Source organism: Paenarthrobacter sp. TYUT067 (genome assembly GCF_023656375.1).
Taxonomy (GTDB): Bacteria; Actinomycetota; Actinomycetes; order Actinomycetales; family Micrococcaceae; genus Arthrobacter.
The window spans coordinates 57094-170902 of record NZ_JAMOIT010000010.1 but is presented as its reverse complement, the minus strand read 5'-3'; the positions used below and the strand labels follow the sequence as shown (position 1 = coordinate 170902).

Sequence of the window (113809 nt, the reverse complement as noted above, 5' to 3'; positions counted from 1 at the left end):
GGTCTGATGCTGAACCCCAGGGTTGATAGGTCATCGATGGTCACGGTGCGGATGGTGAAGTACTCGGTCCCTGCACGTTTCATCGGCAGAAAGGTCCGGGTTTCACTCCGGGCCTCTGAGATCGTGGTGTTTGATGGCCGTGCCACGGTGGCCAGACATCAGCGGATCGCCGCAAAGCACGGACAGTCGGTCCAGCTGGACCATTACCTTGAGGTACTCAAAACCAAGCCAGGAGCCCTTCCTGGCTCCACGGTCCTGGCCCAGGCCCGCGCGTCCGGTTCGTTCACGTCCGCCCACGAGGCGTTCTGGGCAGCGTCCCGCCGGGTCAACGGCGACGCCGACGGAACCCGTGAACTCATCGACGTCCTGCTGCTCCACCGCTCGATGGATGCAGAAGACATCGAGGCTGGGATCACTGCCGCCCTGCAAGTCGGAGCCGTGAGCGCGGACATCGTCGCGGTCGAAGCCCGCAGATACGCTGCAAGCGTTCCGGTTGGTGGGGCCAGTTCGGGCCGTCATCGCGGTGCTCACGACGATGTAAATGTGCAACGAGTTGTCAGTCTTACCCAGCGCCGGCTCATGGACCCCGCCGCAGTCATCGCAGGCCTCCCGGCGGACCCCCGACCGCTGCCCTCGGTCAGTGCCTATGACGAGCTGCTCGCCAAACGTGCCGAACGTCCCTCAGGAACTGCTTCGAAGGAGAACATCTCATGAACCCCACCGCACCGGCCACCACCGTCACCCCGACCCTGCGCCGGAGGCGTGGGCTGACCGAACAAGCCGCCGTCGCGGCCGTGGACCAGGCGTGCCGACGGCTTCGCCTGCCCACCATCCGGGCTGTCCTGGACGAAGCCCTGACCGTGGCTGGGAAGGAACAACTGTCTTATCAGGGCTTCCTGGCGGAACTTCTGCTGGCCGAGTGCGATGACCGGGACAGGCGCTCCTCGATCCGCAGGGTCAAAGCGGCCGGGTTTCCGCGAGATAAATGGCTCGGGGACTTCGATTTCGAGGCGAATCCGAACATCAACCCAGCCACCATCCACACCCTGGCAAGCGGTGACTGGATCCGCAAAGGCTCACCCTTGTGCCTGATCGGGGACTCCGGTACTGGCAAATCCCATCTGCTCATTGCATTGGGTACCGCAGCCGCGGAGAAGGGATACCGGGTCAAATACACCCTCGCCACCCGGCTCGTGAACGAACTTGTAGAAGCCGCCGACGAAAAAGTCCTCGCCAAAACCATCGCCCGCTACGGCCGCGTGGACCTGCTCTGCATCGATGAACTGGGCTACATGGAACTGGACCGTCGCGGCGCAGAACTTCTCTTCCAGGTCCTCACCGAGCGCGAAGAGAAGAATTCCATCGCCATCGCCTCCAATGAGTCTTTTTCAGGCTGGACCAAGACCTTCACCGATCCGAGGCTTTGTGCTGCGATCGTGGACAGGTTGACCTTCAGCGGCGCCATTATCGAAACCGGCACCGACTCCTACCGCCTCGCTCACACCAAAGCCCAACAGACCCAGTAGGCAGCCGCATGAGGAGCCAGCATTCCGGCACAATTGCTGCTCCGGGAAATGCCGCTGACCCTATTTAGCCGTTCCCCGGCCTGTTTCCTCCACCGCCCTCGATAACCAGCCACCATATGAGTGCGTGCCGGGAAGAGGAGTCACTCACAGCCCGGCACGCACGATTACGAGGCCCGGCCGCTGAGCCTTTGAATGAACTCGTCAGCCTGGGCCAGGTTCCGCGCCATTTTGGCCCTCTGATGGACGGCCCTCTCCAGAAATACCGCCAGTTTGCCGGATCCTTCAGGGGCCGAACCGTCCGTGGCCGCAAGGAGGCCAAGGATTTCAGCCATTTCCTCCAGCGAGAGGCCCAAGGGCTTCATCTGTTTGATGACCATGAGGCGTTCGAAATCATCTTCCGAGAACACCCTGAAGCCGCCGTCCGTCCGCGCTGTTGCAGGGAGCAGCCCGACATCGTCGTAGTGGCGGATGGTCCGCAGGGACAGTCCCGTCCGCTCAGCCAGTTCGCCGATGTGCATGGTGTTGGTGCTGCTGGTCTTGGCCGTCATCAACGCCTCCGTCCTGTTCTGATTTAAACCCTACCATCACGTTAGGGTAGGGTTTAGGTAGTGGGGTGAGACCTTCAAGACTAATTCCCCCTCGTCCCGGCGCGGCGCTGCGCCCCTCATTCATTAGCAAAACGAAGCCGCCGCCGCGCGCCTTCTTGACCATGAACGGAGCCAGAAATGGCCGTCACCAAAGCCGAACACCCTCCGGCGTTCACACCCGAACAGCTGCAATCGGTCCGCGGCACCCTGATGTCACCGCGCCGGCTAAAGACCGAGGTCCTCGCCGGACTCGTCGTGGCCCTGGCTCTCATACCGGAAGCCATCGCTTTCTCGATCATCGCCGGCGTTGACCCGAGAATCGGGCTCTTCGCTTCCTTCACCATGGCCGTCACCATCGCCTTCGTCGGCGGGCGCCCGGCCATGATTTCCGCGGCCACGGGCGCTATCGCCCTGGTCATCGCCCCACTGGTGAAGTCCCACGGCGTGGACTACTTCATCGCCGCCGTCATCCTCGCCGGCATCTTCCAGATCATCCTGGGACTCTCCGGGGTCGCCAAGCTCATGCGGTTCATTCCCCGCTCGGTCATGGTGGGCTTCGTCAACGCCCTGGCCATCCTGATCTTCATGTCCCAGGTCCCCGAACTCCTCGGCGTTCCTTGGCTGGTCTATCCCCTTGTGGGCTTAGGCCTGGTCATTGTCTTCGGCCTGCCCAAACTCACCAAGGCCGTCCCGGCCCCGCTGGTCGCGATCGTGGTTCTGACACTGATCACAGTCTTCGCCGCCGTCGCGGTCCCGACCGTGGGCGACAAGGGCGACCTGCCCGACTCCTTGCCGACACTGTTCATCCCGAACGTGCCGTTCAGCCTCGAGACGCTGCAGGTCATCTTCCCGTTCGCGCTGGCCATGGCCTTCGTTGGGCTGCTGGAATCCCTGATGACAGCCAAGCTGGTCGACGACGTCACCGACACCCGCTCACACAAGACCCGTGAAGCTTGGGGGCAGGGTGTGGCGAACATCGTCACTGGATTCACCGGCGGTATGGGCGGCTGCGCGATGATCGGCCAAACCATGATTAACGTCAAGGCCTCCGGCGCCCGCACGCGGATCTCCACGTTCCTGGCCGGCGTCTTCCTGCTCATCCTCGTCGTCGCCCTCGGTGGCATCGTCTCTCTGATTCCCATGGCCGCGCTGGTGGCCGTGATGATCTTTGTCTCCGTGGCCACGTTCGACTGGCACAGCATCCACCCCCGGACCCTGAAGATGATGCCCAAGAGCGAAACGACGGTCATGGTGGCCACTGTCATCGTCACCGTCGTCACGCACAACCTGGCCATCGGCGTCGGTGTCGGCGTGCTGGTGGCAATGGTGATGTTCGCCCGCCGAGTCGCGCACTTCGTCACAGTCGAACGGACCGTCAAAACCATCGACGGACACGAGACGGCCACATACGTCGTCGACGGCGAACTGTTCTTCGCCTCCTCCAACGACCTCTACACCCAATTCGAATACGCACTGGACCCCGAGCACGTGATCATCGACATGCATGCCTCCCACCTCTGGGACGCATCGACCATCGCCGCGCTGGACGCCATCACCGAGAAGTACCACCACCACGGCAAAGACGTGAAGATCATCGGCCTTAACGACGCCAGCACCCTCATGCGCGAACGCCTCGGCGGGAAACTCGGCGCTGGCCACTAATCCCGCTCATGCCAGAATGAGGCCCCTTCCCCCGATGGCGGAAGGGGCCTCATCTATTCACCGGGTGGGGTTCGAAGAAGCAGACGTCCGGCGTTCCACATGGTCTAAACCCCCGGGTGCGATTCGATACCGGCAGATCCTGCACTCGGCACACCGGCCATCATTGCCGCCAGAAATTAAGTTTGCGAGGACGTGGCCATCACGCTCAAGATGTCCACGAGGGGCCACATATGACCGTCCTGCCGGGGCCAGAAATACTTGACACATTCACTGCAGGCCAGCCCCTCCCGGGGGTCCCGTTCATTCTTTTCAGGAACACAGCCGACGGGCAGGGGTATGGCAATGCGGCCACCGTGCCTCTTTCTACCCCTGGTGGCACACGTGCGGTCAGTGACCAGGCCTGCGACCGGGTCTATGCAGCTGCCGCCACGGTGGTCTGTCTCAGATCCAACCGCGGCTTGGTGACGACTCACGAAGCGGCCGTCCTGAACCGGGAATGGCAGCAGGAGCGTTCGTGGCCTGTGCCCGGCATTCCGAGCCGGGCGCGCACCAGCGCGGACGGGTCCCTGATCGCCACCACGGTGTTTGTCTCCGGTCACTCCTACACTCAAGCCGAGTTCTCCACAGCAACTGAGATCACGTTGCCCGGGGGCGGTACAGGAAACCTCGAAGACTTCGCACTCATCGTGAACGGCGAACGGCTGCTGGCCAGTGACAGGAACATTTGGGGTGTGACTTTCGCACCCGGCCAGAGTGATGTCTTTTACGCCACAGCCGCGTCGTCAGGGCGGATCTGGCTGGTCCAGGGAAGTATCGCGGCCAGGACGCTGACGGCCATCCACGACAACGTTGAATGCCCCTCAGTGTCGCCGGACGGCACCAGGATCGCGTATAAGAAGAACGTCGGCGGGCCCCTGACCGCGCATTGGAACGTGGCGCTGCTCGACCTGGCCACCGGCACTGAAACGGTGCTATCGGAGAAGCGCAGCGTCGATGACCAGATTGAGTGGCTGGATGATCAGACCCTGCTGTATGGCCTCGCGGACGAAACCACTGAAGGCGACAGCAACATCTGGAAACTGCCAACCGATCCCGCGTCCCAGCCGAGCCTGTTCATTGAGCACGCGTGGTCACCGAGTGTGGTCCGCTGACGTCCGGCCCGGAAAACTCGGGGGAGCGGACGGACCTCAGTAGTACGAATGCCGCTCCACGTCTCAGCAGCTTCCCAGCAGGCCGCACAGCAGGCCGCCGGACTGAGTCGGGCTCGGCGACGGGCTGGCGGTCGGACTTGGTGAGGGTGTCGCTGTCGCCGTTGCGGATGGTGACGGCGTTGCTGTCGGGGTAGGCGTGGGCGTTGGGCCCGGCGTCGCCTGTGCCGGTGCGGTGGCCGAGTAGAGGACGTCGACGAAGTAGTTCGTGGAGTTCCACGAGTTCGTGGGTGCAACACCGCCGGAACCGTACAGGTAACGGCCGTTGTTGGGCCCGGCGGCGGTGAACACGCCGCTGACCCAGGTTTGGGCGAAGAATGCAGGCGTGTAAGCGTAGCGGCCGTTGGGCGCCAGATAGGACACGACGTACGTTTCCCCCGGAGCTACGGCTACCGGAGAGGACAGCATCGCGGTTTGCCAACCGTTCGCTGTTTCATTCGTGAAGGTCACTTGGGCCAGCCGCGTTCCCGCGGCGTTCCACAAGGAGCCAACGTGGATTCCGGTGTTTCCGGATCCCTTGTAGAACCGGATGCCGGTGACAGTGCCGGCTTCGGAGACCGTGAACGCCGTTCCCAGTTCAACCGATGACGCATCATCGGAGGCTGCTGTCTGGGGTTGGAGTTCCCCGAAGATGGAGGTTTGCGCGGCATCAGGGTCGGCAGTGGTGAATTGCCAGGTGGTGGTCGGCAGCGTCTGGCCCTGGTGGGATTCGATGTTGCTGACGTTCACGGAGATGGTTGTGTTGCCCGGCAAAGGAGCTCCCGGGGTGAAGGTCAGGGTGCGTCCGTCGGTGGACAGGGCAGCGCTGCCGGTAACGGGTGCCTCGTTCGCCGCCAGCGCGAACGAGGCACCTGGCTTAATGGCGGCTGAGAGCGTCAGCGTTGGTTTGACATCAACAGGGACTCCCGTGGCGTCGGGCGCAGGGGACCGGTCGGTTATCGTCAGCGGGGGCACCGCGGCCATGAAGACCAGGTCCACCAGATAGCTCGCCGTGGAGGCCGTGCCGGGGAAGTCTGCGCTGTAGCTGAACGCACCGGAATCCGGGGCCGTGCGCAGCGGGCCGCTGGCGAATCCGTCCCCGAAACCTGCCGGAGTGTAGGAGTAGGTTCCGGTCGGAGATTTGTACGCCACGACGTACTCGGTGTTGGCTGTGATCTCGACCGGCTGGCTGAACGTCGCTGTCTGCCAGCCAATACTGGATTCGTTGGTGAAGGTGACGGTGGCCAGCAGCTGCCCGCCGGCTGTGTACAGGGAGCCGGTGTGCGTTCCGGTGTTGCCGGCGGCCTTGTAGAACCGTACGCCGGTGACTTGGCCGGCGGTGTCGCTGGCGAACCGGACGCCCAGGGTCAGCGGCACGCCGTCGTTGACCTCCGCTACGGTGGGCGTAACGGAGTCCTGGTAGAGCGTGCAGGGGCACGTCCCGGGTGTCCTTGGGGCCGGGACAGTGGCAAACGTCCAGGAGGCGTTGCTCAGTGGTTGCCGGGACACGGCGGTTGCTGTGACGGTGGCCGTGTACGACGCCCCGGACACCAGCGGCGTGGCCGGGCTGAACGTGACCTTCCGTGTCTGGGGGTCGTAGCTGGTGGATCCGGGAACGGTTGTTCCGTCGGCGGCTTTTACCGTCAGGTTCACGCTGGATGCCTCGGCCGGTTCGGACAGTACGGTACTGACCTGGCTGTCCAGCGGAACGCTGGACGCGCCGGGGAGCGGGGAGTGGCCTGTCGGGGTGAATGCCGGTGGTGGGACCATCACGATGACATCCACCAGGTAGCTTGCTGTTGATCGTGCTCCGGGGAAATCGCCGCTGTAGGTGTAGGCGCCCGCATCCGGGCCGGCCCGCAACGGACCAACGCTCATGCCTGAACCGAATCCATTGGCCGTGGCGGAATAGGTGCCGGTCAGTGACTTGTAGGAGACGATGTAGTCCGTGTTCGCTGCCATCTGGACCGGTTGGCTGAACATTGCCGTCTGCCACCCCGAGGCGCTTTCATTGGTGAACGCCACCGTGGCAAGTTGCTGCCCGGCCGCCGTGTAGAGGGCGCCGTTGTGGGCGCCGGTGTTTCCTGCCGATTTGTAGAAGCGCATGCCTACTACTTCACCGGCGGAAACGCTGGAGAACCGCACGCCCAACGTCAACGGAACGCCGTCCTGATTCTCAGCGATGCCCGGCGTGACGGAGTCGTCAAAGAGGCTGCACGGGCAAGATCCCGGAACCGGCACTGTTGCCCCGGTCGTGAACGACCAGGTACCGCCGGCCGTCACCGGACCACCGAGGGTGTCTGTTCCCGAAAGCGTTGCGGTGTACTGGGTGCTGAACGCCAGTGCGTTCGTCGGGGTGAAGGTTGCCCGCCGGGTGGCGGGATCGTACGCCGTCGTGCCGGTGACAGGGCCGTCGGGGGACTGCAGGGCCAGCTGGATGCTGGAAGCGGTGACGGGTTTGGAGAACACGGCACTGACCTTGGTATCCACCGAAACGCTTGACGAGGACGGGAACGGCGTGTGCCCGGAGACCGTCATGGGGCTGCTGTCCACCGTGCTGAACAGGGCATCGGCGAAGTAGTTGCCGCCGTTGTAACTTGATGTCGGGAACCCGGAGGAGGTGGCATAGACACCGGCCGGCTCGGCCCCGAAACCCCCGGCCACCTTCAACGGGGCATCCGTGGCGCCAAAGCTCGCCCACTGGAAATTCTGGATCGAGTACCGTCCGTTCGGTGCCCAGTAGGACACCGTGTACTTCTGGCCCGCCGCGACGGGCACTGCCTGGGCGAACAGCACGGACTGCCACCCGGAGGGGGTCTCGTTCGTGAACGTCGCCGTGGCCAGACGCTCCCCGGTCGAGCTCCACAAGGACCCGGTGTGGGTACCGGTGTTGGCCGCGCTCTTGTAGAAGCGGACACCGGTAATGAAACCGTCCACCGAGGGAGTGAAGCGCATCCCCATCTCGTACGCGCCGCCGTCGCCCGAGTCCGCGACAGCGGGAACGGTTTGGCCGAAGACACTGTAGGGGCCGCTGAGGGCCAGGCTCCTGGTGGCAGCCGCGCCGATGTTGGCGCTGTCGTCAATGGCCCGGGCCTGGATGGTTGCCGTAGCCAGACCCTTCTGGATGTACGTATACCTCCAGTTCTGCTTGCCTTGGGCGGGGTGCCACGTGGCGCCGCCGTCGGTGGAGACCTCGACGCCGGCCACAACACCGCCGGTGTCAGCCGCGGTTCCGGTGACGGTGACGTTGGTCCCGTGCGGCACGGCCGCCCCGTCGGCCGGTGCAGTGATCGCTGCGGTGGGCGCGGTCCGGTCCGTGCTCGGGACGGCGGCAACCAGGCCGGCGGCCCGGGTGGCAGGTTGGGCGCCCATGTCGGCCAGGAGGTTGACCTGGGCCTGTCGCATCCTCGGGTCGGCGGGTGCGCCGTCGCCGTCGTGCACCTCGTCCAGGCCCCAGGTCCACTGGACGCTGCCGGCGGAGAACACGAGCGCGCCGCTGGCGGCACGGTAAAGGGTCACATGATGGGTTGTCGTGCCGGGCAGGACGGTGTTGCCGAAGTCCTGAAGATACTGGGGCACCTCCCCGACGGTGGTGGACAATCGGATCAAACCCGGTGGGCGGAACCCGTTGTCGAGGTCCTCGTCGGACTCATACCCCACGGTGTGGGGCGCCAGCGCCGCCGAGGAACCGGCCGGCAGCGAGGCCAGGGACGTGTTCCGCCACAGCCTGGTCTTGCCTTCCTCCGAATCGACGGTCACCGGCAAATCGGAGTAGTTGGACATATAGATGGTCCCGGTCAGCCCGTTTTCGGGCAGCCCGCCGCCGTTGGCCTGGGCCGCGAAGCGTGGGTCACGCCAGGTGCCGGTCCATTCGGGGCTGGGGTCGATCTTTTCGTTGGCCCAGGTTTCCTTGTAGGAGGTCAGCGTCCGGCCTGCAGCACCGTCCACGGGGGAAGGTTCGAAGCGGGTGCGCCAGTACCCCTCATTACCGGAGAGGAACTGCAGGTTCACCCCGGCATCACGGGCGGCGGTGATGTTCGCCCGTTGCGGGCCCGACCAGTATTCGTCATGGCCGACCGAGAGGAAGACCTTGTGATTGAGTAACTGGGCCCCGCTCCGGTCGGTGTCGAGGCCGCTGATGTAGCTGACGTCATAGCCGTTCTGTTCCAAGAACCGCACCATCGGATATTCGTTGGCGAAGAAGAAATCCCGGCCGTCCGGACCGCCCCGGGTTGCCACCGGCCGGTTGTAGCTGACCTTGTAGGCGCGGCCGTTCGCCCCCTGATAGAAGTCCGAGCCCCCGTAGGAGTTGTACGCCTGCCAGGACGGGTCCGAGGTCTGGAAAACAACGTCCGAGCGGCTGCCGTCGGCGCGCACAATAAAGGTGATGTGGCTTTGCCCGCCCGTGTCCGGCCTGGTCAGGAGAGCGAGGTAAACACCAGAGACAGCCGTGGCCGGCACCTGCCACGTCGCCGAGACCGCCCACGTGCCGCAGTCATAGAGTCCGGTGCTGAGGTCATTCAGGCACTGGGGCTGGTTTTGGCGCAGGGCCGACGGGGTCACATCGGCAATCTTGCGTGCACCGTCGCCGCCGTACCAGCCGGTGCGGTAGATCGCGATGGTGTAGCTGGGCGCGGGGGTGTCGATCTTGAAACGGATGGGCTGCCCGGCGTTGACGCTGATCTCGGTGGAGAACCCCTGGATGCTGTCATCGCCCGGGCCGGAAATGTCCCACTCCGAGGCCGGGCTGCCGGGCTTGGAGTTCTCACACACCACCGGGTTCACCACAGGATCACACGGACCCGCCGCAGAGGCCGCCGGAACCGTTACCGGAAGCAGAGCGGCAACCAGCAAAAGTACCAAGGGCACGATCAAACGCTTCAGGACTGGCTGCGGGGTGGCTGAAGGACCGGACATGGGGACTCCTGGAGTGGACACGCCTGTTGCGAGATGAGGCCGCGCTGTCCACGCGGTCCCTGCTTGCCGCTCCCCAGCCAGGGTCAAACCAAGATCTTCAGTTATGAACACTCAGGTACTGTGCTTGGCTCGTCGTTCCGGAAGAACTGGACCGGATCCAACCTCAACCACGAATATCAGGCCAAAGCCGGATCACCGGAGCGAATCCGCCAAGTAACCCTTGGGACGCAGTGTAGAGGTCCGCCCTGCCGCCTCACAAGGCCCTCAGCCAACAAACCCAAGGACCGAGGGCTTCCACCCGGCCGGCGTTCTGCCCACCCGGAGCGAACCATCCGCAAAGCCTTTCATACGCGTTCCTCCGGTTTTAGCCACGTCTGCGGGGACTCGGGGATCACCAAACGCGAAACGTATGAAAGTATGCTCATATATTGTTCCTGCTCTTTCAGGGCAGGCTGACCCTGGTGATGCTGGGCTGAACCGCAGCACCCGTTCTTCTAGGAGCCACGTAGCCCGATGATTTCAAAAACTGACGCGAGCCTGTCCTCGGCACCGGCGGACGCCGTTAAGATGCCGCTTGGCGCCCGTCGACTCGTGCTCATTGGAGGGCTCTGCATTCCCGTTGGCCTGGTGGCCGGCCCGTACCTCTTCGGCCTCCAGTTGCTGGCGGTCGCGGGCGTCGTGGCTGTCGCCATCGCCCTGTCCTACCGTCGGGAACCGGTATGGTTTTCCCGCTGGTCCTGGCTGGCAGCGGCCGCCGGTGCTCTCTGGGTGATCGCCACGATCGGGTACTGGCTGAGCATCATGGCCGCCGTGGACGGTTCGTCGGCACCATCCAACCTTCCGACGGCGCTGTTCTATGCCGGTATGGCCGCCCTGGCAGTCATGGTTGTGGCTACCATCGCGGGCTGGATATCACGGGTCCTGACGGACCGGCGAGCAGCGGCCGCCGCTGCACAGTAGCGCACCCGGTTCCCCGGCCACCGGGCAATACTGTTACCCGGAGCCGGGGAATTGGATGGTTCAGTCGCTCGGCTAGGCTCCGGAGGCCTTGTCCCGGCGCTTGCGGGCGATGAAGAACGCGGCGGCGGCAACAGCGAGGATGGCGGCGGCAATGCCCACGGCCATGGGAGCGTTGTCGTCGTTGGGTTTAATCTGGTCCGGTGCCGTTTGGGCTGCCGGCGCCGGGGTGCTGGTGGCCGTTTCCGCGCCCGGGGTTGGCGTCGCTGACGGTGACCCGGCAATGGCTTGGGCGGGATCCTGGACGGTGAAGGAGTAGTTGCCTTCGATAGGGTGTCCGTCGGAGGAAACCGTGCGCCAGAGGACCTTATAGACGCCATTGGCCCCGCCGGTGATGGCGGTGGAAATGGTCGGACCCTCCACCGTGACCTTGCCGTCACTGAGGGTCTTGCCTGTCTCGTCGGTGACGGTGATAACGCTCAGGTTCAGCTGCTCTGTGTCCAGGGGAGGCTCCGAGAGCGTCAGGGACACGCTGCCGGGGGCCGCTGTGACCGTGGTGTCCTTCGCCGGCACGGTTGATTCCAGGGCGTCGTGGGCCAGCGCCGGAGTTGCGGCGAAGGCCGGGAGCAGGAAGGCCGTGGCGATGGCCAGCCGGAGGCGGAAGCGTCGGGGATTACGGGGTTTCATGGGATTCTGCAATTCTGCTTGAGGCGGGAGAGGACCGGGGTCGCGCCGGGCCGCCCTGAACCACATGGTCAGTACGTGCCGGCGGACGCGCACAGCGGAGGTCCCCGCACGGGCGGCCGGAGCAGCGCCTTCCTCCGCGGAGAAAGGGCCGGCGCTGCTGCGACCGGAACCTCACGGCAGGTTTGGATTGCAGATGGTTCAAGCGTGTCCACCAAGGGCCGCAGCCAGGCCGCCAACGCCCACAGCGCCGACTCACCTCGTGCCATGACAAGAGCGGTAACGAGAACCGCTGCCGCATGCATTGCGAGCATTCCGAGGCTGACATCCGCGCTGAGGTGGTCATGCGGGCTCCCGGCCGCAACGCTTCCGGTGCCGCCCGGCAACCCACCGTGGTGGGCGCCGGTGGGCGCGGGCGCACCGGGGCCGGACAACGCCGAGAAGGCCAGGTGCAGTACAGTCTGGCCAACGCCGAGATATGCGGCCAGCATGGGGGCGGTCATTTTCCTGCCCGCCAGCATCACCGCAGACAGCGTGACAACAGCTGTCAGGGCGGTCATGACCGGGAAGGCCGGGAGTTCACCGCCGGCAAACACATGCGCTGCGGCAGCAAAGGTCAGGACCGTCACCGCAACGGCAGCGGCCCTGGGGAGGCGGAACGGTGCGCGCGCAAATGTCATCGCGCACCACTCCTTTCCTAGGAAGAACTATCGTTCTACGTTACGTAGAAGACGGGCGGCAGGGCAACGGCGTACCCCGCGCCGGCTGGTCCGTTATTTTGCGGCGTCTGCGAGCAGTTGCCGGAATTGTTCCCTGGTCTCCAAGGTCAGCATTTCCCCGTTGAGGAAGAACGTCGGCGTGCCCTTGACGCCCAGGGCGGTTCCGTCGGCGATGTCCTTTTTGATCCGTTCCTTGGTCTTGTCATCGGCCACGGCGGCGTCGTAGGCGGTCAGATCCAGTCCGAGCTCCTGGGCGAAGGTGCGGAACAGGGGCGCCTGGGACTCGGTTTTCTCACCCCACTGCGGCTGGGTCTCGAACATTTTGGCGTACATTTGCTCGTATTTGCCCTGCTGGGCGGCGGCTTCCACGGCAAGGGCCGCGGTGGCTGAGTTACGGTGCGCCGGCAACGGGAAGTAGCGGTTGACGAAGGTGATCCGATCACCGAATTCCTTTTTCAGTTCCTCGACCACCGGCTGCGCGGCAAGACACGCTTCGCATTCGAAGTCCAGGAACTCCACCAGCTGGGCTTTCTCGGTGGCCGGGGAGGTGACGCGGTGGCTGTCCTCGCGCACCAGTTGGGCTTCCGCGGCCGCGGCCGCGGCCGGTGCCTGGGCGGCCGGGGCGGGTTTGTTCAGAGTGAACACGGTGTACCAGACCACCCCGACGGCGACGAGGACGGCCAGCAGGACCCAGATGAAGACCCGGGCCTTCTTGGCGGTGTCCATGGGAGGGGGAGGGTTTTTGGTTTGTGTCATCAGTGGTGGATGCTTTCCTGGTCGCGGTGGGAGGCGGGTTCGATCTGGAAGGTGGAGTGTTCGACGCTGATGTCGAAGTGCTGGGCCACGCAGTCCTGCAGGTCCGCCAGGATGCTGGCGGCATGGCCGTCGGTCATGCAGTTGTCTTCGACGGTGACGTGGGCGGAGAGGACCGGGGTTCCGGAGGCCACGAGGGAGGCATGGAGGTCGTGAACGTCGATGACGTGGGGCAGGGCCAGGATGTGCTCGCGCACCTTGGCCAGGTCCAGGCCCTTGGGGGTGGATTCCATGAGCACATTTACGGTGTCGCGGAGCAGTTTGAGTGTGCGGGGGATGATCAGGACGCCGATCAGCAAGGACACCAGGGCGTCGGCCTGGAGCCAGCCGGTGAGGGCAATGATGATGGCTGCCGCGATGACGGCGACGGACCCGAGGGCGTCGTTGAGGACCTCGAGAAAGGCTGCCTTCATGTTGAAGTTGTGGTTCCGGCCGGAGGCGAGGATGAGCAGGCCGACCGCGTTGCCGGCCAGGCCGATGATGCCGAACCAGAGCATGGTGGATTCGCCGATTTCCGGGGGCTCGAAGAGCCGGCGGATGCCTTCGACGATGACGAAGCCGCCGACCGCGAGCAGCAGCGCGGCCTGCCCGGCGGCGGCGATGATTTCGGCGCGTTTGTAACCCCAGGTGCGCTTCAGGGTGGCCGGTTTCAAGGCCAGCGACGCGGCGATGAGCGCAATCAGCAGCCCGGCCGAGTCGGTGAACATGTGTCCGGCATCGGCCAGCAGCGCCAGGCTGCCGGTCAGCGCGGAGCCGATGATCTCGGCAATCATCACCGTGAAGGTGATGGCAAAGACGGCGATGAGTTTGCCGCGCCGGGAGGTTGCCTCGGCGGCGTGGTCGTGCTCGTGGCCGCTCATGAGTGGACCTCCAGGATGTCGGCGGCAGCGGGGGCGCCTGTGGTGTCCTGGTCGTGTTCGGGTTCGGCGCATCCGCAGATGGTGTCCACGGTCAGGATGGTGCCCAGCAGGTCATCCAGGGCGTGGGCCAGTTTGGCGTCGGCGAGTTCGTACCGGACCCGGCGTCCGGCCGGTTCGGCAGCGACCAGGCCGCAGTCGCGCAGGCAGGCCAGATGGTTGGAGAGAATCTGGCGGCTGACCCCGATGCTTTCGGCCAGATCCGACGGGAACGCCGGACCGTCCTTGAGCTGCAGCAGGATCGCGGCCCTGGTCGGGTCTGCGAGGGCTTTGCCGAACCGGGCCAGCACGTCAATCGTGGAAAGTATGCGCATACCCGCAATGATACAGAAATATCTGGATTCATAGAAGGCTGAATTCAGGGTTGTTGCTGGGCCCGGTTTAGCGCTGACCATCATGGCCCCGGGTCCTGGTGTCGCGTTCTTCCAGTTGGGCGAGCATGGCGTTGTAGGCATTCAGGTCGGCGTCGTTGGTGCGTGCGGCTGCCCTGTCGCTGCGGCGCGTTTCGCGGGCATCCGACCGAGACCACATGACGGCCACGCCAATGGCGATCAGCAGGGTCGGGACCTCGCCGATGCCCCAGGTGATGGCGCCGGCCATTTGCTGGTCCTCCAGCGGCGGGGCGCCCCATTCGCGGCCCAGTTCAGTGAACCACTCGGGTTGGATCAGGGTGGTCGATCCCATCAACGTGACGCCGAAGAAGGCATGGAAGGCCATGGTGGCCAACAGCAGCAACAGCCGGAGAGGGTAGGGAGCCCGGCGCGGAACGGGGTCCGTGCCGATCATCGACAGGACAAACAGGTAGCCGGTGATCACGAAGTGGACGGTCATGAGTTCGTGCCCGACGTGCTCTTTGAGGGCGAAACCGAAGGCGTCGGAGTAGTAGAACAGGACGATGGAGCCGGCGAAATTGGCGGCCACGAACAATGGATGGGTCACGATGGCCGCGAGGCGGGAATGTATCAGCATCATGACCCATTCCCGCGGCCCCCGGGACCCGTCGTTGCGGGGTTTCAAGGTCCGCAGCGCCAGGGTGACCGGCGCGCCCAGGACGAGGAATACCGGGACGACCATGGTCAGGGCCATGTGGTCGAGCATGTGGGCGCTGAACAGGATCCGCCCGTAGACCGAGGGTCCGCCCGAGGTGAAGAACACCAGCGCGGCCAGCCCCACGAGCCAGGCAACACTGCGGATCCATGGCCAGCTGTCCCCGCGGCCGCGCAGGCGCTGAGCTGCGCGCAGGTACAGGTACGCGGCGAAAACGGCGAAGGCGATCCAGAGCCAGTCCGGGCGCCAGATGGTGAACCAGCGTTCGGGGGTCAGTTCCGGCGGCAGAAGGTAGCCGGTGAGGATCTCGGCGGGCGTCAGGGCCGGCCGGATGTCTTCGCCGGCCGGTGGCGGGGTGCGGCTCAGTGCGGCGGCGAGGCCGCTGACGGCGCCCATGATCAGCAGCTCCACGACGATGAAGCGCCACAGCAGCCGGGTGGCTTGCCCGGTCCGGTTTTTTACGCTCAGCGCCGGAATGAGCCGTTTCCGATGCAGGTACCCGATCGCTCCCAAGGCGATGGCGGCCGTTGTTTTCGCCAGGAGCAGGACACCGTAGGGGGAGGCAAGACCGGCCGGGAGTTCGATGCGGATGGTGGCATTGATGATTCCCGAGGCCACGACGAGGACAAAGGCGAAACCGGCCAGGGTGGAGAACCGCTGCAGGACCGCCGCGGTGTCTTTGCCGAAAGCGGTCCCGCCCACGGCCAGCGCGATCAGGCCGCCCAGCCACAGACATACACCGACCAGGTGCAGACCGAGGGAGTTGATGGCCTGTTCGTGGTCGTTGCCGCCGGCCGCGTGGCCGATCAACACCACCGGCAGCAGGCCGCCCAAAGCCAGCAGGGCCGCGGCGGCCAGGCCCGCGCCGGACCGGACGCCGAAGGTCAGGGTGGACACGACCGCGGAGATGATGACCACCCACAGCCAGGCCGCACCGTTGGGAAGCTCAGTAATGTAGGAGACGATCTGGGCGGCGAACTCGCGGCTGCCGGAGACCGGAACCCCTGCAATATCGGCGAAACTGAACACCAGCACCGCCCCGGCCGAGAGAGTCCACACCAGGCTCGCCACCGAGGCCAGCACCATGATCCGGCTGAACGCCGGATGCTCATCAGCGGCCGCGATCTCCGCCGCCGAAAGGTCCGCCGTGCGGGACGCGGATCCGCGGCCCTTGCGGCCCCGCAGCACCGGCGGCACGATGAAGGCCGCGAAGACCAGGGCGCCGATGGTGGCCGCCGCTGCCACGTTCTGCACGGTCTGGGCCACGCCGTAGCCCCAGCGGACCAAGGCGCCAGGATCGCGGGTTTCAGCCGGCAGGGTCCCCCTGCCGTAGGCCGTCGCCACCAGGACCACGATCACGGCAATCACGCCGGCCGCGGCCAGCCACCGCAATTTCGGCGAGGTAGCCGGGCTGCCGCCGGCGGCGGGGGCGGGGGCTTTCAAAGCCACAATGGTTCCCTAACACTGGTCCCGTACCTGCCTCCCCAATGGCCCGGGAGTCGGGCGGCACCGGTGCGTTCCGGCGCCATTCAAGATTATCTGTAGAGTTGTTCAGACGTTAATCGGTGGCTGCCTGGATACCGCCAGGATCCCCGAGTCCGGGCCCGTGGGACATGGCCCGGACACGCCAGAAGGCAAATGCGACGCATTAGCAGGTAGAGGTAGTCTTGATGAATGACGGGAACAGCACAGGCAGCGCCGATGCCCAGCCAACCGGGCAGCGACTGCGCCGTCCGGCTGATCGATGCCGAGAAGGTCGAGGCCGTCAGGTCCCGGATGCCGGCGGATACGGACGTGACGGATCTGGCCGTGATTTTCGGGCTGCTCTCGGACCCTGGGCGGGTGAGGATCCTCATCGCCCTGCTCGAAGGGGAGATGTGCGTGTGCGACCTGGCCGCCACCACCGGTCTGAGCGAATCCGGTGTTTCCCATGCGCTGCGGCTGCTGCGCGGCCCGCGTGTGGTGCAGGTCCGTCGGGCCGGCCGGATGGCTTACTACTCGCTGGCCGACTCGCACGTGCGCATGCTGCTCGATCTTGGCCTCACGCACGTCGGACATGCCGGCCAGGACCGGCTGAAAATGGTCAGCAACAGCTAACTCCCGCCCCCGCCCCGCCCGCACCCGGCCCGGACGCCGCGGCCGCACGGAGGTACTGAGATGGGTGAGCCTGGAATCGAGGGGCCGGTCTGGCTTCCTACCCTGCCACCTTCGCTGGGTGAGTACCTTGCACCGAACCTGCAGCCTGTTCCGCTGATCCCGGCCCTGACACTGCTGGCCGCGGCCCTCTACCTCGCCGGCGCGATCAGCCTCTGGCGGCAGGGCCGACACTGGTCCCCGATACGCACAGCATCGTTCCTGTTCGGCTGCCTGGCCATCATCGTCGTCATGGGAGCCGGCATTGAAGGGTACGGGCTGCGGATGTTCTCCATTTTCATGTTTCAGCAGCTGACCCTGATGATGGCTGTGCCGCCCCTGCTGGTCATTGGTTCCCCCGGGACCTTGCTGCTGCGGGCGACCCCGCACGGCCGGTTGGGCCGGCCGGTGCTGAGGTTTGCCCTCTGGGGTCTGCGGTCCCGTTGGGGCCGGTTGGCCATTCACCCGGCCTTCATGGTGCCGTTGTTCCTGCTCAGCTTCTACGGGGTCTATTTTTCCGGGCTCGCGGACCTGCTGTTGCCTAACTGGTACGGGCACGTCGGGCTGGAATTGTTGTTCCTTGCCGCGGGCATCCTGTTCACGGTTCCGCTGATTTCCGCTGATCCGCTGCCGAGCAGGCAGACGCACTTCGGCCGGCTGCTGGACATCTTTGCCGAGATGCCGCTGCATGCCTTTTTCGGCGTCGTGATCATGATGGCCACAGCGCCGATGGTGAAGTTCTTCGCTGCACCGCCGGAAAGCTGGAAAGTGGATCCGATGCAGGACCAGGGCCTCGCCGGCGGGCTGGCCTGGTCGTACGGGGAGCTGCCGGGGGTGCTGCTGTTGATGTTTATCCTGGTGCGCTGGCAGCGGGACGAGGCCCGCGGCTGGGCCAAATCCGAACGCAAGGCGGCGGTAGTGGGGGACCCGGACCTGGACGCCTACAACGAATACCTGCGTCAGCTGGCGAACCGTCCGGTGCGCCGGCGATGAGAACACCAGGCACCCCACATTCCGCGCCCGCAGACCAGGCTCCGGCGCCCGTGCTGCCCGCGTTGGGACCCGGTGGCATGCTGCGCTGGGCCTGGCGGCAGCTGACCAGCATGCGGACGGCCCTGTTCCTGCTGCTCCTGCTCGCAGTGGGCGCCGTGCCGGGCTCGTTGTTCCCGCAACGCTCGGCCAATCCCGCACTCGTTACCCGCTATATCAAGGACAACCCCGGGTATGGGCCGGTCCTGGATGCGCTGCAGATGTTCGATGTCTACTCCTCGGTGTGGTTCTCCGCGATCTATCTGATGCTGTTCATTTCGCTGGCCGGCTGCGTCACGCCACGTGCTGCCGCGCACTACAAGGCCATGCGGTCCCGGCCGCCGCGTACCCCCAAGCGCCTTTCGCGCCTGCCGGAGTACGGCACCCTGGTGCTGCCCGCCGACGCCGGAATCCCTGCCGCTGCCGCCATTGCGGACGCCGCGGAAGTGCTCAGGAAACGCCGCTACCGGGTGGAAGTCAGGGACGCGGACGGAACGCGGCCGTCTCTGGGTGCCGAGCGCGGCTTCGTGAAGGAAGCCGGCAACCTGGTGTTCCACACCGCGCTGATCGGTGTGCTGGTCTGCGTGGCCGTCGGCGGCATGTTCGGCTACCGCGGACAGAAAATTCTCATCGAAGGCGGCACCTTCGTCAACACCCTGGTCAGCTATGACGCCTTCACCCCGGGAACCAACTTCAACACCGCCTGGCTGGATCCGTTCGCCGTCACTCTCGAGACATTCGAAGTCCGTTTCGACAGGGAATCATCCCGGCAGTTCGGCCAGCCGATCGATTTCACCGCAAAGCTGACCACCAAAGACGGAACGGAGTCCCCGGCACGGGAACAGATCCTGAAAGTCAACGAACCGGTCTACTTCGGTGAAACCGGGGTGTTCCTCGTCGGCAACGGCTACGCCCCGGTCGTCACGGTAAAGGACGGCACCGGGAAAACCGCGTTCAGCGGTCCCGTGGTGTCCATCCCCAACGACGGGGTGTACACCTCCTCGGTGGTGCTCAAGGTCCCGGACGCGGCACCGTCCCAGCTGGGCTTTGTCGGGTTCTTTTTGCCTTCGGCCATCAAGAACGACCAGGGTGTGTCCTACAGCTTCGATCCTGATCCCCTGAACCCGCAGCTGAACCTGAATTCATACTACGGAGACCTTGGACTGGACACCGGAGCCCCGCAAAACGTCTATGTCCTGGACGTGGCCAAGCTGACCCAACTCAACGGCCGGGACCTGCCCGCCGGGGGCATCACACTCGCACCCGGTGGCACGTACACGCTGCCCGACGGCAAGGGAAGCATCAGCTTCGACGGGCTGAAACGCTACATCGGAGTGGATGTGCGCAGCACCCCCGCCCAAGGTGGGGTCCTGGCGTTTTCCCTGCTGGCCGTGACAGGCCTGATGGTCTCGTTGTACGTGAACCGGCGCCGGGTCTGGGTCCGCGCCGGCACCCACGAGGACGGCAGGACGATGGTCGAGTACGGCCTCCTGGCCCGAGGAGAAGACCACCGCCTGGCCGCCGAGGCCACTGCCATCCGCGCCCTGTTGGCACGGCGGTGGCAGCTTCGGGAGGAAAAGAGTGGCGTATAGATTATTGCTGTCGTGGCGTTGGGTGGGGTGGCTGCTGCTGGCCGCACTTTCGCCGCCGCATGCATAGGCCTGGGAAACTGGCAGATGGACCGTCGGAACCAGACAGTGGCAGAGATCCGCAGGGTCCAGGAGAACTACGACAAACCCCCCGCGCCGTTTCAGGACGCCCGCCCCTACTTCGAGGTCGCCAACCCCGACGCGAAGTGGACAACCGTTGCAGTGTCCGGCCGGTACCTTGTCCAGGACCAGAGAATCGTCAGGAACCGGCCCAATAACTCCGTTGCCGGATATGAGGTAGTGGTTCCGTTCCGGCTTGCTTCCGGTGAAACGATCGTGATCAACCGGGGGTGGCTGCCGATCGGCAACCTTCGGCCCGGATACCCCGATGCCGTGCCGGCCCCGCCACCGGGCGAGATCTCCGCGGTGGTGCGCATCAAACCCTCCGAACCCGATCTTGGCCGGGACGCTCCCGAGGGACAACTGGCCAGCATCGACCTGCCCTACTTCGCGAGCCAGCTGGGCTATCCCTTGATGACAGGCAGTTACGGGGTGATGGCCTCGGAGTCCCCGCAGCCCGCCGTAGTTCCCCAGCAACTTGCCCAACCGGCCGTCAAGGAAGGATCAAACCTGTCCTACGCCATGCAGTGGATCACCTTCGGGGTTCTGGCGTTCGTCGGCTTCGGATACATGGCACGTCAACAGGCCCGCATCCACCGTGAGGAGCGTGAAATCCCGGACGAATCCGCGGAGACAGCAAGCACCCTCCAGCACCCCCGTCATCCCTCCGCGCCCAAGCGTTCCCGCGCCGAGGAAGAAGACGCCCTGCTGGACTCGATGGGACTGTGACTCTGGCGCAGGCCGGCGGATACCCGCGCAGCGCGGGCATGGACAATCCCCACGGACGGACATCACGGCGCGCGGGAACCATCCTGCACTGGGCCTCGTTGAGCCTTTGGCTGCACATCTGAAGAGACGCTCAGCAATTGCGTACCGGCCACCGGATAGCGTCCGCGCTTGCACGACACGCGAAGGTACTGTCACGAAATTGTAACGATGATGCTTTGCGGCTACTATTAATTCAGGTTTTTCTGTACTGAGACCCTTGATGCCCCATGCTGAACCCCGCCGGGGGCATCAAACGACTATCCCTTTTTGACGGCGGGGGTGGAGGACCCAGGATCGGCAGTAAGCCTGCCTTGGGGTGAAGCCGTGATGTCGGTGGCCTGAAAGCCGCCGGGCACGGCCGGGCTTTTTCCTTGGCCCGAACCCGACAGCTAACTTCGCAGGCGAACCGAAAGGATCGATCCCCCTTGCCTTCTGTATCCCCCCATGGCCGCCGCCGAAAGCCAACCTCAGGATTGGTGCCCCGCACGGCCCTCCCGATGATGTCCCCCACGACCGGTCGCCACCGACCCCTGCCAGGCGCAGGGGCGCGGGCGCGCCGCCGCAAACAGGTCACCGCAGCCGCCACGCTGGGCGTCGCCGCGCTGTTGACCGCAGCGCTCACCGCCGCCCATGCCGGCACGGCCCCCACCGGCACGGCCCCTGCCGTGCAGGCATCGGAAACCGTCGCTGCCGGCGCGCCCGTCCAAGCCCCCGTCGGGGCTTCGATCAGTTATGAACGGCCGGCTGTCACCACCGAGCAGGCACCGTTGCCGGTACCCGCCAAGACCCCCCTAGCTGCTGCCGGCGCGGCGACGACCCCGGCGGCCTCCCCGGTCCCCGCTGCGGCTGCTCCTGCGCAACCTGTCTCAGCAGCCCGGCTCGGGGCGCCCTTGGCCGGCATGTCGGTCACCTCGCCGTTCGGTATCCGCACCAGCCCGATCTCAGGCACTGGGGAGCTGCACACCGGCCTTGACCTCGTGGCAGCCTGCCAGACCGCGGTGTTCGCCGCCGGAGCCGGGACCGTCGTGGAGGCCGGATGGTCCCCCTATGGTGGCGGGAACAGGATTGTGGTGGACCACGGCAACGGCCTGAAGAGCACCTACAATCACCTGGCCTCCATCGAAACCTCCGTGGGCGCGACCGTGTCCGCCGGCCAGCGGCTGGCCGCGGCCGGAACCACCGGCAACTCCACCGGATGCCATCTGCACTTCGAGGTACTTCTTAACGGACAGACCGTGAATCCGCAGGGATGGATGTAAGCCCCGACTGGTTGTCGACCGTCAGAGTCCTGATGTGCCCAGGAAGACGTGGCTAAAGGCGAAGAAGATGGTTGCGGTAACGGCCACGTAGAGCAGCGCGGTAATGATCCAGCCGAACTCACCGACAACGCGGGCCGTTCCGGCGGGTACTTTGATGACTCCATGGGTGATGTTCCGGGCCGTGACCCAGACGAACAGGGGAATCATTGCCGCCCAGACGATCATGCAGAAGGGGCAGAGGATGTGGATTGAGTACAGGGCCTGGGACCACAGCCAGACGACGAAGCCAAACCCAAGCGTGACACCGGCCTGCAGTCCGGCCCAGTACCAGCGGGCGAACGTTGCACCGGAAAGCAGGGCCATGCCCGTGGTGATGATGACGGCGAACGCCACGATCCCGATGAACATGTTGGGGAATCCGAAAACGGAACTCTGCCAGGTCTGCATGACCTGACCGCAGGAAATCCAGGGATTGACGTCGCAGACGGTTTTGTAGCCGGGGTCTTTGAGTACCTCGAGTTTCTCCAGGACCAGGGCGCCGGAGGCGAGCCAGCCGATGACGCCGGTGATGACCAAGAGCCACCCGAACGGCTTGTTGCGGGTCATGCGGGGAATATCCAACCCCGCAGCAGCTGAAGCAACCCCACGATCGGAGGGTTTCACGTTCGCGGAGGGTTTTGCGGTGCTGGTCATGGCAGAAGTCCTTTTAGGTGGTCTGGCGGCGGGCTTGGTAATCATGATCCCGCAGCTGCGGTAGTGATCAGTGCCTTCAAAGTGCCTTTTTGGGAGATCCCCAGGATCCGGGCACTGACGCGGCCTTGAGTGTCCAGCACCAGGGTGGTGGGGACTGCACGGGGCGGGACGTACTCGGTCATGGCCAGCAGGATGCCGCCGTTGCTGTCATCGAAGCTGGGGTAGTCGACCTTGAAGGTCCGTTCGAAGGCTTCGGCCGTGGCTGCGTCGTCGCGGACGTTGACGCCGTAGAACAAGATGCCTTGGTCTTTGAATTCCGTGTGCAGGGCGGCCAGGTCCGGGGCCTCCGCCCGGCACGGAGCGCAGGCCGCGTACCAGAAATTGAGGACCACGACTTTGCCTGCCCAGTCCCGGGCAGCAACTTTTTGCCCGTCAAACAGCCGGCCTTCCAAGGCGACCGCGGCCCCGCGTGATCCGGGTGGGTATTCGTTGACCGACCCGTCCCCGGCGATGTAGTTCTTGTCATCGCCGGCCTTGGCCTGCTGGGCCAGATCGTCCGGGGCTGCGCAGCCGGTGAGGGCAAGTACTGCCGCGCCCAAGCCCAGGATGGTGCGGCGTCCGGGGCGCCGCCGTGGCTCTGGTTGGTTGATCATGTTCTCGGTCCTTGCTTGATTGTGTCTGCGTGCGGGGTCTTGGTGGCTAGACGGGCATCAGGAACGTCCCTGCCAGGTTCTGCAGCTGGTAGATCCATTGCACCCACACCCCGGTTACCATCAGGACCCCCAGGATGATGAGCATGACGGCGCCGCCGGTGTTGACGGCCCGAATGTGCTTGCGGACCACCGATAGGACCTTCGAGACCCAGTTCAAGCCCAGAGCGACAAGGACGAAGGGGATGCCGAGTCCCAGGCAGTAGATGAAGGCCAGCAGTGCCCCGCGCCAGGCGCTGCCGGCGGTGACGCTCAGGCTGAGCACGGCGCTGAGCGTTGGGCCCATGCAGGGGGTCCATCCGAGGCCGAAGACGATGCCCAGGAGCGGGGCTCCGGAGAGCCCACCGCGTCCTGGACCCTGGAATTTGCGGGTTTGCTGGAGCCAGGAGAACCGTCCGAGCAGGACCAGGCCCATGATGATGACCACGACGCCCAGTCCCCTCATGAGTGGGTCCTGCCAGCGGATCAGCCAGGAGCCGATGGCTCCGAAGGCTGCCCCGTAGAGGGTGAAGACGGCGCCGAAGCCGAGGATGAACAGTGCCACCCCCGAGAGGACCCGTCGCCTGTTCCGCGGCTGCGTTGGGTCGGTGAGCCCTGAGACGAAGCCCAGGTAGCCGGGAACCAGCGGAAGGATGCACGGAGAGAGGAACGACACCAGACCTGCTGCGGCGGCCAGGGGCAACGCCAGGATCAGGGCCCCGGAGGTCACCGTCGAGGCAAAGTATTCACCAATGTCCAACGGTTCAGTCCTCTTCGCTGCGCGCGGCGGGGAAGAGTATGGTGCCCAGAATCAGCAGGCCAACTCCGCCGACGACGAACACGTCAGCCAGGTTGAAGGTCGGGAACCATCCGGTATGCAGGTAGTCAACGACGCCTGCTCCGTCCATCCGGTCCACGAGGTTGCCCAGGGCGCCGCCGAGAAGGAAAGCAGCGCCGGTGCGGGATAGCGTGCCGAACCGGGGGACCGCACGGAACAGGAATACCGCCAGCGCTGCGACGATTACTGTGGTCGCAACGACCACTACCCACGGGGACAAGGTCGCGCCGAGGCTTAACGCGACACCGGTGTTATAGCCGAGCTTGAGGTTGACCAGACCGAAGTCCAGGACCCTGCCATCACCTATTGTCTGGACCACAACGGTCTTGACCAGCAGATCCAGGGCGGCCAGGGCGAGGGCGCCGAGCCCGAGGACGGCCCGTCCTGTCCGGGGCCGTCTGGTGCTCGTGGCACTCATGCGGAAACCCGGGAAGTGTCCGACAACGCCGGTGCGGGATTTTCCATCCGAGATGCCTTGATACGGCCGGCACGGACCCCATTGCCGATCACCACGATTTCGGCCAGTTCGTGGATCAGAACAACCGCGGCCAAGCCGAGGAGCCCGAACAAGGCCAGCGGGATCAGGACCGCGATCAACAGCAGGGACAAGCCCACGTTCTGCAGCATGATGGACCGGGTCCTGCGGGCGTGGTCCAACACCTGCGGCAGGTGGTTCAGGTCCTCGCCCATCAGGGCGATGTCCGCGGTTTCGATCGCGACATCGGTGCCCATTGCCCCCATCGCTATTCCGGTGTCGGCGGTGGCCAGTGCCGGGGCGTCGTTGACGCCGTCACCGACCATGGCGGTGGGCTGGCGGGACTTCAGCGTCCGGATAATCTCGGCCTTGTCTTCCGGGCGAAGGTCGGCGTGGACTTCGGTGATGCCGGCGTCCTTGCCCAAGGCATTGGCCGTGATCGTGTTGTCCCCGGTGAGCATGGCGGTGGTGTACCCGGAGGCCCGCAGCCGGGCAATCACGTCCCGGGCTTCGGGACGCAGCTCGTCACGCACTGCTACGGCACCGATGACCTCCCCGGCGGATTCGATCAAAACGGCGGTCGCACCCGCCGTTTGCATCCGCTCGACTTCCCCGGCAAGGGAACCGGGGGTGATCCAGCCCGGGCGGCCCAGTCGGACGGTTTTACCCTCGAAAAGGCCTTCCAGACCGGCTCCGGGGACCGTGTCGACGTCGGTTACCTCGACCCGGGCAGGGGATGCGGCAAGGATGGCGCGGGCAAGGGGGTGTTCGCTGCGGGCTTCCAGCCCGGCCGCGAGGGCCAGGACATCTTCGCGGGCCACGGTACCGGCCGTGGCGACGTCAATGACTTCGGGCCTGTTCCGCGTCAGTGTGCCGGTCTTATCCAGGGCGATGGTGCGGATTTTGCCGAGAGTTTCAAGCGCGCCGCCGCCCTTGATGAGCACACCGATACGGCTTGCGGCGCCGACGGAGGCGACGACGGTGACGGGTACGGAGATGGCCAGCGCACACGGTGATGCGGCGACGATGACGACGAGGGCGCGTTCAAACCACAGCAACGGCTCTCCGATGATGAAGCCGAAGCCAATGATCAGTGCGGCGGCGAGCAGGATGCCGGGGACGAGTTTCCTGGCGATGTTGTCCGCAAGACGCTGGCCGGGGCCCTTTCGGGACTGTTCGGCCTCGACGATGTGCACGATTCTGGCCAACGAGTTGTTCTCCGCGGTGCTGGTGACTTCGAGTTCCAGCGGCCCGGTGCCGTTGATGGACCCGGCGTAGACGTCGCTGCCGGGGCCGACCTCTACGGGTACGGATTCACCGGTCAGGGCCGATGTGTCCAGCGATGTGCGGCCGGTGATAATGCGACCGTCGGTGGCAACACGTTCACCCGGACGAACGATCATCCGGTCTCCGGGAACGAGCTCACCGGGGTCGACGGTGACCTCCGTCCCGCCGCGCAGGACGGTTGCTTCGACGGGAACCAAGTCCAACAGGGCCCGCAGACCGCGCCGGGTTTTGGCCAGAGAGTATTCCTCCAGACCTTCGGAAATTGAATAGAGGAAAGCGAGCATCGCCGCTTCCTCGTATTCGCCCAGCGCTACCGCGCCGGCAGCAGCAATCGTCATCAGGGTCCCGACACCGATCTTGCCCCTGGCCAGTCGACGGAGGGTGGAGGGAACGAACGTCCATGCAGCGACCAGCAGCGCCCCGATTTCCAGGACAAGGCGCAGCCAGTCCGGACCGCCCGTCAGGGACAGGATCCACCCGGCCAGGAGGAGCACGCCAGCGACCGCTGCGGCCCTGATCTCGTTGATCTGCCAAAAACCGAGTGCTTCCTCCGCTTCCTCTGCCGCGGTCTCGGGCTTGTCGTCACTGCAGCAAGCGTCACTCATCGAGTGTGCTCCTTCGTTAGTTCTACGTTGGACAACACGACGCGGGTGCTTCCGTTGCCGTAATTCGGGCAGAGGCTGACCGCGTTGCCGGTCGCAGCCAGCAGGACCTCGGCCTGAGCAAGCATGTCCATCAGTTCCGGACGGGACAGCGAGTAGTACACACTGCGGCCCTGGGCCCGGCCTTCCACCAGGCCGCAATCCCGCAGGCACGCCACATGCGCCGAGACCGTCGACTGAGCCAATCCCAGCTCGCTGGCGAGCTCACCCACGCGGACCTCACCGCCGGCCATTCGCTTCACAATGCCCAGGCGCGTCGGATCGCTAAGGGAGTGAAACAGCGCCGCCGCGGGATCCAGCGGAGCACACCCGTCCACGGAACCGCCAAATTGATTCGTCATACGACGATGATAGCGCAGTGCTCGGATGTTATCGGTAGAGACTGCTGTCACAGTTATGGTTCTGTATGCGTCCTGCCCTCGGACTGACGACTTGTGAAGGCTCCGGACACCCGTCCATATCTATGAGCGTTCAGTCGTATCGCTATTGTTGGTGCAGACACTCATCTCCCAGGGCCGCAGGATCGAGGCTTAGCCACCCAACATCATGAGTAACAGCAGAAAAAATGCGACACCACAGGCCTCGGACCTGACGGCCGTTGCCCAGGACTACGTGAAGGTAGTGTGGTCCGCGCAGGAGTGGTCCGACGAGACGGTTACGGTGGGCCTTGTCGCGGATCGGCTCGGAGTCAGCGCTTCGACCGCTTCGGAAGGTATCCGGAAATACGCGGCGCAGGGTTTGCTGACGCACGCCCGTTATGGCGGTGTGGAACTGACCCCGACCGGTGAGGAATACGCCCTGGCGATGGTCCGGAGGCACCGGCTCCTGGAGACGTTTCTGGTCGAGAACCTCGGTTACCGCTGGGACGAGGTCCATCATGAGGCTGAGGTGCTCGAACACGCAGTCTCGAATATTTTCATCGCCAGGATCGACGCCCTTCTTGGCTACCCACGGCACGATCCACACGGTGATCCGATCCCATTACCGGGCGAACACTTGGACCGGGCCGACGCGGTGCCGTTGGGTGCTGTGCGGCCCGGGGATGCGGTGATCATTCGGAGGGTCTCGGATGAGAGTGCCGAGATGCTCCGCTACTTCGCCGGGCATGGCCTCGTCCCGGGCACGCAACTCATCGTCGGTGAACGCAAAGCCTTCGCCGCCGGGATACCTGTTCGTCTCGCCGCCTCCGGGGAAGACCTCGCCCTTGGTGACGAGGCAGCCGCGGCCCTCTGGGTGGAAACCGTGGCCAAAGGTTAGGAATGACCCGGCTTTCGGGCCTGGTCTCAGGATTGGCCGCTGAGGGTGAGGGTGATGAGGACGATGTTGAGTCCGACGATCAAGCTGGCGCTGGTCCAGCCGGCGATCTTCAGGGCTTTGCCATCGGTGTGGATGCCCATCACGTCGCGTTTGCCCGTGAGCCGGATCAAGGGGATCAAAGCGAACGGGATGCCGAAACTGAGCAGCACCTGGCTCAACACCAGGGCCAGGGTCGGTTCGATACCTGCTCCCAGAATGATCAGCGCCGGAATGAGGGTGATGACCCGGCGGGTCAGCAGGGGGATTCGGACCTTCAAGAGCCCGCCCATGATGGTCGCGCCGGCGTAGCAACCGACTGACGTTGAGGCCAGACCGGAGGCCAGCAACCCGACAGCGAAAATGACGCCGATGGCCGGACCCAGTGCCGAGGTCACTGCAGCGTGGGCTCCGTCGATGGTGTCTGTTCCCTCGATGCCGCGCAAGCTGGACGCGGCCAGCAGCAGCATCGAAATGTTCACCACACCAGCGAGCAGCAAGGCACCGACAACGTCGAAACGGGTGGCCCGGATCAGGCGGGTCCGCACGGCAGGATCCTCGGAGAAGCCGTGCCGGTCCCGGGCCAGGGCCGAGTGCAGGTAGATCGCGTGCGGCATGACCGTGGCTCCGAGCATGCTCGCCGCCAGCAGGACCGTGTCGGTGCCCTCAAAGCGAGGAACCAAACCGCCAAGGGCAGCTCCGCCATCAGGGGGATTGACGAACAATCCGGACATGAATCCGACGGCGATGACGCCAAGGAGCACCAGGATCGCGTATTCAAATGAACGCTGACCCCGGTGGGACTGCAGCGCCAGCAGCAGCATGGAGGCTACGCCGATGATGACTCCTCCGGCCAATAGCGGAAGGCCGAACAGCAGGTTCAGGGCGACGGCACCGCCGATTACCTCGGCCATGTCCGTGGCACCGGCAACGATCTCCGCCTGCACCCAATACAACCGGCGGCGCTTGGTCCCCAATCTTTTACCAAGAATCTCAGGAAGACTCATACCCGTGGCCAAACCCAGCTTCGCCGATTGGTACTGCACCAGAACGGCCATGGCGTTGGCGACCACCAACACCCACACGAGCAGATACCCGTAGTTCGCACCAGCGGTGAGGTTCGCGGCCACGTTGCCAGGATCCACATAGGCGATCGCGGCCACGAAGGCCGGACCCAGAAGCAGGAGTCGGGACCACACCTTTCGGGGCGCGGGGCGGGTATCAAGAGCGGGAGCAGCCATCATCAGTCCTCATCATCGGGGCGTTCTGATATGAGGATAGAGGAAAGTTAGGCATACCGAAAAGTAGCAGTTAGGGGACCCGATAAAATCACGTTTTACCTTGTCTGTGACGTGGATACCTGGACTTCCACACTCGACGGATCGAGCTCCGTACACCTGGCGGAGTTCATTATTCGAAGGCGCAGGGTTTCCCCGTTTTACGCACCGCCCAGAAGCGAAGACCGTCGTCATGCATCGGGATCCAATGGCTAACGCAGGAGCAGTTGTGCCATTATGTGCGTATGAATGCAGATAACAGAATGTGCTCCTTGGGAGTGGACAGCCAGTACGTGGAACTGGCCGTCGAGGTCTTCGCCATGCTCGCCGACGCGACCAGGGTCCGCATCATCCTCGCGTTGCGGGACGGCGAAATGGCTGTAGGGGCGCTGGCTGAACTGATCGGAAAGTCCCCGGCCGCAGTGTCCCAGCATCTGGCCAAGATGCGTTTAGCGCGGATGGTTTCCACCCGCCAGGACGGAACCAAAGTCCTGTACCGCTTGGAGAACGAGCACGCCCGGCAACTGGTGGCCGATGCGATCTTCCAGGCTGAACATGCTCTCGGCGCAGAGCCGGCCCACCACCGCAATGAGAGCAGACCTGCATCATGAGCATTCGGGGACCCGTCAGCGGTCACCACGCGCCGCACGGCGAAGAGCACCATCACGACCACGGAGACGATCACGGGCATGGCCACCAGCATCATTCGGGATTTAGGAGCTGGTTGGTGGAGCTCTTTGTTCCGCACACCCACGATGCTGCCGATTCCATCGATGATGCGATGGAGGCCAGCGCAGAAGGCGTGAAGGCCTTGAAAATCAGCCTATTCCTGCTGCTGGCCACCACGGTTCTGCAATTTCTGGTTGTTCTCATCAGCGGTTCGGTGGCGTTATTGGCCGACACGATCCATAATTTCTCCGACGCCCTGACAGCCGTCCCGCTGTGGGTTGCGTTCATCCTGGGACGGCGTGCCGCGACCCGCCGCTACACCTTCGGGTTCGGGCGCGCCGAAGACCTCGCAGGTCTGTCCATCGTCGCGGTGGTCGCCATGTCCGCGGTAGTGGCAGCCTGGCAGTCAGTTGAGCGGCTCCTGAACCCCCAGCCATTGAGCAACCTCTGGTGGGTTTTCGCGGCAGGTCTCATAGGGTTCGCCGGAAACGAAGCCGTGGCCATCTATCGGATCCGCGTCGGCCGCCGCATCGGTTCAGCCGCCTTGGTAGCCGACGGTGTCCACGCCCGCACCGACGGCTTCACGTCCCTGGCCGTCGTTTTCGGCGCCGCGGGCGTCATGCTCGGCTTCCCGTTGGCCGACCCGATCGTCGGGCTACTGATCTCAGCAGCCATTCTCGTCCTGCTATGGGGCACCGTCCGCAGCATCGGACGACGACTCATGGACGGCATCGAACCCGACCTGCTCGACACAGCACAGCATGCACTGGAAACTACACCAGGTGTCCTTGGAGTCCCGAAGCTCCAGCTGCGCTGGTCCGGGCACCGCCTCCAAGGAACAGCGACACTTATGATCGATGGCCGGCTCGGCATGGCCGATGCCGAAGTGATCATCCATACCGCCGGGAAGCGGCTCAAGCTCGCCGTGCCTAAGGTCGATGACATGATCCTCGCACCTGTCGTAAGGGTTCCGCGCTGACGCCTCACTGAAGCCAACAGTGGCTCGGGGAAGTTAGTGCACTTGAGGACAGCCTCACCCACCTCCAGAAGCTCGAAGAGGTTCTGGAGGCATACGCGTGGCTGTGTCAAGTATTTGTGGCCCCGGGCGGACGGCTATTACGGCCTAACCGGGGTAACGATGTCGCAGATCGCCCAGGACGCCGGTATCGGACGGGCGACACTGTACAAGTATTTTCCCGATGTGGAGGCCGTCCTGGACGCCTGGCACGATCGCCACATCGGCTCTCACCTGCAGCAGCTCGCCCGTATTAAGGACACCGCTGCCGGGGGGCCTTGGCGGAAGCTGGAAGAAGTTCTGGGCGCCTACGCGCTGATGGCACATTCCGGACACGGCAGCGAACAGGCGGTACTGCTGCATGCCCGCCCCCACGTCGGAGACGCAGAACAACACTTGAACGGCTTCCTCGCAGATTTGCTGGCTGAAGGAGCGAACGAAGGCGTGATCAGGACTGACACTGCCCCTGAGGCGTTGGCGGCTTACTGCCTACACGCCCTGGGCGCCGCGGGGGGAGTGACCCCTGCTGCTGCGCAAGCTTGTCGGGATCACCATGGCCGGGTTACGACCCGAGGCGCATCAGTCCGCCACATGATTTAGGCGAGGGCAGCCAGTAAGTCGGCGCAGGCGGCCTCACAGCGGCGGCAGGCCTGCGCACAGATTTTGCAGTGTCCGTGCATCCCGGCATGCTGCTCGCATTCTTGAGCGCACACGCCGCAGGCGGTCCGGCACGCTTCCAGCATTGCCCGGACAGTCTCCGGGTTGGTGCCGGTTTGTCGGCTGAGGACAGCACCGGTCGCAGCGCAGACGTCGGCGCAATCCAGGTCCGTACGAATACAGGTGGTCAGCTCGGCGACCATGTCCTCACCCAGGCACGCGTCGGCACAAGCACCGCAGGTTTGCGCGCATTCAAAACAGGCCGCGATACATTCGGCCAGTTTCTCCCTTTCCATCCCGCCCGCGGCTTCCGGGTGGGAATCGATCATCGCGCTGATGTGGTGGGACATGGCCGGCTCCTGTCTTCTGTGGGCGTGAGGGCCGGCCTGCCCGGCCATCACGCCCACCCTAAACCCGGTCCGCGCAGCCCGCCAGGCCGGGCAGGGTCCAGTTTGCCCGTAGGCAGCAGACTGTCACGAAGCGTCTGTCGGGCGGAAAGTGGTGCCGCCGTCCGTTGACACCACGATCCCCTCGGGCGTGGCAGCCCACACCCAAGGACTGCCATCGGCACCCTTGAGTGCTGCTATGGCCATCACTTCACCATCGACCCGGCCCTTTTTCGTCCAGCTGGCCCCGGCGTCTGCCGAGTAATAGGTGGTCCCGTCAGGGGCGACGCCAGCGGCTTCGTCGGGTGTGGCGAAGGCCGCGTATTGGATCACTGGCCCGGACTTATCCAGCGACCAGGTCTCTCCACCATCGGTGGAGCGTTGGATTCCCTCGGTGGTGGTGCCCAGTATGGTCTCGCTGTCCGGGTGGCCGGCCAGGACTGCTGGTGCGAACATGGCGGCCACGGTGTTCCAGGTCTTTCCGTCGGGGCTGTGGCGAAGTTCCCCGTCGTACGCGATGATCCCGGTTTTCGTGGCGGTCATGGCGTGGAAGTCAGATTCACCTTGGCGTGAGAGTTTCTCCCAACTTTGTCCTCCGTCGGTGGATTTGATGAGTCCGAAGGGATTGGGCAGGTCCGATCCGGGACCGGGGTGTCCGGAGGCGTAGAAAACGCCGTCCTCGCCGGCAGTGAATCCCATCAGATCGTTCGTCCTACCGATCTTGGTGGCGGGTTGTTTCGTGACGTCGAAAAGCCCGTCGTGGGTGGCCAGGAGCACCTGGCTGGTATCGGGATCGACGGTCAAACCATGGACGTGGCTACTGGGCAGGGCCTCGTCGCTCAGTTCGATTGACGGCGCCGTGGTCGTGGGTGGGTTGGCCGGGGTGCAGGCTGCCAGAGCGAGCACGAGCGCCGCCCCGGAAAGCAAGATGCCGCGACGCGATGCCGCACGGGTGAAGGGTTGCATGGGAAAGCTCCAGGGTTGGAAGGAAATGCGGAGACGCCGGTCCCGCTTGATTGGTGCAGGGCCGGTCCTTTAGGGATTGGCTTAGAGGCTGGCCAGCAGTGTCTGCATTTCCTTGATTTCGGCTTCCTGGGCGCTGACGATGTCCTTGCCCAGCTGAACGGCTGCGGGGTCTTTGCCGTCCGTGGTCTCGGTCTTGGCCATCGTTACGGCGCCCTCGTGGTGGGCGATCATCTGGGTCAGGAACAGCTTCGCGGCCTCCACACCCTGGGCGGCTTCCAGTTTGGTCATGTCTTCGGCGCCCATCATGCCGTCCATGCTGTGCCCGGTGGGCACCTGCGTCGGCTCGCCCCAACCCTGCAACCAGCCGGTCATCTTCTCGATTTCCGGTCCCTGTGCGTCCTTGATGCGGGTAGCCAGGGCTGTGACCTCGGCAGGGACGTCCTGTTTCTTGAGGATCATGTCGCTCATCTCCACGGCCTGTGCGTGGTGCGGGATCATCATCTGGGCGAACATCACGTCCGCAGAGTTGTGGGCAGAAGCGTTCGCGGCAGGGGTGGAGGTGCTGGAGGAGCTGTTGCCGTTGTCCATTCCCGGCATGGAGGTCGCGGAGGAACCGGAACCACCGGAGGAACCGCAGCCTGCGAGGGCGATCACCGCGGCGACGGCCGTAGCTGCAAGGGGCACAAACTTCTTGGTGTTCATCATGATCAAGTCCTTCAAAAGGTTTTAGGGGACGCGAAGGCGCCCCTGAAAGGGGGGGGGTGGGTAAATCCATCAAAGACGCGCCGGAAAGACAGTGGTTGGTTTCCGGTCGCAACGTAAGGTGCCAGGCTTGGGCCCGGGCGGATAGCGTCTATGTTCTGCTGATGGACAGTTCACCCGGTGAAGGACCGCCGGGACGGTAGGACCACAGATTCCAGACCGCGAAGGTGGAATCCAGCGTTGGGGCTGTAATCGAAGGCGCCTCGGTGGGTACCGGCGCGGCAAGGACGCCGGCCGCGGCCGAGGGGATACAAGCCGCGGTCATGGAGTGCTCGCTGGAGCAGTTCCCTGAACAGGAGCACTGGGCCGGGGACACTGCACCATGGGAGGTGGACAGCTCCTCCGTGGCAGTAGCCCCGGATGATGGGGGCTGATGGCCGCCATGGCCGGACGGGTTTCCGGCTGCGGCCTGAGCCGCCGTAGCCGTCATGTCTGCGGGAACCGCCGCGGCCGAGCGTGCCGAGTGGGTGCCTGTCATGACGTGCATGCCAAGGATTCCGGCGATGATGGCCAGGACTGCTGCCAGCAGTGTCGCCGTGAGCAGGGCGGATCCGGCGATGGTGCGTTGCGCGGCCATGCTGGTCCTCCTCCCTGGGTACTGGTTCTTTCAAGGCTACCGGCACCCACGCATGGGTCCCGTGGGATGGGTGCGTCGGTGCCGGTGGCACTACGTGGTCAACGAACCTGCGAGGGGTTCAGTTTCACCCGCCGGAGCAGTTGGGCGTTGAGGGCGACCACGATGGTGGAGACCGACATCAGCACCGCCCCGGCCGCGGGGGACAGAACGATCCCGGCGAAAGCCAGGACGCCAGCGGCCAGCGGGACGGCGATGATGTTGTATCCGGTGGCCCACACGAGGTTCTGCCACATCTTTTTGTAGCTGGCCCGGGACAGGTCAACCATGGACAGTACCGCCCGGGGGTCGTTGCCGGCCAGAATCACTCCGGCTGATTCCATGGCCACGTCGGTGCCAGCGCCGATGGCGATGCCGACCTCAGCCCGGGCCAGGGCCGGGGAGTCGTTCACGCCGTCTCCGACCATCGCGACTTTGAGTCCACGGGCCTGCAGTTCGGCGACTTTCTTGTCCTTTTCGGCGGGAAGGACTTCTGCGAAGACCTCATCGATGTTCAGCTCGGCTCCCACCGCGGCGGCTACCTGCTTGGCGTCACCGGTGATCATAGCGACCTTTACGCCCCTGTTCTGCAGGGCGGCCACTGCCTGCCGGGATTCGGGCCGGATGGCGTCTTCCAGGCTGACCGCCCCCAGAACCTGGTCCTCGTCGATGACGTGCAGCACGGCCGCGCCGCGTCCCATCCATTCACGCGTGGCCGCGGCCAGGGTTTCGGACTCGGTGAGGCCGAGTTCGCGCAGCAGCGCCGGTCCGCCCACCTGGACGGTGCGGCCCTGGACCGTTGCGCGCACGCCACGGCCCGTCATCGATGTGAAGCCCGTTGCGGGAGGCAATTCCAGGCCCTTGTTGTGGGCTGCCCGGACGATGGCGCGGGCGACGGGATGTTCGCTGTCGGATTCCACGGCCGCGGCCAGCGCTAAGAGCTCGTCGGTGCTGGTCCCTTCTATGGCGGCAGCGTCCTTCAGCTCGGGTTCGCCCTTGGTCAGGGTGCCGGTCTTATCGAACAGGACAATGTCGACGGTACGCATCCGCTCCAGAGCAATCCGGTTCTTAATCAGCACCCCGGCCCGGGCGGCCTGTTCGGTGGAGATCGCGATGACCAGTGGAATGGCCAGCCCGAGGGCGTGGGGGCAGGCGATCACGAGGACTGTGACCGTGCGGGTGACGGCCTCGGGCAGGCTGCCCATCAGTAGCCAGGCAATGAAGGTGATGACACCGGCGATCGTGGCGAAGTAGAACAGGAACGCCGCTGCCCGGTCCGCGAGGGCCTGGGCTTTCGAGGACGAGGCCTGGGCTTCAGCAACCAACCGTTGGATGCCGGCCAGCGCCGTGTCGTCCCCGACCGCAGTCACTGTGACGCGGACGGTGTTGTCCGTGGCCACGGTCCCGGCCACCACCGGGTCTCCCACGGAACGCAGCACTGTTTTGGATTCCCCGGTGATCATGGACTCGTCGAACTCGGCTTGCCCGTCAACGATGGTGCCGTCCGCGGGCATCCGCGCCCCGGAACGGACCAGAACAACATCCCCACTCTCCAGTTCGGAAACCGGGACCGTTTCGATCCCGGTGTCGGTGACGCGTTCGGCTTCGTCCGGCAGCAATGCCGCCAGGGCGTCCAAGGCGCCTTGGGCGGAGCCGAGAGCGCGCATCTCGATCCAGTGGCCCAGTAACATGATGGCCACCAGTAACGCCAGCTCCCACCAGAAGTCCAGATCGAAGTTCCCGATCCGCAGGCTGGTGGCCCAGGACGCGGCGAACGCTACAGAAATGGCCATGGCAATCAGCAGCATCATGCCCGGCTGCCGGGTCTTCACTTCATTCAGGCCGCCCTTGAGGAACGGCATGCCGCCATAGAAGAAGATCACTGTTCCAAGAACGGGCGGGATCCAGGCCGAACCCGGGAACTCCGGCGGCATGTACCCGAGCAGGTGCCCAAACATCGGGCTGAAGTACACGACCGGGACCGACAGTGCCAGCGTCAGCCAGAACCTGTCCTTGAACATTGCGGTGCTGTGCCCGGCATGCTGGCCGTGGCTATGCACCGCATGATCGTCCTGGGTGCCGTGTCCCTGCGGGTGGGCGTGGTGCTGGTGCGATGGCGCCCCAGTGCCGGGCACCTGATGTGCTGACGCTTCGGCCGGGTCGGCTTGGCTGACCGGTGACGGGTGGTCGTGGTGATGGGTGTTTTCTGTCATGGTGTGCTCCTCCAGGTACGGTCCCAAGCATCGCCCGAGGGCGGCGTCGACCGAACGTGTGTGGACTAGCTGCTGGTCAGGCCGTATCCAGCCGAGGTGACGGCATCCCGGACTGCAGATGGTCCGGCGGATCCGGTGATGATCAGGCGGGAGATTCCGCCTGGGACGAGGTCAACGGACGCGGTGTCGACGCCATCGAGGGCCTTGACGGCCCGCTCGACGCTGGCCACGCAGCCCCCGCAGGTCAGGCCTTCCACGCCGTACTCAACGCCCGTTTCGATTGGCAAAGTGGGGCGGGGATCGGTGGAGCAGCAGCCGCAGCCCGAAGAGGAGGCAGCCAAAGGCAGTTCGGTACGTGATGGTGTTTGCATGTCAGTTCCATTCATTGCAGAAGATGCGATGGGTGCTGTGGTTGAACGGATGTAAAGAGGAAACCCGGCGGTCCTCCGCGACATACCACTCACTGACAACACCATCAATATACCCCCAGGGGGTATAAAGGACAAGTGATGCTCGTTTCCCACCAAGTGGTTCGAGATTTCTGAGTGCGATATTCAACGGACTTCGATGACGCCCATCATGCCGAGGTCCTCGTGGTCCAAGATGTGGCAGTGATAGACGGAGCGTCCACTGAAGTCCTTGAACGCGATTCTGACCTTTACATGCCCGTTTGCGGGTACGTTCACCACGTCCTGCCAGATGGCAGTGTCCGTGCCTTGGCCGTTCTCCTCGATGATTTGCATTGGCCAGACATGCAGGTGGAACGGGTGATCCATGGGGCTGGTGTTGGTCAGCGTCCACTCCTCCACGTCCCCGGCCGCTACCGTCGTGTCTGTTCGGGTTTCGTCGAATTCCCTGCCGTTGATCGTGAAACGCATCATGCCCCCGCCCATGCCCATGCCCATGCCGGCGGCCAGAATGATCTGCCGGCGTGCGGCGACGGAGGCTGATCTCAGGTCTCCCAGCCCCCGCAGGGTGGGCACGGCCGTCAGGGATGCGATCGGTTCGCCCGCTACGCGGAGAGTGGCCAGTGCCGCGCCGTCCGGCTGGTCTGCAGGGCTCCGTGTTCCGCGCCTTGGTCTCATCATTCCCTCCATGGTTCCCTGGTCCTGGTAGAACGCGCGCAGGGCGGAGTCGCCGGTTGCTGCGGTCACGAGGAGGTCTGCCCGGTTTCCGGGCGTGAGTAGAAGTTCATCCAGTGTCTTCGGTGTCGGGAAGCGGCCGGAGTCCATGCCGAGGAGCTGCAACTGCTGACCGTCGAGCCGCAGCCGGAGGTAGCGGGCAGCGCATGCGTTGATGATGCGCCACCTTTCTCGTTGCCCGGGGCGGGCAGTGAGTTGCGGATTGCTTTGACCGTTGACCAGGATCAGGTCACCCTCCCGGCCCATCATTCGATCCATCTCAGGGACCGCCGCGATATTGCCCAGACCGTCCAGGGTGGTGTCCGAAATGACCAGTACACGCTCCACACTCGAATCGATGCGCTCGGGGTCCTCGACGATGATCGCTCCAAAGAGGCCCGCGAAGATTTGATCGGCGACCATGCCGTGATGGTGGGGGTGATACCAGTACACGCCCGGGGGGTGATCCGCGGGTAGTTTGTATTCGTAGTCGAAGGTGTCACCGGGGTCCACCGAGACGAAGACATTGTCCCCGCTGCCTTCCGGGGACACGTGGAGTCCGTGCACGTGCAGGTTTGTGGCTTGGGCCAGGTTGTTGACCAGCCCAATTCTCAGGATATCGCCGGGCCGTACTCGAAGCGTTGGGCCGGGGATGCTGCCGTTATAACCAAGGGCTGCGGCCTGCTGACCGGCAAGCAACATTTGTCCGGGTGCGGCTTCGAGCCGTACTTGCAGCTGGCCGTTTGCACTCCGTTCCTCGGGAGGCTGGGTCAGCTCACGTCCCGTAACGGGATGCTCTCGCGAGGTCAGGGTCCAGACCAGCCCGGCACTACCGGCCGCTGTTGCTGCCATGCCGAAACCGCCCAGCAACAGCGCCTGGCGACGGCTGACGGCTTGCACTACGGGTCCTCACCGAGCACATTGAGGTCCTCGCGGTACTGGTCTGCCGTGAGCTCCCCTTTCGCAAAGCGCTCCTCGAGGATCTGGCGGGCCCTGCTCCCTTTCGCCGGCGGCGGGACGCCTGACCCGTGTGGGCCTGTAGGCACGTAACCGCCACGGCCGCCGCCAAAGACCCTTATTGCCAGAAATACAAGCAACGCGATGCCGACAAGTAGCAGAGGAACCCAAAGCCACATCCACACCATGCCTTGTCCATAACCCCACATCATGATCGGCACCCTTCACTCCTGAGATTTACTCCCAGTCTTAGCCCAGATCCGAGCCACAAATAGAGTCCGAGGTCCTGGTCCCGCGCAGGGCTGGTGCACGCTTACTCGAAAACGGCACCAGGACACCGCTTGACAGAGTCCAGTGAATAAAGCCATCCCATTTGGGTTCCATCCAAACCCCACCCGGCAACGCACCCGGACCGGGGAAAGCCTTGATCAGTTTGGCCAAGGCGACGGCAACAGGTGGCTCCAAAGCTACTGGGATGGACTCGGCCATCGACTCTCCTATGGTTGCCGCGCCGTCGGGGTCACTCTCGAAGTAGATCCGCTATTCGTTCGTCTCATGATGCGCCCGATCGTGGCAGCGATCTGCCGCACTGCCGCGGGTCTTCGGCCCAGGAGCGCCCGTTGCGGCTGCAGGCACGGAACGATGTCACGTTGGACTCATCGACCGTCAGCCGCAGTTCCGCCCAGGCCGCCTCCAGCTCAGCCAATTCTCCGGCCGGCACAGCCATGGAGGGCCCGACTGCTTTGCGGCGCCTGCTCAGAATGTTTCGCAGTCCCACTGTCCACCTCTCCTTCTGACATAAGTGTCCCGCCTGGGATTGGGGGAAACCAGGCGGGACACGTTCACCGTACCAACCCAGTCTGACAAGACTCAGGACGGGAGCATGCTCGCAGGGCTCGCACCCTTTTGGGCGTCCACTCCGCTTCGCTCCGTGGCCGACTGTTGGGCCCGGTCCCGACGTCGCAGAGCTCCGCCGTGCCCGGTCCTGTGTGTCTACGACGTTTTTGGCTGCTGTCCTTCGGATTCTATGTGTCCGCTCCACCCCGTCTAGCCCCTCCGTAAACTCCGGGGCCTGGAGCTGCGACGCCTGCAGCGCAAGTACAACGACGGCCGGAAATGGCCGGGAGTCGAAGCAGGCGAACTCCGTCCAGGGAGACGGACCCGGGCCGAATCGGCAGCCAGAGAGGACCGGTAAATGATCCGGCCGAAGCCAGGCAAGCCACCTCGACCACGAGTGGCTCGACCAGCGTTAGGCGCACCGGGGCCCTGTCCTTGCTGAATCTGTTCAGAGAGGTCTCGCTGATTTCTCCCGGCCACGGGTGACGACCGGCCTGGGCTGAGTGGAGCTGGCGGCCGAGTTCACGTCCTAAGCATTATGGCGTTCGGGGTCGGTCGATAGGCTGGCCCCGACACCAAGCAAAGTGAGTAGAGGATTGTGAATACATGGCCGTAGAGAGCCGCTTGATGTGGGACAGCCTGGTGGCCGAGACCCAGTTCGCCACTGAATTGGTTATCACCGGTCTTCGGCGGCTGTGCTCTGTGCCTACAGAGCCGGGTGTAGGGGGAGGGAGGCTTTCAAACGATCGGAATTATTCCCTTCACGTCGGCATGTACTCCTACTCGTCTGGGCTTGAGCGCCTTTGCAAGCTGGCTATCGCCTGCAACGGCTACGCCGCCAACGGAGAGTTCCCTAAACTAAAAAAATACAATCACAAGATCGGCGGGTTGCTCGACGCTGTTGAGGAGCTGGTCCCTTCCGGACTCGGTACTTCTATGAGGAGAGCGAAGTACCTCACCAGGCCAGAGGATGACCTCGATCCCGAACTCACAAACATGGTCGAACGGTTCGCCAACGGTGACGGACGGTACGAGTACTTGGACTCTCTCTGGAAAGACAAACCAGAGGTCAGTACCTTCAATGAATGGTCCGTGCTGGCTGCCAAAGTTTCGGTTCCAGAGGAAGTACTCGATCTAATTGCCCTCAAGGATGCGATGGTATATGCGATCGAAGCGGAGCTGGCCGATGTTGGGCTGGAATCCTCCTCCCAAAGAGTCAGAGAAGACCTAGCACTTCCAACGTATGTGCCATCTGTAGGCGTGACCCTGAAGCTGTACCGCAAGGTCCGCTGGGTGGCGGAGATTCTTGATGTTGCCACCTATTACACAAGTCAAGGGATCCCAATTCTGGGCGAGGTTGTCTCTCCGACCCTGACCCAAACCACCGTGAATTTCTTCAGATATGACATCGCCCGAATATCGGACGAGGAACCTGTCACAGAAGAGTTGGAGGACGTGTACGCGCGAATCCGAAAGCGCGAGGCAGAGGAGGATGAGGAGGACTACTGAAAGGATCAGGACCCGGACAAGCACCAGAAGGGCGGCCGCAGACTCTTCCGAACCATGGATATGCTCGGCGCATGAAAGTTTTCCTCAGCTGGTCCAAAGAGCTCAGCCTCGAAGTCGCCACGTGCTTCGGCGAATGGCTCCCCACCGTTATCCAAGAGTGCAGCGAACCGTTCATCTCTGTGGAGATTGATAAGGGGGAACCCTGGTTCGAAATGATCCGGACCGCCCTAGCCGAAACGGACATCGGACTTGTTTTCATTACTCCTGAAAACGCGCACGAAACCTGGTTGAACTTCGAAGCAGGAGCACTCCTGAACAAGTTCGGAAAATCCGGAGTGTGCCCGATTCTTGTCGGGGTGAAGAAGAGCGACTACACAGGCCCAATGAAACAGCTACAGCTCACAGAGATCGATTCGGAGGCTGATGTGAGAGGTCTGCTGACGACGATCAATAAGAAGTGCACCACGCCGTTGTCTCCACAAGTCTTGGAGAGGACATTGGACAAGTTCTGGCCCGAGCTGGAGCAGAGCATCCAGGAATCGGTTAGCAATTCACGAGCAAAGAAGCCTCCTGTTGCGACACGTTCATTGGAAGACAAGGTTGATGAGATTCTGAATCTCACACGCAATCTGGCGAACACTGAAGCCCACGCCATCTCACCGTTAGAGGTCTGGCAATTGACGAAGGACCGGACTATGGACTGGCTGAATCCACGGTCTGCGCGCACAGACGCCTACGTGAGACTTGTGGAGTCAATGATGCGCGAGGACGAGGGGCGGGAACGCATGGATCAGTTCGCGGCTAACCACGAGAAACGTCTTGAAAGATTCGAAAAAGAGTTTGGTTCGTTGAAGGCTGTTCGCAAGTCCGATGGCGAAACGGGAAAAATTGTGGACTTTGCCAAGAAGGACGGCGGGCTCCATTGGGTGAAGTTTGAAGACAGCGAGGGAAACGTTGAGCGCTACACCCCGGATGAGATTGATCCCTTGGATGGTTGATCTTGACGCACGCAACCGGTCGTATTCGTGCACGTGTGGCCGAATACGCCGAGGCAGCTGGTGCCTGCGTTACGTGCGCGCCTGGTTAGAAACCTCTCGCCAGAGCACCACTGCGGCCAGAGCATTGAGGAACGCGATGAACAGATCGCCCTCAGCTGCACGGCCGATCAAGAGATCGACCACGACCAGCACGAGCGATCCGACTGCGGCGACAGTGAAAATGACGGCGAGCAACCAGAACCATCCGTGACCGTGATGGCAACGGTGTTCGCGTCCGAGCAGTGCCGGGTCATTCATGCCCTAACCCTACTCACCCAAGCGGAGTGCTAGAGCGCCGGCTATCGCCTCTTTCGGACGAGGATCGGGAAAGGCAGAACTGCTTCAAGGAGGGCCAGCAGGAAGCTTGTGGAATACGTCTGTAAGAAGCCGGTGCTTGTTATCTCGCCAACGACGATGTCTGTATTGATCAACCGGCCTCGAAGATTCGGCTGGCCAGGGCCCGCGACTATGAATTCGAAGACCCACGTGGTGCCTTTCGGCAGGAGCATGGCACCGATGCTTATGTCGCCTTCTTCATTGATTGCCAAGGCTTGTACTTGTGGGCTTACTCCGTCAGTGCTGCCGACGGAGACTATGCCGTAAAGCGTTCCGGTCTGAAGCTCAATGAAGAGTTTTCCTTCATCGAACTGGTCCCGCGTAATGTCATGCGGGCCGATGTTCGTTACAAGGAACCTCACGAGGTGGGGGTCTTCAACAGCGCGGTCCTTATAGGTCACCTCGAGATAGTTGCCCTGTGATCCGATGGATGCCAGCAGCGGCGTGGAGGTTGCCCCGACAAGCACTTTCCCGCGGCGCGTTCCGAATCTGCGGGCTGCCCAGATAGCTCCGATGCCAAAGAGCACTGCTACAACTATCGCAATAAATCCGAGCCACTCGGCGGTTTGCCACTTATCCATCCGCCAATCATGCTGGATGGCAAGAGGTTGCACGGAATCGTTCGTTTTCGTGCACCCGCCGAGCCCTCGACGCCGGGATCCCCGGCTCCGAGCCATGTGGGGAAATCCGGACCCCAGCTTTTGCACGAAACACTGCACGAAACCGGAAAATGAACAACGGTCCGCTGTGTTGAGTTTCGTGCACCCTTGCTAACCTAAGCGCAGCGGCAACAAACGCCGCACCAACAGGAGAGACCAATGCCGACCCTCAAGCCCAGGCGCGCAGGCGACCACTCCAACGAGCCACGGGTCCTGATACAGGACGTGATCCCCTACGAAGTGGCCGGAAGCCTTGATGCCCTGCAGGGGCCGGGGGAGGGCGTTCTGACGCTGCCACACCACGTGTACTGGGGACCACAGGCAGACTGCGACCTCGGGCAGCCCGAAGGTGTGTTCAAGGCGTATCAAGCGATCCTGCGGGAAGGTACGCGGGCAGACCAGGAGCAGCTGCTCAACGCCGGCCTTTTGGTGAAGGTGTGGGACGAGCTGATGCTTCCTGTTCGCGTCCGCGATTTGTGGGAGAGCAAGTTCCCGCAGCTGGCGCAGCACTCCTAATGTCGGACGTCGAATACCAGCGTGATGTCACGCGCCTGGCGCTTGATGCCTTGGCCAGCGGAGGTTTCGCCTTGGCAGGCTCCGGAGCCATCAGGGAACACGGGATCATCGACCGCCCCACACAGGACATCGACCTGTTCACATCCGTCACCAGCACCGAGGCTTTCGCGCTTTCAACACAACGCCTCGCGGCCGCGATGCGGGAGCGTGGCCTCGAGGTAGTGGAGGTCCGCAACGCACCGCAGTTCGCGAACTTCTCTGTTACATCCTCTACCGGCCAAACCGTGGAAATGGACCTTGGAGTCGACTGGCGCGCAGCCGAGCCGGTAACCCTTTCCATTGGCCCGGTCCTGAGTCTTGAGGACGCCGTGGGAAGCAAAGTCGTTGCTGTCTACAGCCGCGCTGAAGTCCGCGACTACCTTGACCTTGACGCCATCAGGGAATCCAAGCGATTCACTGACGGGCAACTGCTCGACATCGCAGCTGACCGCGACCCCGGTTTCGACATCGAAATGTTTGCCGGACAGCTCGACCAAGTAAAACGCATCTCCACCACTCTTCGAGTGCAGGAGTACGGCGTCGGAGAACACGAACTGGCACAGATCAAATCCCGGCTCAGCGGATGGGCCGAGCAGCTGCGCACCAACCCGCCGACACTTGGCCAGCACCCGGTCCAGAAGAACCAGGAACAAGGGGCGTCCGTGGATCCCCGGATGGAAAAGGTCATGAAGCTGTTACACGCCTCCTACCCCGTTTCGCCACGTGGCGCCCTGCGGCCACCGGCCCAGGCTCCTACAGCGGAAACATCAAAGCAGACCAAGGGGCGAGGCACCGAACAGGACAAATCACGGTGACCGCGAACTTCATTGGGTACGCCCGCGTCAGTACCGCCGAGCAAAACCCCCAGATGCAGCAGGACGCACTGGATCGGGCTGGAGTCATCCGCACTTTCACCGACTACGCCTCCGGTTCCACGCAGAACCGGCCTGAATGGCAGAAGTGCTTGGAGTTCCTGCAGCCAGGAAACGTCTTGGTGGTCTGGAAGCTGGACCGCGTGGGACGATCCACAGCCGACCTAGCCCGCATCGTGACAGAACTGGACCAACGAGGCATCCAATTCAAATCTCTCACCGAGAGCTTCCTCGACACCACGACCGCAGACGGCAGGCTTATCTTCCACATCTTCTCCGCACTGGCAGAACACGAACGCAGCAGAATGCTCGAACGCACCCGGGCAGGACTCGAAGCAGCCCGTGCTCGCGGCCGCGTCGGCGGCCGCCCTTCAACCATGACCCAAGCTCAGGTAAACGCCGCACGCACCATGCACGCCGAGAAGACCCCCATCACAGAAATCGCGCAGGTACTAGGGGTTGGACGGATGAGCGTAAGCCGCGCCCTCGCTAAGCAACAGACAGCAGGCTAAGCAGAATCTCTGGCTAGTCTGGAATGGTGCCCTCACGACAAAATACTGCCCTTGTTCACGCTATCTGGGGGCTCGGTGGCCTCACTCTTGGAGCGTCGTTCGCTCTGTTAGTGGTGAAGAATTGGACTCCGGATTGGATCGAAGCCACTGGTACGTGGTTCGGAGCAATAGCGACAGTTCTTACTTTGCTTTGGGCAGTCAGGAGCTTTCGCTCAGATCAAGCAGAGCGTGAGAGATCTCGTGAAGAAGAACATCGAAAGGAAGTTGCAGCGGCAGCTGAACGGGAACGCCAGCGAGCCAAAGAAGCGAACAACGTGTCCGTCGCTCTTCAAGGAGGCGGTGGCTACGGGCGGGATAGCAATCAAGTGATGGACAGTGTTCACGTCGTAGTACAGAACCACTCTAAGTACGACGCCGTGATTAGAAGTATTTCTGTTGATCCAGCACTGACGCTGCAGGAGCAACTACCGGCAGGTTTTCGGGTCCCCGCTGGAGAATCGTTCAAGAAACTTACGAAGATTGAACCCGTTCCGGCCCGCCCCGAAGAGCTTAGCGGCAAACCCATGGACCGTTTCACCGCGTACATGAGCTACCGCCTCGATGGAACCGATTGGAAACGAACCTCAAACGGGAACCCAGAACCGGACTAGTGCCTTCGGCCGGTGTCTGAGCCATTGCCTAAGATCAAGGGATGAGCGAAGCCGCATCCGGACTGCCCGGGCCGATACCTCCATTTACCTATGACGGCAAGGTTGGCGAAGAAAAGCTCGGCGAACTTCTTGCTCTTGGCGCTGAGAAGCCCTACTTGGATTTCAAGACGGAACTCGACCTTGGTAATCCGACCAAAAAATTGGACTTCATTAAGGACTGTGCTGCCATGATGAACTTGCCCCGAGGCGGGTACCTCGTTATCGGAGCGAACGACGACGGCACCCCGGCACGGAACGCTGTTGTACCTACAAAGGAGATGTTCGACTCAGCGGCGCTTACTCAGATCGTAGGCGGATACGTCGATGCGCCGGTTGATATTCGTTCCCAGGTTCATACGCTCATGCTGCAAGGGGTGCAGGCATGTATGGCGGTCATTTACATAGCGCCACCAGCTGACGGCATTCCCGCTGTCATGTCCAAGGCAGGAATTGTGCCCAGTCCTACAGGCGGAAAGCCGATCTATCGCTTTCATGAAGGAACGGTTTTCACGCGTTTGGGAACAACCAACGCACTGGTGACTCACCAGACATGGAGACAGGTCCTAAGTAACTTCCGGGACCACGAACGTGCCGACGCCCGTCACGACAGCGATGAGCTGCTGCGGCGTGTGGTCCAAGGTTTTGGCACCACGGCAGCGCCTTCGCCCGTAGTCCCCGATCTTGGAATGGACGCTGCAACCTTCACGGAGTCAGTCCGATCTGCCTTGGTCCAAGAAAACGACCGGATAGTTCGGCGCTTCCTGGTTACGGCGAAAGGGGTCTACCTCTCGGTGGCTAGCGATGAAGAGCGGACGGCGACACTGAATCGCATTGCTGCGGTCGCTGTGGAGGCGCTTCTTCTGGGCGACCTGGCTGTCGTCAAGCATTCCATAGATGCTCTCTTCGAGCTGTACCAAACTCACCTCCTTCTTCCCACGAGAACAGAGGGTAAACAGCATGCAGCAGGCCGTTGGCTTGAAATCATTCTTCGGGTAATGGCCATTGGCGCAGCTGCAGTTCGTAGCGGCATGTACCAGGCAATCCCCGCCATTGTCCTGAGGCGAATCGGCGACGAAACGTACTCATATCGGTCCTGGATTCGTCATGGCCTGACGGAAGCCTCGCGAGCCAACTTGTTTGTGCGATCAGATGAATCTGGATCGGGTGGCAACCTGATTGCCTTCTCTGCAGAGCTGCTGCTCGAAAACCCGGAACTTCGTCCCGACATCCCCTTGGATGCCATATCCGAATCATCTGATGCCTTTGTCGATTCTCTGTGTCAGTTCGACTTCCTGTGGTGCTGCCTTTCGCTCGCAGCCGTCGGCGACGCCTCCGCCTCAGCCGCCTTCTATCCAAGCTGCGCCGCATACCACCAGCACAGAGTCATGCCCGTCATCCAGAAGCTTGAAAATGACGCTGAGATTCGAGGTGCAGTGTTCGGGGGCATCAAGGATCACCAGATCGCAAATGCCATCCTCGGCGTCATGGAAATGGCACACAAACAGTCTTGGAACTACGGAGGATGGTGGAGCAGGACGGAAGACCTATCACCCAACGGGTGGATCCGGCAGCAAGCAACCGAGACTGTTGCAATACGCAACTAACTGGGCCCGGCTGCACCGCTTCTGACCGGTCGAAAATTCGTATCTAGCCCCTCGCCCACATGGGCACGGCAAAGCTAAATCCTTCGGGCTTTTCCCGCACACATGTGGACGACGGGACCCAGCTGACCGCCTGCACACAACCACCACGTCACCACCGGGACACCCTCACCAGGGCGAGCAGTGGCCATGCACAGACTGGAATGTGCGGGGCAGTGGCTCAGTGGTGGTTCAAGCGCGTCGCGGGACTATTTATCAGCTTTGAAAGGCTTGCCTTCCGATGGGCAGGCAGGCAGGTCCGGGGAACCTCTCCATGCACTTCCGAGTGTCACAGCGGCTTTGATATCGCCGCAGTATTGGCGTTCCTCGACTACGGACTTCTTCAATCGAAGTACTGCTTTGTTCTCCGGGAAGTATGCATTGAGGTCGACGTCGGATTCAGAAGTGATGTAGACCAAGTACTCCGTGCCAGTGATCTTCACCCGCTCCTTTGGCAACCACATGGACGGCGTGTAGACAAACTGAATAACGATCAAGACCGTGAGGCTGGAAATGACCGTTGAGTACCCCCATCCCCGTTTTGACCGACCAGAAAAGAATGCGTAAGCGCCTACGACCAGCGGAAGTAGCGCGTCCCACCAAAGGTGGAATTGAAGAACCATCGGTGCCATAAGGGCGGCGAACAGGAAGACGAGAGTTACAACGTACTGGGGTCCGTGCGTATAAAGCTCTGCCGAATTAGGCTTGCTGATCTTTCCAGCCTGATATGCACAAATCAGGCTTAGTACGAACCCTAGGGAGGGGGACACTACCAGCAACATCTGTACAGCTGTTGAGGGGGATGCGTTTGCTACGAGTGCTGCCGCTGCCTCGGGATCCAGACCCGTCATTACAAGTGCTTTCATAACGAGGATGAGAGCGCCGGCCGCTGCTGCTATGGCGACGTACTTCAACACAACAGTACCGATTTCACCGACGGGAAGAGGGCGTCGCTCCGCCGTTACTTTGGTGACCTGACGGCCAGCCGATGCCATGTCATTGTGTCGGGCTTTCGATCGGGCGTGCAGAAACAGCTGCAGGGCTCCAAGCAGGGCGGCGTAGGTGAGCGCCCGTTGTCTGAGTGGTCGTTCCACCATGCTGTGTGATCCTGTCGTTTCTGGTGTGGGCTGGATGGTGAGTCTTGGGTGATCGCTGGGAGTACCCCGACGTGAATCCCCCTGCCGCTTGAGAGGTCTCCCCGCGCCTGTGGTTCCTGCGCCTGCACGTCCCCGGCCCCGCGCTACCAGTGTGTGTCGTCAAGGCTGAAAAACCCGGCCCCGCTCCCACGGTTCAACGGCAGCGCTCGTCGTGGACCATGGGATGCGGCGCCGGCTGGTCCGGGTCTGTGGTTGAGGCTCACCAGAGTTTTCGGAGGACACGGCGGATGAATCCGGGTGAGTTGGTTTGGAGGTGAGCTTCGAGCGCTGAGGAGAGTGCGGCTACTTGTTCTGCTGTGGCCAGTGCAGCTTCCCCTTCTGCAGTGGCTGCTTTCTGCGTTGTTGACGCCCGGGCGAGTTTCGTGAGGAGTAAATCGCAGAGCTCTTCGTATCGTTTTAGCTCGCAGTACCTCTTGAGGCGAGCTGTTGAGCGCGCCCAAAAATTGAAGTAGCTGAACGCGCAACCGAGTGCGAGCGTGCCCACCCCGAAGAGGAGAAGGGCTGGGACGGCGGGAGTGCTATCTGGTGTCCAGAGGAGCAGTACCGTGAGCCACGACGAGAGGACGGCAAACAGGGGCGTGAGCAGCCAGAGAGACCGCCACACATGCCCGCGGATCATCGCAACTGTCGTCTTGAAGGTCGTCAGCCTGGCGAGTCTTTTGAATCGAGTGTCGGTGTAGTCGTGGTCCAGTGCTTCATCGATCGCACCTTGGTAAGCGGTATTGAGGGCTCGCTTGGAGGACACCATGGAACGGCCTCCATTTGTCTTCATGAAGTCCCGCAGCCAAGCCCTGCGGCGGGCGATGGCGTGCCGTTTCAGGTCCTCTTCATCCATCCAAGACTTGCGTAAGTCACTGTGGAGGTCGTAGAGGCTGTCTGGGGATTCGCTGGCTAGTTCGAGTCTGTATGTAACGAGCGCTGCGACGATCACCACTATCAGGGTGAGAGCGGGGGTGTAGTTCGGAATCCCTGGTTCGATTTGGTGTGCAAATCCTGGAACGACGAGCACGATTGCGGCCAGGCTGGCGGCACCTGTGGTGAGTATGACCTTGATGACGTTGGTGATGTATTGCTTGCGTTGGTTTTCGGTTAGGCCAACCACGCGCTGTCGAAAGAATGAGACTTCGATGATTCCGATAGAGACTGAAATCAGGGCAAGGCAGGCGATGAAAGTCGATGCGAGGGTCGCAGCTATAACGAGAGGCTGGTCCATGGATTCCTTGTGTGGGGCACGCAGCTACAGAACAGGTTGTGCATGATCGTCGGCCGCTGATGGTGACATGCTCTGAAGTGGTTCCCTGACGATTGTGTGCAACCGGTCAGCTGGGTCCCGTCGTCCACATGTGTGCGGGAAAAGCCCGAAGGATTTAGCTTTTGCCGTGCCCATGTGGACGAGGGGCTACTGTTCCGATCCCGTTGTTGCGGGCGAGGTTTCCCGGGTAGTCCGTTTACCGCGCGGCCGACCGCCGGCTTTCCTGCCCGGGGTTTCCAGGCCGAAGCCGCGTAAGTCCGATTCGGTCCAGCCTGCACGCAGCGCGGCTTGGTAGTCCTTGGCGTACTTTTGGTCGGCTGCAGCGACCAGCTGCTGGGCTTCTTGGAGTTCGACGCTGCTGGCCGCCGCGTCCTTCACAGCGTTGACCTTGGCGTCCCTGGCAGCGTCAATTTTCGCGGCCGCTTTAGCGGCAATGTCGTTGATGTCCATGAGGGCAGTCTAGCGGTCCTGACTGACACCGATAGGTATGGTTTTTGGCGCGTCGTGCAAAGGGTGCGAAAAACGAGAAAATTCAACCTTGCGAAGCAAGCTATACACTTACACGGGTGTAAGTGGCTTGTCGCCCTCGACACTGGCGGTCGAGTACGGCACACTTGTCAGTGTGATCCCCGGTTAGGGGTCGCTGCGCTGGGCCTTTGAAGGAGGGATTGGGATGTCGGATGAAGAGAGCACTCATCGCCCCAATCTGTCCCGCCGTCGTCGTGCGAACACTCCGGCAGGAACGAAGAAGCGCCGTGACGTATGGGTCACGGTGGAAGAGGAAGCGGCGCTTGTTGCGAGGGCCGAACGGGAGAAAGTGACCGTTCCGAACCTGCTGGTTTCATCGGCCCTGGCAGAGCGCACCGACTCACCCACGGAGCGCCGCGCAATCGGCGCTGAACTCATGCAATTGCACAACATTCTTGCCCGTTCCTCGAACAACATCAACCAACTCGCGCGGCAGGCCAATGCCACGGGTGAGTTCCCAGTAGAGGCCCGTGAGGCTCTGAAGCATCTCCGGACCGTGGCTATGCGAATCGACCGGGCCATCGAGGGGTTGATGTAAGGAATGATTCCGAACATCACCCGCGGTTCGCGCATGGGTGGCCTGATGGTTTACCTGGCATCGACCGACTCTGACAAGACCAAAAACGCACACACTGAGCCGCACTTGGTGGCTGGTGATGCGGCCATCATGAGTTGGTACGACGACGGCGTGCTGGACAGGGATGACGCCCTTGCCATTGCCAAGCACCTCGACCAACCACGCAAGCTGTTCGGTGTTTCCGTTCAGATCAAGGACATGCAGTGGGATGCGGCCAAGAAAGAGCGCGTTCACGTTGGCTACAAGGACGCCAGTGTCTGGCACTGCTCGCTGAGTCTGCGGGCCGAAGAGGGCGCACTGACGGACCAGCAGTGGGGCGACATTGCCAATGATTTTGTTGATGCCATGGGCTTCACTGCAGCCAGTGGCAAGGCACAGTGCCGCTGGGCAGCCGTCAACCATGGCACGTCCGAGAACGGCAACCACCACATCCACATCGCCGTCTCCCTTGTCCGTGAGGACGGCACTAAGGCCTCTACCCACGGGGACTACAAGAAGGCGCAGCAGACCTGCCGGGAACTGGAAGTTAATTACGGGCTGGAACAGCTCTCCAGCGTGTATGCCACCCGTGGTTACGACCGCGCTGAGAAGGCCACCGCTGCACGGGACGAACGCGAGATGCACCGCTCGGCACTGGCGCGTAAAGTGCGGGCCAGTGCCAGTGCATCAGCAACGGAAGGCGAGTTCGTTCGCCGCGCCCGAAACACGGGAATGCTGCTCCGACCCCGCTACGCGAAGAACACGACAGACGTCATTGTCGGGTACTCCGTGGCCGAACGACCTAAGGCCGGAGAGCGTCCCATTTGGTTCGGCGGTGGAACCCTTGCCTCGGACTTGAAGCTTGGTGCTCTGCGTGAGGCATGGATGGATTCTCCGAAGCTTGCCACCGAGGCTGCGGCGGAATGGAACGCGGCAGCGCGCAACAAGCGAACGGTCTCCAAGACCGGTCCTGAGAAGGCTATGCCGTCTCCGCAGGTGTGGGTGGAGTACACCCGCAACGCGACAGATCTTGCAGAACAACTGCGTGCCATTCCGTTGGACGATCACGCCACCTGGGCGAAGGCAGCCCGAGACGTTTCGGGAGCCTTCGCGGCTTGGTCGCATCGTCTCGAAACCACACCTGGACCGCTGGCCGAAACCGCCGCTGAATTGTCCCGCACCGCGCAACTGCGTGCACCTCGCCAGCACGGCAAACCTGTCGCGCTGCCGTCCATTGCCGGCACCGCGATGTTGTTCCTGGCGGCATCGAGCAAGAACAAGACAGCGGCGCAGGCTGCGCTGATGGTGCAACTGGCGAACATGGCTGCGGCGATCTACGACATGCATCTGCAATCCGGTCGGACACGTGAAGCGGAGAGGATTCGGGCCGTCGTTGCAACCCAGCTCAAGCCCTTTGCAGCGACCATGCCCCGGCCCGTCAGCGTAGGGGCGACCGAGCAGGCAGTAGGGCTCGAACCTGCCCGGAACCCTGTGGAGCTCGGCCTACGCGGTATGGCACCTATCCGTCCCGGCTCGGTTGTTCCAGGAACAGCAACACCGGCCAAGACACCCACGCGTACCGGACGCGAATCCGGGCCTGTACTCGACCGATAAGAATCACACCACTAGTGCAAGGGGAACACCATGAGTGAATCAGACGGAATGGACGATGTAGTAGACGGTGGATTGCGGCAATCGCTGATGGTCGCCTCCCGTATTGCAGAGACTCTGGCTCGCAAACGACAGGAAGCCCAGCGGCAGCAGGAACACCTTGACTCACAGGCAGCTCACGAAGCCCAGGCGCGCCTTGCCGCCGAGCGTAGCGCCGCCCACGCAGCACTCGCACCGGTCGAAAAAGATCAATGGTGGGACAATGCGCAGCCATCGGACATCGCGACCGCTTACACCGTTGCAGAAGCATGGAAGGATCACGACCCCACTGCGTTGGCTGCGTCCGAAAGGATCCGCCAGGAAGTCTTTGCGCGGTACGGCATCGACACCCGAGACGTCGGCACGGACACCGCGTATCTTGAGTCGGGCATTCACACCGTCGCCACCGAAAGGGCACGCTTGGCAGCACCTGGAACCGCCGCGGGAGTGCAGGGCCAGGACGACCACAAGAGCCAACTCCAAAGTGCCATTGAATGGGCCGCAGAAGAAGACCCAAGGTTCTACGCCGAGTGGAGAAACCGCCAGGGATTCACGGACACCGTAGAGGACCAACGCTCCGTCGAAAAGGAACTCATTCAGTACTGGCAAACGGCAACTGCCCCTGCCGTTGGTCAAAGCACCGAGGGTGTTGACCAGACGCAAAGCAAGGCCGATCACCAGACCGATCTGGGCCGGGCTACGGGATGGGCAAAAGAACACGACCCGAAGTTTTACGACGACTGGAAACTTCGCCACGACTTTGCCGACACGGTAGCCGATGAGCGCAGCGACGAGAACAGGCTCATCCGGCATTGGCAGGCAGCTACAGGCGCCCAGCTGGCATCACAGTCAGCCGCAGTGGAACACGAAAAGGCCATGCAGCTCCTGGCCGCTGCCCGCGCCGAAGAACTCCGCGCCCAAGCGGCGAAGCTGGCGCCCCAGATGGAACGCCACCAGGTGCCCGTGGAGTACCTGGCCAACCCCGAACTGACCAAAGCACTCCGGCTGGCAAACAACGCGAAGACACCCAAGGCGTTGGAGGTAGCCGACGCGGCCGTGAAGGAGCGCCTGTACCTGATCGGCAAGGACGGCATCAACGGACCCGACATTGACCAGCTGCGGAAAGAAACGACCGCGAACGTCAACGGTGCAGGCGAGGAACACTTCAAAGACCCAGCGTTCGTCGACGCAGCCAAGAACCTCCACGAAGCCAAACTGTTGGCTGAGGGCGGATTCAAAGGCGACAAATGGTCAACGTTGGAGCAGAGGTACGAGCGCGCCGAAAAGGAACTCTTCGCACGCATGGAAGGGGTCGGCCGCGAGATAGAAAACCGGGTCACCGGCAACGACAGCAGCCGGCTCAAAGACCAAGGACTGAAAGCAGAAACAACCTCCGCCAACGACTACGGTTCGGCGGAACGGCAAAACGCGTTTGCGACTTCATTGGCTGACAGTGGGGCCAACGAATCCCAGGTGCGAGGCCGGGTCGCTGCTGAACGCAGCGAGGCCACACACCCTCGCGGAGCCCTGACCATGGGCAAAGGGGCTGCCAAGGCCAGAAAGACCCCCACGGGGGCCTCGAAGGGTGCTGAACGGTTCAAGGGCGGACCGTCCAAGTAGTCCGTTTCCAACCAAAGATAGGGCCACCGAGAATACTCGGTGGCCCTATCGTTTGCTGTGAGCGCCGTGGATCCGGCACCCTGGGACGAGTGCTAAGGGCTACTTGAACAGGCCGACGATTGCGCTGATGAAGCCGACAAGGGCAACTCCAGAGGCGAGTAGAAATTTGGCGCGGCTACGGCCACCGGACCCGAAGAGCTCAAACCGGGGCAGAACTATCTTGGTCCAGATGTCCACGAAGATGAGTCCAAGAAGCCAATGCCCACCCCAAAAAGTAAAGCCCTTGAAGGCCTCGAAACCAAACAAATTCCCAGCAGCGACGGTAAGAAGAATGGCCAGAAAGAAGAATACGGGATAGCTAAACCACAGCGACCGCATGAATGAATAGGGCGGTTGTTGCTGCTTGAGCAGCGAACTCAACCGCTCTATTGCTCCGTTTACCCACGTCACGTCTGATCCAGAAACAGTCACGGTCACTCCCCGCTCGCGCCTGAAATCAACCGAAAGTCGCGTGTCGCTGGAGTAAGAGCCGAAGGCGATCTCCAGGTTCTTCGTTTCCTTGTAGTTCAAGGTCTTGAAGATGTCATCCGGGCTGGCTTTGATGCTGCCACCATCAAAACGCTCACTGTAGACCCTGACTTCCAGCTCGCGAATTTTCTGCATGAAGAGCTGTTCAGAGAATCCCTTGGGTCGTAGCTCCGGACGCATCAGTGCGGCGGACAGACCTTGGTTGAATTGTTCTTCCTTAACGTCATCCTCGAACTGAACCACGGACGCTAGCACCTTCTGAGTCGCAACCATGTCTTCATGGTGGTCAGCTACCGCTTTCTCACGAATTTCATCCAGCTCGTCCTGCTGGTTCTTCACCGCTTCGTCATGGAGGTCTGAGCATAGGGCCACCACTCTTTTGAGGTCGTCGATGGATCCTTGCCACATGGGGATCTTGACGATTCTTTCCTGCATGCCGGGCATCCTGCGCGCCTCCACTGTCCTGCTTGCCAAGTTTTACTAGTTGAACAATTGCACATCTGTGGTGGGTTTCACCGACGAGTTAGGAGAAGTGACTGCATCATGACGGTCGACGGGAGGGACAAGGTCCGTGCTGCCGCCGCAGAAGAAGGGGACACCGCCGCGTTGGGGGCGCCCCTCTTTTTGAGTGGGTCCTAGGGCGCTTTTGCCGTGCGTCTAGGAACCAGCTGGGGTAATCCAGGAAAAACAGGCACAGGCCATCAGAAGATGAGGATAGACGCAGACGCGGCTACCCAGCTCCGAGCCGGGTTCAACCGGAAAGAAGAGGAATCCCGCATGAGGAAGGGAAAGAAGCAGCAGCCCCCATGGCCAATGTTCAACTTTGTCATTAACGCATTTCGTCTCGTGGTGGCGCTTATTCAGGATTGCTGAACCACATGATCAACGTAGAAAGAGGACCCCGCATGCTGGCGGGGTCCTCTTTCTGAGTGCCCTTTGTGAGCTTTGCCGCTGGTTTCCCCCGGAGGTAGAGCCTGTCACAAACGCGGTGCAGAGTTTAAGTATCAAGGACTCGGACCTCGTGGCGGGGTGGCTAACTCGCTTTATCGCGCCGCCCGTTGCGAATGATGTTTGCCAACTCAATGCCAAACAACAAGTCACGCGATATGACCATGGCCGGTACGGGTTTGTAGTCAACGTCGTTCGGGTGGGCAATCCCTGCGAAGAATGCTCTCACATCTGCATCCGAGTAGTTCTCACCGGTGGCGATATCAATGAAATGCATGCCCATATGTGATGCCAGCGGCAGGAGTGGGGCGTCGTGCCTGGTCTGGGGACTGGGTATCACGATGGCGGCCAGCTTCTCAAGAAGGAGGCCAGGGAGGGCAGGCGCGCCGCCTAGGGTCATGATGCTGAGATCGGTTTCGAAGAGTGGACGTACCTTTGCTCGATCCTTGGCCTGTGCGGCGACAACCGCGACCCAGCCCTCCCGAACCTGCTCCACGGACTTCACAGGTTCCAGAAGTTCGAGGATCATCGGCTCGCCGGTGTGCGGATCAATCGAGTTCAAGTGTGAGGCCCCTACCTGGCCTGTGTACACCCAAGCCATCATTGTCGAAGAGGAGGTCACCGTTACGGAGACGACAGGTTCGGCCGGAGCTCCCTCCACCTTGCGATACAGAATCACATTTGCCGAGTATCCGAACCCGACAGTGTCCTGCAACGCGCTGCCATCGATGGCATCTAGCTGCCACACGAGAGTTCCCGCTGGTGCGGCCCCGCACTTGGCCCAGTCCCGCTCTGATGCTTCCTCGCCCACAACAATCGAACCAGGGACGCGCTCCCTCAACTTCTCACTGATCAGGACATGGGCTGCTACATCATTGTCCGTTTGCGCCAAGCCGATGTCGCTCAGCCGAGGGTTGGCCGCCTTGATGAGTCGCTCCAGGTGACGCCAGCGATCATGGGCTGGCATCTTGCGCAGATAGACCTCGTCGTCCAGGTCAATCGTTCTGCTCGGCAGCGGGTATTGGCCCCGCGCAACGGCCTCTGAGAGGCCATGATGGAGAATCATGGCGACATCGCGGACGAGATTCTGCAAGATCGGCTCGGGATCTTGGGGATGGTTCATTACTGCCTCCTGGGCTCTGGGGGTCCAGGCACACAAACACACGCGCCGTAGAGCAAATGTAAGTCACATCCTCGTAATTTGGAACTCTTGTATTTCGACTACATAGGCTGCTAGTCTGTGCTGGTCGCGTCGATCGGGGGCAATCTGGGGAATGATCGGCGCGTTAGTCATTGGCTCTACTACGGAGGCTAGATATGCCAAAAGTCCATAACGCCGCCTCGCGTCGTCCTGGGGAGACGAAGCCGACCACGGAGCAACGCGGCGCTCGGGCAGTTACAAATCGACGGGCCGAACGGCCCGCCACCGTGAGATTGGATGACGCGCGACTAGGGCTCATTACGGCTCTGGGAGTGATCGACGAAACCACGGTTGCCGAACAGGTACGTCTGGCTGCAGATTCCTACATCCAAGACCGCCTCAAGGACTCTAATTTGCCTGCAAAGGTTGAGGCCGCGGTTGAAAGGTACCGTCAAGGCTTCGCTTCGCTTCTCGACGGACAACCAGGAGCGGGGGTTGATTCTCCCGCAGCGCCGGCAAGGGATATTCGAAGCGAGAAGCAAGTTACGTTGCGTCTGGAGCAGCGGACCATCGACTTTTGCACGAGCCTTGCCTTGTTGGACGGCACTACGCTCGCTGATCAAATAAGGGCGGCCATCGACGCTTACACTGGCGAGCGCCTCCGCGATCCGAAATTGGAACGACTGACGCAAGCGGCCCGCAAGGACCAAGACGAACTACTTGCCCGTTTGTCGAAATCTGCTTAAAGCCCGCCGGCCGAAGAAGACTCCAGTCACGTGCGAAGGCTGGGCTCAACCGCGGGCTACTCCACCAGCGTCTAACGAAGTCCTCATGCATGGTTCTGCTTTCTGTGTGCATGGGGGCTTCGTGCGCGCCTTGGATATCCTGATCAACGCCCGTCACATGAGGGCAGATATACCCCGTCCTCCTGCTTATTCGTTTTGGGTGGAGGTAGAGCCTGACACCAACATGGTGTCAGGCTCTTGTCGTGCCGTATCAGCGCGTCCGGAACGTGCCGGGCCTTCAACATCGGGAGGCCTTCTCGTGGTGAGGCTGCGTTACGGCCAATTGTGCCGACAGACATTCTTTCGAAGGTTTCGAGGCAGAAACTTGTCGATCTCATCATCGGAAAAGGTGAGGTCCTCCTGCTCCTTCAACGCTTTTTGGGCCGAACGGTACGCTTTGTAGCTGGTGTCGGGCGCTGACCGGTACACTTCCTGCGTTTGGGCGCTGAGTTGTTCCCTCTGGCGCCTTATTTCAGAGGTAGACAGGGCATTTCCCATCACATCTGCCAATAAGTGGACATAGCTGTCTCGGATCTTGAGCAGGGACTTGGCGGCTTCACGATGCTCGATGGCCTCTTGCCTCGGGTTGAAACTGAGTTGGTACAGCGTATAGCCGGCCGTGACAGTAGCAAACCCCAGGGTCACGTACAGGAACGCCTGGTTCGCGCTTTGGAGGCTTGTCAGGACGCCGCCGAATGTCAGGGCGTTGAGGACGACATTGACCCACTGGGAGATCGAAGCCTTACGGCTACACTGCTCCCGGGCTTTCTCATGAGTTTTGTGCGTGTATGCGACTCGGCCGAACTCTTCCCTAATCAGGTCAAAATTGGAGTCGGGGCTCCTGCCGAAGAACCTTCTACCCACCAAAGTCCATCCAATCCTAAGTAGTATCGTTCCTCACCGGAACCGAACAAGCACCGTCAATGCCCGCTTGGCTCGACGTGGATTACTGAAGTTGTTCGAGCGCTTGCTTTCCCTGCATGTGGCTAGGTACGGGGTGCAACAGATGCGACTGGTCCTCCGAAGTCTCCAGACTTGGGTCGTCACCGAACCAAATCCCCGTGCCTTTCCACATCTCGTAATGCAGCAGCCATTCCGAGGCCCAGGGGAGGGTCGTGTCCACCAGGAGCATTTTCGGGGACCATTGGCCCGCCTTGTTGAGGCACAGGGATCCGTCGTCCCATATATGGGGGAGGAGACCTTCAGCATTTGGTTGAAGTGATGGATGCTGTACGGTGACGACGGGATTCTTCCCGACTTTTAGGGAAACTTCGACGGTGTATTCCCGAGCTAAAGCCGACGGTTTTAGCCGGCCTTGCCAGAAGAGGCTGTTGGGGCCGAGTCTCACTGAACCGTCGGGAAAAACGCTCCTCAGCCCCAGCGCTTGCTGGCTGAGGGTTAGATGACCCGAGCTCACACGCGGCCTCCGTGGAAGTCATGCTTTCGGACGGGTCGTGTCGTGGCCGCCGTTCCGGTAACCGCCAATGTCGCCGCGCCATGCTGTGCACGCAGGTCTCCCGATTTTCGTGCTTCAACTAGGGGGTTGCTCAATGCCCGGGCTCCAGCAAAGGCTGCGTTTTCTCCGAGTACCATCTGCACGCCCTTGAGGACGTTGTCGTTGCCGCTGCGAGCAGCGATCGCGTTGATATCACGAGACACGGCCTCCGCCCACTCAAACATTGCATTGGCACGCCACCGCTCATCGGCCCAGCAGTCTGCGAAGTTCTCTTCAGGCATCACAGGATTGGCAACGACATATTGCCCGTTAGCTACCTTAACGTGAGTAGCAATGCTGCCGGCAATGCCCTGCAGGACTTCAAACAGGTTCTCACCCTGCTGGTAGGCGCGTGCGGCAAGCGTCGTGATGACGATTGAGGAAGGACGCTCGTGCAACCGGCCAGTGAAGTAGATATCGCGGTGCCGTTTCAGTGCTTGGACAGCGAGTTGCAGCGTTGTCTTGCGGGTCCAGTTGGGCACGGCGTCCACGTCTACGCCACGCTTCGCCAGCAGAACTTCCTTCAGCAGCACCTCTTCAAGGGTCACCTGCTTGAACCACAATGCGTATCCACGCGGATCAGAGCGTTGCCAAGACCTTACGTCGTGATCCGTGATTAGGATGCCGTCATCCGAGCCTCGTTCTGGGGAAGTATCCGGGACTGCAGGGAGGACATCCATGTGCATGCCGGGGTATTCAAGCGTCCAGCACCGCTCGCTCTCGACCAATGAGGAATTTGCCTGTGATGCCGTGAGGAACTTCCTTAGACCGGCACCTGTGTCTTGTTTCAGCTCCACTTGCGTGGTGGATGACGCCTGGATGCCACGCAGTACTACGAGGTCTATGTCGACGTCGTCGTTGCGGTGAATTCGTCGGGTCATGGTTCCAAGGGCGAATGAACCTTGGACGTAAACGCGGTTATCGGCTGTGGATTCCGCCCAGTGCTCATCAAGCGTCTCCCCAAGGGCTTGGTAACGGGAGGTGACCAGGCCTTTCTCTTTCTCTGTGATGTCCAACGTGGATATTCCCGCGCCAAGAACCTTTTCGAGGTCTCGAAAGCCTGTACGTTCAAGTGAGATTGTCATACCACTCCTAAAAGATAGGTGTGGCCACGGACCCCTCCGCGCGACTCGCCGAACATTTCTTGAGCAAGTCTTGAGGATGTAGGCTCTTTTCATCCCGGTCGCAAGGGAATGAAAACAGCCTCAGTCGGTAGCCCCTAGCCTCAAAGCGGGATTACCCTGAGGCTTTTTTCGTGTCCATCGATGGACGCACATAAAACACTACATGTAGTGCAAGCGCCTCGCTGGAACCCCAAGATGATGTATTACAAGTATGTCATTCAATCCACCGCTCGTCCACAGGCAAGGGCTCTCAAAATGTCCGCGATTCCGCCGAAGTGAGAGATGAAATCCACCCCCTGTGGACTACTTAGCCACATTAGATCTCCTGCGTGTCGCCGAGTGTCGGCGTGTCACCCTTACCATTTCGGGCCCGCTCGCACTCATCTTGCTCATTGCCGTCAAGGGCGTAGCTAGTGAGCGGCGAGGACCCGGAGGGCGGCTTCCTAAGTCTGCAGCGCGCTGGAATCTCCCGATCGTGGCTGTCTCGATTGTGCTGCCTTCGGGGGACCATCCGACGGATGCCCGTACCGGCTGTCGGAACTTCGGGTAGCCGGGGGTCGAATACCCGAGCCCCGGTAAAACTTTTCAACGAACTGTCGGATTTCCGACAGTTCGGCTTCCCGAGACTCAAAAAAGCTTATTCTGAGACCTAAAGAAGCTATAAGCTTATGAACATGACCGATACAGTTGTGGCGCTCATCGTTGACATCGTGAATTCCCGCCAGCTCAAGGACCGCGTCGGGGCGCAGCAGTCCATCCGGTCCGTTTTCGATGACGCCGGCCGGAAGTATCCAGCCCTTCGGCCCCTGTGGCCAACTGTGGGGGACGAGTTCCAGGCCGTGTTTAGGACCCTCCGTGAAGCCCTCTTGACGACAACCTTGGTTCGTCTAGCGCTTCCTGAAGACGTCGACTGCCGGTTTGGGGTGGGGCGAGGAGAGACGACTGATATCGACCCGTCCGCCCCAGTAGCTATCCAGGATGGATCGGCTTGGTGGAATGCACGAGAGGCCATTGAAATAACACATGCCAGGGAGCATAGATCTGAGCCTTATCTGCGGTCGTGGGTCGTTTCGAGCAACCTCAAGGAATCAGGGACCGTGGCGTTAGCAAACAGTTTCCTACTGCTACGTGACTCGCTAGTTAGCTCAATGCGACCCCGCGACCGTAGGTTAGCCCTTGGCGCACTCTTGGGCTCGTCACAGTCGGACCTCGCACAGCGCGAAGGGATCAGTCAGTCTGCCGTCTCGCAGAGTCTTCGTCGCTCAGGAGGATCCGCGCTGGTTGCAGCACAGCAGGAACTTATGGAAGGCAAATTTCGGTGATCGGCTCCACACTTCTCCTGCTGATTGGGCTTGTCGACCTCGCAGGGGGCTGCTCCGGCAAGGCTAGCATCGCACTTCGAGTGTTGGCCCTTCTGGGGGTACCAGCGCTTGCCTTCTGGGGTCTTGGGATGAACCCGATAAGCGCCGGTGCCTGCGCGTTGGCTGCTTGTGGCTGGATCTGGGTTTCCAGGGTGCCCTCGTCGAAACCGTCAGGGAGGCCATATAAGGAACCCCGTCAGGCAGCTCCTCGGCTCTGGCCAGCCATACTTCTCTTCTTGTCGGTTTTTGGGATCAGCGCCTACGACCGCAGCTTCGAAACTGCAAGCGGTTTCCTCGTTGACATGTATTCTCTTACTGATCCGAGTTTCGCCTCACTGTTCCCCCTTGAAGTCAGCATGGCCGCCATGGCGGTTGCTGTCTTCTTAACCAGGAGCGCCAACATTGTCACTCAGTCAGCACTTGAATGGGCCAAAAAAGAAGACTCCAAGGCGGTGATCGAAGACCCTGCCGGGGAAGAACTGGAGAGCGCCGAACCTGAGAATAAGTGGGAACTGCTCATCAGCAAGAGAAAGGTCGCAAGCCTTCGAGCAGGTCACAAATCGGAGCCCGGGCCGAAGCTCAAGGGCGGCAGGCTCATCGGCCCTATTGAGCGGCTCCTTATCGTCGTCCTCGCTTTCGCGGGTGCTCCGCAGATTATCGCGGGGCTGGCGGCCGCGAAGGGGGTCGTTCGCTTTCCGGAAATTTCCGAGGATCGAGCCTCGGGCTCTAAAGCGGAAGAGTTTTTGGTCGGAAGCCTTGCAAGCTGGGCGATGGCGGCAGCCGCGATCCTCTACCTGACGCTAGTTCGCAGCAGCTAATACCTGACATCTTATAAGTCATTAGCTAATGAGGTTCGTTAGTACTCACGTAGCACTCGCGTCGGCCGTGCGCGCTGCCTACTTCAAACCGACCACGTCTCCAATTTGGACAGGAATCCATCCAGCCCTTTACCGCGTGGCCACCCCTCTTGTCGGCCTCCCTCGCTCAGCCAAACGGCGATGCGTCTGAAACCGCGCAGGATCCTCCTTTGAGGTCGGACTTCCATTGCCGCGAGATATGTCCAGTCATACTGTCAACTTTACATAAGGTCAATTATCGGCGTCTTAGCACCTGTGATTTGACGTGTGATTTAAGGGTTGAAACAAACTGTCATCGATGGCAGCATGGAAGCATGACAGCAGTTGCAGGCGCCCGCGGAGGGCTGAAGGCCCATCAAGACTCGATCAGGTTGCCCGAAGCCGAGCTGGTTCGTGACCTGCGGGACATCCTGGGTGCGAAGCTGGTCGCCTACATCGGTTCAGTCAAGGAAACCCGCGCCGTCCGGCAATGGGCCGACGGCGAACGGAAGCCATCGGCCGAGGTCATGACCCGGCTCCGGCACGCCTACCACGTGGCGGCACTGCTGGCTGAACGGGACTCCCGTGCGGTGGTCCAGGCGTGGTTCCAAGGCATGAACCCGCAGCTGGATGACGTCCCCCCTGCCCGGCTGCTGCGGGAAGGCCACGTGGACGAGGCCGCACAACAAGTCCTCGCCGCGGCCCGGGCTTTCGCGGCCGCCGGCTGAGGTATGGAACTGAATGAACTGACGATCGTCCCGGCCTCGGTCACCGTGTGGCGGATCGGTTTCCGCCCGGAACCGTGGGCGTGGAGCGGCTGGGAATGATCCACTAACGGGCGTTTTCCTGGGCGCTGGGACGACCTGCACGGTAACTTCCGCACCGTCTACGCCGGCTCATCGCTGAAAGCGTGCCTCTTGGAAGTCCTTGCTGGCTTCCGCCCCGATCCACGGCTCGCCGCGGAGCTGGACGAGGTCATCGAAGACGAGGAAGACGAGGTCCTGTACCCGAGCATTCGACCCGGAGAAGTACCCCGGGAATGGCTCGACGCCCGAGCCGCGGCCCGCGCCGAACTCAGTGGAAACTACTGTGCCGTCACCGCCTCTGCCACCGTGAGTGCACTGTATCCGCACTTCGTCGCCAAGGCATTGAGTCTCGGCCTGACGGATTTCGACGCTTCGGCACTCAAGGACGCCAGACCGAGACAACTGACTCAGGCCGTCGCCGCGTGGCTGTACGACACGACCACGGTCGACGGCGCGACCTTCCGCTCCCGCCACGGCGATGACCTTCCAACTGTGGGCCATTTTCGAACGTCCAGGTGACCCGCCTACCAGTCCGAAGCTGGGCCAACCACGACTCGTCGACCTGCACCACGTGGCCGCAGCCATCCAGGAAGCCTTCACTGCTCTGGGACTGAAATGGCGCCTCGACTAGCATTACCCCCCGGGTCATCATCGGAGGATCTGGCCGGCGTGAATGGCCAGCGGGCTTTCCTGAGGCGATCTACACCCCGCAGCCGCGACTGCGAAGTGAACCTTCCGTTGGCTTCTTCCGACGGCGCCGATGACATCCACGTTTACACCGTGGATGTCACTACAACTGGTCGTATCCCTCTTCGAGGTCGCCATGACTAAGAAGGCGCAAGGGGAATCGCTGGGTGGCGCCCAGAAGCGTGGATATCCGCTCCTGCCATCTGGTCCAGGGCCGTTCGCCCGGTGATGAAGGCTTTGAGGTTCTCAGCGGATCCAGTCCCGCCTCTGGCGAGGTATTCCACCCAAAGCTTCGAATGCCACCTACCGAACCGTGCGCCTGGTGTGGTTGTTCGCGGCGGTGATGTGATCAGGCGCCGCCGATGCGGGTGCGGACGGTGCGGTAGGCGAACTCGACGAGGTAGTCATTCAAGGCGTGGCTGGCTTTTTCTGCCTTCTCGGCGTCTCGCTCCAGCACGCTGCGGAGAATGCTGGCATGTAGAGCAGAGCCTTGGCTGATTTCTGCTTGCTCGTCCCTAACGTGAGTGATCCAGAACCGGCGCGAGAGCCCTTGGAGTGGCGCCATCGCATCGGCGAGATATTCGTTGTGGCTCGCAGTCACGATCATCATGTGGGTTTCTTTGACCGTCTCAAGGTATTGCCGGAGCGTGAACCGGTCTGCTTCCAGCAGTTCCACCATCTCCTGCATAGCCTTGCGATCAGTTGCCGATGCGGTCTGACAGGCCAAGCGGACGGCTAGGGCCTCCAGCACCCGGCGTAGTTCAAGCATGCGCAGCTGGGCCTCGACGGATGCAGGCGGAACGAGCACACCTTTGTTCGGGTGGATCTCCACCAGCCGGTTCCGGGCCAACTGCTGCAGCGCTTCCCGGACCGGAGTCCGCCCGAGACCGGTCCTCTCCATCAGGACGGCCTCCGAGACAAGTGAGCCCGGCGCCAGTTCTTGGAAGACGATGAGGCGTTCGATCTCGTCGTAGGCCTGGGCGGCCTTTCCCTGCTGCATCATGGCACCACTCTATCCGAACCCCTTGCACAACCGATATATTGGTCGCATACTGGTCAAGCGCGCACCGCAATTTTTCCAACTTTCTATAGATTCGAGGTCTGCAATGGCGAAGACCGTTACCGTTGAGCGGCGCTCCATTGACTTCATCCCACCCGAAGAACGGCATGGGAAACCGAGGAGCCTCCTGTTCGTGTGGTTCGCCGCGAACACTTCCATCACGGCGGTGGTGACCGGGGCGTTGTTCGTCATCCTCGGCAACAGCGTGCTGTGGTCCATTCCGGCGATCATCCTGGGCAACGCTGTTGGCGGGTTCTTCACCGCCCTCCACTCGGCGCAGGGCCCCAAACTCGGCGTCCCGCAAATGATCCAAAGCAGGGCCCAGTTCGGATACTTCGGGGCCATCCTGCCCCTCGTTCTGGCCCTCATGATCTACGTCGGTTTCTACGCCACCGGGCTGGTCCTTGGCGGTCAGGCGATCGGCACTCTACTCCATGTCCCCGCGGAGGTGGGCGCCATGGTCTTCGCGCTGATGTCCACGACCCTGGCGATCATCGGCTACCGCTACATCCATAAGTTCTCCCACATCGCCGCTGTCCTCAGCGCCGTGGTGTTCGTGATCCTTCTCATCCGCATCATGGCCGACGGAAACATCGGAACCATAACCGAAACGAACGCCTTCGATGGCGCGGCGTTTGTCCTGGGGGTCTCGCTGTCAGCATCCTGGCAGCTCACGTTTGGGCCATACATTGCCGACTACTCACGCTACCTCCCCGAGAACACACCCAAGCGTGCCACGATCGGCTGGACCTTCCTTGGCAGCGTCCTGGGCGGTTCACTCGCTATGATCCTCGGTGCCCTCGCCGCGGCCCTCGGCGGCAAGGCCTTCGGCCACGACCAGGTCGGTTACCTCGCCGGACTGGGCGGCGCGATCTGGCCGCTGGTCCTGCTCGCGGTCATCTGCGGCAAGCTCACCGGCAATACGCTCAGCTCCTACGGCGGCTATATGTCCCTGGCTACCATCATCACGAGCCTCACGCGACAAGACAGGGTCAGCCCACGCCAACGATCGCTCTACGTTGTGGCAATCTCGGCGGTCTCGTTGGCGATTGCGCTGGCCGCTACGGACAACTTCCTTTCCAACTTCACCAACTTCCTGCTGTTCCTGCTCTACTTCATGACCCCATGGTCGGCCATCAATCTCGTGGACTACTACTGGGTCAGAAAAGAGCGCTACAACATCGCCCAACTCTTCCTCCGCGACGGTGAATACGGCCGCTTCAACAAGGGAGCCTTCCTGGCCTACGCCATCGGCGTGCTGATCCAGATCCCCTTCATGAACAGCACCCTCTACGTCGGACCCGTAGCCAACTGGCTCGGCGGCGCCGAGATCGCCTGGCTCATCGGCCTCGTCGTTGCTGGCGGTCTTTACTACGCCACTTCACGTCGTTTCGCACTCCAAGTGTCCACCGCAGACCAGGGCCTGGAAACCACCGTCCCGGCAACAGCAAACACCAGCACCAAGGAAACCTCATGAAATACGATCCCTCGCAAGAGCGCAGCCCACTGCCCTACTCCCCCTTCAAGAGCTGCACCGTCCCACGCCCTATCGGCTGGCTCTCCAGCATCAGCCCAGATGGGGTGGAAAACCTCGCCCCCTACAGCCAATGGCAAAACCTCACCTTCGACCCGCCCATGGTGATGTTCTCCGCCAACCAATACCCGGACGGACGACGAAAAGATACAGTCCTCAACGCAGAGCAAACAGGATGGTTTGTCTGGAATATGGCCACCTACGACCTCCGTGAAGCCGTCAACATCAGCGCTATGGCCCTGCCCTTCGAGGAAAACGAATTCGACCGCGCCGGCATCACCAAGCGCTACGCGGAGCTCTCCCCCACGCCCATGGTGGCCGAAAGCCCAGTCCACTTCGAATGCCGCTACCTTTCGACCCACCGCATGACCGGGAACTCCAACGTCGGCACCATCGACATCGTCTTTGCACAGGTCGAACGCATCCACATCAACGATGAAGTCCTGACCCCCGACGGTCGACTCAACATACAAAAAATCAGGCCGCTCGCCCGAATGGGCTACCACGACTACACCTCCATCACCGAAACATTCGAGATGAAGATCCCCCACGCCTCCGAGGACGAAGCCTACGGCCTGGCCGGCCAACCCGCCTGAACAACCCCAGCACGCGGCCTCTGCTCAACCCCGGGCAGAGGCCGCAGCCACCAATAACGCAGAAAAGGTCACCTTAAAGACACGCTGCCCGCAACCCCTGAAAGCCTCCGACCGAGGCGGGGCACTGCCGTCCATGCCGTCTGCCACCACTAAAACCAAAACGGATGACGCCACGGTGCGTGCAAGATCCATGCCCTGTGACGCATTGCTAGCTTGACGGAATATCCGTTATCGGCATCCAAAGTACGGGAGTAGAAGTAGCTGCGGGAACTCCCGTCGTCTTCAACACCGAGCCCTGCCGGATCGACAAGTGTGAACGGCAACGTACGGTGAAAGGGTTCTGCAAAAGCCACTACAAGCGCTGGCTGGACCAAGGACGCCCCGAATTGGAGTCATTCCTCGCCAGCCCCGGCCCATTACCCGTAGGCGACGGCCCCTTGGCGGCATGCACCGTCACCTGGTGCCGCTTCGGTTCGGCCAGACGCGGCCTCTGCATCAGCCATCACGGGTTCTTCAGTCGTTCCAGCGAGACCGACGTGAATAAGTGGCTCGCTACCCTCTCCCCCGAGCCAGCCACCGAACGGCCCGAATGCAGGCTCGCGTTCTGCGACCTCTGGGCCCAAGGCAACTCGCCGTTGTGTCTGAACCACAAGTCCCGCTGGCACGCCATTGGCACACCGGATATCGACGAGTTCGTCGCCCGGTGCGAAAGCGTGGGCCTGGACCGGTTCGATTTCCGATGCCTGGCAGATCGTCCCCAGCTGCGGCTTGAGCTCCAGCACGCCCTGCAATGCCGCCACGATGAACGCCGGGCCAGTACCCGCTCCTCCGTTGTGACGCCCGTGATCCGGCTCCTCACCGACAGCGGCGTCACCTCGCTGCTGGAGTGGAATCTTGGCCAGTGGGCAGCGTTCTATAGCGCCGGCCGGGTGGGCCGCAGTCACCGCCACAACGGGCAACTCGCATTCCTGCGATTTGCCTACACCCGGCTCGAAGACCTCGCCGCCGGCACCGGCTGGGAGTCAGAGTATTCCCGCGACGTCTGGGCCCTGCACCGCCTCGGCTACACCGACACCCGCGGCACCCTCCGCTTCGACAAGATCCCGCAACCGTGGCTGCGCACCCTGGCAAAACGCTTCATCCGATGGCGGCTGACCAGCGGCAGGGAAATCATCCAAGCCCGCATCGACCTCCTCGCCCTGAACCGATTCGCCGCGTTCCTCGCCCACACCATCCCCCACTCCGACGGCCCGGACTGCATCGACCGCGGCATCCTGGAACGCTTCCTCGCCGAACTCGCCCGGGATAAACGGGCCGTGACTTCCCGTGGCCGCGACATCAGCTCCCTGAACGCCTTCTTCGCCGCGATCCGCCGCCACGACCGGGCCAAGGACCTGCCGGCATCGGCGAACTTCTACCCCGAAGACTTCCCACGACCAGCCAAACGACTGCCCAGAGCCCTGGCCGATCACATCATGGCGCAACTCGACCAACCCGAAAACCTCGGCAAATGGACCAGCCCCGACAGTCGGCTACTCACACTGATACTGATGCGCTGCGGACTGCGCGTCGGGGACGCCTGCAACCTGGTATCAGACGGCGTGGTCCGTGACGGTGACGGCGCCCCATACCTTCGCTATATGAACCGGAAGATGAAACGCGAAGCCCTCGTACCCCTCGACGAGGAAGTCCATACCGCCATCCTCGATCAGCAACGACGCGTCCGCGAACGATTCCCCGAAGGCAGCAACTGGCTGTTCCCGGCCCCGAAGATGAACCCCGACGGAGCAAAACCGCTCACCACACACTCCTACCGCGGACAGCTTGAAGACTGGCTGGAACGCTGCGACATTCGCGACGAACACGGGCAAGAGGTGCGCTTGACTCCGCATCAGAGGCGCCACACCTTCGGGACAACACTGATCAACCGCGACGTTCCTCAGGAAGTTGTCCGGGTCCTCCTCGATCACACCTCGGCGGAGATGACCGCCCATTACGCCCGGCTGCATGACACGACCGTGCGTCGCCACTGGGAGAAAGCCCGCAAGGTCAACATCAACGGCGACACCATCACCATTGACCCGCAGGGACCACTCGCCGAAGCCAGCTGGGCCAAACAACGCCTCGGCCGCGCGACGCAGAGCTTGCCGAACGGATTCTGCGGGCTGCCGGTTCAGAAAACCTGCCCGCACGCCAACGCCTGCCTGACCTGTCCCATGTTTGTCACCACCGCCGAATTCCTCCCCCAGCACCAAGAGCAGCGCCGCCAGACCGTCCAGATCCTCTCCGCGGCCGAGGCCCGCGGACAGACCCGGCTCATCGAGATGAACCAGGCCGTGCTGCACAACCTGGACCGCATCATCGACTCCCTCGACGACACCGCACCAGCCGAGGCCGCCGGATGAACCGCCCCGACAACAGCCGGCACCTGATCAAAGCTGCACAGCAGCGCGCCGCTCTCACCCGGTCCAAAGCCGTCCAAGCGCTGCGCACGCTGCACGCGGAAGGCCGACCGGTCACCTTCGACGCCGTCGCCAAATACGCCCGAGTCTCCCGGTCCTGGCTCTACACCCAGCCCGACCTCCGCGCCGAAATCGAACGCCTCCGCCAAAACCACGCCTCAGCGGAGCCCACACCGGCATCACAGCCACAGCGGGCAAGCGAGGCCTCGCTACGGCAACGACTCGAAGCGGCCAACGACAGAATCCGACGACTCAACGACGAGAACCAACGACTGCGACAGCAACTCGCACACGCCCTCGGACAACGCCGCCAAAGTCCATCACCAGACCCCGCGACCATCCCGAATCCATAACAGATCCACGAGAATGAAAGGACACCCAATGCCACCGTCATGCACGTCCCGGACACACCCACCAACCCAAAACCGCAGGCCAGAGGCACAGGAGCCCGACGGGCTCAAGATAATGCAGACGCAGGTTGGCCACTCCTATGCGTCGACTACCGGCCTCTATACCTCGGTATCGTCGGACTTCAAGCAGAAAACCGTGCAGCAGATGATTGCACGCCGCATCGCGAACTTGGAGGACCCAGGTGCCTGAACAGCGCCGGATTGGCTACCGCTGGAAACCTGCGAGCCCTGATGACAAAGCAGAACCTCTGGAAGACCACCGAACTGATGCCGCTCCTGAAATCCCGTGGCATCAACCTCTCCGAAAGCCAGGTCTACAGGCTGGTCACCTCGACGCCGGAGCGCATTCCGGCAAAGACATTCGCGGTGCTCTGCGACGTCCTGGACTGCACCCCGAACGACCTTTTCGAACCTTTCGTGGAGATGCGCGCCGCGGCGACAGCGAACGCCCCGAAACGCAGCGAAGACCTCGGCATCCAACCAGGAAACCCGATCGCACGACGTGTCCGACTCGTCGCTCCCGAAGACGGTGAGTAGGCCACGCAAAGAAGAGGACCCCGTTCGCTGGCCGGTCCCCTGCGTTCGCTGCGGCCAGCACCACCAAACGGTTGCGCGTTGGCCCGACGGCGGAGTCTGCGGCTACTGCTATCAGCAGGCAAAACGCACCTGCGGGGTCTGCGCCTGCGGCCATGACCGGGCCGCCGCCATCCTCATCCTCGTCTTCGGACAACAAGCTGAAAACATCGCACGTCTAACCTGGGACGACATCAGCGTCACCGGCGGCGTGGACCAACGGCCGACTAACGGTCGTGAGCAGTTTCCTTGCTCCGCAGCTTTTTGCCCTTGCCACGGTGTTTCGCTGAGTTGCTAGCCTTGCCGACATCTGCAGCCGTGAAGGTTAGGGCCATCGCTCGGTGGCAACCCTAGCTATGACTTTTCGCAAATTCTGCAGCCGCGGACCAGACAGACCCATCTACAACCGCAACATCACAGTTACGTCAGTGTGGTGTCCTCGACAGGGACAGTTTGCTGTCGTGGCGCGTTGTCCTTTTTAGCGGGATAGCTTCTCCCTGTCCGGCTCCATATCACCGATGTGTCCGGCGGTGTTGGCTGCTAGGACTCGGGCAACGAAGGCGCTGTACTCGTCCATGTAGTGGCGCAGGAATTTCGCGGTGCGTTCATCCTTGACTTCGCCCCCTTCCCCAAACACGTCCGCGTCGTAGTGAACGTATGCTTCAGGCGAATTCAGCTGGGGTGCGTCTAGGAAGCTAAGGATGCTGCGGAAGGATGACTGCATCACGGCGGTGCCGATACTACCCGGGGAGGTCCCGATGATGCCGGTGGGTTTACGGGCGAACGAATTCGATCCCCAAGGACGAGAGCCCCAGTCGATAGCGTTTTTAAGGGCACCCGGAATGGAACGGTTGTACTCGGGAGACACGAAGAGAATACCGTCCGACGCTTCAATGGCACGCTTGAGCGCCCGGCCTTCCGGCGGGAAATCCGCGTCGTAGTCATAGCTATAAAGCGGGAGATCCCTAATCGGAATTTCGCTGAACTCGAGGTCCTCTGGTGCAAGATTTATCAAAGCTTGCGAGAGAACTCGGTTGATAGAGCCGGTTGCCAAGCTCCCCACGAAATATCCGATCTTGTATTTTGCTGCCAAAGTTTCAATCCTTTCTTTTCCGATTTACGGCGGCCGCAGGCTAACTTGTGCGTTGCTGCCGGTTTATGTGGTCAGCCAGCCGAGCCAGGGAAGAAGATCCTGTACTTCGGGATTGCGATTTTCAACGGGAGTCCTCAATGCCTGAGAAGGAAGGGCAGCCTTGCTAAATTTTTCGACGAACGTGCAGTTACCGAGTGGTGTCCGATCTTGGAGGTGGCGCGCACCATGGTTAGTTGACCGCACATGGCAAAACCCGGGGCGGAACAGGTGGAACGAGTGCTTGTTCACGTCTAGACCTTTTGTAGAGCTATGGATACAGCGACTTTCGCTACGATGAAGGGTAGAAAACTTTTACGGCACAGGTGCTTGTCCCGTTTCAGTTCAAAGGCGAACTATTGCGTAGGACTTAACGAGGGTGCTTTTGATACTCCACCGACCGCTCCAGCCGTTCTCAAGGATTAGGACTGTTCCGGGCTTGAGGGTGATGCGTGAGCCGTCATCATGAATCAGTTCACCTTCTCCTTCTAACACGCTAATAAATTCCTCGTATCCCTGATGGACTGTACTAAATTCACCAGGACTCACCCGCCACAGACCAAGCTCCGTTTTGCCGTCCGTAAAAAGCACGTGGGTACTCGCGGCGGGTGTGCCCTGAATGACTCGTTCGGAAGTAATCGAAACCGGTTTTGGCCAGTGTATGGAAGATGCGTGAAGTACGGTGCTCATGCTTTGCTTCTTTCAGAGTCAGAGTTACCAGACTTAGTTTCAAGGCGCTGCATTACACGTCCGGCGGCTCGCTCGCCGCTGCGTATAGCTCCTTCCATTAGGCCTACAAATTCGGGTTCGCTGTATTCGCCGGCCCAGAAAACATCTCCTACCGGCTTTTCCAAAAGAGCTGTCCCCGCTGCCGTTACGCCTGGGGCATGGGCGGCGTAAGCGCCACCTGCCAGTTGGTCCTCGGACCATACAGTGGTCAGCGCGGCAGCGTCCTGTGGGATGGCGAGATCCGTGCGAAGTGCTCGTGCTTTGGCAACCCATTCCGCTGGGCGCTGTTTAAGGCTGGCACGGGTAATGGCTGATGGTGAGCCCATGAAGGCGTTCAGCACCGGGGCCACGGCCCCGGATTCGTCCGTGGCTGTCCAGGTCCAGTAGCGGCCTTCGACGGACATGACAGCACTTGTGGCGGGCTGGGTTTCCAATGGGAGGTGTAGTTTTGCCGCATGTCCTTGAAGAACGTGCTTTAGGGCTGCGTCACGTGCCTCGGTTGTCGGAAGGTTCAGTTGCGAGTCACGGATTACAGCCAACGGAAGAGCAACAACGACGGTGTCGAAAACGGACGTGTCGGTGTCGGTGGTAACAAGAACACCGCCGTCACTAATGTTTTCAACCGCCCTCACGGTTTCGCCGTAACGAACAGCAGAACCAAGTGCAGCTGCCATCGCGTCGGGCAGCCGCTGATTGCCGCCAGCCACCCGCCAGCTGGGTTTGGGTTCGAACGAGGCGATATGTTGTAAGGATCTCGCCGTGACCTCTGATGCGCTCACAGCCGTAGAGATTTCGATTCGGGCACGAAGGGCGTCGACCAGTTCCGGTTCGTCGGGCAACTTGGCAAGCAACTCTTCGGCGGTCCCCTGAAGGCCACTGCCACTGGCTAATTCCAGTGCTTCCCGTCCGGTACGGATAATGTCATCACAAGTGATTCCAGTCGTGTCGCCGGGTTCCCGAACGTAATAGCTCATGCCAGTGTCAACCAAGCTAAGCCCAAACTGGGAAAGCAGCCGCCGCATGGAGGTGTAGCCATCTAGAACGAATTCTGCACCTCGTTCTATCACATAGCTGCCTTTTGGTGTGTCAAGCGTTTCGGACCACACACGACCACCGGGGCGGTTGCGGGCTTCGAATACCGTGACGTTTTCACCGGCTTCGGCGAGTTTTGTAGCAGCTGCAAGGCCAGCCAAGCCGGCACCAAGAATTCCTATGCGGCCCACACAGCCACCTCCGTTTCGTTTTGTTCAGGGGCGAAGACAGTAGAAGACGCTGTTCCCACCCCAGATTAGGTCGCTAGGAGTGCTAACAAAATCATACGAGTATGATAAATCTCTCCTCGTTTTTGTACTTCTGAATAGTCGTTGCGGTGTCTGCCGGGTGGCGCGTGGCCGAGTGGATTGTTGCCCTAAAAGCCTCGGCGAGGGAAAGTTCCGGATGTGCTTACCCCCAAGCGACAGGCCGCTGGAGACGTCCAGCCTGACCTCGTGGAGGATTTTCCCGGTTTCATAGCCGGGTTCGTTTTCGGACTCAAGTACGGAATTAGTACAGAAATCATCCTCTAGAACTGTTTGGGACCACCGCGGGGCGCTTCATACTGACTGCTTAGACGTGAGACCGTAACCGCCTTTGCGTTCGCTTCGAAGCAACAGAGCACTTTTATGTCTGAAACATAGCGCGGTAGAGACTCGCGCACCGCCTCGGAAGGAGCCACCGGCATGCCACAGCACACGGGCATATTTAGCAAGGTCATCACAGTTGATCACCGCTGCGAGGTGGATGAACGACTCACCGCCGTGGTCACCGAGGCAATGGCGCATGCGTTACGGACGTCAACCCATGGAATTGTTGTCACGCGTCACGACCAAAGAACGTTCAGTGTCCGCCTTTCGCCGGACATATCCCCAGGGACGACAGTGGAGCGCGATCTCTGGAGAAGCAATGTTGGATGTCGACCGAATATCTAATGTTGGACTCCGTGCTCCTAACATAAGAGTCAATTTCGCCGGCACTCATGCGACGCCTACCGTCACAACTTTGTCTCACCATGGTCCGCGTCTTGCGCTTTCCTTAGCGGAAACTTACTCACCCCCAATGTGCCCACCCACCACAATCAGTCGCTTACAAAACAATCTTCTGAGGACTACAAATGACAGTTGAATCGGCTGTGTTCCCCGCCGCTCCCCTAGAGCGCGAGGCCCCTCTGCTCGCGTCTGTGCCCACCGGCTTGCTTGTTGGCGGCCAGTGGCGGGATGCATCAGACGGCGGAACGTTTGATGTGCGTGATCCTGCTACGGGGGAGGTGCTCGCTACTCTAGCTTCGGCCACTAGCGAAGATGCCGTCGCCGCTCTGGAGGCTGCTTGCGCGGCGCAGACCTCGTGGGCGCGGACCGCTCCGCGGGTGCGAGCCGAGATTTTGCGCCGTGCCTTCGACCTGGTAACAGCGCGATCGGAGGACTTCGCGCTTTTGATGACGTTGGAGATGGGCAAGCCATTGGCTGAAGCCCGGGGCGAGGTTGCCTACGGCGCCGAGTTTCTGCGTTGGTTCTCGGAAGAAACTGTTCGGGACTACGGCCGATACCTCACCACCCCCGAAGGTAAGAACAAGATCCTGGTCCAGCACAAACCCGTAGGTCCCTGCCTGCTGATAACGCCGTGGAATTTCCCGTTGGCCATGGCTACTCGCAAGGTTGCTCCCGCGGTCGCCGCTGGTTGCACGATGGTTCTTAAACCAGCAAAGCTGACGCCGCTAACTTCGCAGCTATTTGCCCAAACGATGATGGAGGCCGGCCTTCCTGCAGGAGTTCTCAATGTCGTTTCTTCCTCCTCGGCGTCGGGGATATCCGGGCCACTCCTGAAAGATTCCCGGCTGCGTAAGGTTTCCTTCACAGGGTCCACTCCGGTCGGCAAGCGCCTGATGTCAGACGCTTCCCGACATGTCCTGCGGACTTCCATGGAATTGGGTGGAAATGCTCCGTTCGTCGTGTTCGAAGATGCAGACCTGGACAAAGCTGTAGAAGGGGCAATGGCGGCCAAGATGCGGAACATGGGCGAGGCCTGCACAGCAGCCAACCGGTTCCTCGTTCAAGAATCCGTGGCGCAGGAATTCACCCGGAAGTTCGCAGCCGCGATGGGTGCCCTCTCCACCGGCCGAGGTACGGACCCTGCCAGTCAGGTCGGCCCGCTGATCAATAACGGTGCTCGCGACGACATCCATGCCCTAGTCACTGCTGCGGTGGACGCCGGCGCTGTCGCTGTCACCGGCGGGGCCCCCGTGGACGGACCAGGCTACTTCTATCAGCCCACCGTCCTCGCCGACGTTCCCAACAATGCGGCGATCCTCGGCCAGGAAATCTTCGGACCCGTCGCTCCTGTCACCACCTTCACTACTGAACAGGACGCAATCAAACTGGCTAACGCCTCGGAATACGGGCTCGCGGCCTACCTTTACAGCCGCGACCTTAACCGGCTCCTGCGGGTGGCGGAGCAGATCGAGTTTGGCATGGTTGGCTTCAACGCGGGCATCATCTCCAACGCCGCCGCCCCCTTTGGTGGCGTTAAACAATCAGGGCTAGGCCGCGAAGGCGGGTCCGAAGGTATCGCCGAATACACCACCACCCAATACATCGGCATCGCCGATCCCTACGAGAACTGAACGACTGGTAGGGGCTTACATGCCGTCTGAACCAGTGAATAATGCGACTTGCTAGGATACAAACGAGCGCAGGCCCACGGCATGCAGTATTTCGGAACGGTGAGTGGCACCATCTGGAAGACCCCTTTGCCGAAGTCATATCCTTCACTGGGCAAGTCACACCGGCGGATGGTGCGAAGCTACTCGCCCCGGTACGTCCGTCCGTCCTCATAGGAATGAGCCATAACCGCCCTACCAATAAGCATCCGCTTCCCGTACAGGCATGGCACAAATCCGTACATACCCTGGCCAACCCGGGTGATCAGATAAAGACGGCTCGGGACGCTGGGGCAGTCCACGTGGAGGGCGAGTTGGCAGTTGTTATTCGTAAACGCGCTGCCGGTCTCACCACGGAAGAGGCGATGGACCATGTGCTGGGGTACACGATCGCGAATGATGTCACGAACGCCGACCAAGGACTTATCGACGAAAAACTCTTCCAAGCCAAAGCCGGTATCAATTACACACCTCTTGGACCTTGGATTGAGACCGACATTAGGGATCCTGAAAAGGTCAACATCACCGTGCGAGTGAACGGCGAGGTTAGGGCCAATTCCGGGACATTCAATCTACCCACGAGCGTCGTGGACTGCCTGGTGTATGTCACTCGCTGGACGACTCTGAAGCCTGGTGACATCGTGATGACGGGGGCGCCGGGTACCTTCGCAGCTGTTAACCCCGGAGACTGCGTACAAATCAGTCTCGAGGGAATTGGTACGTTGACCAGCACAGTCGTCTAAATACTGCAAATAAAGGACCCCTTCCGAGAGGGGTCAGGCACAATCCTTCGCAAGTCCATGATCTGACCCTTGGCGCCGTTCTTCAAGCGGCCCGGATAGTCCGATGTGCTTCGTCACCTAGCCCGACTTCCTTGAGTTCGCCGAGCGCCGGCTCTCCCGAGCTATGAGAAGACGCGGAACATCGGCTGTACCCAACCTCTTAGACGTCTTTGCGTCGTGCCGAGTGTTGGCGCGTGGTGGCAAGGTTCAATATAACGATGCCCCCGATCACTGCAGTAATGGCTGTTATCCTTCCCAAAGTGACTGCCTCTCCGTGGATAATCGCGCCAGCAAAGGCAACGGCTACTGTGCCTAGACCAGACCACGTAGCATAAGCGACGCTTAGTGGTACTGCCCTAAGCGCGCGGGTTAGCAGAAAGAAGGAAAAGGCGTATAGTGCCATGGCCGCGGTTGTCTGTGCCGGGAGTTGAAAGCCTTCGGAAAAGTCGAGAATTACTGTGCCAGTCACCTCGGTGGTTATGGCACTTCCAAGATACAACCAAGCATGAAGGCGATGTCTATGAAGTAACGGCGCACGTTTCTGCCCCCTGTTACCTTTGTCAGCCGCCACGCTTCCTGCCTCTCCTGTGATGATCTGCCGAATCGCTGTGCAAAAGTTCAAGACCGTCCTGACTGGAGTTCGTCGTGCATAGCTACTCATGCCCCCGATTATCAGCCTTCATGGTCTGAACTCGGGAGGCAGAGTTTGAGTCATTGACCGGCTTGGAGGTTGAGGGTGACCACGCCCGTGACCACAAGAGCCAGTCCGATGGCATGTTTCCAGCTGAAGCGTTCATTTCTGAACAGGACGCCGATAACTGCTACAGACGCAGTTCCCAGGCCGGCCCAAAGTGCGTAAGCAATTCCGATGTCGGTGAACTTGAGGATCTGAGCCAAGAGGGCGAAGGCAACCGTGTATAGGCAGGCGACTGCCACAGTCGGCTTGAGTTTCCTGAATCCGTTTGTTTGAGGGAGCAGACTGGTAGCTGCTACTTCCGCAGCGATCGCCAGTAAAAGTAGGGGCCAGATGGTTAATGCCCTCCTTCCATACCTGGTCTGCAAACGAAGGGTGGTCCTGGCGGGGCGTTTCTACGCATACGAAAGATCCCGTTCGGCCGCCTCAACGACGTTTACAAGAAGCATCGCCCGGGTCATAGGACCAACACCGCCGGGGTTGGGTGAGATCCAGGCGGCGACCTGCATAGTGTCGGCATCGACGTCTCCTTGGAGGGCGGCTTTGCCGGTGCTGGCGTCAAGGATCCGTGACACTCCTACGTCTAAGACTATTGACCCCGGCTTCAGGTGTCTGCCTTGCACGATCCCCGGTACACCGGCAGCGGCCACGACAACATCTGCGCGCTTTAGCAGCTTGGGGAGATCAGCCGAACCGGTATGCGCTGAAGTGACGGTTGCGTTGATAGCGCGCCGTGTAAGCAGTAGCCCCAGGGGCCGGCCCACTGTCACTCCTCGACCGATGACAAGCACTTCCAAACCGTTGAGAGCGATCCCGTGTCGGGATAAGAGCTCCACGATGGCGTTTGGAGTGCAGGGTAGAGGAGAGGTGAGGTCGCCGCTAACGTTGAGTGCAAGCTTTCCAAGGTTGATCGGATGTAGTCCGTCTGCATCCTTTTGAGGGGAAATTTTTTCCAAGACAGCGTTTTGGTCGATATGTGGGGGCAGTGGTAGCTGAACTATGTAGCCTGTGGTTCTGGCATCTTTATTCAGCTCATCAAGAACGCTCTCTAATTCCCTCTGAGAGATTGTCGACGGTAAGTCCCGACGAATGGATTCAATCCCCACTTCCGCACAGTCTCTATGCTTCCCCGCTACATAGGAATGGCTTGCAGGATCATCACCAACGAGGATCGTTCCCAAGCCAACCGTCTTGCCATGGTCCTTCAATGCTGCAATTCGACCCGCGAGTTCGGTTTTCACGGCACGAGCGGTTGCCCTGCCGTCCAGGATGTTGCCGACGTTCTCCAACGGGTTCGGTTCGTGCATGACGTTTTTGGCCATAGGCCTTCCTTTGTAGTGGTCCCGTGAGGCTTTCATCTGTCCAGAGGCCGAACCATGCGATATCTGGGCCAAGGGGGGTCGAGGGGGATGTCGCTCCTAACCGCGGAGCCGTTCGCCCTTTGGATCGTAGAACGGCCGCCGGGAGACCTTCGCGGGGTAAAGCCGTCCCTTGCACTGGACCTCGAAGTCACCGGAGAGATCTGCATCAGGTTCAAGAGCGGCAATTCCGACTGCGCGTCCCAGCGTGTGGCCATAGCTGCCGCTCGTCATGCGTCCGACTGGAAGGCCGTTACAGTATACGGTCTCGTCATGTACGAACACCGGATCGGGGTCTTCCAGTGCTACATACACTGTTCGATGATCGGGCGCTGTGGGGTCGAGCTTGAGGAGGGCGTCTTTGCCTAGGAAGCCTCCCGGTTTGTCCATCGAGATAGTGAAACGAAGGCCTGCCGAATAGGGATCGTCAATGGGCCCGATGTCGTGACCCAGGTGCCTGAATCCCTTCTCGCTGCGCAGTGAATCCAAGGCGTGGTATCCGGCCAATTTGAGTCCAAGATCCTGCCCTGCTTCCCACAGCGCGTCCAGGACGTTGACTGCCATGTCGGCACTTGGGTACAGCTCGTAGCCCAATTCGCCTACGAAGCTCACGCGCAAACTGTACGCATAGCCGTCTGCAATTTCTACCATGCGTCCGTGGGTGTATCTCTGTGCTTCGTCGGACCAGTCTTCCGGCGAAATCCTGCTAAGAAGTTCTCGGCTTTTCGGTCCCATGACTCCGATTGTGGCCAGAGCCGCCGTGCAGTCAAATACCGCGGCCGCTTTACCCCGAGCGATTCGTTTGAGGTATGCTGCCGTCTTTTGCTGGGTAAATGACGGGGTAACGACCAAGAACCGGTCAAGGCCAAGACGAGTGATGGTTCCGTCTAGTTCGATCCCCGCTCGGTCATTTAAGAAGAGGGTATAGACCGCTTTATCGGTCTCGACGTCGATGTCTGCTGTTGCGGCCATCTGACACACCTCAAGAGCATCAGGACCAGCAACTTCGAATTTTGCAAAAGGACTCAGATCGAAAAGGACCACGCCCTCACGCGCCGCTTTATGTTCTTCGGCGACACGGTCGAACCAGTTCGGGCGTCCATAGCTGTAGTCGTAGGTGGGAGAGGTTCCCGGGGCCCCGTACCAGTTTGCCCGCTCCCCACCGTTAACTTCACCAAAGCAGGCCCCGAGCTCAGCGAGGCGCGCGTGAAGGGGCGTTCGACGGACGTTGCGGCCAGTTTCCATCTGCAAGTTCGGCCAGTGCATTGCATAAAGTCGACCGAGGCCCTCCTTAGTTCGGGCCTTGAGATAGTTTCGGTTGTTTTGGTGTCCCGAAAAGCGCTGCACGTCCACCGCGGATGAGTCAAAACCGGGCGTACCTGAAATGACCCACTCCGCCAGCTCCTTACCTATGCCGGGAGCAAAGATAATCCCCTGAGAATTGAAGCCTGCTGCCACGAAGAGATTGGAAAGTTCGGAGGTTTCACCCACGGCAAAGTTGGCGTCTGGGGTGAAGCTTTCGGGAGCGTTCAGGAATCGGTCGAATCCCGCCGAAGCAAGTGCCGGCACTACCCCTTCGGCCTTCGCTCTGATCGGAGCGAAGTGTTCCCACTCCGGTCCGAACTCGGCGAAGCCGTTGGAGGGAATCTCCTCAACGGGGCGTGGAAGCCCGTCAGGCTCGAATGCGCCAACCAAGAGCCTCCCGGCCTCGTGACGGATGTAGTAGCTGTTGTCTAGATCCCTATATACGGGCAGCTCAGGGACAGCCCCGTCAATTTCTGCAGATCGGACGTGGATGTGTTCGGCGGCGTACAAGGGGACCTTCACCCCGGCGGTGGCCGCGAGATCACGAGTCCACAAACCGCACGCCAAAATCACCCGATCGCAGTGCACGATTCCTTGATCCGTGAGTACGCCGACGACGAGATCGCCCTGACGAAGTACCTTGTGTACGGCAACGTTTTCGCGTATTTGGGTCCCAAGGCTATGGGCGAGTTTAGCGAGAGCCACTGTTGCGTGACCCGGGTTGATGTGACCATCGTCAGGCAGCAGGAGCGCTCCGGCAACCCCTGAGTAGGTTGCGAGAGGCCACAATTCCTTGTATCGGTCCTCAGTTAGCCATTCAGTTCTTACGCCCTGCTGGTCGGCCACGTCCTTTGCATAAAGAAGCTCGTCAACGCGACCGGCGGTTCGCGCAACACTGAGGGACCCGCAACGCTGAAATGAGACGTCCAGCCCGGACATCTGCTCGAGCCGGCTATAAAAGTCCAAGCCGTACTTGGCCAGCTTTGTCATAGTCGTGGTCCCGCGCGCTCCAGTGACCAAGCCTGCGGCGTGCCAAGAGGTGCCGCTGCCCAGGACGTTGCTCTCCAAAAGTAGGGTGTCGTTCTCACCCGCAGCTGAAAGGTGGTAGGCAATGCTGGCACCGATAATGCCGCCACCGACCACGACTGTACGGACGTGGGTCGGCAACGGGTCATGGGAAGTAGCTGTAAACATGCTGGCGCTTATGTCGCGGTCGACAAGCCTGTCCATCAGGGTCTCATTTCTACTCAGGTCGATGTACGACTCTGGGCAAGGGTAGTTGTGCTTAGTTGAAGACGACGGTGCGGTGGCCGTTCAGCAGGATCCGCTGTTCCGCGTGCCATTGAACGGCACGGGACAGTGCAAGTCGCTCAGCATCCTGCCCTGCCACTGCGAGTTGAGCTGGACTGTAGTCATGTCCAACTCGAAGAACTTCCTGTTCGATGATTGGTCCTTCGTCCAGTTCGGCGGTGACGTAGTGTGCTGTCGCCCCAACGAGTTTCACCCCGCGGTCAAATGCTTGGTGGTAGGGTTTGGCGCCCTTAAACCCTGGAAGGAATGAGTGGTGGATATTGATGGCCTTGCCAGCAAGTTCGCGGCAAAGATTGTCGCTAAGGACCTGCATATACCGGGCTAGAACGGTCAGTTCCACTTCATGTTCTGCAAGGAGAGCCAGCAGATGTTCCTCTGCTTCCTGCTTGGTTTCCGGCGTTACCGGAATGTGAAAGAAGGGGATTCCATGGGCATCTGCAACTGGCTGAAGAGTCGCATGGTTCGAGGCGATGAATGGAAAATCCACTTTGAGTTGTCCTGAGCGCCAACGGAAGAGCAGGTCGTTGAGGCAATGCTCGGCTTTGGAAACCAGCAGTGCAACCTTGGGTCGATCAGAGGCGTCGACCAAGGTCCACTCCATCTCGTATGTGGAGGCCACCGCTAGAAACGCGCTTTTCAGATCGCCAATGGATACAGTTGCTGGGCAGGAGATGTGCACGCGCATGAAGAATCTGCGTTCCGCGGCATCGTCGAACTGCTGACTGGCAAGAATATTGCAGCCATGGGATACCAAGAAGCCTGAGACAGCGTGAACGATTCCAATCCTGTCTCTGCAGCTGAGTGAAAGAATTACTTGGCGGAATTGGGCGTTTTCCATGGGGCTCCTAGGGGGGGAGGTTCGTACGTGGGGTGCCCTTGCGAGGAGGGACGGTTCGGGCAGTGCCTATAGATAGGCCTACGCCTGCCAGCTGCACCTGCATCGTGTGTTGACCATACGCGCCAGAACGGGCCCCTTCCATGCGGTGTTTGTCTGAAAAGACCATGGTTTTGGTACTAAGGTCTAAACTGCGACTTTGATACGTCACAGTGGTGGGGCGGCTTGCGTTGCAGCCTGCCGAGCGGAGCGTGGCCTGGGCTGGGGACGCAAAACCTTCGAGCGAGTCGTTTTGCCACTGCCCCTCACCTTCGCGCCAGCGCCGGAAGAAATGCATGAAGCCAGCGACCGGAGGTGGCATCGCTGGCAGCTATACCCAGGTGATCAGCTCGGCAAAAAGGAGGCCTGGCCTCAAGCTCATGGACCGCCTACATCGTGCTGGTCTTAGACCCTCAACCGCTGTCACATGGCTTGCTCAATCAGTACCTGTCGACGTGCTGCTGCTTCCCGGGCCCAAACTCAGCGGGTACCACCCACCTTCAACGGCCCGTTGGATTCAGCCCCGGTGAAGTTCCCAATTTCACAATGGGTCCTTGTTGGATGTTCCCCGCATCTGTTCGGACAGATGCGGGGAACGAAGCATGGCTCCCTTCAGCTCACTGTCCTCGTGGGTCTCTTTTAGAAGGTTCATTGTGGTAGCAGGAGGCTCCCGGCCGGGGTTGGACGGGAGCCTCCTAATTGCGCGCTATTTGGGAGCGGGCGCTACTCGCCGGTGCAGTTTATGCAACCTGCGCCTTGACTCCTAGGGAGATCATGCAATGCGCCCTAGGCGGAAATCGAGGTCCTCCTTTTGCTGCGGACAGATGCCACAAAGCCGACGAGGAACACCGCGACTGTTCCGATCATTACATAGGGTAATGCGCTCAGGGGCCCCGGCGCTGGGTACAAGATTCCGTTTACATAGAGCCACAGAACAGTTGCCGACGCCAGAGCAGCGCCTATGTTTACCAGAACCGATTTCCGCGGACTGAGGCGATTTAGCAACACCGCACCGCCGATGCAGATGAGGAAGTATGGAATTACCCAGAAGTAGACCAACAGGGTGGCAATGTATCCGTAAATTTCCAGGGGGGTGGATGATGTCAGCCAGAGCATTACAGGGGGGCCAACGAGCGAGGGAACTCCAAGGAAGGCAATGGCTGGCAGCGGACTCTTGTAACGCTTGCTGACTTTGGTTAAGGCAGAAGGCAGGAGGCCGTCAGAAGCCGCGCTGACAACGACTCGCGACCCGTAGTTGAAGAATCCAATCAGGCTGGCAAAGACGGCAGCAGCCAGAACCAGGTCGCTGATGTTCGATAGAAAACCTACCCCTGCTGCTTCAGCAAGCACCGCATTCGGTGAGACACCAAGGGCAAGCTGGTCAGCAGAATCGACAAGAGTCGGCACCTGGATAACTGTGGCAGCAAGGAAGGCCATACCGAGGACGACGGGGATCACCATGATTGCCCGAGGAATCGCGCGGGTAGGGTTTCTGGTTTCTGCGCCAAGGGCCGCGCTGCTTTCGAAACCGATGAAGAACGTCGAGCCTATTGCTAGACCTTGCAGGAAACTGTTGAAGGTGAAGTCGCTGAGACTAAGCTGGCTCGCCAGGTCAACATTTCCGCCGAATGCCGTTGCCACGGTAATGACCAACATAACGGGCACAGAAACGACCGTGAGGATGACGCTGGAACGGACTGATACGTCCAATCCTCGATAGGCGATCCCCATAGCTACCAGCGCCGCTAAGACGTAAATTACCAGTTGTATCTCTGGTCCTGCTGCGCTAGAAACGCCCACGGACATGAGGAAACTTCCGACATAGAGACCCAGTGAGACGACTAGGACCATGACTACAACGATGTAACCTGGGACCATCGCCGCCGCGATGACGAGCGGGCTCCACGAGCCAAACACGTGCCGAATATAGGAGTAGAGCGACCCAGTTCCTATAAACCGTCGGGCGAACGCAGTAACGAATAACCCAATGATGGTGAATGCCACAACGGAGGCAGCCATAGCCAGCCACGACGAACGCCCTGTGTAGGCGGCGAGGAAAGCGGGGACTGCTGAAAGACCGACGGCGGGAATAAAAGAAGATATTGAAAGCCCCATCACCTGCGGGCCGGTGAGGTGTCCCAACTGTAGATCTGCATGGGCTATATCTTGAGGAGGTGGTGCTTGGCCACCGTCCGCCGATGTTCCTGTGATATCAGAAGAAGAAGATTGCAAAGGTGTACGCCTTTCAGGTGAGTCGCGGTCACACGACCACGACGCTTAAGCGGCTTCTTCGAACCTGTCGAAGAAGTCGGTTGGGAAGATGCGCCCTTGCACCTACCAGATGGCGACTTGGGTTCGGATTGTGGTTGCGACCAATTCAGTCTTGTATGCTCACCGAGCCAGTTCGCCAGCAATGTTTTCGGCTGTTCAAGCTGTTTAGCCTTCTAACAGCGTTCGATACCAGCGGGAGGGGTTGAGTCGAGCTGGTCTCACAAATGACGGCCACGCTCCGATGCTGTGGGAATACTTGTGTGGCCGGTGTCAGGTCAGTGCACGGTGCCTACAAAGCTCCCTAAGGGTCATGGCTGCCTGCGTGTGACACACCTTACGCATCCGTTCCGTGAGCCAAAACTCGACAAAAGACCAAAGTTTGCGAAATATTCGTGTTGGCGTACTAGAGAGTTACCTCATACACGAGTACTAAGATGCCCGTATGGAACAGCAAGTGCTGACGGTCAGGGACCTCGTTACCGCTCAAAGCCTGGGTATGAAGGTACTTTCTGGCGCCGGCGGCCTTGACCGGCAGGTTCTATGGGCGCACAGCTGCGAGTTGAGTGATCCCGACCGCTGGCTTGGTCCGCACGAGTTACTCATGACAGTGGGCCTGTGTGTTCCGCATAGTGCCGTGGAACAACGGAACTTCATTGTCAAACTCGACGAGGCCGGCCTTTCCGGTGTTGCCTTGGGGGATCACAACAGCCTCCCCCCACTCACTCGGGAACTATACGAAGAAGCAGACAGACGTTCTTTTCCTGTACTTCTCACGAACCAGGCCACTCCCTTCGCAGCAATTGGGAGAACAGTTGCCGCTGCTACCGCAACCACCCAAACCATGCAAGTACTCAAGCTGAGCAAGCTCTATCAGTTGTCCACGTACGCCCGTACTGACCCGTTACGGATGATGAACGACTTACAGGCTCTTCTAAGGGCGGGTCTCAGCGTCTTCGATGTGCAAACCGGCCTAACGATTGTAGAAGGGGCACCGCTAGAATTTATGCCCACGTCCGTCCGGGAACGTACCTATGCGCTCCCGGGGGACAGCGACTCCAGGCTCATGATTTCCGAATATCCCGGCGAAGAGGTGAGCAGCTTCCTGCTAATCCATGTCCTGCAGGTGATAGATGTCGCGTTGAGCCAACTTCTACGGTCACTTCGCCGCCGTTCCGAACGGTCGACTCAAATGCTTGCGTCCATTTTTGAAGGGCGTAGCCCTGATGGGTTGGGGAGCATTCTGGGTCCGAGCGGTACTTCGTCAGGCTATCAATTCGTTGCAGTGGCATTGGAAGATAGCGAAAAGGTAGCCCGGGCCGCGTCCATCAAGTCACTGCCAGTTCTGGCCGGGCCCGGAAGCAGCTCGTTTTTTATCCTGATGCCTGAGCAGAGTCGAAATGACGTCCGGAACTTGCTCCACGGCCTCGACGTCCGGGCCGGGGTATCGTCAACCTACCTCGACTTGCGGGATGCTAAAGCTGCTGCGGATGAAGCCGCAAAGATCTTTTCATCTGGTGGGACGAACGGTCTATGGACGGACTTCACCGGGGTCCCGGTATCGCTACTAACCCGCTCTAGAAAGGAAGCCTCGGCCATAGTCCAACAGGTGTTAGGTAGACTCGCGGGTACGGATCCTAAAATAACTGTTCTGCGTGAAACGCTGTTTGCTTTCCTTGCCAATGACCGTCGCTGGAATGAAACGGCAGCCGCTCTTGGCATCCACCGGCAGACCTTGTCCTATAGACTCACCCGGATCAAAGAGATCACCGGGCGGGATATCGCGTCGTCAGCGGATCTGTCTGCCTTCTGGCTTGCGTTTCAAGCCTGGCCCTCCTTCTCGGACAGATCCGACTGAAGACTTCCGTCATTCACGAGTTCCTCGTTCCAGGCTGTCGTAGTGACGGACATTGTCAAGGGCACCGCTCATACACCCTGCGAAGGGCGTCTTCCAAAGAGCAGGTTCTACTTGCGATCCAAGGAATCAGACAAAAGGGTTTCTTGTTTTTGGCTTTCCCTATCATGACTGCCGTTTCCCGAACGTCTAATGTCGAAGAACAGGGCTTGTTGTTGAGTGCACCTGTGAGCAGCAAAATCGGCTGACGCGACTCGCCCCGGTTCCTGCTCCGGTTATCCCTGCTCTTACATAGGAGCCTTCCGTATCAGCAGTCGAGCTCCCTTTGTCCCTCAACACCCTCGTCCACCAACGCGTGGCCTCGAGGAACAGAAAGGTTACCCCATGATGACAGCCGCCGTTCCGGACGGGCACACTTTAGATCCCCGCTTACGCACCCTCACCCCAGGACAGCACCCGCGTCTTGCCCTTGAACCTGCCGGTTCTGGTTGCGAAGAGCACCCCTGCAGATTCTGCAACTTGCCGGAAACGGATTGAGCAGCCAACGAAAGCAAGTTAGCGGTGCTGCTGTCACGGACAATGGCTTCCCCAGAACCCGCCTCATCCCGTCGGTGTTCTTAGGACTACTTGTGCAAGCGAAATCGAGAAGTGAGGGTGTGCAATTAGGCGGTCTTGTTTTTCGCTGGTCGTCGATGTGTCAAACGTGTCGGCGCCGCCGCACAAAAATCGGTTTTGACCGCGGTGGATGTCGCGGACGCTGCGGACGTTCTTGGCGTCGGAGGTGACGCCCTTCCCACAGTTTTACCGCTCAGATGTTCCCTTCTTCGCCTTACCACCAGTGACGGCAGCCCGCTGCTCCGGCCCACAGCAACAGGTGTACGATCTTGGGCCGTTGGGACGTGGAGAGAAAGCTGGCGAAAGCACCATCGGCCTCTGATGCGAGATGGGGGCATATCGCAGGCCTTCAAGCTGTGTGGAGTCAGTGGGCTGGTTGTTTGTTTGGTTCGGGAAGGTTGATTCCTACGTAGGTTTGCGGTGCTGGTGTGGTGGGTCGGTCTCGGAATCTGTGCGGGTACTGGTCGTAGTAGCGTTGCAGGGTTTGGTCGCGTTCCTTCCGAATGCTTTTCCATGTGCCGTCGTGGACTTGCGCTGAGGAGAACAGGGCGATGCCGGAGTGTTCGTGCTTGGTGTTGTACCAAACCCAATTCCCATTTACAGGCGCCCTCGTGTGGTTCATCGTCGAGGTATGCGAGTGGCCGGAATTCTCCCCTCAGACGCTCCTGACCCGCGGGCCGGATGGGCCGAGCGCCTGAAGCTGATGCCCATTCCGGTGATGGGGCTCGCGCCTCAACCATCGTTGGAGGACACCGACAGCGTTGGTGTGACCTATGGCCAAGATGATCGTGGGTACAACGAGATGACGGCGAGCATCACCTATACGCTCTGGCGAAACCCGGATGACCACTCAGACCCGGTAAACCTCGCGGACCTCAACGAGAAGACACGCAGATCGATCGAGGAAGTTCCGCCATGGCCGCGGCCCCCTTGGCTGATCGAGTACGTGGAGCGCCTGCGTTACCCGCAACTTGAGGAGGCCGTGCGAACCACCTGGCACCGTGATCCATCCGAGCGTTCTTCGGTTCGAAGCCTGTTGGTTGACCATGTCACCCACATCCTCATGAACCAATATCGGCAAGAGCTCTGGCCGGGCAGCAACCCGTGGGACCAGCACGCCCCCACAGTTACCGGCCGGATGGTCAACAGCCAGGCCAGGACCGTCATCAACGGAGTCGATATGCCCGGTGCAGAGGTCGATACGGACCCGTTCGTCTACGGTATCGGAGCCCAACTGGCAGGCGGCGGCGTGGTGACCGCTGTGCTTCCCCGCACTGAGCTCAAGCACATCCAAGTCCAATTCATGCCCCGGACCTAACGGTTCCATTCCAAACACAGCAACACCAAGCTTGACGTCGCCCCCTAGGGGAACCTCGTCCGTAAGCCGATCCCCAACCGGGTCAGCGATCCAGTCCATTGGCGGGGCCGGGACGAAGGATGCATGGTCGTTGGCGGTAACGGGTGGCCAGTGTCGCCCCGAAAGGGGCCGTCATCGACATCGATGAGACCGATCTCGCCGAGGCTTTCTAACTGCCCGGCGCTGACCTTTCCAACGAAGAACTGCTGGTCCAGGTCATTCCGTCCAGTCTGACGAATTCACGTTTATGTCCTGTTTCCTTGTCCACCACCGCAGCCAGCTCGCCAAGGAAAGGGACGGAAACAAGTATTGCACCGAATGCGAAGGCTGAACCATTTCACCTGCTCGAAGGGCGACGGCTGACCCTGGGAAATATGTGGACAGGGCTGCAGCGCAACAGCAGTCCCAGCGTCTCCTCGACCTCACGAACCCGACGCGCCGGCCCCGGACTAAGCTTCACCACCTGGATGGGAAACAACGCATTCCGCAGCTTCCAAACCTGTCACAGTCAGCCCTTTCTAACGCGGACCACTCGCCATTCGTGCGGGCCATGTTCCCATGCTCTCGTGGAATCAGATTCGGTCGAGGTCACCCTCCTGGATCATCCGCCGCCACTTCCGGAACGTCCACCGTGTCCCGTAGCGCCACACATTGCCCGATATATGGCTGATGTCCACAACCGGCTCGCTGCGCGATTGCCATGCACAGTTTCACCAACTGCTCATATCGAGCATCGGAGGCACTGGACTTCCTAGACACATATTAGGTCTACCGATGAAACTCCTAAGTCGCTGAGGTTAACTCCAAGCCGTAGGAAAGGTTCAATTTTGGCCCGTCACCGACAATGGCTTTTATTCACGCAAAGACACCTTCCGCCCTTTGTGTCCGCTGCCTGGCAGAGACCAAGACCGGAAGGCGGCAGGTCGGTCATTCTTCCCAGCCAAGTCCATTGGTCGTCGCGAGAGGGGTGCTTGCATTCGGCACATTCTGTCTGTCCGCTGCCAAATAGTGCCGTACGTAGTCGATCCATCCGGAATAGGAAAGCCATAGTGGAACGTCCTTCTGTTCAGAGAATCAACCTAAACGTGCTTTTGAGACCCACGAGAAATAGGTGGGGTGCAGGCTGCGGGGCATCGTCCTACAGGAGGCGATACATCTGCTCCACGGTGTCTACGTCCTCACCGGTAGATTCATCACTGCAATCGATAAGATCTACGAGCCACGGTTTCTGGCGTAAGAAAACCCTGGCTCCGGCATCACCGGAAACGGTACTGGCCACTGCTGGCCGAAGTCCTGCATCGATGACCATTGGATGACCTCTTCGGAGCACCCGAGGGCTGTCTAACGATGAGTACGCAGCCGAACTGATGCGCCCCGGCCGGTGGGAGACGAGTAGCCGGCCAACAGTGGTGACGCTGAGCCCTGGTTGATCTACCAGAGCCACGAGGATGTGGTTCTTTGTATGTGCAGCAGCATCACCGGCAAGGTAGGAACTTCCCATACCTGAGGACCAGTCATGGTTCACCACTATCCGATAGGGCTCAAGGTTTGCACGGGCGCACACCGCTTGTGCATTCGCTCCAAGAACAATTACTACCTCATGACAGCCGCCGACAAGCATTGTCTCGGCGGCGTCCTCAACGAGGTTTCGTCCGCGGTATGGCAGGAGCGCCTTCGGACCACGCCCAAGACGTTTTCCGGCGCCGGCGGCCAGCAACACTCCCGTCACACACGGCAAATCCGTGTCACCCACCGTGAGGTTCCTGTTCGCAAGATGGAAGGACTGTCAGATCCCATTGCTTGGTGCGATCCCGACGCAGTCGATAGTCAGTACAAAAGATTAGCCTTCTCTCCCCAAGCCCTTCTAGGCGAATCCAGATGATGCCAAGGGAAGGAGCGCTCGTGTCCACGACGCCGGAGTAGGGTAACGTGCCATCTTCACACACCTGGATCTGGTCACCCTGCGCCAACATTTGCAGATCAAATAGCTGGCTTTCGTCGAAGTTGCCGGGTGCGGGATTTTCTACTGACTTTGAAACTGCCATGGTCTTGTTGTCCACCGGGTTTTGCCAACTTCGGCTGTCTTCAGAAGGTTGCATTGCTAGCTCTTTAAGGTTGGACATTGCTAGGCCGGGTCCGAGTGCACAGCGCCAGTGGAGTCGCGCAGAGGGCGGCCACTCCCCTGCCAACGCTTGGCTATTATTTCGGCCACAACTGACACTGCTGTTTCCTCCGGTGTCCGGCCGCCGAGATCAAGTCCGATGGGACTATGAAGCTCGGCAATTTGCCGCTCTATCACTCCAGCCTCCAGAAGGCGGTTTAGCCGATCTTCATGGGTCTTTCGTGAGCCCATAGCGCCTATGTAGGAGGGCCTGCATGCCCCCTCCAGCCGCAGGGCGATTTCCAAGACAGGGACGTCGAACTTGGGATCATGGGTAAGAACGCAGATGACCGTGCGGTTGTCCACCTTTCCCTGTGTCACTTCCTGCTGAAGGTAAACGTGAGGCCAAGATACGATCACCTCGTCCGCACCAGGAAAGCGCGCGGTGGTCGCAAATACAGGGCGAGCATCGCAGACGGTCACATGAAAGCCCACCATTGACCCAGCCCGCGCGACTGCTGCTGCAAAATCGATGGCACCAAAAATGATCATTCTGGGCTTGGGCTGATAGGAAGAAACAAAGACCTTTGTTCCGGTTTCCATCCGTTCCCCGCTGGGACCGTACGTGAGCACCTTGGATTCACCCGAAGCCAGCAGGCCTCTCGCATCGTCGGCAATCGCATGGTCCAGCATGTTATTGCCGAGGGTCCCGCCAGTATGGGCTGGCCAGACTATTAGCCGCTTACCCAGCATTTCTGGCTGGTCATGTTCGACCACGGTAGCGGTGGCAACGGGGTTGCCCTTCTGAACGTCCTGAATGATCGTTCGTAATTCTGGGTAACTTTCTTTGGTGACTCGTTCAACGAAGACGTCGATTGTTCCGCCACAGGTCAGTCCTACGGCTACAGCGTCATCGTCGCTATATCCAAACCGTTGCAGAACAGGAGTACCGTCTTCAATGACCTCCTGCGCAATTTGGTAAACAGCTCCTTCGACGCAACCCCCGGAGACTGAGCCGACGGCCTCCCCCGGGGTGCTTACGGCCATCGCAGCGCCCGCTGGCCGGGGGGCCGATTTAGACGTGCTGACGACTGTGGCGAGGGCGAAGGTTTCTCCGTGCGTCGTCCATTCTGCCAGTGCTTCAATAACGTCACGCATGTGCTATCCGATCTGCTAGGTCCCTAAAAGCTGCCATGGTGTGGCCGGCGACCAGGGCATCAACGTGCGGGAGAACGGCCTTAATGCCGCTCTGTATAGGTTCGTATCCAGACTTTCCGCGGTGGGGGTTGGCCCAGATAACACGATGAGCCAAACCATGGAGGCGGGAAACCTGACGGGCAAGATCCCTGGGATCCCCACGTTCCCATCCGTCACTGGCGATCACCAGCACAGAACCTCTGAGCATTGCGTGTTGTCCCCACAGGGTAATGAAGGCCGCTAGGGCTTCGCCCAGTCGCGTGCCTCCGGACCAATCGGGAACGACGAGTCCAGCGTCCAACAGTGCGACCTCCGGATCCGGGTGCTGCAATGCCGAGGTCACTCTGGTTAGGCGTGTGCCGATAGAAAATACTTCTGTTGTGTCGGACGCGCCAGCTAAAAGGCGGTGACCGAAGCGGAAAAAGCTGTCAGCATAGGCTTCCATAGATCCTGAAACATCTACGATCAAGACGACTCGTCGGGGCTTTTTCGTTCGGAAGCGATATTGCAGGCGCCCTGGTTCGCCGCCTCTCCTCAGATTGTCTCGGACAGTGTGTGCCGGATCGATGCGCTTGTGGCGATGGGTCCGCTTGTAACGCGCCCTTCTCAGCGGTTCTCTAACAGGTAGAGCAGCAAAGGCCTCCGCAAGATAACTCTTTTCCTCCGCTGACATGAGTGCCACATCTCGGTGTTGCAGGGATTCATCTTTGCTAGCCAGTGCAATCTGCTGCTCCAATTCCGGCTGAGGGCTGTCGCCGTCTGCTGCGTCGGGAAGGCTTGCTTCCTGTCCCTCCGAAAGGGGCACAGGAATCGGCGATTCCGATGAAAACCACAGGCGGAACGTCCGGTCGTAGGGCCCGAAGTCAGACCTGCTCCTACATAACGTCGCGCGTCCGGCCCAGAAGACCTCGTCGCGACGCTGAAGATCCAAAACGCTCAGAGCCTCGAGGTAAAGCTGGGCCTGTTCGGCCCCTATGGTCATCCCCTCATCTCTGAGAGCACCTACGAAACCATAAAAAATTTTCAGACCTACTTGTGAAGACATCGCCAGTACCGTTCACGTTAGGTAGGAAAGACGGTTCTTAGGGCGTTCAAGATAAGCTCCTGGTCGTCTTGGTCTTTGCAGAGGGCGCCAATTGTCAGGCTGGCACTGTCGGCGTCGATGTCACTTCCGCCAAGGCGGTTCAAAGCCTGGGCCCAGTCAAGCGCTTCGGCTACCCCAGGGGAGCGTCGCAAACGTCCCTGATTGCGCAAGGACTGGACTACGTCCACCACCTGCTGCGCTAGCTTCTCATCCACGCCGGGCAGCCGTGTCTTGATGATCTCCAACTCACGGGCCGGTTCTGGGTGGTCTATCCAATGAAAGTAGCATCGCCGTTTCAGAGCCTCGTGTAACTCTCGGGTCCGGTTGGAGGTCAGGATCACGATGGGTGGAACTTTGGCGGTGATAGTACCCAACTCGGGTATAGATATTTGGTTTGATGCGAGCACTTCCAGGAGGAACGCTTCAAATTCATCGTCAGCTCGGTCAACCTCGTCGATGAGGAGAACGGCCGGTCCACTTTGTAAGGCCCGAAGAATCGGACGAGGCAGCAGGAAACGTTCGGTATATAGGGACTGCTCTAGTTCCTCCGCACTCGTTGTCGAATTTGCTGCCTCCAGTGAGCGTAAGTAAAGAATCTGACGTGAGAAATCCCAGTCATAGAGCGCTTGGGTGGACTCGATGCCCTCGTAGCACTGCAGTCGGATCAACGGGATTGCCAGCATCTTAGCTATTGCTTCGGCCAAGGACGTTTTTCCCGTGCCTGGAGCACCTTCAACAAGCAGCGGCTTGTTCATCGCAACAGATAGAAAGACGGTGGTGGATAGACCCTCGTCAGCCAAATAGTTGACAGCCTTGAGCCGCGCAGCCATCTCACCGGGACTTTCCGGTTTGGTCACTTTGTCGTTACTCATTGTCTCGCCTTGCTAGTCGGTTTTCGAGGTGTGGCATTGCGGCTTTTTGCGGTGTCTACTTATGCAGGTGCTGAATACCGCCAGTAGAAGGGCGTCCACCGGCCGTACCAAACGTAAGAACAGCCGATTCCGGGATGCCCCGCCCTACCCGAATCGGCAGGACATCCCGGCCGAGTCTGCTCGGATTAGACCCTTACTATTCCTACAAGTGGCTTGCGATCACGGTCTTGCCCTTAGCAGCCCAGATATCTGCCCGCCGGTCGTTCAGCACCGGGAACGAACTTCGCAGTTCGTTCAGTGAATCGAAATTGAGAGTTGCACGGAGAACGGCTTCCTCTTTGTCTGCCTGAGCGAGGATATCTCCGTTGCCATCCACAATCTGACTGTGACCACCCAGCTCCACCTCCTGGTCAACCCCCGTCATGTTGCATTGCACGACAAAGGATTGGTTTTCGATTGCTCGAGCGCGACCCAGAGTCTGCCAATGCTGAATTCGCGTAAGTGGCCAGCATGCTGGTATCACATTGAGCGCCGTACCTTCTGCTGAGATGTGTCGATATAGTTCGGGGAAGCGAAGATCGTAGCATGTGCTGAGCCCAGTGATGGCAGTGGCTCGTTCTGTCTGCAGCTCCACCACCCTGGGTTCATCTCCCGCTGCTATCAGCTTTGGCTCTCCGTCGGAAAAGCCGAAGCGGTGGATCTTTTTATAGGTCGCCCGGAGGGATCCGGTCGGGTCAAAAAGAACCGATGTATTCCACATGTCAGAAGCAGCGCTGCTTGGTTCCGTGACCATGAAAGAGCCGGCGTGAAACCAGGCCTTCTTGTCCCTGGCCACTTCGGACAGGAAAGTGAACACTTCACTTTCCAGCGAAATGGCGTTCTTTCGCCAGCTGTCGTAGGAGAACCCGCCATGAAGCCAGAGTTCAGGCAGGACGATCAGGTCCGCTTTGCCGACGCCAGAAACCAAGTCCTGGATACGCGAAATCCTGTCCTCGAGCAGCTCTGTTGAGTCAAATTTCACCTGAACAGCTGCTACGTCAAGTTGCCCTCTACTTGGTGCTAGTTCGCGCACTTCCATCAGGTTCAAGACCTTCGGTTGCTTCCTGCGGCAACACCGGCCGAGAAGACCGCAATCAGCGCAGCTACGATGGAAACGATTGCGGGCAGCCACTGTCCAACTGCGGGAACTTCGACCTGACTGCCAGGGCCCTTTTTGGCGGCCCGCGTGTCCTTTGCCAGCTTGATGAGGTCCAGTACTTCGGATTCTGCCTGAAGAGGTTGCTTTACTTCTCTTCCGAGGGCTGCTTCAGTTTTTGAGAGCTCAGATGCTTCGCTGCTGCTCTCGCTTCCTGAAGTCATCTCTACAGCCAACCGTTGGGCGAATACTCCGAGGATGGCCGTGGCCGCTTCATTGATTACACCTCGCCCGAACTGAGCGATTTTACCTGTCATGTCCAGCTCGGTCTGAACAATGACGGTGGCGCCGTTTGCTTCCGGCTCAAGTCGGGCGGTGATAGTTGCGGACATATTTCCTTGCCCGCGAGCATCCTTCGCACGGGCCTGAATTACCGCGCGGCGGCCCTTTTCATCGACCTCAATGAATCGGGCAACGCCGACATACTCGGCCGTGATGGGCCCAACCTTGATTTTTGCCTTGCCCTCGTACTCGTCACCGTCAACACTGGTGATGGATGCTCCGGGAAGCATGGGGGCGATTCGCTGCAAGTCCAGCAAAACCGGCCACGCCTCGTCCGGGGGTACGGGCACGGTAAAAGTGTTGGTCATCTCCATGATGGTTTTTCCTTATTAAGAATTAGTGACGACGGATGGTTCATCCACTTTAGGGAGCCCAAAAGCAAACGCGGGGTTTCCGGGCTCAAAGCTTCCCCCGTGCTGCAGACGGGACGCCATCTTTTTCACTTTGTTGAGATAAGCGTGTCCCTGCTGCAGCTGTCTGGTTTCCCAACTCTGCAGGGACCCCCGCAGATCATGGTTCTTTGTGAAGACTTCGGCAAGGGTTCGTGCGTCATCACAAGCTTTAGCACCCCCCGCAGCGGCGTGGGGCCTTGGAGTCACCGCCGCGTCTCCGATCAACAGGACACGGCCATGAACCATGCGGTCGACGGTGGCATCTGCAACAACAGTCACGAATGGGGAGGAGGCGTTGAGTACGAGGTCCCTGAAGGGCTTGAAGAGGCTCTCGCCCTTACTGTGGAACTGACGGAGATTGTGGGGATTCAGCGAGTTGTTGTGCACCGATGTCGGGAGCCTGATGCCGCGAACGTCTGTCATAAGTTCGTCGAGGTCCGGTCCTTCAGCGACGTTCCAGTACCACTGAAAATTCAGACGCGGGGACTCGGCGTTTTCCCGTCCTGGAATCGGGTAAGCGATGAGGTGGCCATCGTCCAGAAGTCCATACGTGAACTTGTCGTTAAAGTAGTTCCACACGTCGTCGGCAACTTCGCCCGGCTGAAGCACGCCTCGCCAGGTGACGTAGCCCGCGTATGTGGGCTCAATACCCAGCAGGCGCTTGCGAACTACCGAGGCTCCGCCGTCCGCGCCGATCACCCAGTTCGCTTCGGCCTTTGTGCCATCTGAGAAGCGCATCTGCACTGTTTCGGAATCTTGGCTTAGGCCGACCAGGCATTTACTGGTGTGGTATCGCTCGGGTCCGAACAGCTCGTAGAGCCCCCCGTATATCGAGTCGTAGCTAGTGAAGCGCCAGTCTGCAGGAACGGATCCGACTCTTTCTCCAGTCAGTGCGTCCACATATTCCATGGATGATGACGGCACGCTGATGGAGTCCAGCTCAACGCCTTGCTCCAGCAAGTAATGAACAAGCTCCGGCTGGACGACAATGCCTGTGCCGAAGCCTGAGAGGGGCTGAGGTGATCGCTCATAGACATCGACGTCAACGCCAGCATCTCGAAGCATCAGCGCTGCTGTCAGCCCAGATATCGAACCACCAACTACCGCGATACGGTCGGTCGTGGGACTCATGCGTTATTCCTTAGTGCCATGGCGAGCGGGCGCATCGGGGCACCGCTCGCTCCCCGAAGACGGATAGGAGCAGCGATTAGGCAAAATTCCTTTACTCCATCCGCTGCCAGTTCCTCCAGATTCAACAGTTCCACCATGGGCACACCGGCTTCGGCAAGGAAGTGGGTATGCCCGGGAAGCCAGTTGTCCTCATGCTCCGACGGACCTACCTCTACGCACTCCTGGTCAGCACCGATTGCGGAAATGTTTTGGCTGGTGAGCCATCGGGCAGCATCCAGGCTTAGGCCTGGAGGGTTTCCAAGAGTCTTGGTTCCGTCCGGCCAGTAACGCATACGTCCGGTACGGACCAAGGGCACATCCCCCGTCTGCAGTACGAGGCCGGCTTTATCCAGTGCCTCTTCGATGTCTGCAACAGTGATCGCGTAGGAATCAGGGAGGCAGTCAACGTTCTTGAGACCAGCAATATCCAACAATACGCCGCGGGTGATGATTGGCGGGATCGTCTCCGCCCCGCCCTTGGTCCAGGTCCGGCTGCCCAGATTCTCTTCCGGCTTATACCCATTGTAGATCTGTCCGTCGACACCGAAGTGGTTCAACGAGTCAATATGCGTCCCGGTGTGGGTATACATGAAGACGACGTCACCCGAGTAGCACACGTGCCTGTTGACATCCTCGCCGACGCCGTTGAGGTTATCCACCACCGTGCCTTGAGGGGTGTGGCTCATGAAAATTTGGTAGCTAGGGTCACCGGCTCCCTGAAAGCTGGGCATGCCTACGAAGTAGTCAACACTGAGGTCATAGACCCGAGACGGGTCGGCCCGGTGAAGGACGTCGGCGCGTACAGACTCGTCAAGGAGGTTTAGTGCGCCCCGCTCGTCATCGGCGCCCCACGGGCTCATCCCGACCTTTACGTCTGCAGTCTGGCTCATCAGACGGCCTCGACTTCGTAATCAACCACAGCCCTGTCCGCGAACATCGGCATAAGTGTGGCGACTACCTCGAGGTGGAAGGGATCCGTGGAGTACTTGTCCAGATCAGCCCAGCTTGCAAAGTCAGAAATCAGAACTCCGTCCCACGGCGCACCGTTATCCCCGGGGTCGCCAGAGTGAGTGCCAATCTCCCAGCCCTGAATGAAACCTAGGCGCGGGGGAAGAGTGTTGAGAATTTCAACAATTTCCTCCTGGCTGCTGCCTTCAGCTACGCGCCATGCAAATACGTGTCGAACCTTAGTCATCAGTAGACCTCTCATGTGTGTCTTGGATTACCCGCCGGGTTGTGTCTGTTCAGTTTGGTAAGAGCAGCGAAGTTGTCCCACTGGCGGATTGCACAAGTTACCGTTCTGCTTTGTTCAAACCTTGACAGCGGCTGAAGATCTGCTCGGGGGTGACTGGCAAACGGTCAGTATGTACGCCATCGGCGATGGCATCATCGATAGCTGAAGCGATTGCCGCGCCGGCCGCAATGATGCCAATTTCCCCAAGGCCCTTGGCGCCAAAGGGGTTGTCCGGTGACTTGGCATCTTCAGTTACAAAACAGTCGACGTTCGGCATCTCCTGAGCGCTTGGCAACAAGTAGTCCATGAACGACGTCGTAATCGGCTGTCCATCCTCTTCGTAGAGGAACTCCTCGTACAGGGCGCCTCCAATGCCTTGAACCGCCGCACCTATGATCTGGCCCCTCGTGGTCAGGGGGTTGATTACCCTTCCTGCTTCCGTGGAAGTGGAAAAGCGAAGAATCCTATGACCGCCTGTGTCAGGATCTAGTTCGATTTGTACGAGTGTTACCCCGTATGGATAGTTCATGGCGTTGTTCATGTAGACCGCGTCCGCTGCTAGGCCGGGTTCATCATTGTCGGCCCTCGCCGTGAAGGGGTCCCTCGCCGCTGCGATCTCGTACAGCGAGATTTGCTGATCAGTGCCCTTGACCTTAAAACTGCCTGCAGTTAATTCGAGGTCGTCCGGATCAGCTTCCAGCATCTCACTGGCCAAGCGTCTGGCTTTTTCCACAACTGCAAGCGCAGCTTTGCGGGCAGCACCTCCAGCAAGAACAGTTGAACGGCTGGACCAGGAACCCACACCGTCCGGAATAAGCTCTGTATCGCTATGGACGATGTCAATGTTTTCGGGAGCGATCTGTAGCTCTTCGGCGACAATCTGGGCCAGAACCGTTTCGATTCCCTGCCCGACCGAGGAACCTCCGGTTTTGACCGTGACGCGGCCGGCACGGCTGACTTCAACGCCGCCGGTTTCGAAAAGCCCCAGACCTGCCTTATCCATCAGCACGCCGAGGCCTACGCCGACTTTTCGGCCATCCGCCCGTAGTCGTTTGGATTCCTCAAGCCACTCCGAGAAGTTTGCTGCCTCCAGAGCTTCGTTGAAATGCTTAACTACGTCTCCCGAGTCGAAGTGGTAGGGCTCGTGGACGATGTCAAGACCCGGTGTCCAAGGGAGGTCTTCAGCCGTAAGAAGGTTTCGTCGGCGAAATTCCGTCTTGCTGAGACCGATTTCTTCACACGCCAGATCAAAGATCCGCTCTCGAGCGAAAGTGGACTCGTAGCGTCCAGGCGCGCGGTAAGCTCCGACAGGTGTTTTGTTGGTGAAGACGGCGTGCAGAGTAGCATCGTAGGCAGGGACCCGATAGGGGCCGAACACAATGCCGGCAGTAATGTCGCTGACTAGCGGCTCCGCCTGCCTGAAATAGGCACCATGGTTGTGGAAAATTTCGTCCTTCATACCCAGGATTCTGCCCTCAGCATCGAGCGCGAGTTCGAGCTTATGCACCATTTCCCGGGCATGGGACGTGGAAGTCATGTGCTCGACTCGGTCCTCAGTCCATTTGATCGGGACTCCCAACGTACGGGCTGCCCATGCTGCAACAACGTTTTCTGGGAAGACTCCGCCCTTCACGCCAAAACTGCCGCCGATCTCTACGTGTTTCATCCGTACGTTGACCTCGGGAAGATTCAGCATCTTGGCGATGATCCTCCGGTTGTCATGCACATGCACGGTGCCCCAGATGAACAGCGTGTCCCTTGCTGGGTCGGGCTGTACCACTACGGCCCGCGGTTCCATAGGTACACCGGAATGGCGGTTCGTGACGTACTTGTGGCGAATGACGTGCTCTGCTTCGGCGAAGGCGCGATCAATATCGCCGTAGGCCTTTTTGATGCGCGCACCTTCATTGCCGCGCCCCGGAAAGAGCTCGACCTTACCGGTCAATGCTTCTTCCGGATCCAAGAGGACCGGGAGCGGCTCATACTCGATAGAGACAAGCTCAGCTGCGTCTTCGGCAAGATAAGGATCAACAGCAAGTACAGCAACCACCGGCTGCCCCACATATAGCACCTTGTCTACTGCTAGGACGGGGTGACTGAAGTCCTCAATGTTTTCATAAATTTCGTGATATCCCAGCTCTTCCAAGAGAACCGAACCCAGGTGCCGCGTGTGCTCAGACGTGATAACCATTCGTACGCCTGGAGTCTTTTCAGCTTCAGTGGCGTCTATGGACACGATCCGGGCATGAGCCTGTGTTGAACGGACAATGCGCATATGCAATTGCCCGGGCACTCCCAGATCGCCAGCAAATGTTGCTGTTCCAGTGAGTAGCCGGCGGTCCTCCCGCCGCAGAACCTCCTGGCCTATCCATGCCTGTCTGTTGCCCTCGTCCGCGCCGGCTCTACCGTTGTCAGGGATGAGCGCTTTAGCCTTTGCCATCATGCGCTCAGTATGTCATCGGGCCGTCCAGCCTGGATGTTCAGGCATTGACAAAAACGCGGCCTAAGTCTCCGCAGTTAGTAGGCGCCCTCGCGCAGCTTCCATAGCATGATCATTTCGCAGACCCCTTGCGCGGGGTCACGGAAGTCTGACTATAGGGAGATAACGGTATGACTGTAACTTCGCAGGTGAAACCTGAAGATGAAATGCTGAACTGGGGGCGTCTTATCCTTGACGGCGTTTCCTACTCAGACATGGTGGGTGCTCGCGATAGGCCCAAGGAAATCACCTGGTTTGACTACTGGATGAGTCTCGCAAATGAGTATGAGCAGGAAGCGGAAAGGAAAGTGGCACTGGGCCATGACCTGTCCGCCGGTGAACTCCTGATGTCAGCCGCACTCTGTGCCCAGTACGCTCAGTTCCTCTGGTTCGACGAGCGCCGGCAGAAGGGCCAAGCTCGGAAAGTTGAGCTGTATCAGAAGGCAGCTCCACTGTTGTCCCCGCCTGCAGAGCGTCACGAGCTAGTCGTCGACGGTATCCCGATGCCCGTCTATGTGCGCATTCCGGAGGGACCGGGACCACACCCCGCTGTGATCATGCTTGGTGGTCTTGAGAGCACAAAAGAGGAAAGTTTCCAGATGGAAAATCTTGTGCTCGATCGGGGAATGGCTACTGCCACATTTGACGGTCCCGGCCAGGGCGAGATGTTTGAGTACAAGCGGATTGCGGGTGATTACGAAAAGTACACGTCCGCGGTAGTGGATCTGCTCACCAAACTTGAAGCGATTCGGAATGATGCTATCGGAGTGCTGGGGCGGAGCCTGGGCGGTAATTACGCTCTCAAATCTGCCGCCTGTGAACCGCGTTTGGCCGCATGCATTTCTTGGGGCGGATTCTCAGACCTGGACTACTGGGACCTCGAAACTCCCCTGACAAAGGAAAGCTGGAAGTACGTCTCCAAGGTTGACACTTTGGAGGAAGCAAGGCTGCACGTCCATGCGGCTTTGGAGACCCGGGACGTCCTTTCCCAGATCGCATGCCCGACGTACATCCTGCACGGGGTGCACGACGAGGTTCCACTGTCCTTCGTGGATACCGTCCTCGAATTGGTGCCGGCAGAACACCTGAACCTAGTGGTTGAAAAGGACGGTGATCACTGCTGCCACAACCTTGGAATCCGTCCCCGGCTTGAAATGGCAGACTGGCTCTATGATGTTCTGGTTGCCGGAAAGAAGGTCGCCCCAACAATGAAAGGGTGGCCCCTCAATGGATAAGATCAGGAAGATCAGTACCGCGACCGCGCCGCTTGAATCCTGGCAGCCGGACGGTGTAACCGTCCATGAGGGAAATCCCAATGGTCATGGGTTCACGCTTTTCGAACGCACTTCCTCTCCCCAGTTCGGCACGGGTATCTTCACTTCGCAGCCGAGCACAACAACCTATGAACTCACTGACAACGAGATTATCTACGTTGTCGAAGGCTCAGCAACGCTCACACTTACATCCCAAGAGCCGGTTTCCGTGACTGCCGGCGATTTGGTATTTCTGCCGAAGGGGCACACATCTACCTGGGAGTTTCACGAGCCATTCAAGGAAATCTGGTTCTTGGTGGAATAGGAGATGTTAGCAGCGACGCCGTGAGCAGGTTCATTTACGGTGCAGGTTGCGGGAGGCCGGGAGATTCCTCCAACCCAGTAAGCTCGAGCTTCATGGCCTCGACCATCCGCGAAAGTCTGATGGCAACGGGCAATTCATCTCGCAGCACTCCCCTTGCACCAATTTTGCCCTCGATGAGTTTCAGTCGATAGGCGATAGTTCGGCTGTGCACTCCGAGGCGCTGTGCCGCGGACGCCGCATTCTGACCCGAAGCAAAATAGGCTTCGAGGGTTTCCACTAACCTGCTTGGGGGGTCTTGGTGCAATCCGAGACCCCCCAGTTCGTCGGAGATGAATGTGGTTACGGCAGCGAGATCGCGCATAGCCAACGCCTCGAGCATGACATCTTCATACCAAGTGACCTGAGTGCCCAGTTTTTGGGCAACCGAATCGGCCTCCAACGCCCGTCTATGGGAAACTATAAATCCGTCCACACCTTCGCTCAGAGTCCCAAACGAAATTCTGGTGTCCTTCGGCAAGGCGTTTGCGAGGACAACTTGCGGTGAGGGCAGCCGATTCGACCACTCCGCCCAAATATAGCCGGTCTCATCCTCGGCCGTGATAACAAGGGGGCGGATCCGAGAGGCAGTGCCCAGTGTCCGAGCAACAGCCTCCGTGCTTTCGCCAGGTACCACGGCTGCCAGGTGCCGGCCGGAAAGGTTATAAGAAAAAACCGTCGAATCGATTGGCAGCCCAGCGAGGAGAGCCCTCAGCGTCGATAGCTTCCTCCGGTTCTGGCTCTGCCTTGAAAATGCGGTGCTCTCCATTTGGTACGTCTCAATAATGGAAGCGGAAACTTTATCGTTCCAAGCGAAATGGCTTGCACTGGCGTGCCGCAGAACCTTTGACCGTCGGACGGGATCGGCGATGATTCGATGCGCCTCTTCCAAGACAAACTCCCACAAAGTGGCTTGGGCCGCCCTAGATCCCCTGAGCAGATGATGAAGGTCGACGCCCGCCCGCGCAGCCAGCCTCACCTCGCGAAGAGTTTCGTTGGAAGCCCTAGTGGCTCCTACGCGCCCCTGACCGATGTATTCGAGGACATCGCGCAAGGAAGCCGTGATGGTTTCCGATTCCGCCTCGGTAAGAGAGGCGTTACGTGTCGCGGTCGAATAGTCTTCGTACGCATACTGCAGTCTCGCCCGTATACAGTCATAGATTTCGGGAATCCTTGCCTTCACGGCAACGGAAAGTTCATCCAGTCCTTCCTCAATGGTCATACACTGAGACTATCAACAGAGCTCGCCTGCGCCGAGACTCAGGCGGCGCATGAATTTAGGAACATGATCCAGACACAACATCTATCGGCAATATCGGTCGCCATTACATCGGACATAAATCAACTGTCCGACTCTATGGTCCGTCGACTCCATGATGATGTTCAGGCTGGTGTGGGCTTAGACCCTGCACTGGCGCAGCGGAGATCTGAGCGGCTGGCCGCGGCCCTGCTATCTATCAGCAGGGCCTTGTCCGGGTCAGAGGAACCAGACGACAAGTTTCTTGCCGAGGCCACCTTGGAGGCTCGCGAGACAGCCCAGGCCGGCGTGGATCTACTCGAGCTCATCCATACCTATCGAGTGCTGCAGTCTGCGACCTGGGATGTGCTCCTGGACCTTACAACTACTCTTATCCCGGATGCATCACAGCAATTGGAAATTCAAAAATGGGTCTCTCAGTTGCAGCATCGGTGGCATGACGTTGTAGTTGCCAACGTCATCGACGCGTATCGTTCAGAACAGCATCGGTTCTTTTACAAGTCGGAGGATCACCGGCTTAGAAATGAGTTGCGGGATTTCATTGCAGGACGGCGCACTGCCCGACCAAACACGGGGTACCCCTTTGAAGGACAACATTTATCCGTGGTGGCCTGGGGAAATGATCCAAAGGGTACCATCGACCTCGCCGCCTCGCTGATCAACAGCGAAGTACCTTTGGTACTCGAAAGCACCGGCGGAGCCTTTCTGGGCTGGTTGGCGGTAAAGGATGGACAGAATGCCGACGCGCAAGTCATTGAAGGGGACTTTCCCGACGGTGCACATTTGGCTCTAGGGTCCATTGATAAGGGGTTCTCCGGTTTCCGGCGCAGTCACCAGCGTGCTTGGAGGGCTTATAAAGTTGGCCGCTTGACCGGCGCACGGATAACCCGGTACACGGACGTGGCTCTCGAAGCTGTCTTCGCTACAAATATGCAGGCGGTGCGTGACTTGGTCTTGCAGCAGTTGGGCCCTTTGCTTGCTGACCCCCGCAAAGACATACTTTGCGACACTCTCCGGGCCTATTTCTCTGCTGGTTGCAATGCCGTAGCGGCTGCAGCAGCACTCCAGGTTCATGAGCGCACCGTTGCCTACCGGCTCAGATCCATTGAAGAACGGCTTGGCATAAGCGTTGCAGAACGTCATGTCGAGCTCCTCGTAGCCCTAAGACTTTATGGCTTGCTGAAGTCAATCGCCGAGACCGAAATCCTGTAGCGAACGGGAGCGTCAGGGCTGGTTCGTCGCGGGATTGTCTGTTCTAGATAGGTCGGGGTGTTGATTTGTCCCATGACGCAGAGCGCAAAGTCATACCAAAGGGGCAAAGTGGTGACATGAACAATGAGCGCGGCCGGCGGTACTGCCCGTGAAGCCACCTTCCTTCGATTACGTTGTTGCCGATTCGGTTGAGCATGCGCTCCGCCTGCTGGCGGACGGGGGCGATGACGCTAAAATCATTGCCGGCGGTCAGAGTTTAGTCCCGCTCCTAAATTTCCGGATGTCCCGCCCGTCCCTTTTGGTTGATATAAACCGCGTTCCCGGTTTGGCAAACATCAGGAAATCAGATCAAACCATTGCGATTGGCGCGCTGACACGTCATGCGAAGCTAACAACCTCCAAAACCATTTCGCAAAACCTTCCAATCCTGTCGGAAGCGGCGGCGTGGATCGCGCACCCTCAAATTCGTAACCGAGGAACGATCGGTGGCTCCCTTGCACACGCTGATGCTGCCGCAGAGCTGCCCGTAGTCCTGCTAGCCCTTGACGCCTACGTCACCGCACAGTCTTTGCAAGGTGAGCGGAAGATTCCTCTCAAGGAACTATTGGTCTCACATTTCGTCTCAAGCATCCTTCCCGGCGAGCTCATTGTGGAGGTAAACGTACCTCAATTGCCTCACGGGAGCGGTGCTGCATTTGATGAATTTTCTCGTCGGCATGGGGACTACGCCATAGGTGGCGCTGCGTCCATCGTTACCTTGGATGAGCAGGGCAAGTGTTCGCGGGCGAGGATTACTGTCCTGGGTGGAGGGTCCACCGCCATCCGCTGCCAGGAGGCGGAAAACATCCTAATTGATAGCACTCTCTCCAGCCATGATATTGCCGCAGCTGCGCACGCCGCGGTACAGGGGCTTGACCCCGTGCCCACGGTGCATGGAAGTGCCCAATATCGCGCGCAAGTTGTTCGGACAATGGTCGAACGAACCCTCGCCAAAGCACTGCACCGGGCGAGACCGACAAAGGAAAGCATGGATCACTGATGAACGCCTTTCGCCTCACGGTTGAAGTAAACGGAGTCACCCACGCAACGGACGTCGAGCCTCGTAGGCTCCTTGCGGACTTCCTACGAGACGACCTGCACCTCAGGGGTACACGAGTAGGCTGCGAACACGGCGTATGCGGTTCCTGTACTGTCCTATTGGATGGTCAGCCCGTTCGATCCTGCACCGTGCTGGCCGTACAGGCCAATAATTCCAGGATTGAAACGGTCGAAAGCCTGCAGAAGGACGGACAGCTTCACCCGCTGCAGAGGTCGTTTTCTAAGTGCCATGCCCTGCAGTGCGGATTTTGCACGTCAGGGTTCTTGATGACGCTCAAGCCTCTTTACGATGACGAAGACGTCACCCTCGATGCGACATCTGCTCGTGAAGCTATCTCGGGAAATATTTGCCGATGTACCGGATACCAGCAAATTGTGGAAGCGACAGTCGATGCCTTCCATTGCAGAGATCACAACGACTGACGAGGATCTGGGCCCCTTCGCTGCTCTACTTGTAGACCGCCAGCCTTAACCATGGCAATTCCCGCGCCGATCGCGCGAGTATTTTGCGATTGACCTTCAGAAATCCCATGAGGGGTCTGTAGGAATACAGAATTTCGAAAGTGATGATGCAACAGCACTTGATGAAGCGCGATGACGACACGGCCGGACCGAACCAACCGAGCGAGGGGCGCTGGCAAGCAGCTTCTTTGCAGAAGATACTTGTCAGCGCGGCGTCCGCATATCGAGATCCTGAGCATGTCTCGATGTGGGAATCCTGGCCTCATGGCTGAGTGTCTATAGAAGGGTACAAGAACGAAAATGAGCTGAAGCTGGTTATCCGGCACCCGCCAACACGAGCGCCAGGCTAAACAGCACTATTTGGCCTTCATGTTTCCGGGCCAGACACGACTCCTCCTGGCTCGGAATTCACCGTCCATGAAAGGCTGCGGGGAATGCAGCATCTGCATTCCCCGCAGCCTTCTTACAGTGACACTACTCCGGACAGATTGGATGTCTGCCGCGCGCCCTCACCGGTCAAGCGAACTTGGCCCCGGGGGGACTCTATCGCGTGATGATTCTCGTCTTGAGCCCGATGACCGCATAACGCGGTTTGCAGGGTGTAATCCTGCGCACTGTCGACAAAACCACGTACCGCTGTGCAGGTAGGTCAAGACGGGCCTGCAAGATATTCTTTGATGCTTGAGCTCACATATCCTCGCCGGGTTGCATCCGTAGGCCGCCACCGTGGACGAAACCTGCAGCGGCGCCGTAGAGATCGTCCGAAACTGTCAGTCAACAAGGCGAGAAACATTTCCGCGGTCGCCTGCCGGCATTATGGGTGGCGCAGCAAGACAGTTGAACGAAGTTGTGAAGCCTGCGGTCTGCCTTGTCGCAGGTACTCATGCGTTCCAGAGGGCGGGAGTGGTGGAGCTGACCCTGCTCCCAGAGGGCGGGGGATGAGTCCAATGGGCAAACCAGTTCCCGTAGACCTCGTTCCTGCGGCGTAGTGTTTTATTCCAGCGGAGATTTAACGCCAGGTAGGGCACTGGATTCCGACGGCCAATGTCCGGCCAGTCATCCGGTGAGGCATACGGCCGACGATTTGAGCAAGATGCTGTCAGGTGCGCTATACCGAGGCTGTCGCCCCAGTTCCACTCCACCACAGTGTCAGTCCAGGGCTTCTGTTCGAAGAACGGACTAATCCCGAAAAAGAGCCATGGTCAGCACCCTAGGCGAGGTACCGGTCACTTCCCGAAAGATGGTCCTTGAAACGGCCCAGATATTTGCTTGTGTCCAACGAGCTCTGGAAGAGACAGTTGCGCTGTCCCTACAGCCGGCTTCGATGGTCATAGGTCGCTTGGCACTTGGACCGCGCTACTTGCCTTAAGCGCGACGCGAAGCTCCGTGTCCCGTTCGCGCATTCCTGCGCGGACGGCGTCGGCAAAATCGTAAATTCCCTGAGTAATGCCGGCTACTGCCCGCTCTAGGCCTTCATGCCCCAATCCGGACTTTTTTTCATCCACCTTCCGAAGGGCAATGATTCCAATAGCCACACCGATTCCCATCCAAACAAGTCGTTTCATGCTTCTCTCCGGAACTCAGCGGCTTCGGCGGCCGGTGGCGGGTTTGGAGTGATTCACCAAGGCCGTTCTGACACCGTGACTAAAAGCCAATACCTTGATCAACGGTGACCCTATACTGGCAGCGACGAGAGAGGACAGGGCGGAGACGTTGGCGCTGGCGTCAGAAACGTTAGTCGCTATGGTGTCCACCTTCTTGAGTTGGTGGTGTGTGGTGGTCACAATAGCTGTCACCTCATCCAACATCGGTGCGGTGCCGTCACTTAATGATCTGACTGCCATTCGCACCTCGTCGAGTACCTGGCCTAGCTTCATAATGGGCACCGCCAACAGCAGGACAAGGAGTGCAAAGACCCCAGCGGCAATCAGCCCGGCGATAGCACCAACAGACATAGATTCATCTCCAACAAGATTGATGTGTGAGCACAAAGGTGCCCGCAATGACGGGGAAAGAGTGGCACTGAAAGCGCTGGCCTTGGTGCCGGCGAATCCTAAGGCAACAAGGCGAGACAGCAGCCTTTTACGCACCAAAGCCACCTGGTTAGCCTGAAACCTGATGGCAGCGTGCCACGAGAGAATCGGCCGATACTTATGGCTCCTGCCAGACACCCGCTGGAGCAGGAGAAACAGGCGTTGGGCACCGTAGCGGCACCAAGTTATGCGAAATACCCTGTATCAAGTCCTTGAACCAAAATCCGATGACCACGAAGCCCAAGCGGGGCGACCCTTGACAACCAGAAGGCCACCGGCCGCCATTCCTAACGGCCGGTGACGTTCATCAGACTCAGTGCAACTGCTTGCTGTCGTGGTTGCAGCAGGCGCCGGCGTCAACCCGTACGCTGCAGACGGTCACCTATATCTGGGAGGTACCGCTTGCCTTAGTAATGCTGTCTTGGGCCGAAGTCATCCGAGAGCGCCGAGGAATGCATAAGTGAGGCTGCAGGTTCTACGAATGCAGAATTGCGTTCACCGCGCATTCAGCGGTTTCCAGTGCGCCTTCAATATATCCGGGGAACTCTAACGAAACATCGGAACCTACGAAATGAATCCGGCCAGCGGGCTCTCCAAGTTCCTTATGCACTCGACTAAATTGTCCCACGCGCGGTGCTACCCAGGGCCCTTCGAAAAGCGGGTCTGCGATCCAGTCGTGGTAGTCGATACCCAGAACTTCAACCTCCGGCAAGTAGTAAAGCACCGCGTCCTTGACTGCGCCGATATCGGTCGGATCGAAGGATCCTGAGTCCGTGAAAGCCACCAACAGTCGTTCGCTTTCCGACACCTCGCAATAATCGTAGAGAGTGGGAAATATTCCGTCTCCGACGCATTCAATTCCTGCCTCGGCTCCACGCACGTGGATAAGAATTTTCAGACCCTGACCACCATGCCCTTCCTCGATTACTGACCTGCGCCGTTCAGGAAGTGCGGGGGTGAAAACGATCCTTCGCCAAGTGTTCATTGGAGTAGCAACAATCACGGAATGAGCCTGGAAGGCATGCCCATCCTTGACCGTCACGTTCACTACATCGCCAGACTGGTCTATTCCGGTCACGACAGTCTGGAGTCTGATTTCAGGAATTTCTTGGCTCATTGCATCGACAAGGTCAGCGGAACCATTGGAAAAAACTTCATCCAGCGAGAGAACAACACCTAGGATGCTGTAGTGATGCGCTGCAACAAGTTGCAGCATCCAAAGCGCGGATGCTTGGTCAGCCGGCTGGCCAAGCATGTTCCATGCCCAAGCGAGCAAGAACTGCCTAGAAACAGGGGGCAAATCGAGTTTGTCAACATACTCGTTCAGTGGGATGTCCAGGTCCTCAAGGTCCTGGTTTTCCAATCCCTTTTCCAGATCTATCCTGTGCGCATCACGCAGCAATGTGTAGGTGGCTGCTTCCACCGCAACTGCTTCTGAGCCAGGAATAGGAAATGCCTGGTCTACTGCGGTCGGTCCAAGGCGATGCCTAAACGAGGTGAACTCGCTTGCAGCTGCAGTGGGAATTCCATACCGGTCCAATTCAGCTGCCAAACGCGGGTGGTGCTTCCGGTGAAGGTATGCTCCACCGATCTCGACCCGCAGGCCAGGTACATTCCGGGACTCCCGGGAATACGCCCGTCCTCCCAGACGTTCACCGCCTTCAAGCAGAAGTACCTTCTTGCCGGCGTTGGTAAGATCGCGTGCTGCTTTCAGCCCGCTGAAACCCCCACCAACCACAATCGCGTCATACAAAGTTTTCCTTCTTTCAAGTTTCTAGCTCGGGCGCTTTGAGCTGCATCAAAGATGCAGGAGCAATGCGTTACTCCCTGTCCATAGGGCCGCGATCAAGCGCGGGTACCCCTGCCCGTTCCCATAGCTCTGACCAGTCCTGGGGGCCCTGCAGGTCAATGATGCCTTTCGTTGCACGAACAACCTTCTCCGGAGTGGCAGGGAGTTCATAGAGGACAGAACCAAACGGAGATAGCGCATCATTTACGGCGTTCAGCACCGCAGCCGGCGCCGAAATCAGACCCGACTCCCCCATGCCCTTCACCCCAGATGCTGTCATCACGGACGGTGTTTCAATGTGCCTGATTTCAAATGGCGGAGAAACATCCATAGTCGGCGTCTGGTAATCCAGGAAAGATGTCGTAGACAAGTTTCCTGCGTTGTCATAAGCCAGCTGTTCGAAGAGGCCCATACCAATTCCTTGTACGACCCCACCTCGAATTTGACCTTCAACAATTGTGGGGTTGATAATAACGCCGCAGTCCTCTACAGAATAAACCTTTTCGACTTTCACAAATCCGGTGACAGGATCCAGTTCAACAATAAGGGCATGGCCGCCGTTCGAAAACATCGGCCGGGATGTGTCCCACGCCTTCGTGAACTCCAAACCAGGTTCAAAACCGGCGGGCCACTTGGATGAGTCCCAGTAGACTGCCATGGCCACGTCGGCGATGCTCACTCGTGATTCCGCAGCGCCTATGACGGACGCGAAGCCGTCTTCCAAAACGATATCTTCCTCAGAAGATTCGAGCATGTTCGCAGCTACGGCCACCAGTTTCTGTCGAATGGCATAAGCTGCACGGTTGACGCACCCGCCCGCGATGACAGCCGCTCGGCTTCCAATGGTACCGCTGCCATAGGCCCCCTTAGTGGAGGTCCCCGCATCGACACTGATCGATTCAAAAGGAATACCCAACACGTCCGCCGCTACCTGAGCGAGCGTGGTTTGATGGCCCTGACCCTGTGAGTTCAATCCCGATGTTATAGTGACCGACCCGGTTGAATCCATCTTGACGGTAGCCGTGTCATGAAATACATCCGTTGCGCCGTGAGCCTGCATCATGCCGGTGCTCTCGCCGCTACTTTCGACGAAAACGCTGATTCCCAGCCCTAGGTACTTTCCGGCTTTGCGGGCTTCATCCTGTCGCTTAAGAAAGGCCGGGTAATCGACCATTTCTTCCAACGCATCGATTACTTCAAGAAAGGATCCCTCCTCATAAACGACGCCCTGGGGATTTGTCCAGGGGAACTCCCTGACAACATTCCGTCTCCTGATTTCAAAAGGAGACACCTTCATCTTTCGCGCCAAATCATCCATGAGGGATTCTCTGGCAAGAGTTCCCGCCGTGTAACCAACGCCACGGAAGGCACCCATGGGGCACTTGTTGGTAACGGCCCCCTCGTAGACGTACTCAGCGGCCGGGATATCGTATACACCAGTTGGCGTGACTGCGGCGGTCGCCCAGCATTCCACAGCCATGGTCTGCGGGGGCATGTGGTAGGCGCCTCCATCAACTAAGGCATGCGTACGAACGCCGGTTATTCGTCCTTCAGCGTTGGCCGCATATTGGATCGTGACGAACTGTTCGTGGGCGTGTGAGCCCGCCAGAAGATTTTCCCGGCGATCCTCTACCCATTTCACCGGCGTCTTCAGGTGCTTCGAGGCCAAGGGCATGAGCATTTCCTCAGGAAATACGTGCGCCTTCTGACCAAAGCCTCCACCCGTATCGGGAGAAATGACCTCACTTCGGGACTCATCGAAACCAAGAAAGAGGCTGAGGCACATTTTTACGTAATGGGGCATCTGCGTCGACACCCAAAGTTTAAGCCGGTCCTCAGTCCATTCGTAGTCCGCTAGGCACCCCCTTGTCTCCATCGGTGCGGCGGCCACCCGACCAGGGTGATACAGGGCGGAAACCACATGCTCAGCATTGCTAAAAGCCTCATCCACGTCCCCAAAAGAAGCCCGCCCGCGAATGCCTACATTGTCGGGGCGTTCGCCATTCGCTACGGGGCCCCCTTGAATCGACTTGCGCGGGTCAAGCACTACCTCGAGGTGCTCAAGCTCAAGGCCTACAAGATCACAGGCATCTTCTGCAGCCGCTCGCGACTCGGCGACTACCAATACAACCGGTTCTCCAACGTAACGTACGACGTCCTTGGCCAAGAGCGGCATGGTCATAGCTTCGCATCCCTCAGCGGTGTACTGCGCTTCGATGCCGGCGCAGTATTGCTCAATGTCGGCGGATGTCCAGACAAGGTGAACGCCAGGCATTTCTGAGGCGGCCGACGTATCAATGCCGGTTATTTGAGCATGAGCAGCAGGGCTGCGCACGAAACAAGCATGCAGTTGGCCGTCGACGTTGATGTCGTTCAGGTACTTCCCGCGCCCGGTCAGAAGTCTTGCGTCCTCAGTTCGCGGAACTCGCTTACCGATGACGTTTCTTGTTATGGGAGGAGAGTAATAGTGTGGGTTATCCATTTTTGTTTCCAATCTGGCCCGCTGCGTCCAGGACGGCCTCAACAATTGTCTGGTAGCCGGTGCAACGGCATAAGTTACCGGAAAGAGCCTCGATAACTTCCTCTTTTGTCGGGCTTGGGTTTGCCTCGAGCAACTCCGTAGCCGACATGAGGAAGCCTGCAGTGCAAAAACCGCACTGGAGGGCGTGGTGCCTTTTGAAAGCTTCCTGAAGCGGGCTGAGGGCTCCGTCCGATAGGTCCTCGACGGTCCGTATGCTCCTCCCATCGCCCTGAGCGGCAAGAGTCAGACAAGATCGTACGGCTGCCCCGTCCATGAGTATCGTGCACGCACCGCAAACCCCGTGTTCACATCCGAGCTTAATACCCGTAAGTTTTTGGTCATTCCTCAGGTGGTCGGCCAGAGTTTCCCGCGCGTCCACTGCAACAGTGCGGCGACGTCCGTTTACTTCCACGTCTATTTCGACGCGATCTGATGGCGATGGTGTTGTCACGTACGTGCTCCTGCTTCAACTATGGTGCGGCGGATCAGCTCCTGCACCAGGCCATGCCGATATTCGGCCGATCCGTGGATGTCTGAGATATACGAGAGCGATTTCGCTCCAGCTTCTGAAGCGGCTTCAGCCCTTTCCGGTGACAGTTCGGATCCGTTGAGGACGTCTTCTGCATCGGGCACTCGTTGTATTTTGCCGACAGCGCCTCCTACCGCAATCCGGACATCAGAAATTCGCGAATCCGCAGTCGATAGAACGACTGCGACATTGGCGAGCCCATAGTCCCCGGATCGCCTGGCGAACTCCCCGTAGCCCCAGCCATTGGGCCGTGACGGTATCCAGACATCAGTGATGATCTCATCAGCGGCCAGGCTTGTCATGTACGGACCGACGAACAAGTCATCGGCCTCAATGGTGCGACGTCCTCTTACGCTTTGGACTTCCACCATTCCGTTGAGGGCAAGCAACACGAGCGGCCATTCCCCGGCTGCATCGCCATGGGCCAAGGAACCACCCAGGGTCCCCCGATTCCTGATCTGGGGATGGGCTATGTGGCGACCAGCTGCCGCCATCATTGGCAGGTGCTTGGCAACGGCAGGCGAATTTACGATTGTTGCATGGGTGACCATAGGCCCGAAGCGGACGTAGTCTCCGACTTCTTCCAGTCTAGTCAAGCCAGGAACGTTCCCGAGGTCTATAACGACGGACGGTTGGGCTAGTCGCATAGCCATGACAGGTAAAAGACTTTGGCCTCCGGCAATGATCTTGGAGTCCTCGTCGGTTGACAGTAGATCGCAGGCATCTTCAATAGATGCAGGTGATGCGTATCTGATAGCAGGTAGTTTCATCCTTCACTCCCTCGAATGACCTTCATCTTCCCCTACTCGCCGGGGCTTCTTGCATGACATGGAAGAACAACTCCATCGCACCATTTGTCGAAGTGCGCATAAGGAGCACCACGTCCGACATTCGGGGATAGACCGGGCAGAGGTGCGCAGGACAATGGTTCCATTTGAACGTCGTGAACCGTTTCATTAGGCACGTCTGGACGGGCATTCCTGGGTCCCTTGGGTTCTTTCCCGGCACAGCCTGTTAGAGCGCCGGTTAATTCACCAGCCGGAAGCCGCGGTGCGGCTTTGTCGCATGCCATTTGCG

105 protein-coding genes, 2 pseudogenes and 1 riboswitch (1 of these 108 cut by a window edge) are annotated in these 113809 nt (G+C 60.2%); of the genes and pseudogenes, 46 read left to right on the top strand and 61 right to left on the bottom strand.

Annotated elements, in window-relative coordinates; genetic code table 11:
- Positions 1-714: the end of an IS21 family transposase gene (istA, locus tag MOD31_RS11240; protein WP_250820630.1), read on the top strand. It extends 963 nt beyond the left edge of the window; the window shows 714 of its 1677 coding nt (coding positions 964-1677); its start codon lies off the left edge, out of view; its stop codon occupies positions 712-714.
- Positions 711-1526 (top strand): IS21-like element helper ATPase IstB, encoded by an 816-nt coding sequence (gene istB, locus MOD31_RS11235; protein WP_250820629.1) that lies wholly within the window; start codon positions 711-713, stop codon positions 1524-1526. Before istA ends, istB begins: the two co-directional genes overlap by 4 nt.
- Before the next feature lie 164 nt (positions 1527-1690).
- Here the strand turns inward: istB and MOD31_RS11230 are convergent, their stop codons facing one another.
- Entirely contained in the window at positions 1691-2074 is a 384-nt protein-coding gene (locus MOD31_RS11230) for a MerR family transcriptional regulator (RefSeq protein WP_250820628.1), read from the bottom strand.
- Between the two features lie 177 nt (positions 2075-2251).
- Here MOD31_RS11230 and MOD31_RS11225 point away from each other — a divergent pair, with 177 nt between their 5' ends.
- On the top strand, positions 2252-3775 hold the full coding sequence (locus MOD31_RS11225) for a SulP family inorganic anion transporter (RefSeq protein ID WP_250820627.1): 1524 nt from the start codon (positions 2252-2254) through the stop codon (positions 3773-3775).
- Positions 3776-4236: 461 nt separating this feature from the next.
- The gene (locus MOD31_RS11220; RefSeq protein WP_250820626.1) at positions 4237-4926 is read left to right on the top strand and encodes a hypothetical protein; all 690 of its coding nucleotides are present in this window, start codon (positions 4237-4239) and stop codon (positions 4924-4926) included.
- A gap of 63 nt (positions 4927-4989) precedes the next feature.
- Here MOD31_RS11220 and MOD31_RS11215 read toward each other — a convergent pair whose 3' ends face one another.
- Positions 4990-9879, bottom strand: a complete 4890-nt coding sequence (locus MOD31_RS11215; protein WP_250820625.1) for a DUF4082 domain-containing protein — start codon at positions 9877-9879, stop codon at positions 4990-4992.
- Between the two features lie 513 nt (positions 9880-10392).
- Here MOD31_RS11215 and MOD31_RS11210 point away from each other — a divergent pair.
- Positions 10393-10839 (top strand): hypothetical protein, encoded by a 447-nt coding sequence (locus MOD31_RS11210; RefSeq protein WP_250820624.1) that lies wholly within the window; start codon positions 10393-10395, stop codon positions 10837-10839.
- A gap of 72 nt (positions 10840-10911) precedes the next feature.
- Here MOD31_RS11210 and MOD31_RS11205 read toward each other — a convergent pair whose 3' ends face one another.
- The 6 genes from MOD31_RS11205 to MOD31_RS11180 form a co-directional block, all read right to left on the bottom strand.
- Positions 10912-11523, bottom strand: a complete 612-nt coding sequence (locus MOD31_RS11205; protein WP_250820623.1) for a copper resistance CopC family protein — start codon at positions 11521-11523, stop codon at positions 10912-10914.
- A gap of 68 nt (positions 11524-11591) precedes the next feature.
- Positions 11592-12200 carry a hypothetical protein gene (locus MOD31_RS11200; protein WP_250820622.1) on the bottom strand — a complete coding sequence of 203 codons (609 nt, stop codon included), beginning with the start codon at positions 12198-12200 and terminating at the stop codon, positions 11592-11594.
- Positions 12201-12293: 93 nt separating this feature from the next.
- Positions 12294-12995 (bottom strand): thioredoxin domain-containing protein, encoded by a 702-nt coding sequence (locus MOD31_RS11195; RefSeq protein WP_250820621.1) that lies wholly within the window; start codon positions 12993-12995, stop codon positions 12294-12296.
- On the bottom strand, positions 12995-13912 hold the full coding sequence (locus tag MOD31_RS11190; RefSeq protein WP_250820620.1) for a cation diffusion facilitator family transporter: 918 nt from the start codon (positions 13910-13912) through the stop codon (positions 12995-12997). Before MOD31_RS11190 ends, MOD31_RS11195 begins: the two co-directional genes overlap by 1 nt.
- Positions 13909-14283 carry a helix-turn-helix transcriptional regulator gene (locus MOD31_RS11185; protein ID WP_250820619.1) on the bottom strand — a complete coding sequence of 125 codons (375 nt, stop codon included), beginning with the start codon at positions 14281-14283 and terminating at the stop codon, positions 13909-13911. Before MOD31_RS11185 ends, MOD31_RS11190 begins: the two co-directional genes overlap by 4 nt.
- A 67-nt stretch (positions 14284-14350) precedes the next feature.
- Positions 14351-16465, bottom strand: coding sequence for a cytochrome c oxidase assembly protein (locus tag MOD31_RS11180; RefSeq protein ID WP_250820618.1), 2115 nt, complete (start codon positions 16463-16465; stop codon positions 14351-14353).
- A 225-nt stretch (positions 16466-16690) separates the two neighbouring features.
- On the opposite strand from MOD31_RS11180, the gene MOD31_RS11175 reads away from it, so the two are divergent.
- The 5 genes from MOD31_RS11175 (at position 16691) to MOD31_RS11155 (ending at position 21914) form a co-directional block, all read left to right on the top strand.
- Positions 16691-17113 (top strand): metalloregulator ArsR/SmtB family transcription factor, encoded by a 423-nt coding sequence (locus tag MOD31_RS11175; RefSeq protein WP_284705365.1) that lies wholly within the window; start codon positions 16691-16693, stop codon positions 17111-17113.
- 60 nt (positions 17114-17173) lie between these two features.
- Entirely contained in the window at positions 17174-18142 is a 969-nt protein-coding gene (locus MOD31_RS11170) for a cytochrome c oxidase assembly protein (RefSeq protein ID WP_250820617.1), read from the top strand.
- Positions 18139-19770, top strand: coding sequence for a cytochrome c biogenesis protein ResB (locus MOD31_RS11165; RefSeq protein ID WP_250820616.1), 1632 nt, complete (start codon positions 18139-18141; stop codon positions 19768-19770). The genes MOD31_RS11170 and MOD31_RS11165 overlap by 4 nt, the downstream gene beginning before the upstream one ends.
- Positions 19771-19782: 12 nt before the next feature.
- Entirely contained in the window at positions 19783-20616 is an 834-nt protein-coding gene (locus MOD31_RS11160; RefSeq protein WP_308196365.1) for an SURF1 family protein, read from the top strand.
- 283 nt (positions 20617-20899) lie between these two features.
- Positions 20900-21073: riboswitch (cyclic di-AMP (ydaO/yuaA leader) on the top strand.
- 79 nt (positions 21074-21152) lie between these two features.
- Positions 21153-21914, top strand: a complete 762-nt coding sequence (locus MOD31_RS11155) for a M23 family metallopeptidase (RefSeq protein ID WP_250820615.1) — start codon at positions 21153-21155, stop codon at positions 21912-21914.
- Positions 21915-21935: 21 nt separating this feature from the next.
- On the opposite strand, the gene MOD31_RS11150 is transcribed toward MOD31_RS11155, so the two are convergent.
- From MOD31_RS11150 to MOD31_RS11125, 6 genes are read right to left on the bottom strand one after another with little or no spacing between them, the layout of a single operon-like run.
- Positions 21936-22607, bottom strand: coding sequence for a vitamin K epoxide reductase family protein (locus MOD31_RS11150; protein ID WP_250820614.1), 672 nt, complete (start codon positions 22605-22607; stop codon positions 21936-21938).
- 41 nt (positions 22608-22648) lie between these two features.
- On the bottom strand, positions 22649-23260 hold the full coding sequence (locus MOD31_RS11145) for a TlpA disulfide reductase family protein (protein ID WP_250820613.1): 612 nt from the start codon (positions 23258-23260) through the stop codon (positions 22649-22651).
- Between the two features lie 46 nt (positions 23261-23306).
- Positions 23307-24056, bottom strand: coding sequence for a cytochrome c biogenesis CcdA family protein (locus MOD31_RS11140; RefSeq protein ID WP_250820612.1), 750 nt, complete (start codon positions 24054-24056; stop codon positions 23307-23309).
- A 4-nt stretch (positions 24057-24060) separates the two neighbouring features.
- The gene (gene lspA / locus MOD31_RS11135; RefSeq protein ID WP_250820611.1) at positions 24061-24552 is read right to left on the bottom strand and encodes a signal peptidase II; all 492 of its coding nucleotides are present in this window, start codon (positions 24550-24552) and stop codon (positions 24061-24063) included.
- Positions 24549-26501, bottom strand: coding sequence for a cation-translocating P-type ATPase (locus tag MOD31_RS11130; RefSeq protein ID WP_250820610.1), 1953 nt, complete (start codon positions 26499-26501; stop codon positions 24549-24551). The genes lspA and MOD31_RS11130 overlap by 4 nt, the downstream gene beginning before the upstream one ends.
- Positions 26498-26899, bottom strand: coding sequence for a helix-turn-helix transcriptional regulator (locus MOD31_RS11125; RefSeq protein WP_250820609.1), 402 nt, complete (start codon positions 26897-26899; stop codon positions 26498-26500). Before MOD31_RS11125 ends, MOD31_RS11130 begins: the two co-directional genes overlap by 4 nt.
- Positions 26900-27104: 205 nt before the next feature.
- Here MOD31_RS11125 and MOD31_RS11120 point away from each other — a divergent pair, with 205 nt between their 5' ends.
- Positions 27105-27815, top strand: coding sequence for a metal-dependent transcriptional regulator (locus MOD31_RS11120; RefSeq protein ID WP_250820608.1), 711 nt, complete (start codon positions 27105-27107; stop codon positions 27813-27815).
- 26 nt (positions 27816-27841) lie between these two features.
- Here MOD31_RS11120 and MOD31_RS11115 read toward each other — a convergent pair whose 3' ends face one another.
- Positions 27842-29092, bottom strand: coding sequence for an Nramp family divalent metal transporter (locus tag MOD31_RS11115; protein ID WP_250820607.1), 1251 nt, complete (start codon positions 29090-29092; stop codon positions 27842-27844).
- Positions 29093-29373: 281 nt separating this feature from the next.
- Between MOD31_RS11115 and MOD31_RS11110 the strand changes: the two genes are divergently transcribed.
- From MOD31_RS11110 to MOD31_RS11100, 3 genes are all read left to right on the top strand, one after another.
- A complete protein-coding gene (locus MOD31_RS11110; RefSeq protein ID WP_250820606.1) occupies positions 29374-29739 on the top strand; it encodes a metalloregulator ArsR/SmtB family transcription factor in 366 nt (121 codons plus the stop codon).
- The gene (locus tag MOD31_RS11105) at positions 29736-30776 is read left to right on the top strand and encodes a cation diffusion facilitator family transporter (RefSeq protein WP_250820605.1); all 1041 of its coding nucleotides are present in this window, start codon (positions 29736-29738) and stop codon (positions 30774-30776) included. The genes MOD31_RS11110 and MOD31_RS11105 overlap by 4 nt, the downstream gene beginning before the upstream one ends.
- A gap of 159 nt (positions 30777-30935) precedes the next feature.
- The gene (locus MOD31_RS11100; RefSeq protein ID WP_250820604.1) at positions 30936-31412 is read left to right on the top strand and encodes a TetR/AcrR family transcriptional regulator; all 477 of its coding nucleotides are present in this window, start codon (positions 30936-30938) and stop codon (positions 31410-31412) included.
- Here the strand turns inward: MOD31_RS11100 and MOD31_RS11095 are convergent.
- From MOD31_RS11095 to MOD31_RS11060, 8 genes are all read right to left on the bottom strand, one after another.
- On the bottom strand, positions 31409-31819 hold the full coding sequence (locus MOD31_RS11095) for a four-helix bundle copper-binding protein (protein ID WP_250820603.1): 411 nt from the start codon (positions 31817-31819) through the stop codon (positions 31409-31411). The two genes, MOD31_RS11100 and MOD31_RS11095, sit on opposite strands and share 4 nt — an antisense overlap.
- Before the next feature lie 123 nt (positions 31820-31942).
- The gene (locus tag MOD31_RS11090) at positions 31943-32821 is read right to left on the bottom strand and encodes a F510_1955 family glycosylhydrolase (protein ID WP_250820602.1); all 879 of its coding nucleotides are present in this window, start codon (positions 32819-32821) and stop codon (positions 31943-31945) included.
- 81 nt (positions 32822-32902) lie between these two features.
- A complete protein-coding gene (locus MOD31_RS11085) occupies positions 32903-33526 on the bottom strand; it encodes a DUF305 domain-containing protein (RefSeq protein WP_250820601.1) in 624 nt (207 codons plus the stop codon).
- 148 nt (positions 33527-33674) lie between these two features.
- Positions 33675-34160, bottom strand: coding sequence for a hypothetical protein (locus MOD31_RS11080; RefSeq protein WP_250820600.1), 486 nt, complete (start codon positions 34158-34160; stop codon positions 33675-33677).
- Between the two features lie 98 nt (positions 34161-34258).
- Positions 34259-36409, bottom strand: a complete 2151-nt coding sequence (locus MOD31_RS11075; RefSeq protein ID WP_250820599.1) for a copper-translocating P-type ATPase — start codon at positions 36407-36409, stop codon at positions 34259-34261.
- Positions 36410-36474: 65 nt separating this feature from the next.
- Positions 36475-36780 (bottom strand): heavy-metal-associated domain-containing protein, encoded by a 306-nt coding sequence (locus MOD31_RS11070; RefSeq protein WP_250820598.1) that lies wholly within the window; start codon positions 36778-36780, stop codon positions 36475-36477.
- A 183-nt stretch (positions 36781-36963) separates the two neighbouring features.
- Positions 36964-38430, bottom strand: coding sequence for a multicopper oxidase family protein (locus MOD31_RS11065; RefSeq protein ID WP_250820597.1), 1467 nt, complete (start codon positions 38428-38430; stop codon positions 36964-36966).
- On the bottom strand, positions 38430-38699 hold the full coding sequence (locus MOD31_RS11060) for an SHOCT domain-containing protein (protein WP_250820596.1): 270 nt from the start codon (positions 38697-38699) through the stop codon (positions 38430-38432). The genes MOD31_RS11065 and MOD31_RS11060 overlap by 1 nt, the downstream gene beginning before the upstream one ends.
- 1231 nt (positions 38700-39930) lie before the next feature.
- Between MOD31_RS11060 and MOD31_RS11055 the strand changes: the two genes are divergently transcribed.
- Together MOD31_RS11055 and MOD31_RS11050 are read left to right on the top strand one after the other, a co-directional pair.
- The gene (locus MOD31_RS11055) at positions 39931-40833 is read left to right on the top strand and encodes a hypothetical protein (protein WP_250820595.1); all 903 of its coding nucleotides are present in this window, start codon (positions 39931-39933) and stop codon (positions 40831-40833) included.
- Between the two features lie 71 nt (positions 40834-40904).
- Positions 40905-41831: a hypothetical protein gene (locus tag MOD31_RS11050; RefSeq protein ID WP_250820594.1), complete on the top strand. Its 927-nt coding sequence runs from the start codon at positions 40905-40907 to the stop codon at positions 41829-41831.
- A gap of 69 nt (positions 41832-41900) precedes the next feature.
- On the opposite strand, the gene MOD31_RS11045 is transcribed toward MOD31_RS11050, so the two are convergent.
- Together MOD31_RS11045 and MOD31_RS11040 are read right to left on the bottom strand one after the other, a co-directional pair.
- Positions 41901-42128: a hypothetical protein gene (locus MOD31_RS11045; RefSeq protein WP_250820593.1), complete on the bottom strand. Its 228-nt coding sequence runs from the start codon at positions 42126-42128 to the stop codon at positions 41901-41903.
- 41 nt (positions 42129-42169) lie between these two features.
- On the bottom strand, positions 42170-42787 hold the full coding sequence (locus MOD31_RS11040; protein ID WP_250820592.1) for a hypothetical protein: 618 nt from the start codon (positions 42785-42787) through the stop codon (positions 42170-42172).
- Positions 42788-43024: 237 nt separating this feature from the next.
- Here MOD31_RS11040 and MOD31_RS11035 point away from each other — a divergent pair, with 237 nt between their 5' ends.
- From MOD31_RS11035 to MOD31_RS11015, 5 genes are all read left to right on the top strand, one after another.
- Positions 43025-43381, top strand: coding sequence for a transcriptional regulator (locus MOD31_RS11035; RefSeq protein WP_250820591.1), 357 nt, complete (start codon positions 43025-43027; stop codon positions 43379-43381).
- A complete protein-coding gene (locus tag MOD31_RS11030) occupies positions 43381-44235 on the top strand; it encodes a nucleotidyl transferase AbiEii/AbiGii toxin family protein (RefSeq protein WP_250820590.1) in 855 nt (284 codons plus the stop codon). Before MOD31_RS11035 ends, MOD31_RS11030 begins: the two co-directional genes overlap by 1 nt.
- Positions 44232-44804, top strand: coding sequence for a recombinase family protein (locus MOD31_RS11025; protein WP_250820589.1), 573 nt, complete (start codon positions 44232-44234; stop codon positions 44802-44804). The genes MOD31_RS11030 and MOD31_RS11025 overlap by 4 nt, the downstream gene beginning before the upstream one ends.
- Positions 44805-44914: 110 nt before the next feature.
- Positions 44915-45454 (top strand): hypothetical protein, encoded by a 540-nt coding sequence (locus tag MOD31_RS11020; RefSeq protein WP_250820588.1) that lies wholly within the window; start codon positions 44915-44917, stop codon positions 45452-45454.
- 41 nt (positions 45455-45495) lie between these two features.
- Positions 45496-47097 carry a helix-turn-helix domain-containing protein gene (locus MOD31_RS11015; RefSeq protein WP_250820587.1) on the top strand — a complete coding sequence of 534 codons (1602 nt, stop codon included), beginning with the start codon at positions 45496-45498 and terminating at the stop codon, positions 47095-47097.
- Between the two features lie 245 nt (positions 47098-47342).
- Here the strand turns inward: MOD31_RS11015 and MOD31_RS11010 are convergent, their stop codons facing one another.
- The 3 genes from MOD31_RS11010 to MOD31_RS11000 form a co-directional block, all read right to left on the bottom strand.
- Entirely contained in the window at positions 47343-48230 is an 888-nt protein-coding gene (locus MOD31_RS11010; protein WP_250820586.1) for a hypothetical protein, read from the bottom strand.
- 259 nt (positions 48231-48489) lie between these two features.
- Entirely contained in the window at positions 48490-49503 is a 1014-nt protein-coding gene (locus tag MOD31_RS11005; RefSeq protein WP_250820585.1) for a hypothetical protein, read from the bottom strand.
- Between the two features lie 186 nt (positions 49504-49689).
- Complete coding sequence (locus MOD31_RS11000) at positions 49690-49992, bottom strand: hypothetical protein (RefSeq protein WP_250820584.1); 303 nt, start codon at positions 49990-49992, stop codon at positions 49690-49692.
- A gap of 223 nt (positions 49993-50215) precedes the next feature.
- Between MOD31_RS11000 and mobC the strand changes: the two genes are divergently transcribed.
- Genes mobC through MOD31_RS10985 form a run of 3 tightly spaced genes read left to right on the top strand, consistent with a single transcriptional unit; the run spans position 50216 to position 53896 of the window.
- Entirely contained in the window at positions 50216-50608 is a 393-nt protein-coding gene (gene mobC, locus MOD31_RS10995) for a plasmid mobilization relaxosome protein MobC (protein ID WP_250820583.1), read from the top strand.
- 3 nt (positions 50609-50611) lie between these two features.
- Positions 50612-52240, top strand: a complete 1629-nt coding sequence (locus MOD31_RS10990; RefSeq protein ID WP_250820582.1) for a relaxase/mobilization nuclease domain-containing protein — start codon at positions 50612-50614, stop codon at positions 52238-52240.
- Positions 52241-52270: 30 nt separating this feature from the next.
- Complete coding sequence (locus tag MOD31_RS10985) at positions 52271-53896, top strand: hypothetical protein (RefSeq protein WP_250820581.1); 1626 nt, start codon at positions 52271-52273, stop codon at positions 53894-53896.
- 99 nt (positions 53897-53995) lie between these two features.
- Here MOD31_RS10985 and MOD31_RS10980 read toward each other — a convergent pair whose 3' ends face one another.
- Both MOD31_RS10980 and MOD31_RS10975 read right to left on the bottom strand, forming a co-directional pair.
- A complete protein-coding gene (locus MOD31_RS10980; protein ID WP_250820580.1) occupies positions 53996-54859 on the bottom strand; it encodes a hypothetical protein in 864 nt (287 codons plus the stop codon).
- Between the two features lie 598 nt (positions 54860-55457).
- Positions 55458-56495 carry a hypothetical protein gene (locus MOD31_RS10975; RefSeq protein ID WP_250820579.1) on the bottom strand — a complete coding sequence of 346 codons (1038 nt, stop codon included), beginning with the start codon at positions 56493-56495 and terminating at the stop codon, positions 55458-55460.
- Between the two features lie 305 nt (positions 56496-56800).
- On the opposite strand from MOD31_RS10975, the gene MOD31_RS10970 reads away from it, so the two are divergent.
- Positions 56801-57259 carry a hypothetical protein gene (locus MOD31_RS10970; protein WP_250820578.1) on the top strand — a complete coding sequence of 153 codons (459 nt, stop codon included), beginning with the start codon at positions 56801-56803 and terminating at the stop codon, positions 57257-57259.
- 312 nt (positions 57260-57571) lie between these two features.
- Here MOD31_RS10970 and MOD31_RS10965 read toward each other — a convergent pair whose 3' ends face one another.
- Both MOD31_RS10965 and MOD31_RS10960 read right to left on the bottom strand, forming a co-directional pair.
- The gene (locus MOD31_RS10965; RefSeq protein WP_250820577.1) at positions 57572-58162 is read right to left on the bottom strand and encodes an SLATT domain-containing protein; all 591 of its coding nucleotides are present in this window, start codon (positions 58160-58162) and stop codon (positions 57572-57574) included.
- Positions 58163-58711: 549 nt separating this feature from the next.
- The gene (locus MOD31_RS10960; RefSeq protein ID WP_250820576.1) at positions 58712-59878 is read right to left on the bottom strand and encodes a nucleotidyltransferase; all 1167 of its coding nucleotides are present in this window, start codon (positions 59876-59878) and stop codon (positions 58712-58714) included.
- Between the two features lie 707 nt (positions 59879-60585).
- Here MOD31_RS10960 and MOD31_RS10955 point away from each other — a divergent pair.
- The 4 genes and pseudogenes from MOD31_RS10955 to MOD31_RS10940 all read left to right on the top strand — a co-directional run.
- On the top strand, positions 60586-61239 hold the full coding sequence (locus tag MOD31_RS10955) for a SatD family protein (protein ID WP_308196364.1): 654 nt from the start codon (positions 60586-60588) through the stop codon (positions 61237-61239).
- 275 nt (positions 61240-61514) lie between these two features.
- The gene (locus MOD31_RS10950; protein ID WP_250820574.1) at positions 61515-62096 is read left to right on the top strand and encodes a hypothetical protein; all 582 of its coding nucleotides are present in this window, start codon (positions 61515-61517) and stop codon (positions 62094-62096) included.
- Between the two features lie 353 nt (positions 62097-62449).
- A complete protein-coding gene (locus tag MOD31_RS10945; RefSeq protein ID WP_250820573.1) occupies positions 62450-62842 on the top strand; it encodes a hypothetical protein in 393 nt (130 codons plus the stop codon).
- A 120-nt stretch (positions 62843-62962) separates the two neighbouring features.
- Positions 62963-63439, top strand: a pseudogene (locus MOD31_RS10940) (hypothetical protein); the annotation flags it as partial.
- A 517-nt stretch (positions 63440-63956) separates the two neighbouring features.
- Here the strand turns inward: MOD31_RS10940 and MOD31_RS10935 are convergent.
- Positions 63957-64610: a GntR family transcriptional regulator gene (locus MOD31_RS10935; RefSeq protein ID WP_250820572.1), complete on the bottom strand. Its 654-nt coding sequence runs from the start codon at positions 64608-64610 to the stop codon at positions 63957-63959.
- Positions 64611-64713: 103 nt separating this feature from the next.
- Here MOD31_RS10935 and MOD31_RS10930 point away from each other — a divergent pair, with 103 nt between their 5' ends.
- The 6 genes from MOD31_RS10930 (at position 64714) to MOD31_RS10910 (ending at position 70206) form a co-directional block, all read left to right on the top strand.
- Positions 64714-66144, top strand: a complete 1431-nt coding sequence (locus MOD31_RS10930) for a cytosine permease (protein ID WP_250820571.1) — start codon at positions 64714-64716, stop codon at positions 66142-66144.
- Positions 66141-66797: a flavin reductase family protein gene (locus tag MOD31_RS10925; protein ID WP_250820570.1), complete on the top strand. Its 657-nt coding sequence runs from the start codon at positions 66141-66143 to the stop codon at positions 66795-66797. The genes MOD31_RS10930 and MOD31_RS10925 overlap by 4 nt, the downstream gene beginning before the upstream one ends.
- A gap of 386 nt (positions 66798-67183) precedes the next feature.
- Positions 67184-69202, top strand: a complete 2019-nt coding sequence (locus tag MOD31_RS10920; RefSeq protein ID WP_250820569.1) for a tyrosine-type recombinase/integrase — start codon at positions 67184-67186, stop codon at positions 69200-69202.
- Positions 69199-69612: a DUF6262 family protein gene (locus tag MOD31_RS10915; protein ID WP_021474754.1), complete on the top strand. Its 414-nt coding sequence runs from the start codon at positions 69199-69201 to the stop codon at positions 69610-69612. Before MOD31_RS10920 ends, MOD31_RS10915 begins: the two co-directional genes overlap by 4 nt.
- A gap of 112 nt (positions 69613-69724) precedes the next feature.
- Entirely contained in the window at positions 69725-69859 is a 135-nt protein-coding gene (locus MOD31_RS21940) for a hypothetical protein (RefSeq protein WP_021474755.1), read from the top strand.
- Between the two features lie 41 nt (positions 69860-69900).
- Positions 69901-70206, top strand: coding sequence for a helix-turn-helix transcriptional regulator (locus tag MOD31_RS10910; RefSeq protein ID WP_250820568.1), 306 nt, complete (start codon positions 69901-69903; stop codon positions 70204-70206).
- A gap of 514 nt (positions 70207-70720) precedes the next feature.
- Here the strand turns inward: MOD31_RS10910 and MOD31_RS10905 are convergent.
- The 3 genes from MOD31_RS10905 to MOD31_RS10895 form a co-directional block, all read right to left on the bottom strand.
- Positions 70721-71335: an NADPH-dependent FMN reductase gene (locus MOD31_RS10905; protein ID WP_021474757.1), complete on the bottom strand. Its 615-nt coding sequence runs from the start codon at positions 71333-71335 to the stop codon at positions 70721-70723.
- A 381-nt stretch (positions 71336-71716) separates the two neighbouring features.
- The gene (locus MOD31_RS10900; RefSeq protein ID WP_082038920.1) at positions 71717-72061 is read right to left on the bottom strand and encodes a cupin domain-containing protein; all 345 of its coding nucleotides are present in this window, start codon (positions 72059-72061) and stop codon (positions 71717-71719) included.
- On the bottom strand, positions 72058-73323 hold the full coding sequence (locus MOD31_RS10895) for an NAD(P)/FAD-dependent oxidoreductase (protein WP_071416795.1): 1266 nt from the start codon (positions 73321-73323) through the stop codon (positions 72058-72060). The genes MOD31_RS10900 and MOD31_RS10895 overlap by 4 nt, the downstream gene beginning before the upstream one ends.
- 216 nt (positions 73324-73539) lie before the next feature.
- Between MOD31_RS10895 and MOD31_RS21935 the strand changes: the two genes are divergently transcribed.
- The 3 genes from MOD31_RS21935 (at position 73540) to MOD31_RS10885 (ending at position 76534) form a co-directional block, all read left to right on the top strand.
- On the top strand, positions 73540-73665 hold the full coding sequence (locus MOD31_RS21935; protein WP_017200534.1) for a hypothetical protein: 126 nt from the start codon (positions 73540-73542) through the stop codon (positions 73663-73665).
- 584 nt (positions 73666-74249) lie between these two features.
- Positions 74250-75755 (top strand): NAD-dependent succinate-semialdehyde dehydrogenase, encoded by a 1506-nt coding sequence (locus tag MOD31_RS10890; protein ID WP_017200533.1) that lies wholly within the window; start codon positions 74250-74252, stop codon positions 75753-75755.
- Between the two features lie 41 nt (positions 75756-75796).
- Positions 75797-76534 (top strand): fumarylacetoacetate hydrolase family protein, encoded by a 738-nt coding sequence (locus MOD31_RS10885; RefSeq protein WP_031217301.1) that lies wholly within the window; start codon positions 75797-75799, stop codon positions 76532-76534.
- Between the two features lie 199 nt (positions 76535-76733).
- On the opposite strand, the gene MOD31_RS22165 is transcribed toward MOD31_RS10885, so the two are convergent.
- From MOD31_RS22165 to MOD31_RS10860, 6 genes are all read right to left on the bottom strand, one after another.
- A complete protein-coding gene (locus MOD31_RS22165; protein ID WP_016359429.1) occupies positions 76734-77234 on the bottom strand; it encodes a multidrug efflux SMR transporter in 501 nt (166 codons plus the stop codon).
- 50 nt (positions 77235-77284) lie between these two features.
- Positions 77285-77635: a multidrug efflux SMR transporter gene (locus MOD31_RS10880; RefSeq protein ID WP_016359430.1), complete on the bottom strand. Its 351-nt coding sequence runs from the start codon at positions 77633-77635 to the stop codon at positions 77285-77287.
- Between the two features lie 27 nt (positions 77636-77662).
- Complete coding sequence (locus tag MOD31_RS10875) at positions 77663-78589, bottom strand: bifunctional methylenetetrahydrofolate dehydrogenase/methenyltetrahydrofolate cyclohydrolase (RefSeq protein ID WP_250820567.1); 927 nt, start codon at positions 78587-78589, stop codon at positions 77663-77665.
- A 96-nt stretch (positions 78590-78685) separates the two neighbouring features.
- Positions 78686-81124: an FAD-dependent oxidoreductase gene (locus MOD31_RS10870; RefSeq protein WP_044569276.1), complete on the bottom strand. Its 2439-nt coding sequence runs from the start codon at positions 81122-81124 to the stop codon at positions 78686-78688.
- 91 nt (positions 81125-81215) lie between these two features.
- Positions 81216-82079: a formyltetrahydrofolate deformylase gene (gene purU, locus MOD31_RS10865; RefSeq protein WP_016359433.1), complete on the bottom strand. Its 864-nt coding sequence runs from the start codon at positions 82077-82079 to the stop codon at positions 81216-81218.
- Between the two features lie 822 nt (positions 82080-82901).
- Entirely contained in the window at positions 82902-84347 is a 1446-nt protein-coding gene (locus MOD31_RS10860) for an APC family permease (protein ID WP_250820566.1), read from the bottom strand.
- Positions 84348-84828: 481 nt separating this feature from the next.
- Between MOD31_RS10860 and pmfR the strand changes: the two genes are divergently transcribed.
- On the top strand, positions 84829-86241 hold the full coding sequence (pmfR, locus tag MOD31_RS10855) for a transcciptional activator PmfR (protein ID WP_016359436.1): 1413 nt from the start codon (positions 84829-84831) through the stop codon (positions 86239-86241).
- Between the two features lie 976 nt (positions 86242-87217).
- Here pmfR and MOD31_RS10850 read toward each other — a convergent pair.
- Positions 87218-87475, bottom strand: coding sequence for a hypothetical protein (locus MOD31_RS10850; RefSeq protein WP_016359437.1), 258 nt, complete (start codon positions 87473-87475; stop codon positions 87218-87220).
- A 9-nt stretch (positions 87476-87484) separates the two neighbouring features.
- Here MOD31_RS10850 and MOD31_RS10845 point away from each other — a divergent pair, with 9 nt between their 5' ends.
- Positions 87485-88171 (top strand): hypothetical protein, encoded by a 687-nt coding sequence (locus MOD31_RS10845; protein ID WP_250820565.1) that lies wholly within the window; start codon positions 87485-87487, stop codon positions 88169-88171.
- Between the two features lie 167 nt (positions 88172-88338).
- Positions 88339-88541, top strand: a pseudogene (locus tag MOD31_RS10840) (DUF4193 domain-containing protein); the annotation flags it as partial.
- Between the two features lie 807 nt (positions 88542-89348).
- On the opposite strand, the gene nboR reads toward MOD31_RS10840, so the two are convergent.
- From nboR to kdhC, 11 genes are all read right to left on the bottom strand, one after another.
- Positions 89349-89963 (bottom strand): nicotine blue oxidoreductase, encoded by a 615-nt coding sequence (gene nboR, locus MOD31_RS10835; RefSeq protein WP_017200526.1) that lies wholly within the window; start codon positions 89961-89963, stop codon positions 89349-89351.
- A complete protein-coding gene (locus MOD31_RS10830) occupies positions 89956-90309 on the bottom strand; it encodes a hypothetical protein (RefSeq protein WP_017200525.1) in 354 nt (117 codons plus the stop codon). Before MOD31_RS10830 ends, nboR begins: the two co-directional genes overlap by 8 nt.
- Positions 90310-90335: 26 nt before the next feature.
- Positions 90336-91469 carry an XdhC family protein gene (locus tag MOD31_RS10825; protein WP_016359443.1) on the bottom strand — a complete coding sequence of 378 codons (1134 nt, stop codon included), beginning with the start codon at positions 91467-91469 and terminating at the stop codon, positions 90336-90338.
- Positions 91462-92553 carry a VWA domain-containing protein gene (locus tag MOD31_RS10820; RefSeq protein WP_031217298.1) on the bottom strand — a complete coding sequence of 364 codons (1092 nt, stop codon included), beginning with the start codon at positions 92551-92553 and terminating at the stop codon, positions 91462-91464. The genes MOD31_RS10825 and MOD31_RS10820 overlap by 8 nt, the downstream gene beginning before the upstream one ends.
- A gap of 17 nt (positions 92554-92570) precedes the next feature.
- Positions 92571-93464: a MoxR family ATPase gene (locus MOD31_RS10815; protein ID WP_016359445.1), complete on the bottom strand. Its 894-nt coding sequence runs from the start codon at positions 93462-93464 to the stop codon at positions 92571-92573.
- Positions 93465-93666: 202 nt separating this feature from the next.
- Complete coding sequence (locus MOD31_RS10810; protein ID WP_021474599.1) at positions 93667-94542, bottom strand: carbon-nitrogen family hydrolase; 876 nt, start codon at positions 94540-94542, stop codon at positions 93667-93669.
- A gap of 5 nt (positions 94543-94547) precedes the next feature.
- The gene (locus MOD31_RS10805; protein ID WP_021474598.1) at positions 94548-95255 is read right to left on the bottom strand and encodes an SRPBCC family protein; all 708 of its coding nucleotides are present in this window, start codon (positions 95253-95255) and stop codon (positions 94548-94550) included.
- A gap of 15 nt (positions 95256-95270) precedes the next feature.
- A complete protein-coding gene (gene dhpH / locus MOD31_RS10800; protein ID WP_016359448.1) occupies positions 95271-96464 on the bottom strand; it encodes a 2,6-dihydroxypyridine 3-monooxygenase in 1194 nt (397 codons plus the stop codon).
- Positions 96461-97393, bottom strand: coding sequence for a cyclase family protein (locus MOD31_RS10795; protein ID WP_016359449.1), 933 nt, complete (start codon positions 97391-97393; stop codon positions 96461-96463). The genes dhpH and MOD31_RS10795 overlap by 4 nt, the downstream gene beginning before the upstream one ends.
- Positions 97393-97698 carry a Dabb family protein gene (locus MOD31_RS10790; protein WP_017200523.1) on the bottom strand — a complete coding sequence of 102 codons (306 nt, stop codon included), beginning with the start codon at positions 97696-97698 and terminating at the stop codon, positions 97393-97395. Before MOD31_RS10790 ends, MOD31_RS10795 begins: the two co-directional genes overlap by 1 nt.
- 97 nt (positions 97699-97795) lie before the next feature.
- Complete coding sequence (kdhC, locus tag MOD31_RS10785) at positions 97796-100180, bottom strand: 6-hydroxypseudooxynicotine dehydrogenase complex subunit gamma (protein ID WP_017200522.1); 2385 nt, start codon at positions 100178-100180, stop codon at positions 97796-97798.
- A 167-nt stretch (positions 100181-100347) separates the two neighbouring features.
- Between kdhC and MOD31_RS10780 the strand changes: the two genes are divergently transcribed.
- Positions 100348-101451 carry a 2,6-dihydropseudooxynicotine hydrolase gene (locus MOD31_RS10780; RefSeq protein ID WP_016359452.1) on the top strand — a complete coding sequence of 368 codons (1104 nt, stop codon included), beginning with the start codon at positions 100348-100350 and terminating at the stop codon, positions 101449-101451.
- Positions 101444-101794 (top strand): cupin domain-containing protein, encoded by a 351-nt coding sequence (locus tag MOD31_RS10775; RefSeq protein WP_021474745.1) that lies wholly within the window; start codon positions 101444-101446, stop codon positions 101792-101794. Before MOD31_RS10780 ends, MOD31_RS10775 begins: the two co-directional genes overlap by 8 nt.
- A gap of 34 nt (positions 101795-101828) precedes the next feature.
- On the opposite strand, the gene MOD31_RS10770 is transcribed toward MOD31_RS10775, so the two are convergent.
- Positions 101829-103052 carry a CdaR family transcriptional regulator gene (locus tag MOD31_RS10770; protein WP_016359454.1) on the bottom strand — a complete coding sequence of 408 codons (1224 nt, stop codon included), beginning with the start codon at positions 103050-103052 and terminating at the stop codon, positions 101829-101831.
- A gap of 63 nt (positions 103053-103115) precedes the next feature.
- Here MOD31_RS10770 and MOD31_RS10765 point away from each other — a divergent pair, with 63 nt between their 5' ends.
- From MOD31_RS10765 to kdhB, 3 genes are all read left to right on the top strand, one after another.
- Positions 103116-104300 (top strand): CdaR family transcriptional regulator, encoded by a 1185-nt coding sequence (locus MOD31_RS10765; protein WP_250820564.1) that lies wholly within the window; start codon positions 103116-103118, stop codon positions 104298-104300.
- A gap of 148 nt (positions 104301-104448) precedes the next feature.
- Positions 104449-105339: a 6-hydroxypseudooxynicotine dehydrogenase complex subunit alpha gene (gene kdhA / locus MOD31_RS10760; protein ID WP_250820563.1), complete on the top strand. Its 891-nt coding sequence runs from the start codon at positions 104449-104451 to the stop codon at positions 105337-105339.
- Entirely contained in the window at positions 105339-105821 is a 483-nt protein-coding gene (kdhB, locus tag MOD31_RS10755; protein WP_016359457.1) for a 6-hydroxypseudooxynicotine dehydrogenase complex subunit beta, read from the top strand. The genes kdhA and kdhB overlap by 1 nt, the downstream gene beginning before the upstream one ends.
- Before the next feature lie 1367 nt (positions 105822-107188).
- On the opposite strand, the gene MOD31_RS10750 is transcribed toward kdhB, so the two are convergent.
- The 6 genes from MOD31_RS10750 to ndhA form a co-directional block, all read right to left on the bottom strand.
- Complete coding sequence (locus MOD31_RS10750; RefSeq protein WP_016359460.1) at positions 107189-107425, bottom strand: hypothetical protein; 237 nt, start codon at positions 107423-107425, stop codon at positions 107189-107191.
- A 15-nt stretch (positions 107426-107440) separates the two neighbouring features.
- Positions 107441-107815, bottom strand: a complete 375-nt coding sequence (locus tag MOD31_RS10745) for a DUF948 domain-containing protein (protein WP_166842586.1) — start codon at positions 107813-107815, stop codon at positions 107441-107443.
- Between the two features lie 553 nt (positions 107816-108368).
- Positions 108369-109646, bottom strand: coding sequence for a (S)-6-hydroxynicotine oxidase (locus MOD31_RS10740; RefSeq protein WP_016359462.1), 1278 nt, complete (start codon positions 109644-109646; stop codon positions 108369-108371).
- A 67-nt stretch (positions 109647-109713) separates the two neighbouring features.
- Positions 109714-112164, bottom strand: a complete 2451-nt coding sequence (ndhC, locus tag MOD31_RS10735; protein WP_071416792.1) for a 2,6-dihydroxypyridine 3-hydroxylase subunit NdhC — start codon at positions 112162-112164, stop codon at positions 109714-109716.
- On the bottom strand, positions 112157-112654 hold the full coding sequence (gene ndhB, locus MOD31_RS10730) for a 2,6-dihydroxypyridine 3-hydroxylase subunit NdhB (RefSeq protein ID WP_026005772.1): 498 nt from the start codon (positions 112652-112654) through the stop codon (positions 112157-112159). Before ndhB ends, ndhC begins: the two co-directional genes overlap by 8 nt.
- Positions 112651-113502, bottom strand: coding sequence for a 2,6-dihydroxypyridine 3-hydroxylase subunit NdhA (ndhA, locus tag MOD31_RS10725; RefSeq protein WP_016359465.1), 852 nt, complete (start codon positions 113500-113502; stop codon positions 112651-112653). Before ndhA ends, ndhB begins: the two co-directional genes overlap by 4 nt.
- Between the last annotated feature and the right edge of the window lie 307 nt (positions 113503-113809).

What these genes read in the sequence shown, in the direction of transcription:
- MOD31_RS10910 (WP_250820568.1), top strand. Translation starts at nt 69,901, where the DNA reads ATGACAAAGCAGAACCTCTGGAAGACCACCGAACTGATGCCGCTCCTG.
- MOD31_RS11150 (WP_250820614.1), bottom strand. Translation starts at nt 22,607, where the DNA reads ATGACCAGCACCGCAAAACCCTCCGCGAACGTGAAACCCTCCGATCGT.
- MOD31_RS11225 (WP_250820627.1), top strand. Translation starts at nt 2,252, where the DNA reads ATGGCCGTCACCAAAGCCGAACACCCTCCGGCGTTCACACCCGAACAG.
- MOD31_RS10930 (WP_250820571.1), top strand. Translation starts at nt 64,714, where the DNA reads ATGGCGAAGACCGTTACCGTTGAGCGGCGCTCCATTGACTTCATCCCA.
- MOD31_RS11155 (WP_250820615.1), top strand. Translation starts at nt 21,153, where the DNA reads ATGATGTCCCCCACGACCGGTCGCCACCGACCCCTGCCAGGCGCAGGG.
- MOD31_RS10870 (WP_044569276.1), bottom strand. Translation starts at nt 81,124, where the DNA reads ATGTTTACAGCTACTTCCCATGACCCGTTGCCGACCCACGTCCGTACA.
- MOD31_RS11000 (WP_250820584.1), bottom strand. Translation starts at nt 49,992, where the DNA reads ATGGACATCAACGACATTGCCGCTAAAGCGGCCGCGAAAATTGACGCT.
- MOD31_RS10925 (WP_250820570.1), top strand. Translation starts at nt 66,141, where the DNA reads ATGAAATACGATCCCTCGCAAGAGCGCAGCCCACTGCCCTACTCCCCC.
- MOD31_RS10745 (WP_166842586.1), bottom strand. Translation starts at nt 107,815, where the DNA reads ATGTCTGTTGGTGCTATCGCCGGGCTGATTGCCGCTGGGGTCTTTGCA.
- MOD31_RS10765 (WP_250820564.1), top strand. Translation starts at nt 103,116, where the DNA reads ATGATCCAGACACAACATCTATCGGCAATATCGGTCGCCATTACATCG.
- MOD31_RS11050 (WP_250820594.1), top strand. Translation starts at nt 40,905, where the DNA reads ATGAAAGTTTTCCTCAGCTGGTCCAAAGAGCTCAGCCTCGAAGTCGCC.
- MOD31_RS11090 (WP_250820602.1), bottom strand. Translation starts at nt 32,821, where the DNA reads ATGCAACCCTTCACCCGTGCGGCATCGCGTCGCGGCATCTTGCTTTCC.
- MOD31_RS11185 (WP_250820619.1), bottom strand. Translation starts at nt 14,283, where the DNA reads ATGCGCATACTTTCCACGATTGACGTGCTGGCCCGGTTCGGCAAAGCC.
- MOD31_RS11175 (WP_284705365.1), top strand. Translation starts at nt 16,691, where the DNA reads ATGACGGGAACAGCACAGGCAGCGCCGATGCCCAGCCAACCGGGCAGC.
- MOD31_RS10955 (WP_308196364.1), top strand. Translation starts at nt 60,586, where the DNA reads ATGAACATGACCGATACAGTTGTGGCGCTCATCGTTGACATCGTGAAT.
- MOD31_RS10990 (WP_250820582.1), top strand. Translation starts at nt 50,612, where the DNA reads ATGATTCCGAACATCACCCGCGGTTCGCGCATGGGTGGCCTGATGGTT.
- MOD31_RS10945 (WP_250820573.1), top strand. Translation starts at nt 62,450, where the DNA reads ATGACAGCAGTTGCAGGCGCCCGCGGAGGGCTGAAGGCCCATCAAGAC.
- MOD31_RS10935 (WP_250820572.1), bottom strand. Translation starts at nt 64,610, where the DNA reads ATGATGCAGCAGGGAAAGGCCGCCCAGGCCTACGACGAGATCGAACGC.
- istB (WP_250820629.1), top strand. Translation starts at nt 711, where the DNA reads ATGAACCCCACCGCACCGGCCACCACCGTCACCCCGACCCTGCGCCGG.
- MOD31_RS11080 (WP_250820600.1), bottom strand. Translation starts at nt 34,160, where the DNA reads ATGGCCGCGCAACGCACCATCGCCGGATCCGCCCTGCTCACGGCGACA.
- MOD31_RS11190 (WP_250820620.1), bottom strand. Translation starts at nt 13,912, where the DNA reads ATGAGCGGCCACGAGCACGACCACGCCGCCGAGGCAACCTCCCGGCGC.
- MOD31_RS11055 (WP_250820595.1), top strand. Translation starts at nt 39,931, where the DNA reads ATGGCCGTAGAGAGCCGCTTGATGTGGGACAGCCTGGTGGCCGAGACC.
- MOD31_RS11100 (WP_250820604.1), top strand. Translation starts at nt 30,936, where the DNA reads ATGTCGCAGATCGCCCAGGACGCCGGTATCGGACGGGCGACACTGTAC.
- MOD31_RS11010 (WP_250820586.1), bottom strand. Translation starts at nt 48,230, where the DNA reads ATGGTGGAACGACCACTCAGACAACGGGCGCTCACCTACGCCGCCCTG.
- MOD31_RS10850 (WP_016359437.1), bottom strand. Translation starts at nt 87,475, where the DNA reads ATGAACCACACGAGGGCGCCTGTAAATGGGAATTGGGTTTGGTACAAC.
- MOD31_RS11170 (WP_250820617.1), top strand. Translation starts at nt 17,174, where the DNA reads ATGGGTGAGCCTGGAATCGAGGGGCCGGTCTGGCTTCCTACCCTGCCA.
- MOD31_RS22165 (WP_016359429.1), bottom strand. Translation starts at nt 77,234, where the DNA reads ATGAGTAGCTATGCACGACGAACTCCAGTCAGGACGGTCTTGAACTTT.
- MOD31_RS11230 (WP_250820628.1), bottom strand. Translation starts at nt 2,074, where the DNA reads ATGACGGCCAAGACCAGCAGCACCAACACCATGCACATCGGCGAACTG.
- MOD31_RS11105 (WP_250820605.1), top strand. Translation starts at nt 29,736, where the DNA reads ATGAGCATTCGGGGACCCGTCAGCGGTCACCACGCGCCGCACGGCGAA.
- dhpH (WP_016359448.1), bottom strand. Translation starts at nt 96,464, where the DNA reads ATGAGTCCCACGACCGACCGTATCGCGGTAGTTGGTGGTTCGATATCT.
- MOD31_RS11060 (WP_250820596.1), bottom strand. Translation starts at nt 38,699, where the DNA reads ATGATGTGGGGTTATGGACAAGGCATGGTGTGGATGTGGCTTTGGGTT.
- MOD31_RS21940 (WP_021474755.1), top strand. Translation starts at nt 69,725, where the DNA reads ATGCAGACGCAGGTTGGCCACTCCTATGCGTCGACTACCGGCCTCTAT.
- MOD31_RS11200 (WP_250820622.1), bottom strand. Translation starts at nt 12,200, where the DNA reads ATGACATTTGCGCGCGCACCGTTCCGCCTCCCCAGGGCCGCTGCCGTT.
- MOD31_RS11030 (WP_250820590.1), top strand. Translation starts at nt 43,381, where the DNA reads ATGTCGGACGTCGAATACCAGCGTGATGTCACGCGCCTGGCGCTTGAT.
- MOD31_RS10795 (WP_016359449.1), bottom strand. Translation starts at nt 97,393, where the DNA reads ATGAGCCAGACTGCAGACGTAAAGGTCGGGATGAGCCCGTGGGGCGCC.
- MOD31_RS11145 (WP_250820613.1), bottom strand. Translation starts at nt 23,260, where the DNA reads ATGATCAACCAACCAGAGCCACGGCGGCGCCCCGGACGCCGCACCATC.
- MOD31_RS10805 (WP_021474598.1), bottom strand. Translation starts at nt 95,255, where the DNA reads ATGGAGATGACCAACACTTTTACCGTGCCCGTACCCCCGGACGAGGCG.
- MOD31_RS11015 (WP_250820587.1), top strand. Translation starts at nt 45,496, where the DNA reads ATGAGCGAAGCCGCATCCGGACTGCCCGGGCCGATACCTCCATTTACC.
- MOD31_RS11205 (WP_250820623.1), bottom strand. Translation starts at nt 11,523, where the DNA reads ATGAAACCCCGTAATCCCCGACGCTTCCGCCTCCGGCTGGCCATCGCC.
- MOD31_RS11215 (WP_250820625.1), bottom strand. Translation starts at nt 9,879, where the DNA reads ATGTCCGGTCCTTCAGCCACCCCGCAGCCAGTCCTGAAGCGTTTGATC.
- MOD31_RS10885 (WP_031217301.1), top strand. Translation starts at nt 75,797, where the DNA reads ATGCGACTTGCTAGGATACAAACGAGCGCAGGCCCACGGCATGCAGTA.
- MOD31_RS10900 (WP_082038920.1), bottom strand. Translation starts at nt 72,061, where the DNA reads ATGAGCACCGTACTTCACGCATCTTCCATACACTGGCCAAAACCGGTT.
- MOD31_RS10890 (WP_017200533.1), top strand. Translation starts at nt 74,250, where the DNA reads ATGACAGTTGAATCGGCTGTGTTCCCCGCCGCTCCCCTAGAGCGCGAG.
- MOD31_RS10960 (WP_250820576.1), bottom strand. Translation starts at nt 59,878, where the DNA reads ATGACAATCTCACTTGAACGTACAGGCTTTCGAGACCTCGAAAAGGTT.
- MOD31_RS11165 (WP_250820616.1), top strand. Translation starts at nt 18,139, where the DNA reads ATGAGAACACCAGGCACCCCACATTCCGCGCCCGCAGACCAGGCTCCG.
- MOD31_RS10815 (WP_016359445.1), bottom strand. Translation starts at nt 93,464, where the DNA reads ATGAGTAACGACAAAGTGACCAAACCGGAAAGTCCCGGTGAGATGGCT.
- MOD31_RS10875 (WP_250820567.1), bottom strand. Translation starts at nt 78,589, where the DNA reads ATGGCCAAAAACGTCATGCACGAACCGAACCCGTTGGAGAACGTCGGC.
- ndhC (WP_071416792.1), bottom strand. Translation starts at nt 112,164, where the DNA reads ATGGATAACCCACACTATTACTCTCCTCCCATAACAAGAAACGTCATC.
- MOD31_RS10820 (WP_031217298.1), bottom strand. Translation starts at nt 92,553, where the DNA reads ATGTCTTCACAAGTAGGTCTGAAAATTTTTTATGGTTTCGTAGGTGCT.
- MOD31_RS11075 (WP_250820599.1), bottom strand. Translation starts at nt 36,409, where the DNA reads ATGACAGAAAACACCCATCACCACGACCACCCGTCACCGGTCAGCCAA.
- MOD31_RS11130 (WP_250820610.1), bottom strand. Translation starts at nt 26,501, where the DNA reads ATGAGTGACGCTTGCTGCAGTGACGACAAGCCCGAGACCGCGGCAGAG.
- MOD31_RS11110 (WP_250820606.1), top strand. Translation starts at nt 29,374, where the DNA reads ATGAATGCAGATAACAGAATGTGCTCCTTGGGAGTGGACAGCCAGTAC.
- MOD31_RS11045 (WP_250820593.1), bottom strand. Translation starts at nt 42,128, where the DNA reads ATGAATGACCCGGCACTGCTCGGACGCGAACACCGTTGCCATCACGGT.
- purU (WP_016359433.1), bottom strand. Translation starts at nt 82,079, where the DNA reads ATGGAAAACGCCCAATTCCGCCAAGTAATTCTTTCACTCAGCTGCAGA.
- MOD31_RS10980 (WP_250820580.1), bottom strand. Translation starts at nt 54,859, where the DNA reads ATGCAGGAAAGAATCGTCAAGATCCCCATGTGGCAAGGATCCATCGAC.
- MOD31_RS10775 (WP_021474745.1), top strand. Translation starts at nt 101,444, where the DNA reads ATGGATAAGATCAGGAAGATCAGTACCGCGACCGCGCCGCTTGAATCC.
- MOD31_RS10810 (WP_021474599.1), bottom strand. Translation starts at nt 94,542, where the DNA reads ATGGAAGTGCGCGAACTAGCACCAAGTAGAGGGCAACTTGACGTAGCA.
- MOD31_RS10915 (WP_021474754.1), top strand. Translation starts at nt 69,199, where the DNA reads ATGAACCGCCCCGACAACAGCCGGCACCTGATCAAAGCTGCACAGCAG.
- MOD31_RS11095 (WP_250820603.1), bottom strand. Translation starts at nt 31,819, where the DNA reads ATGTCCCACCACATCAGCGCGATGATCGATTCCCACCCGGAAGCCGCG.
- MOD31_RS10750 (WP_016359460.1), bottom strand. Translation starts at nt 107,425, where the DNA reads ATGAAACGACTTGTTTGGATGGGAATCGGTGTGGCTATTGGAATCATT.
- MOD31_RS11035 (WP_250820591.1), top strand. Translation starts at nt 43,025, where the DNA reads ATGCCGACCCTCAAGCCCAGGCGCGCAGGCGACCACTCCAACGAGCCA.
- MOD31_RS10845 (WP_250820565.1), top strand. Translation starts at nt 87,485, where the DNA reads ATGCGAGTGGCCGGAATTCTCCCCTCAGACGCTCCTGACCCGCGGGCC.
- MOD31_RS11195 (WP_250820621.1), bottom strand. Translation starts at nt 12,995, where the DNA reads ATGACACAAACCAAAAACCCTCCCCCTCCCATGGACACCGCCAAGAAG.
- MOD31_RS11005 (WP_250820585.1), bottom strand. Translation starts at nt 49,503, where the DNA reads ATGGACCAGCCTCTCGTTATAGCTGCGACCCTCGCATCGACTTTCATC.
- MOD31_RS10975 (WP_250820579.1), bottom strand. Translation starts at nt 56,495, where the DNA reads ATGAACCATCCCCAAGATCCCGAGCCGATCTTGCAGAATCTCGTCCGC.
- MOD31_RS11085 (WP_250820601.1), bottom strand. Translation starts at nt 33,526, where the DNA reads ATGATGAACACCAAGAAGTTTGTGCCCCTTGCAGCTACGGCCGTCGCC.
- MOD31_RS10770 (WP_016359454.1), bottom strand. Translation starts at nt 103,052, where the DNA reads ATGACCATTGAGGAAGGACTGGATGAACTTTCCGTTGCCGTGAAGGCA.
- kdhB (WP_016359457.1), top strand. Translation starts at nt 105,339, where the DNA reads ATGAACGCCTTTCGCCTCACGGTTGAAGTAAACGGAGTCACCCACGCA.
- MOD31_RS10825 (WP_016359443.1), bottom strand. Translation starts at nt 91,469, where the DNA reads ATGCGTGACGTTATTGAAGCACTGGCAGAATGGACGACGCACGGAGAA.
- kdhC (WP_017200522.1), bottom strand. Translation starts at nt 100,180, where the DNA reads ATGATGGCAAAGGCTAAAGCGCTCATCCCTGACAACGGTAGAGCCGGC.
- MOD31_RS11115 (WP_250820607.1), bottom strand. Translation starts at nt 29,092, where the DNA reads ATGGCTGCTCCCGCTCTTGATACCCGCCCCGCGCCCCGAAAGGTGTGG.
- MOD31_RS11040 (WP_250820592.1), bottom strand. Translation starts at nt 42,787, where the DNA reads ATGGATAAGTGGCAAACCGCCGAGTGGCTCGGATTTATTGCGATAGTT.
- MOD31_RS11070 (WP_250820598.1), bottom strand. Translation starts at nt 36,780, where the DNA reads ATGCAAACACCATCACGTACCGAACTGCCTTTGGCTGCCTCCTCTTCG.
- pmfR (WP_016359436.1), top strand. Translation starts at nt 84,829, where the DNA reads ATGGAACAGCAAGTGCTGACGGTCAGGGACCTCGTTACCGCTCAAAGC.
- MOD31_RS10780 (WP_016359452.1), top strand. Translation starts at nt 100,348, where the DNA reads ATGACTGTAACTTCGCAGGTGAAACCTGAAGATGAAATGCTGAACTGG.
- MOD31_RS10830 (WP_017200525.1), bottom strand. Translation starts at nt 90,309, where the DNA reads ATGCAACCTTCTGAAGACAGCCGAAGTTGGCAAAACCCGGTGGACAAC.
- lspA (WP_250820611.1), bottom strand. Translation starts at nt 24,552, where the DNA reads ATGAGTGCCACGAGCACCAGACGGCCCCGGACAGGACGGGCCGTCCTC.
- MOD31_RS11125 (WP_250820609.1), bottom strand. Translation starts at nt 26,899, where the DNA reads ATGACGAATCAATTTGGCGGTTCCGTGGACGGGTGTGCTCCGCTGGAT.
- MOD31_RS11120 (WP_250820608.1), top strand. Translation starts at nt 27,105, where the DNA reads ATGAGTAACAGCAGAAAAAATGCGACACCACAGGCCTCGGACCTGACG.
- MOD31_RS10790 (WP_017200523.1), bottom strand. Translation starts at nt 97,698, where the DNA reads ATGACTAAGGTTCGACACGTATTTGCATGGCGCGTAGCTGAAGGCAGC.
- MOD31_RS11210 (WP_250820624.1), top strand. Translation starts at nt 10,393, where the DNA reads ATGATTTCAAAAACTGACGCGAGCCTGTCCTCGGCACCGGCGGACGCC.
- MOD31_RS10985 (WP_250820581.1), top strand. Translation starts at nt 52,271, where the DNA reads ATGAGTGAATCAGACGGAATGGACGATGTAGTAGACGGTGGATTGCGG.
- mobC (WP_250820583.1), top strand. Translation starts at nt 50,216, where the DNA reads ATGTCGGATGAAGAGAGCACTCATCGCCCCAATCTGTCCCGCCGTCGT.
- ndhA (WP_016359465.1), bottom strand. Translation starts at nt 113,502, where the DNA reads ATGAAACTACCTGCTATCAGATACGCATCACCTGCATCTATTGAAGAT.